The organism is Methylobacillus pratensis, from assembly GCF_054072455.1.
Genome location: NZ_JBSUSR010000001.1, coordinates 805,688 through 920,456, shown reverse-complemented (window position 1 = coordinate 920,456; position 114,769 = coordinate 805,688). Strand labels below are relative to the sequence as shown.

At 58.0% G+C, this 114,769-nt stretch carries 106 protein-coding genes (1 of these 106 only partly in view); 58 read left to right on the top strand and 48 right to left on the bottom strand.

All coding sequences use genetic code 11. The features are described from left to right. The 9 genes from ACW4YW_RS04180 to ACW4YW_RS04140 all read left to right on the top strand — a co-directional run. A protein-coding gene (locus tag ACW4YW_RS04180; RefSeq protein ID WP_457136407.1) for a PEP-CTERM sorting domain-containing protein crosses the window boundary here: on the top strand, positions 1–85 show its 3' portion. It extends 521 nt beyond the left edge of the window; 85 of the gene's 606 nt are visible here — the last part of the coding sequence; its start codon lies beyond the left edge, outside the window; it ends in the stop codon at positions 83–85. Between the two features lie 227 nt (positions 86–312). Continuing rightward, positions 313–1,344 carry an AAA family ATPase gene (locus ACW4YW_RS04175; protein ID WP_457136406.1) on the top strand — a complete coding sequence of 344 codons (1,032 nt, stop codon included), beginning with the start codon at positions 313–315 and terminating at the stop codon, positions 1,342–1,344. 3 nt (positions 1,345–1,347) lie between these two features. Next, complete coding sequence (locus ACW4YW_RS04170) at positions 1,348–2,211, top strand: DUF58 domain-containing protein (RefSeq protein WP_457136405.1); 864 nt, start codon at positions 1,348–1,350, stop codon at positions 2,209–2,211. Beyond that, a complete protein-coding gene (locus tag ACW4YW_RS04165) occupies positions 2,208–3,113 on the top strand; it encodes a nonribosomal peptide synthetase MxaA (RefSeq protein ID WP_457136404.1) in 906 nt (301 codons plus the stop codon). The genes ACW4YW_RS04170 and ACW4YW_RS04165 overlap by 4 nt, the downstream gene beginning before the upstream one ends. Then, a complete protein-coding gene (locus tag ACW4YW_RS04160) occupies positions 3,110–4,090 on the top strand; it encodes a vWA domain-containing protein (RefSeq protein ID WP_457136403.1) in 981 nt (326 codons plus the stop codon). Before ACW4YW_RS04165 ends, ACW4YW_RS04160 begins: the two co-directional genes overlap by 4 nt. After that, positions 4,075–4,611, top strand: coding sequence for a hypothetical protein (locus ACW4YW_RS04155; RefSeq protein ID WP_457136402.1), 537 nt, complete (start codon positions 4,075–4,077; stop codon positions 4,609–4,611). Before ACW4YW_RS04160 ends, ACW4YW_RS04155 begins: the two co-directional genes overlap by 16 nt. Beyond that, positions 4,608–5,591: a vWA domain-containing protein gene (locus ACW4YW_RS04150; RefSeq protein WP_457136401.1), complete on the top strand. Its 984-nt coding sequence runs from the start codon at positions 4,608–4,610 to the stop codon at positions 5,589–5,591. The genes ACW4YW_RS04155 and ACW4YW_RS04150 overlap by 4 nt, the downstream gene beginning before the upstream one ends. 278 nt (positions 5,592–5,869) lie before the next feature. Then, a complete protein-coding gene (locus tag ACW4YW_RS04145) occupies positions 5,870–6,745 on the top strand; it encodes an SPFH domain-containing protein (RefSeq protein ID WP_457136400.1) in 876 nt (291 codons plus the stop codon). Next, positions 6,742–7,038 (top strand): hypothetical protein, encoded by a 297-nt coding sequence (locus tag ACW4YW_RS04140; protein WP_457136399.1) that lies wholly within the window; start codon positions 6,742–6,744, stop codon positions 7,036–7,038. The genes ACW4YW_RS04145 and ACW4YW_RS04140 overlap by 4 nt, the downstream gene beginning before the upstream one ends. Before the next feature lie 90 nt (positions 7,039–7,128). On the opposite strand, the gene ACW4YW_RS04135 is transcribed toward ACW4YW_RS04140, so the two are convergent. The 5 genes from ACW4YW_RS04135 to ACW4YW_RS04115 form a co-directional block, all read right to left on the bottom strand. Continuing rightward, entirely contained in the window at positions 7,129–8,589 is a 1,461-nt protein-coding gene (locus ACW4YW_RS04135; RefSeq protein ID WP_457136398.1) for a sodium:solute symporter family protein, read from the bottom strand. A gap of 142 nt (positions 8,590–8,731) precedes the next feature. Next, positions 8,732–10,276, bottom strand: a complete 1,545-nt coding sequence (ubiB, locus tag ACW4YW_RS04130) for a ubiquinone biosynthesis regulatory protein kinase UbiB (RefSeq protein ID WP_457136397.1) — start codon at positions 10,274–10,276, stop codon at positions 8,732–8,734. Positions 10,277–10,287: 11 nt separating this feature from the next. After that, on the bottom strand, positions 10,288–10,875 hold the full coding sequence (locus tag ACW4YW_RS04125) for a ubiquinone biosynthesis accessory factor UbiJ (protein ID WP_457136396.1): 588 nt from the start codon (positions 10,873–10,875) through the stop codon (positions 10,288–10,290). A 35-nt stretch (positions 10,876–10,910) separates the two neighbouring features. Beyond that, entirely contained in the window at positions 10,911–11,651 is a 741-nt protein-coding gene (gene ubiE / locus ACW4YW_RS04120; RefSeq protein WP_457136395.1) for a bifunctional demethylmenaquinone methyltransferase/2-methoxy-6-polyprenyl-1,4-benzoquinol methylase UbiE, read from the bottom strand. 15 nt (positions 11,652–11,666) lie between these two features. Continuing rightward, on the bottom strand, positions 11,667–12,041 hold the full coding sequence (locus ACW4YW_RS04115) for a gamma-butyrobetaine hydroxylase-like domain-containing protein (protein ID WP_457136394.1): 375 nt from the start codon (positions 12,039–12,041) through the stop codon (positions 11,667–11,669). Between the two features lie 192 nt (positions 12,042–12,233). Between ACW4YW_RS04115 and ACW4YW_RS04110 the strand changes: the two genes are divergently transcribed. Genes ACW4YW_RS04110 through ACW4YW_RS04100 form a run of 3 tightly spaced genes read left to right on the top strand, consistent with a single transcriptional unit; the run spans position 12,234 to position 14,549 of the window. Beyond that, a complete protein-coding gene (locus ACW4YW_RS04110; protein WP_457136393.1) occupies positions 12,234–14,195 on the top strand; it encodes a dynamin family protein in 1,962 nt (653 codons plus the stop codon). After that, complete coding sequence (gene ccoS / locus ACW4YW_RS04105; RefSeq protein ID WP_457136392.1) at positions 14,192–14,398, top strand: cbb3-type cytochrome oxidase assembly protein CcoS; 207 nt, start codon at positions 14,192–14,194, stop codon at positions 14,396–14,398. Before ACW4YW_RS04110 ends, ccoS begins: the two co-directional genes overlap by 4 nt. A 16-nt stretch (positions 14,399–14,414) precedes the next feature. Beyond that, on the top strand, positions 14,415–14,549 hold the full coding sequence (locus tag ACW4YW_RS04100; RefSeq protein ID WP_457136391.1) for a hypothetical protein: 135 nt from the start codon (positions 14,415–14,417) through the stop codon (positions 14,547–14,549). A 68-nt stretch (positions 14,550–14,617) separates the two neighbouring features. Here the strand turns inward: ACW4YW_RS04100 and rpoH are convergent, their stop codons facing one another. The 7 genes from rpoH to ACW4YW_RS04065 form a co-directional block, all read right to left on the bottom strand. Further along, positions 14,618–15,475, bottom strand: coding sequence for an RNA polymerase sigma factor RpoH (rpoH, locus tag ACW4YW_RS04095; protein ID WP_457136390.1), 858 nt, complete (start codon positions 15,473–15,475; stop codon positions 14,618–14,620). A gap of 157 nt (positions 15,476–15,632) precedes the next feature. After that, positions 15,633–16,247 carry a DUF3299 domain-containing protein gene (locus ACW4YW_RS04090; RefSeq protein ID WP_457136389.1) on the bottom strand — a complete coding sequence of 205 codons (615 nt, stop codon included), beginning with the start codon at positions 16,245–16,247 and terminating at the stop codon, positions 15,633–15,635. 34 nt (positions 16,248–16,281) lie between these two features. Beyond that, positions 16,282–17,556 carry an ABC transporter permease gene (locus tag ACW4YW_RS04085; RefSeq protein ID WP_457136388.1) on the bottom strand — a complete coding sequence of 425 codons (1,275 nt, stop codon included), beginning with the start codon at positions 17,554–17,556 and terminating at the stop codon, positions 16,282–16,284. Further along, positions 17,553–18,251, bottom strand: a complete 699-nt coding sequence (locus tag ACW4YW_RS04080) for an ATP-binding cassette domain-containing protein (protein ID WP_457136387.1) — start codon at positions 18,249–18,251, stop codon at positions 17,553–17,555. The genes ACW4YW_RS04085 and ACW4YW_RS04080 overlap by 4 nt, the downstream gene beginning before the upstream one ends. Positions 18,252–18,253: 2 nt before the next feature. After that, positions 18,254–18,790, bottom strand: a complete 537-nt coding sequence (locus ACW4YW_RS04075; RefSeq protein WP_457136386.1) for a DUF2796 domain-containing protein — start codon at positions 18,788–18,790, stop codon at positions 18,254–18,256. A 38-nt stretch (positions 18,791–18,828) separates the two neighbouring features. Next, the gene (locus ACW4YW_RS04070; protein WP_457136385.1) at positions 18,829–19,584 is read right to left on the bottom strand and encodes a ZIP family metal transporter; all 756 of its coding nucleotides are present in this window, start codon (positions 19,582–19,584) and stop codon (positions 18,829–18,831) included. Positions 19,585–19,667: 83 nt separating this feature from the next. Then, on the bottom strand, positions 19,668–21,854 hold the full coding sequence (locus ACW4YW_RS04065) for a TonB-dependent receptor (RefSeq protein WP_457136384.1): 2,187 nt from the start codon (positions 21,852–21,854) through the stop codon (positions 19,668–19,670). A 156-nt stretch (positions 21,855–22,010) separates the two neighbouring features. On the opposite strand from ACW4YW_RS04065, the gene ACW4YW_RS04060 reads away from it, so the two are divergent. From ACW4YW_RS04060 to ACW4YW_RS04050, 3 genes are all read left to right on the top strand, one after another. After that, positions 22,011–22,772 carry a PEP-CTERM sorting domain-containing protein gene (locus tag ACW4YW_RS04060; RefSeq protein ID WP_457136383.1) on the top strand — a complete coding sequence of 254 codons (762 nt, stop codon included), beginning with the start codon at positions 22,011–22,013 and terminating at the stop codon, positions 22,770–22,772. A 60-nt stretch (positions 22,773–22,832) separates the two neighbouring features. Continuing rightward, the gene (locus tag ACW4YW_RS04055; RefSeq protein WP_457136382.1) at positions 22,833–23,654 is read left to right on the top strand and encodes a PEP-CTERM sorting domain-containing protein; all 822 of its coding nucleotides are present in this window, start codon (positions 22,833–22,835) and stop codon (positions 23,652–23,654) included. A gap of 344 nt (positions 23,655–23,998) precedes the next feature. Further along, the gene (locus tag ACW4YW_RS04050) at positions 23,999–24,271 is read left to right on the top strand and encodes a hypothetical protein (RefSeq protein ID WP_287112027.1); all 273 of its coding nucleotides are present in this window, start codon (positions 23,999–24,001) and stop codon (positions 24,269–24,271) included. A gap of 430 nt (positions 24,272–24,701) precedes the next feature. Here the strand turns inward: ACW4YW_RS04050 and ACW4YW_RS04045 are convergent, their stop codons facing one another. Both ACW4YW_RS04045 and ACW4YW_RS04040 read right to left on the bottom strand, forming a co-directional pair. Further along, entirely contained in the window at positions 24,702–24,914 is a 213-nt protein-coding gene (locus ACW4YW_RS04045; protein WP_287112028.1) for a DUF3820 family protein, read from the bottom strand. A 3-nt stretch (positions 24,915–24,917) separates the two neighbouring features. Continuing rightward, positions 24,918–25,304: a DUF4144 family protein gene (locus tag ACW4YW_RS04040; protein WP_457136381.1), complete on the bottom strand. Its 387-nt coding sequence runs from the start codon at positions 25,302–25,304 to the stop codon at positions 24,918–24,920. 119 nt (positions 25,305–25,423) lie between these two features. Here ACW4YW_RS04040 and ACW4YW_RS04035 point away from each other — a divergent pair, with 119 nt between their 5' ends. Beyond that, the gene (locus ACW4YW_RS04035; protein ID WP_457136380.1) at positions 25,424–25,753 is read left to right on the top strand and encodes a cupin domain-containing protein; all 330 of its coding nucleotides are present in this window, start codon (positions 25,424–25,426) and stop codon (positions 25,751–25,753) included. A 67-nt stretch (positions 25,754–25,820) separates the two neighbouring features. Here ACW4YW_RS04035 and ACW4YW_RS04030 read toward each other — a convergent pair whose 3' ends face one another. Together ACW4YW_RS04030 and ACW4YW_RS04025 are read right to left on the bottom strand one after the other, a co-directional pair. Then, positions 25,821–26,975 (bottom strand): MFS transporter, encoded by a 1,155-nt coding sequence (locus ACW4YW_RS04030; RefSeq protein ID WP_457136379.1) that lies wholly within the window; start codon positions 26,973–26,975, stop codon positions 25,821–25,823. After that, positions 26,972–27,478, bottom strand: a complete 507-nt coding sequence (locus ACW4YW_RS04025) for a MarR family winged helix-turn-helix transcriptional regulator (RefSeq protein WP_457136378.1) — start codon at positions 27,476–27,478, stop codon at positions 26,972–26,974. Before ACW4YW_RS04025 ends, ACW4YW_RS04030 begins: the two co-directional genes overlap by 4 nt. Positions 27,479–27,661: 183 nt before the next feature. On the opposite strand from ACW4YW_RS04025, the gene ACW4YW_RS04020 reads away from it, so the two are divergent. Further along, positions 27,662–27,973 carry a hypothetical protein gene (locus ACW4YW_RS04020; RefSeq protein ID WP_457136377.1) on the top strand — a complete coding sequence of 104 codons (312 nt, stop codon included), beginning with the start codon at positions 27,662–27,664 and terminating at the stop codon, positions 27,971–27,973. A 1-nt stretch (position 27,974) separates the two neighbouring features. On the opposite strand, the gene ACW4YW_RS04015 is transcribed toward ACW4YW_RS04020, so the two are convergent. Further along, positions 27,975–29,315, bottom strand: coding sequence for a sensor histidine kinase (locus tag ACW4YW_RS04015; protein WP_457136376.1), 1,341 nt, complete (start codon positions 29,313–29,315; stop codon positions 27,975–27,977). 18 nt (positions 29,316–29,333) lie between these two features. Beyond that, entirely contained in the window at positions 29,334–30,032 is a 699-nt protein-coding gene (locus ACW4YW_RS04010) for a response regulator (protein ID WP_457136503.1), read from the bottom strand. A gap of 195 nt (positions 30,033–30,227) precedes the next feature. Between ACW4YW_RS04010 and ACW4YW_RS04005 the strand changes: the two genes are divergently transcribed. Next, positions 30,228–30,725: a Spy/CpxP family protein refolding chaperone gene (locus ACW4YW_RS04005; protein WP_457136375.1), complete on the top strand. Its 498-nt coding sequence runs from the start codon at positions 30,228–30,230 to the stop codon at positions 30,723–30,725. 151 nt (positions 30,726–30,876) lie between these two features. Here ACW4YW_RS04005 and ACW4YW_RS04000 read toward each other — a convergent pair whose 3' ends face one another. The 6 genes from ACW4YW_RS04000 to ACW4YW_RS03975 form a co-directional block, all read right to left on the bottom strand. Beyond that, positions 30,877–31,098: a formate dehydrogenase subunit delta gene (locus ACW4YW_RS04000; protein ID WP_457136374.1), complete on the bottom strand. Its 222-nt coding sequence runs from the start codon at positions 31,096–31,098 to the stop codon at positions 30,877–30,879. Continuing rightward, a complete protein-coding gene (gene fdhD / locus ACW4YW_RS03995; RefSeq protein ID WP_407995188.1) occupies positions 31,095–31,931 on the bottom strand; it encodes a formate dehydrogenase accessory sulfurtransferase FdhD in 837 nt (278 codons plus the stop codon). Before fdhD ends, ACW4YW_RS04000 begins: the two co-directional genes overlap by 4 nt. A gap of 2 nt (positions 31,932–31,933) precedes the next feature. Next, positions 31,934–34,783, bottom strand: a complete 2,850-nt coding sequence (fdhF, locus tag ACW4YW_RS03990) for a formate dehydrogenase subunit alpha (protein WP_457136373.1) — start codon at positions 34,781–34,783, stop codon at positions 31,934–31,936. Between the two features lie 81 nt (positions 34,784–34,864). Beyond that, complete coding sequence (locus tag ACW4YW_RS03985; protein WP_457136372.1) at positions 34,865–36,415, bottom strand: formate dehydrogenase beta subunit; 1,551 nt, start codon at positions 36,413–36,415, stop codon at positions 34,865–34,867. Further along, on the bottom strand, positions 36,412–36,882 hold the full coding sequence (locus ACW4YW_RS03980; protein ID WP_457136371.1) for a formate dehydrogenase subunit gamma: 471 nt from the start codon (positions 36,880–36,882) through the stop codon (positions 36,412–36,414). Before ACW4YW_RS03980 ends, ACW4YW_RS03985 begins: the two co-directional genes overlap by 4 nt. Positions 36,883–37,447: 565 nt before the next feature. After that, complete coding sequence (locus ACW4YW_RS03975; RefSeq protein WP_457136370.1) at positions 37,448–37,891, bottom strand: winged helix-turn-helix transcriptional regulator; 444 nt, start codon at positions 37,889–37,891, stop codon at positions 37,448–37,450. Between the two features lie 145 nt (positions 37,892–38,036). Between ACW4YW_RS03975 and ACW4YW_RS03970 the strand changes: the two genes are divergently transcribed. Continuing rightward, positions 38,037–39,200, top strand: a complete 1,164-nt coding sequence (locus tag ACW4YW_RS03970) for an MFS transporter (RefSeq protein ID WP_457136369.1) — start codon at positions 38,037–38,039, stop codon at positions 39,198–39,200. 40 nt (positions 39,201–39,240) lie between these two features. On the opposite strand, the gene ACW4YW_RS03965 is transcribed toward ACW4YW_RS03970, so the two are convergent. Beyond that, positions 39,241–40,650, bottom strand: a complete 1,410-nt coding sequence (locus tag ACW4YW_RS03965) for an FAD-binding oxidoreductase (RefSeq protein WP_457136368.1) — start codon at positions 40,648–40,650, stop codon at positions 39,241–39,243. Positions 40,651–40,871: 221 nt separating this feature from the next. Between ACW4YW_RS03965 and serA the strand changes: the two genes are divergently transcribed. After that, complete coding sequence (gene serA, locus ACW4YW_RS03960) at positions 40,872–42,104, top strand: phosphoglycerate dehydrogenase (RefSeq protein WP_457136367.1); 1,233 nt, start codon at positions 40,872–40,874, stop codon at positions 42,102–42,104. A 752-nt stretch (positions 42,105–42,856) separates the two neighbouring features. On the opposite strand, the gene ACW4YW_RS03955 is transcribed toward serA, so the two are convergent. Both ACW4YW_RS03955 and ACW4YW_RS03950 read right to left on the bottom strand, forming a co-directional pair. Beyond that, complete coding sequence (locus ACW4YW_RS03955) at positions 42,857–44,506, bottom strand: electron transfer flavoprotein-ubiquinone oxidoreductase (protein WP_457136366.1); 1,650 nt, start codon at positions 44,504–44,506, stop codon at positions 42,857–42,859. Between the two features lie 10 nt (positions 44,507–44,516). Then, the gene (locus ACW4YW_RS03950; protein ID WP_457136365.1) at positions 44,517–45,443 is read right to left on the bottom strand and encodes a LysR family transcriptional regulator; all 927 of its coding nucleotides are present in this window, start codon (positions 45,441–45,443) and stop codon (positions 44,517–44,519) included. Positions 45,444–45,556: 113 nt separating this feature from the next. On the opposite strand from ACW4YW_RS03950, the gene ACW4YW_RS03945 reads away from it, so the two are divergent. The 4 genes from ACW4YW_RS03945 to ACW4YW_RS03930 all read left to right on the top strand — a co-directional run bounded on the left by ACW4YW_RS03945 (position 45,557) and on the right by ACW4YW_RS03930 (position 48,693). Beyond that, complete coding sequence (locus tag ACW4YW_RS03945; RefSeq protein ID WP_457136364.1) at positions 45,557–46,303, top strand: electron transfer flavoprotein subunit beta/FixA family protein; 747 nt, start codon at positions 45,557–45,559, stop codon at positions 46,301–46,303. Beyond that, on the top strand, positions 46,303–47,232 hold the full coding sequence (locus tag ACW4YW_RS03940) for an electron transfer flavoprotein subunit alpha/FixB family protein (protein ID WP_457136363.1): 930 nt from the start codon (positions 46,303–46,305) through the stop codon (positions 47,230–47,232). The genes ACW4YW_RS03945 and ACW4YW_RS03940 overlap by 1 nt, the downstream gene beginning before the upstream one ends. 31 nt (positions 47,233–47,263) lie before the next feature. After that, positions 47,264–48,040 carry a ferredoxin--NADP reductase gene (locus tag ACW4YW_RS03935; RefSeq protein ID WP_457136362.1) on the top strand — a complete coding sequence of 259 codons (777 nt, stop codon included), beginning with the start codon at positions 47,264–47,266 and terminating at the stop codon, positions 48,038–48,040. Between the two features lie 146 nt (positions 48,041–48,186). Next, positions 48,187–48,693: a GNAT family N-acetyltransferase gene (locus ACW4YW_RS03930; RefSeq protein ID WP_457136361.1), complete on the top strand. Its 507-nt coding sequence runs from the start codon at positions 48,187–48,189 to the stop codon at positions 48,691–48,693. 78 nt (positions 48,694–48,771) lie between these two features. Here the strand turns inward: ACW4YW_RS03930 and ACW4YW_RS03925 are convergent, their stop codons facing one another. The 4 genes from ACW4YW_RS03925 to ftsY are packed head-to-tail and all read right to left on the bottom strand — an operon-like array spanning position 48,772 to position 52,473. Further along, positions 48,772–49,830, bottom strand: coding sequence for a hypothetical protein (locus tag ACW4YW_RS03925; protein WP_457136360.1), 1,059 nt, complete (start codon positions 49,828–49,830; stop codon positions 48,772–48,774). A 30-nt stretch (positions 49,831–49,860) separates the two neighbouring features. After that, entirely contained in the window at positions 49,861–50,760 is a 900-nt protein-coding gene (gene ftsX / locus ACW4YW_RS03920) for a permease-like cell division protein FtsX (protein ID WP_407995809.1), read from the bottom strand. Next, complete coding sequence (ftsE, locus tag ACW4YW_RS03915; protein ID WP_457136359.1) at positions 50,757–51,413, bottom strand: cell division ATP-binding protein FtsE; 657 nt, start codon at positions 51,411–51,413, stop codon at positions 50,757–50,759. The genes ftsX and ftsE overlap by 4 nt, the downstream gene beginning before the upstream one ends. Positions 51,414–51,462: 49 nt before the next feature. Then, complete coding sequence (ftsY, locus tag ACW4YW_RS03910; RefSeq protein WP_457136358.1) at positions 51,463–52,473, bottom strand: signal recognition particle-docking protein FtsY; 1,011 nt, start codon at positions 52,471–52,473, stop codon at positions 51,463–51,465. A gap of 308 nt (positions 52,474–52,781) precedes the next feature. On the opposite strand from ftsY, the gene ACW4YW_RS03905 reads away from it, so the two are divergent. Genes ACW4YW_RS03905 through ACW4YW_RS03885 form a run of 5 tightly spaced genes read left to right on the top strand, consistent with a single transcriptional unit; the run spans position 52,782 to position 56,798 of the window. Beyond that, positions 52,782–54,125: a M16 family metallopeptidase gene (locus ACW4YW_RS03905; RefSeq protein WP_457136502.1), complete on the top strand. Its 1,344-nt coding sequence runs from the start codon at positions 52,782–52,784 to the stop codon at positions 54,123–54,125. Continuing rightward, positions 54,115–55,455: a M16 family metallopeptidase gene (locus tag ACW4YW_RS03900; protein ID WP_457136357.1), complete on the top strand. Its 1,341-nt coding sequence runs from the start codon at positions 54,115–54,117 to the stop codon at positions 55,453–55,455. The genes ACW4YW_RS03905 and ACW4YW_RS03900 overlap by 11 nt, the downstream gene beginning before the upstream one ends. After that, positions 55,442–55,999 carry a 16S rRNA (guanine(966)-N(2))-methyltransferase RsmD gene (gene rsmD / locus ACW4YW_RS03895; protein WP_457136356.1) on the top strand — a complete coding sequence of 186 codons (558 nt, stop codon included), beginning with the start codon at positions 55,442–55,444 and terminating at the stop codon, positions 55,997–55,999. Before ACW4YW_RS03900 ends, rsmD begins: the two co-directional genes overlap by 14 nt. A gap of 39 nt (positions 56,000–56,038) precedes the next feature. After that, entirely contained in the window at positions 56,039–56,521 is a 483-nt protein-coding gene (gene coaD, locus ACW4YW_RS03890; RefSeq protein ID WP_407995814.1) for a pantetheine-phosphate adenylyltransferase, read from the top strand. Positions 56,522–56,540: 19 nt separating this feature from the next. Then, positions 56,541–56,798: a YfhL family 4Fe-4S dicluster ferredoxin gene (locus ACW4YW_RS03885; RefSeq protein ID WP_457136355.1), complete on the top strand. Its 258-nt coding sequence runs from the start codon at positions 56,541–56,543 to the stop codon at positions 56,796–56,798. Between the two features lie 100 nt (positions 56,799–56,898). Here ACW4YW_RS03885 and ACW4YW_RS03880 read toward each other — a convergent pair whose 3' ends face one another. The 3 genes from ACW4YW_RS03880 to ACW4YW_RS03870 all read right to left on the bottom strand — a co-directional run bounded on the left by ACW4YW_RS03880 (position 56,899) and on the right by ACW4YW_RS03870 (position 59,698). Continuing rightward, positions 56,899–57,657 carry a class I SAM-dependent methyltransferase gene (locus ACW4YW_RS03880; RefSeq protein ID WP_457136354.1) on the bottom strand — a complete coding sequence of 253 codons (759 nt, stop codon included), beginning with the start codon at positions 57,655–57,657 and terminating at the stop codon, positions 56,899–56,901. A 293-nt stretch (positions 57,658–57,950) separates the two neighbouring features. After that, a complete protein-coding gene (locus tag ACW4YW_RS03875) occupies positions 57,951–59,162 on the bottom strand; it encodes a hypothetical protein (protein WP_457136353.1) in 1,212 nt (403 codons plus the stop codon). Positions 59,163–59,182: 20 nt separating this feature from the next. Then, on the bottom strand, positions 59,183–59,698 hold the full coding sequence (locus ACW4YW_RS03870) for an HNH endonuclease (RefSeq protein WP_457136501.1): 516 nt from the start codon (positions 59,696–59,698) through the stop codon (positions 59,183–59,185). A gap of 295 nt (positions 59,699–59,993) precedes the next feature. Here ACW4YW_RS03870 and gloA point away from each other — a divergent pair, with 295 nt between their 5' ends. The 3 genes from gloA to ACW4YW_RS03855 all read left to right on the top strand — a co-directional run bounded on the left by gloA (position 59,994) and on the right by ACW4YW_RS03855 (position 62,687). Next, the gene (gene gloA / locus ACW4YW_RS03865) at positions 59,994–60,392 is read left to right on the top strand and encodes a lactoylglutathione lyase (protein WP_457136352.1); all 399 of its coding nucleotides are present in this window, start codon (positions 59,994–59,996) and stop codon (positions 60,390–60,392) included. 142 nt (positions 60,393–60,534) lie between these two features. Further along, on the top strand, positions 60,535–61,491 hold the full coding sequence (locus ACW4YW_RS03860) for a bifunctional enoyl-CoA hydratase/phosphate acetyltransferase (protein WP_457136351.1): 957 nt from the start codon (positions 60,535–60,537) through the stop codon (positions 61,489–61,491). Beyond that, entirely contained in the window at positions 61,488–62,687 is a 1,200-nt protein-coding gene (locus tag ACW4YW_RS03855; RefSeq protein WP_457136350.1) for an acetate/propionate family kinase, read from the top strand. Before ACW4YW_RS03860 ends, ACW4YW_RS03855 begins: the two co-directional genes overlap by 4 nt. A gap of 16 nt (positions 62,688–62,703) precedes the next feature. Here ACW4YW_RS03855 and pdxR read toward each other — a convergent pair whose 3' ends face one another. Next, entirely contained in the window at positions 62,704–64,176 is a 1,473-nt protein-coding gene (pdxR, locus tag ACW4YW_RS03850) for a MocR-like pyridoxine biosynthesis transcription factor PdxR (protein WP_457136349.1), read from the bottom strand. 229 nt (positions 64,177–64,405) lie between these two features. On the opposite strand from pdxR, the gene ACW4YW_RS03845 reads away from it, so the two are divergent. The 13 genes from ACW4YW_RS03845 to leuA all read left to right on the top strand — a co-directional run bounded on the left by ACW4YW_RS03845 (position 64,406) and on the right by leuA (position 83,185). Next, positions 64,406–65,443 carry an AAA family ATPase gene (locus tag ACW4YW_RS03845; protein WP_457136348.1) on the top strand — a complete coding sequence of 346 codons (1,038 nt, stop codon included), beginning with the start codon at positions 64,406–64,408 and terminating at the stop codon, positions 65,441–65,443. Positions 65,444–65,450: 7 nt separating this feature from the next. After that, positions 65,451–66,314: a DUF58 domain-containing protein gene (locus ACW4YW_RS03840; RefSeq protein WP_457136347.1), complete on the top strand. Its 864-nt coding sequence runs from the start codon at positions 65,451–65,453 to the stop codon at positions 66,312–66,314. Further along, entirely contained in the window at positions 66,311–67,231 is a 921-nt protein-coding gene (locus tag ACW4YW_RS03835) for a hypothetical protein (protein ID WP_457136346.1), read from the top strand. The genes ACW4YW_RS03840 and ACW4YW_RS03835 overlap by 4 nt, the downstream gene beginning before the upstream one ends. Next, positions 67,228–68,208: a vWA domain-containing protein gene (locus tag ACW4YW_RS03830; RefSeq protein ID WP_457136345.1), complete on the top strand. Its 981-nt coding sequence runs from the start codon at positions 67,228–67,230 to the stop codon at positions 68,206–68,208. The genes ACW4YW_RS03835 and ACW4YW_RS03830 overlap by 4 nt, the downstream gene beginning before the upstream one ends. Next, a complete protein-coding gene (locus ACW4YW_RS03825; protein ID WP_457136344.1) occupies positions 68,193–68,744 on the top strand; it encodes a hypothetical protein in 552 nt (183 codons plus the stop codon). Before ACW4YW_RS03830 ends, ACW4YW_RS03825 begins: the two co-directional genes overlap by 16 nt. Continuing rightward, positions 68,741–69,718: a vWA domain-containing protein gene (locus ACW4YW_RS03820; protein WP_457136343.1), complete on the top strand. Its 978-nt coding sequence runs from the start codon at positions 68,741–68,743 to the stop codon at positions 69,716–69,718. Before ACW4YW_RS03825 ends, ACW4YW_RS03820 begins: the two co-directional genes overlap by 4 nt. A gap of 486 nt (positions 69,719–70,204) precedes the next feature. Then, positions 70,205–71,533: an MdtA/MuxA family multidrug efflux RND transporter periplasmic adaptor subunit gene (locus tag ACW4YW_RS03815; RefSeq protein ID WP_457136342.1), complete on the top strand. Its 1,329-nt coding sequence runs from the start codon at positions 70,205–70,207 to the stop codon at positions 71,531–71,533. Continuing rightward, on the top strand, positions 71,530–74,661 hold the full coding sequence (locus ACW4YW_RS03810) for an MdtB/MuxB family multidrug efflux RND transporter permease subunit (RefSeq protein WP_457136341.1): 3,132 nt from the start codon (positions 71,530–71,532) through the stop codon (positions 74,659–74,661). Before ACW4YW_RS03815 ends, ACW4YW_RS03810 begins: the two co-directional genes overlap by 4 nt. Positions 74,662–74,680: 19 nt before the next feature. Next, a complete protein-coding gene (locus ACW4YW_RS03805; RefSeq protein WP_457136340.1) occupies positions 74,681–77,836 on the top strand; it encodes a multidrug efflux RND transporter permease subunit in 3,156 nt (1,051 codons plus the stop codon). Next, entirely contained in the window at positions 77,833–79,263 is a 1,431-nt protein-coding gene (locus ACW4YW_RS03800; protein ID WP_457136339.1) for an efflux transporter outer membrane subunit, read from the top strand. Before ACW4YW_RS03805 ends, ACW4YW_RS03800 begins: the two co-directional genes overlap by 4 nt. Positions 79,264–79,358: 95 nt before the next feature. Next, complete coding sequence (locus ACW4YW_RS03795) at positions 79,359–79,985, top strand: uracil-DNA glycosylase family protein (RefSeq protein WP_457136338.1); 627 nt, start codon at positions 79,359–79,361, stop codon at positions 79,983–79,985. A 96-nt stretch (positions 79,986–80,081) separates the two neighbouring features. After that, positions 80,082–81,077, top strand: coding sequence for an alpha/beta hydrolase (locus ACW4YW_RS03790; protein ID WP_457136337.1), 996 nt, complete (start codon positions 80,082–80,084; stop codon positions 81,075–81,077). A 422-nt stretch (positions 81,078–81,499) separates the two neighbouring features. After that, complete coding sequence (gene leuA / locus ACW4YW_RS03785; RefSeq protein ID WP_457136500.1) at positions 81,500–83,185, top strand: 2-isopropylmalate synthase; 1,686 nt, start codon at positions 81,500–81,502, stop codon at positions 83,183–83,185. A 62-nt stretch (positions 83,186–83,247) separates the two neighbouring features. Here the strand turns inward: leuA and ACW4YW_RS03780 are convergent, their stop codons facing one another. The 5 genes from ACW4YW_RS03780 to waaC form a co-directional block, all read right to left on the bottom strand. Then, complete coding sequence (locus ACW4YW_RS03780) at positions 83,248–84,477, bottom strand: Bcr/CflA family multidrug efflux MFS transporter (RefSeq protein ID WP_457136336.1); 1,230 nt, start codon at positions 84,475–84,477, stop codon at positions 83,248–83,250. Positions 84,478–84,712: 235 nt separating this feature from the next. Then, positions 84,713–85,837 (bottom strand): molecular chaperone DnaJ, encoded by a 1,125-nt coding sequence (gene dnaJ / locus ACW4YW_RS03775; protein WP_309564697.1) that lies wholly within the window; start codon positions 85,835–85,837, stop codon positions 84,713–84,715. A gap of 74 nt (positions 85,838–85,911) precedes the next feature. Beyond that, on the bottom strand, positions 85,912–87,831 hold the full coding sequence (dnaK, locus tag ACW4YW_RS03770) for a molecular chaperone DnaK (RefSeq protein ID WP_457136335.1): 1,920 nt from the start codon (positions 87,829–87,831) through the stop codon (positions 85,912–85,914). Between the two features lie 131 nt (positions 87,832–87,962). Next, positions 87,963–88,490: a nucleotide exchange factor GrpE gene (grpE, locus tag ACW4YW_RS03765; protein WP_457136334.1), complete on the bottom strand. Its 528-nt coding sequence runs from the start codon at positions 88,488–88,490 to the stop codon at positions 87,963–87,965. A gap of 113 nt (positions 88,491–88,603) precedes the next feature. Beyond that, positions 88,604–89,557 (bottom strand): lipopolysaccharide heptosyltransferase I, encoded by a 954-nt coding sequence (gene waaC, locus ACW4YW_RS03760; protein ID WP_457136333.1) that lies wholly within the window; start codon positions 89,555–89,557, stop codon positions 88,604–88,606. 70 nt (positions 89,558–89,627) lie between these two features. Between waaC and ACW4YW_RS03755 the strand changes: the two genes are divergently transcribed. From ACW4YW_RS03755 to ACW4YW_RS03705, 11 genes are all read left to right on the top strand, one after another. Continuing rightward, positions 89,628–90,803: a glycosyltransferase family 4 protein gene (locus ACW4YW_RS03755; protein ID WP_457136332.1), complete on the top strand. Its 1,176-nt coding sequence runs from the start codon at positions 89,628–89,630 to the stop codon at positions 90,801–90,803. Continuing rightward, positions 90,800–91,636, top strand: coding sequence for a lipopolysaccharide core heptose(I) kinase RfaP (rfaP, locus tag ACW4YW_RS03750; protein WP_457136331.1), 837 nt, complete (start codon positions 90,800–90,802; stop codon positions 91,634–91,636). Before ACW4YW_RS03755 ends, rfaP begins: the two co-directional genes overlap by 4 nt. A 34-nt stretch (positions 91,637–91,670) precedes the next feature. Continuing rightward, positions 91,671–93,374: a phosphoethanolamine transferase CptA gene (gene cptA / locus ACW4YW_RS03745; RefSeq protein ID WP_457136330.1), complete on the top strand. Its 1,704-nt coding sequence runs from the start codon at positions 91,671–91,673 to the stop codon at positions 93,372–93,374. Beyond that, a complete protein-coding gene (locus ACW4YW_RS03740; protein ID WP_457136329.1) occupies positions 93,367–94,851 on the top strand; it encodes a lipopolysaccharide kinase InaA family protein in 1,485 nt (494 codons plus the stop codon). Before cptA ends, ACW4YW_RS03740 begins: the two co-directional genes overlap by 8 nt. A 14-nt stretch (positions 94,852–94,865) precedes the next feature. Next, positions 94,866–96,584, top strand: a complete 1,719-nt coding sequence (locus tag ACW4YW_RS03735; RefSeq protein ID WP_457136328.1) for a carbamoyltransferase family protein — start codon at positions 94,866–94,868, stop codon at positions 96,582–96,584. A 143-nt stretch (positions 96,585–96,727) separates the two neighbouring features. Beyond that, a complete protein-coding gene (gene edd / locus ACW4YW_RS03730) occupies positions 96,728–98,542 on the top strand; it encodes a phosphogluconate dehydratase (RefSeq protein WP_457136327.1) in 1,815 nt (604 codons plus the stop codon). Between the two features lie 154 nt (positions 98,543–98,696). Then, on the top strand, positions 98,697–99,326 hold the full coding sequence (eda, locus tag ACW4YW_RS03725; protein WP_309564706.1) for a bifunctional 4-hydroxy-2-oxoglutarate aldolase/2-dehydro-3-deoxy-phosphogluconate aldolase: 630 nt from the start codon (positions 98,697–98,699) through the stop codon (positions 99,324–99,326). Between the two features lie 89 nt (positions 99,327–99,415). Continuing rightward, the gene (locus ACW4YW_RS03720; RefSeq protein ID WP_457136326.1) at positions 99,416–100,084 is read left to right on the top strand and encodes an HAD family hydrolase; all 669 of its coding nucleotides are present in this window, start codon (positions 99,416–99,418) and stop codon (positions 100,082–100,084) included. Further along, positions 100,078–100,767 carry a toluene tolerance protein gene (locus tag ACW4YW_RS03715; RefSeq protein ID WP_457136325.1) on the top strand — a complete coding sequence of 230 codons (690 nt, stop codon included), beginning with the start codon at positions 100,078–100,080 and terminating at the stop codon, positions 100,765–100,767. The genes ACW4YW_RS03720 and ACW4YW_RS03715 overlap by 7 nt, the downstream gene beginning before the upstream one ends. A gap of 71 nt (positions 100,768–100,838) precedes the next feature. Continuing rightward, positions 100,839–101,870: a glycosyltransferase gene (locus tag ACW4YW_RS03710; protein ID WP_457136324.1), complete on the top strand. Its 1,032-nt coding sequence runs from the start codon at positions 100,839–100,841 to the stop codon at positions 101,868–101,870. 41 nt (positions 101,871–101,911) lie between these two features. Then, positions 101,912–102,973, top strand: coding sequence for a CgeB family protein (locus tag ACW4YW_RS03705; protein WP_457136323.1), 1,062 nt, complete (start codon positions 101,912–101,914; stop codon positions 102,971–102,973). A gap of 3 nt (positions 102,974–102,976) precedes the next feature. Here the strand turns inward: ACW4YW_RS03705 and ACW4YW_RS03700 are convergent, their stop codons facing one another. From ACW4YW_RS03700 to hrcA, 8 genes are all read right to left on the bottom strand, one after another. Next, on the bottom strand, positions 102,977–104,158 hold the full coding sequence (locus ACW4YW_RS03700; protein WP_457136322.1) for a hypothetical protein: 1,182 nt from the start codon (positions 104,156–104,158) through the stop codon (positions 102,977–102,979). An 11-nt stretch (positions 104,159–104,169) separates the two neighbouring features. Continuing rightward, entirely contained in the window at positions 104,170–105,306 is a 1,137-nt protein-coding gene (locus tag ACW4YW_RS03695; protein WP_457136321.1) for a glycosyltransferase, read from the bottom strand. After that, positions 105,263–106,363, bottom strand: a complete 1,101-nt coding sequence (gene waaF, locus ACW4YW_RS03690) for a lipopolysaccharide heptosyltransferase II (RefSeq protein WP_457136320.1) — start codon at positions 106,361–106,363, stop codon at positions 105,263–105,265. The genes ACW4YW_RS03695 and waaF overlap by 44 nt, the downstream gene beginning before the upstream one ends. Continuing rightward, the gene (hldE, locus tag ACW4YW_RS03685) at positions 106,363–107,829 is read right to left on the bottom strand and encodes a bifunctional D-glycero-beta-D-manno-heptose-7-phosphate kinase/D-glycero-beta-D-manno-heptose 1-phosphate adenylyltransferase HldE (protein ID WP_457136319.1); all 1,467 of its coding nucleotides are present in this window, start codon (positions 107,827–107,829) and stop codon (positions 106,363–106,365) included. The genes waaF and hldE overlap by 1 nt, the downstream gene beginning before the upstream one ends. 21 nt (positions 107,830–107,850) lie before the next feature. Continuing rightward, positions 107,851–108,414 carry a D-sedoheptulose 7-phosphate isomerase gene (locus ACW4YW_RS03680; RefSeq protein WP_457136318.1) on the bottom strand — a complete coding sequence of 188 codons (564 nt, stop codon included), beginning with the start codon at positions 108,412–108,414 and terminating at the stop codon, positions 107,851–107,853. A gap of 19 nt (positions 108,415–108,433) precedes the next feature. Then, positions 108,434–109,414 (bottom strand): ADP-glyceromanno-heptose 6-epimerase, encoded by a 981-nt coding sequence (rfaD, locus tag ACW4YW_RS03675; protein ID WP_407994338.1) that lies wholly within the window; start codon positions 109,412–109,414, stop codon positions 108,434–108,436. 66 nt (positions 109,415–109,480) lie between these two features. Further along, positions 109,481–110,515 (bottom strand): ferrochelatase, encoded by a 1,035-nt coding sequence (gene hemH, locus ACW4YW_RS03670; protein WP_457136317.1) that lies wholly within the window; start codon positions 110,513–110,515, stop codon positions 109,481–109,483. Between the two features lie 83 nt (positions 110,516–110,598). Further along, entirely contained in the window at positions 110,599–111,621 is a 1,023-nt protein-coding gene (hrcA, locus tag ACW4YW_RS03665) for a heat-inducible transcriptional repressor HrcA (protein WP_457136316.1), read from the bottom strand. Positions 111,622–111,795: 174 nt separating this feature from the next. Here hrcA and ACW4YW_RS03660 point away from each other — a divergent pair, with 174 nt between their 5' ends. Together ACW4YW_RS03660 and recN are read left to right on the top strand one after the other, a co-directional pair. Continuing rightward, the gene (locus ACW4YW_RS03660; RefSeq protein ID WP_457136315.1) at positions 111,796–112,659 is read left to right on the top strand and encodes an NAD kinase; all 864 of its coding nucleotides are present in this window, start codon (positions 111,796–111,798) and stop codon (positions 112,657–112,659) included. A gap of 56 nt (positions 112,660–112,715) precedes the next feature. Continuing rightward, a complete protein-coding gene (recN, locus tag ACW4YW_RS03655) occupies positions 112,716–114,374 on the top strand; it encodes a DNA repair protein RecN (protein WP_457136314.1) in 1,659 nt (552 codons plus the stop codon). Positions 114,375–114,769 lie beyond the last annotated feature (395 nt).

Genomic DNA, 114,769 nt, shown 5'->3' with positions numbered 1-114,769 from the left:
TGGAAACTTCGCGATGGTAATGGCTGGATTGGCTTTATTGGGTGCTGTTGCCAAGCGTCGTGCCAAAGGTCGATATACTGACTAACTCTTGTCGCAATAAGTACTAACAAGGCCCGACAGGGCCTTTTTTATTGGGTCACGGATAGTGGGGTAAGTTTTCCCAGCTTGATAAGCTGCTTTCGGGAGCAATGAGGATATTGGACGTTAGTAAAAGTACCAGTTTGTAGGAAAATTTCTAAAAATGATTGCCAAAAGTTAATTCAGTCATCAAAATATACAGATCTGTATATTAATATGCGACTGAGGATGAATATGGCAAGTGCAGCAACGGAAGGTCAGCTGGCGGACTGGAGAATGCGCGCCCTGAAGCTGGAAGACGAGGTAAAAAGGGTCATCGTTGGCCAGGATTTGGCAATACGCCTGATCAATATCGCAATCTTTGCGCGTGGGCATGTTATGCTGGAAGGCGGAGTGGGCGTCGGTAAGACCACATTGTTGCAATCGGTGGCGCGCGGCATTGGCGGCGCTTATGAGCGCATTGAAGGCACGGTGGACTTGATGCCGAATGACCTTGTCTACCATACCTTCCTCGGGCCCGAGGGCCGTCCGCAGATCGACGAGGGTCCATTGCTGCGCGCTGGGGAGAACCTCTCGGTGTTCTTCTTCAACGAAATCAACCGTGCCCGCCCGCAAGTCCATGCCTTGATGCTGCGCGTGATGGCGGAACGTCATTTGCATGCGTTCAAGCGTGAATACCGTCTGCCACATATGATTGTGTTTGCTGATCGCAATCAGGTAGAAAAGAATGAGACGTTCGAGATTCCTGCTGCGGCGCGCGACCGCTTCATGATGGAAATCCCGATCAATGTGCCGGAGGACAAGGCTCTGCGCAAATCGCTGGTGTTCGATACGCGCTTCCAGCATGCCGAGCAATTGACGCGCACTGTCGAGAGCGGCCTGCTGCCGTTCAACATGCTCAACGATTTCTCCGACGTGGTGCAGAATCATGTGCAGTCTTCCCAGGCGCTGGAAGATTACGTGATCGACCTCTGGGATGCCACGCAAAAGCCGCAGGATTTCGGCATCACGCTCGAGGGCGTCGACATGCAGCGCCTGATCCAAGCAGGTGCTAGCCCGCGCGGCATGGGCATGCTGCTCAAGGCGGCCCGCGTGCATGCGTGGCTCATGGAGCGGGAATATGTCTATCCCGAGGATATCCATGCGGTGTTCCACGAGGTGATTGCGCACCGCCTCGTGTTCAACTCCATGTACGAAAGCCGCCGCACTGTGCTGGCCCGCGAATTGACTGCCAAGATACTGCAAACCGTGGCGGTGCCGTCCTGAGTCATGCTGCCGTCATATATCAAGCCGTTTTCCTACCAGATCCCCTGGAAGTCCGCCAGCGTCCATGCTGGCGACCACCTGGGGATACAGCGCGGGCTGGGGTTCGAGTACAAGGGTAACGCCTCGCTGGTCGATTATCCCGACCTGCGCCGCATGGATTTGCGCCAGAGCCTGCGTGACCCCTATGAGCAGGTGCAGGTGCGCCTGTTCTACCATGACTCGATCACGCCGGTGTATGCGGTGTGCGACCTGTCCAGCTCCATGCAGTACAGGGGCGGCCGCCGCAAGATCGAGCTGGTGCAGGAGGTGGCGGCATCGATCGCGTATTCGGTATCAGCCGAGAACGACGTATTCAGCCTGATCGGCTACGACCAGCATGTGCTTGATGATTACGTGCTGCCGCTTGGCTACCAGGTGCATGAAGCGCTGGAGCGTATCGATGCCTTTACCAGCATAGATGCGCTCGGGCGAGGCTCGACCGGCATCCTGGAGGTAGGCCCCCTGTTGAGCCAGAACAAGGGACTGGTGTTCTGGATATCGGATTTCCATATGCCGTTCGACACCATCATCCAGGCCATGAACATGTTTTCCCGTCACCAGGTAGTGCCGGTCGTGCTGTGGGAAGAGGAGGAGTACCGGCGCCTGCCGCGCTTCGGCCTGGGCACGATGCTGGACCCCGAGACCGGGCGCGACCGCACGATTTTCTTCCGCGAATCGGTCCGTGCCAAATTCATTACCGCATTCGAGCAGCGCCGGGCGGCGCTGGAAGACCTGTTCCTGGCTTTTGAGAGCCCGCCGCATTTCGTCAGCGGGATATTCGAAGCCGAGGCAATGACGCATTATTTTGAGAAATACCTGACAGCATGAAAAAACTGACGACCTTGTTTTCCATCTGCCTGCTTCCTATCGGCCTTTGCGCGGGAGCTATGGCACATGCAGCGGAAGCCGCCCTGGTCAGCCTGGACAACCCGCGCATCGCGACAGGCATCACGATAGGCGACGTACTCGAGCGCAGGCTGGTGATCGAGGCCAGCCCTCCCTACGAGTTGCCCAAGTCTGCTCTGCCGCTCAAGGGTGAGCGCGTCGACGGAATAGAGCTGGTGGGCGTCGCGCTGCAGGGCGAAAAAGTGGCAGGCAGCCAGCGCTATGAGGTCAAGCTTAGCTACCAGGTGTTCGCCGCGACAAGCAAGTCCAGCGTCATGCGTTTGCCAGCTTTAACGTTGGCGCTCGGCGGCGGCGATACGCCAGCGGAGGTGAACGTACCTGCCTGGCATTTCTGGAGCTCGCCGCTGGCGGCGGGCAACATCCATACCGCGCGCAGTAATGCGCAGCCGCAGCGCAAGCCGGCCTTGCTCGATACCGGGCCGGAGCGCCTGGTGCTTGCGTTGGCCGTGTTCCTGGTGGGCGTTGTCGGGCTGGTCTATATCAACGCCGACCGTCGCTGGCTGCCGTGGATGGGCGGCAGCTTCGCCCAGGCTTATCGCAAGCTGCGCAAGACGCCTGCGCAAGCTGGGCACCAGGCGCGGGCGCTTGGCTACGTGCACCAGGCATTCAACCAAGTACATGGAAGCACCTTGTTCCGGCCGCAATTGGGCGAGTTCTTTGCGCAACATCCGCAGTACCAGCCGCTCGCAAAAGATATCGACAGCTTTTTCCAGCGCTCCGAGACTTTGCTATTCACCGGCGAAAACGCAGACAGCCCAGCCCTGGTCAAGGAGCTGCAGCAGCTTTGCCGCCGTCTGAGGGATTGTGAACGGGGAATCGCATGAGTTTGCTCAATTCCTGGGCCTTGCTGCTGTTGCCGCTTGCACTGGTGCCTTTCTGGCTCAGGAGCTTGCAGGGGCAGCGTTACTCCTGGCTGGAGATGGTGCCGGAAGACTCGTTCTCGGACAATATCGTCTTGCTGCTCAAGGTGGTGACGGCCGTCATCATCGCTAGCCTCGTGCTGGCCCTGGCAGCCCCGCAAGGCAGCGACAAGATCGTGAACCGCGTCGGCAAGGGCGCGCAGACCGTGATGGTGATCGACCGCAGCGTGAGCATGGACCATCCTTTTGCCGGGGACGCCACCAGCGGCCGGGCAGGGGAAATCAAGTCCGGCGCCGCACGCCGGCTGATCACGCAATTCATCGACTCCAGGCCCGATGACATGATGGGCGTAGTGGCGTTTACCAATTCCGCCTTGTACGGCGTCAAGATCACGGCCAACCGCGATGCCATCCATGCCGCGATCAACGCCGCGACCAGCGCCGGCATCAACCAGACCAATATCGGCGCGGGCATCACCCAGGCGGCCAGCCTGTTCGACAGCATCCAGAGCTCGGGCTCGCGCGCCATCATCCTGTTGTCCGATGGGGCCGGCAAGTTGAGCCCGCGCGTCAAGGCGCGCATCAGGGAGGAGCTCAAGGACAAGGATATCAAGCTCTATTGGATCGTGTTGCGCGAACCGGACGACGTGAGCATATTCGGCGACCGCGTGTTCGAAGAGGACAGGGGGCCTGCGGCGATTCAGCTCGACCGTTTCTTCAAGTCGCTCAATATCACCTACAAGGCTTACGAGGCGGATAATCCCGTGGCGCTGCAAATGGCGATCCAGGATATCGACAGCCGCGAGAAGAATACGATCCAGTATGCCATCACCGTGCCGGGGCGCGATTATGCGCGCGACTTGATTGTAGTGGCCCTGGTATTGAGCCTGGGCATGTTCGTCATTAAAAATTTCAGGGTAAAAGCATGGGAATCCGCATAAAAGGCCTCAACCTGCTGTTTGGACTGCTGGCGGTTGCCGGGTTGGCAGGCAGCGTCTATGAAGGCAATGCGCTGGTGCAGCGCCATGATGCCAACCGGCAGATCCAGGGCGGGGCATTGGTCACTCACGACGGCTATGGTTTCGAACAGAAGTTCATGGCGGCTTACAAGCTGGGAGAGTCCGGGGATTACAAGCACGCGGTGCAAAGCTACAGCCAACTGCTCGAAACCGGGTTGAGCCAGCCGCAGCAGGCGCTGGTGCAGTACAACATCGGCAACAACCTCCTGCAATCCGGCTTGAAGCGCCGCCTCAATGACGACGGCAGCCTCAAGGACGAGGCGAAATATGACTTGTCCCAGGCGCAGATCGCCTATGAGCAAGCCTTGCGGCTAGATCCCGCATTCAGGCAGGCAAAGTTCAACCTCAGCCTGATGCTGCTGGTGCAGCCCAATGGCATCGAGGGGTTGAAAAAGGAACAGGAAGGCATGGAGCTCAGCAACATCCCGGTGGGCCTGCCATGAAGTGGCAGTTGAGGCTGCGCCATGGCTGGCGCTGGGCCAGGGACCATTACGAGTCCGGGCTGTACCTGTTGGTGGTCGTATTGCTGTTGCTGGCGATCTTCAAGCCGGAAATACAACTCAAGCAGCGCGTGCATAACTACCTCTTGCTCGCGGATGTCTCGCAAAGCATGAACGCAGAGGACGTCAGCCTCAACGGCAAGCCGGTCAGCCGCATGGCCTACACGCGCCACCTGATGCGCAAGCTGGTGGAGAATTCGCCCTGCGGCACTTATTTCAGCCTCGGCGTGTTTGCCGCGGAAGACGTTGCGCTATTGTTCACGCCGCTGGAAACCTGCGCCAACTACGACATCATCGTCGATGCTATCGAGCACCTGGAGTGGCGCATGTCCTGGCGCGGCAACAGCCGCATCAGCTTTGGCGTCAAGGGCGCTGCCAAGGCTTTCGACTCGCTCAATGCGCCTGCGCGTCTGCTGTTCTTCACCGACGGCGACGAGGCGCCCAAGGTGAACGCGATCAACAAGCTCAAGCTCGATGACGTGCAGATCGGCGAGAATATCGTCTTCGTCGGCGTCGGCGGCAGCGAGGATGTGCCGATCCCGCGTTACAACTCCAGCAACAAATGGGTGGGCTATTGGTCCTCCGATGCCAAGGAGAATTCCGCCGGTGCGGTCGGCGTCACCTACAACGATACCAGCCGCGATGATCCGGACCCAGTGGTGGCTTCTGCCGACTACGACCGCTATCTTTCCAAGCTGGAAGAGGCATATTTGAAGGAACTGGCCGAGGAGATCAATGCCCAGTACGTGCTGGCCCAGGATAAGCCTGATTTCTACACCTTCGTGCAGAAGCAGAAGCCGGTCGCCAGCTTTGTCACCGCCTATTCATTGAGGTGGATATATCTTTTGCTCGCCCTGCTGCTGATACTTGCCACCTACTGGCCACATTTCCGCCAGTGGCGGCAATTGCACACCGCTAGTTAAGCCTGACTATTTATTCGGTAGAGGTGGCTGGGCTGAGCTACTTGTGGCTGTTAGCTGTGGGCAAGCTTTTTGTAGCAACCGCATAATCGAATCTGGTCAATCGAGTCCGCTTTCTTTGATTATGGTGTAAAGCGGCCGGCGGGCAGTTGGTGCCTCTTTGAAAGAATCTGTGTCATCATAACAACTGATTGAGAGAGGCTCAGTCGAGTCTGCTGCCTTTCAGTTGACCGAGCTCCGCTTAATAATAATCAAAAATAACTATCCCCAGGGAAATAACAATGAATAAAATGAAGTTGGTGCTCGCAAGCGCTGTGATGTCTTTGTTGACTGCTTGTGGTGCTAAAGTGGAAATTCCACCAGCGCACGTGGGAAAAATCATGACCAAAGATGGTTACCAAGAAGGTCTGATTCCTACTTCTAAGTTCCGCTTGGCAGCATGCTTGTCCTATTGTGATCGATTGGTAATGCTGGATATCTCGGACAAGGCTTATTCGGAATCCTTAAATATCTTTATTCCTGAAGACAAGCTGAACCTCGGTGTCACCATTCGTGCAACCCTGAGCATCAACTCTAAGAAGACCACCGAATTGTTCAATACAATTACTCCAACCGGGGCTTCAGATGACAAGACGTCGATTATTCAAAATGAACAGGTATATGCAACATATGCTCGTCAGATCATTCAAGCAGAAGTGCGTGAGTATCTGAGCCAGTACAGTATCAGCCAGATTGCATCAAGCAATGAGAAGATCAATTCTGATCTTTCCATTCGGTTGAGCAAGGCAATCGAGGAGCGCACACCATTCTCTGTGCGTCATGTGGGTATCACTGATTTGCAGTATCCTGAAATTATTACCAAGGCTCAAGAAGCAGCAGCAGAGCGTCGAGAAGCGATTCAGCAGGAAGAGGCACAAACCCAAGTTTCTGCCGCCCGCCTAGAACGGGAGTTGAGAGAGGCTCGCCTGCAGCGTGCTATTGAAAAGGAAAAGGCTGAAACAGAGGCCATTGCTCAAGCTACTTTGGCAGCATCTGTGGATTCTCGTGTCCTTGAATTGCGCAAGTTGGAAAATCAGCGTGCTTGGATTGAGAAATGGAATGGTGCACTTCCTACCACTACTCTTGGCGATCATGTGCCGATGGTTCAATTGAAATGATCGGTTTACTTAATATCTTGCCGTTGTTCATCGTTGTTGCAACTATTACAGCGATGATAAGACTTAAACAGAAAAAGGTTTCCTTTTTCTTAGGCGGAAGTGCACTGGTGTTCTACATCATTTTTCAACCATCTTATTTCCCTAAGGGAGAAGTTGTTAGAGCTCCTCTGCCTGAGTTTGAGGCATCTTCCATGGATATCCAAGATAGAAATAAGAAACCTGTTCCATTGGATGAGAAAGATAAAGTTATGGCAGAAAAAATCCGCAATGGCTTAGAGTTTAAATCCAAGTAATAGTTGTATCAAAGGTCACCTCAAGTGAGGTAGAGTTGATTAGTCGATATGAGTTAGCGGTATCGCCGTAAACGATACGTGATCTTTATTCTATTTATGCGCCGCATGGCCGTGCAGGTAGCTTGGTTGCTCATGGCGGCGCTGGGGGGCGATCTTCTGCGGCAATAGCGATCCCGCCACCATGCCGATGATGCTGACGCCGAGCCCCAGCAATTGCGGCGGTATCAAGCCTTCCTCGCCCACCAATACTTCAACCAACACCCAGGTGCTGATGCCGCCGATGATGGCGGCCAGCGCACCCTGGTTGGTCGCGCGTTTCCAGAACACGCCGAAGAACAGCGGCACGAAAGCGCCCGCCAGCGTGATCTTGTAGGCGGATTCCACCATGCGGAAGATGGACAGCTCGGTGTTCAATGCATAGACCAGCACGCAGCTGGAGAAGCCCACCAGGCAGATGCGCATGATCTTGAGGAAACCGCGGTCGTTCAAGTGCGGGAAATAGCCGCGGACGATGTTCTCGGCGAACGAGATGGAAGGCGCGAGCAAGGTGGCGGACGAACAGCTCATGATCGCCGACAGCACGGCGCCGAAGAAAATCACCTGCGCAGCGATCGGCATATGCTGCAACACTAGCGTAGGCAATACGCGCTGCGAGTCCTGGTCGATCAGGGTGTTGAAGAAGCCTGGGTCGATCAAGGTGGCCGAATAGGCGATGAACATGGGCACGAAGGTGAAACAGAAGTAGACCGATGCGCCGAGGACGGACCCCCAGATGGCGACTTTGGCGCTCTTGGCCGAGGTGATGCGCTGGAACACGTCCTGCTGTGGGATGGAGCCTAGCATCATGGTCATCCAGGCGCCGATGAAGGTGACCCATAGCCAGGGATCTGCTGGCGGGAAGAAGTCCAGCTTGCCGGCCAGACGCGCATGCTCGATGACGGGCGCGACGCCGCCGGTCATGCCGGAGACCATGTAGGCGATATAGAGCATGCCGCCGATAATCACGCTCATCTGCACGAAATCCAGGATGGCGACCGAGAGCATGCCGCCCAGCGTGGTATAGGTGAGCACGATGGCCGTGCCGAGGATCATGCCGGCTTCCTCGCTCACCGCGCCGTCGGTGATGATGTGGAAGATCAGGCCTAACGCCTTGATCTGCGCGGCAACCCAGCCCAGATAGGAAATGACAATGGCAATCGTGGTGAGCACTTCCACGGTGCGGTTGTAGCGCATGCGGTAGAAGTCGCCCAGGGTGATGATGTTGAGCTTGTAGAGCTTGGTCGCGAAGAAGAAGCCTGCGATGACCAGGCACATGCTGGAGCCGAACGGGTCGGCGACGATGCCATTGAGGCCATCCTTGACGAAGGTGGCGGAGACGCCGAATACGGCTTCCGCGCCGAACCAGGTGGCGAACACGGTCGCCATCACTACCGGCAAGGGCAGGTGGCGCCCGGCTACGGCGTAATCCTTGGTGGTCTTGACCCGGGTGGCGGCAAACAGGCCGATGCTGATGGAAACCAGGACGTAGAGAATGACAAACCAGATCAGCACTAAATCAGCCCTTTGCTATGAGGTTGAAATTGGATAAAAGTGGTGCCTTTTCAAAGGAAGGCAGATTTTAGCAAAAACTTGTCCAGAAAGTAGGCTTTATCTCTGAAAATCAATGGCTTTGCAGAAATAGTCCGGGCTCGTATCAATGGCGGGCTAGCCACCAGAACAGGATAGCCGTGCTTTGCAACAGCACCAGCAAGATCAATGCCACGGTGATGAGGCGCAGCCAGCGGGTCTGGCGCTGGTGTTCCTCAAGCATGCGTTGCAGCTCGGCATTGGTGGGAGGAAGTTGCAGGCCGCGCTCCAGCTGCTGGTGGATCAGGCGCGGCATTTGGGGAAGAATTTTGCCCCAGTAGGGCAGCTCGGCTTTCAGGTTGTCCAGCGCGCTGCGCCAGCCTATCTGTTCCGACATCCAGCGCTCCAAGTAGGGGCGTGCGGTTTTCCAGAGGTCGAGATTGGGGTCGAGGTCGCGTCCCAGGCCCTCGACGTTGAGCAGAGTCTTCTGCAGCATGGCGAGCTGGGGCTGGATTTCGACGCCGAAGCGGCGCGAGGTCTGGAACAGGCGCAGCAATACCTTGCCGAACGAGATTTCCTTGAGCGGCTTGTCGAAAATGGGTTCGCACACGGCACGGATCGCGGTCTCGAATTCGTCGAGCGGCGTATCCTTGGGCGCCCAGCCGGATTCGATATGCGCGCGCGCGACTTCGCGGTAGTCGCGGCGGAAGAAGGCGAGGAAGTTGCGCGCCAGGTATTGCTTGTCCTCGTCGTTGAGGGTGCCCATGATGCCGAAATCCAATGCGACATAGCGGCCGTCGTCCGCTACCTGCACATTGCCCGGGTGCATGTCGGCATGGAAGAAGCCGTCACGGAACACCTGGGTGAAGAAGATTTCCACGCCGTCGCGCGCGAGCTTGGGGATGTCGACGCCGATTTCGCGCAGGTAGGCGACCTGGCTGACCGGCGTGCCGTTCATGCGCTCCATCACCATCACTTGCTCATGGCACCAGTCCCAATAGACTTCGGGCACCAGCAGCAGGCGCTTATCGGCAAAGTTGCGGCCTAGCAGGCTGCAGTTGGCCGCTTCCAGCATGAGGTCGAGCTCGCTGTGGATATGGCGCGCGAATTCGGCCACCACCTCCCGCGGCTTCAGTCGCTTGCCGTCCGAGGAGAGGGTCTGCAGTAGCCATGCCGCGCCATCCAGCAGCTTGAGGTCTTTCTCTATGACCTTGCTGATGCCGGGCCGCAGGATTTTGACCGCCACCGGCCTGCCGTCAGGTAGCTGGGCGAAATGCACCTGGGCGACCGAGGCGCTGGCGATCGGCTCGACGTCGAAGCTCTGGAACACTTCCAGCACCGGCTTGCCGTAGGCCTGCCTGAGGATAGTCTCAACGTCATCGTAGCCAAAGGCCGGCACCCGGTCCTGCAGTTTCGCCAGCTCGTCGGCGAGGTCCAGCGGAATCAGGTCGCGCCGCGTGGAGAGCATCTGGCCGAACTTGACGAAGATGGGGCCCAGCGACTCGAGCGCCAAGCGCAGCCGTTCGCCGCGCGGGCGCGAAGTGTCGCGCCAGAACAGGAGGATTTGCACCGGGCGCTGCAATGGGCGCAAGCTGGTGTGTCCGAGGACAAATTCGTCCAGGCCGAAGCGCAGCGTGACAAAGATGATGTTAAGCAGGCGCAGCCAACGCATGGGAATTCTTTCTAGTGGTCCGCCTGCAGGCGGGATTTCAGCTTGTCGATGCGCTTTTGCAAACGCTCGGTGTCCTCGCGCAGCGTATCCACGTCGCGCACGAATTGTTCGATATGGCGTTTCTTGGCAATCAGCGGTTGCTCTTCCTGCCAATATTCCGCCAGCATGCCGGCCACATTCGCAGTTTGGCGTTTTGCCTGCGAAACGGCGGCGCGGCCGAGCTTGACGGTTTCATGCGCCGGGATGTCGCCGATCACCCGGCTCAAGTCCTCTTCATATTCCCATGAGATGCCTTGCAATACCCTTGCCAAAGCCGCGGCAAACTCGGTATCGCCCGAGACGGACGCGGCAGCGCCGGCCGATTCGTCGCCGGCCAGCATACGCAGTGCCACGGAGGGCGGCACCGTGATGGCGGCGTCGGTATGGGCGGTTTCGCCCGCGATCGCCAGCCCGCCATCCTCAAGCACGGCCAGCGTGGCGCTGAACGGGGGCAGGATCAGGCGGGCGTGCTTGCCGCCGAAGGGTTGCAACTGTCCGGCAGCCCAGCTGTTCTGGGCCATTAGGTGATTGAGCAGGCGGGTGAGGAGCGGCTTCAGCATGATGACTTCAATTCCAGTGCGTTAGGCAAGGGCGGTCAGGTTTTCCAACCTTTGTGCAGCGCGACCACGCCGGCTGCCAGGTTGTAATAGTCGACCTTGCCGAGGCCGGCATCCAGCATCATCTGCTTCAAGGTTTCCTGGTCGGGATGCATGCGGATGGATTCGGCCAGGTAGCGATAGCTGTCCGCGTCGTTGGCGAACAGCTTGCCCATGATGGGCAGCAGCTTGAATGAATAGGCATCATAGATCGGCGCCAACGGCTTCCATACCTGGGAGAATTCCAGCACCAGCAGGCGGCCGCCGGGCTTGAGCACGCGCTGCATTTCGGCCAGCGCCTTGTCCTTGTGCGTCATGTTGCGCAGGCCGAAGGCGACGATGACGCAATCGAAATACTGGTCAGGGAAGGGCAGTTTCTCCGCGTCGCATTGCAGCGCGGGAACAGCCTTGCCATCGTCGATCAGGCGATCGCGCCCAACGGCCAGCATAGAGGCGTTGATGTCGGTCAGGATGACTTGGCCCGTCGGGCCGACCTTATTGGAGAACAGGCGGGACAGGTCGCCGCTGCCTCCGGCCACGTCCAGCACGCGGTCGCCGGGCCTGACGCCGCTGACCTCGACGGTGAAGCGTTTCCAGGCACGGTGCAGGCCCGCGGACATGACGTCGTTCATGAGGTCATACTTGCGTGCCACCGAGTGGAATACTTCACCGACCTTGCGGGCTTTCTCGCGTTCATCCACAGTCTGGAAGCCGAAGTGCGTCTTGGCGTTGTCGCTCATGGTGTTTGCCTTAAATCAATTGTCAGCGTCGCGGCTGGCGCCTGCGTCGGCGAGCCGGTCGAGGTATTGTTGCCACAGTGCGTCATGCTGCTGCAGCAATTCATAAAGATAATCCCAGGAGTAAAGGCCGGTGTCGTGGCCATCGCTGAACACCAGCTTCACGGCGTAATGACCCACTGGCTCGATGCCGGTGATGTTCACGTCCCGCTTGCCGGTTTGCAGCACCGGGTTGCCATGCCCTTGCACTTCTGCAGAAGGGGAATACACGCGCAGGAACTCGCACGGCAGCATGCCCCTGACGCCGTTGTCGAAGGTGATTTCCAATGCGCGCGAAACCTGGTGCAAGCGGATATCGGTAGGATGTGGAATCTCTGGGCTCAAGCCGCTCATCTGCCAAATGCCGGAATTTACTCAAAAGGCGATGATAGCAGAATGTATTCGCGCGCTTCAAAATACCGTCACGCTGGCGATGCATGATAGGTGGCGGCAAGGTTCAGAAAAGGGATTTAGGCGGCTGATTCATTTGTGAATTTACATAAGCATGCTAGAGTAGCGCTTAAATAATAAGCATCGGGGGGTGCTATGGCTGACAACAAGCTTGAACGTCACTTTCAGGCATATTCCGAGTGGCGTAAAGCCTTGGTGGAAACAATCTGCGACTACCGCAACTGGTTGAACGAGCAAGAGCTCAACGATGCACAGATAGACCTACGGTTGCAGCAGTTACTGGAGCGCCTGCGCGAGGACAAGCTCAACGTGGCGTTCGTGGCGGAGTTTTCCCGCGGCAAGTCCGAGCTGATCAACGCCATCTTCTTCTCGGCTTACGGTCAGCGCTTGCTACCCTCGAGCGCGGGCCGCACCACCATGTGTCCCACCGAGCTGCTGTACGATCCCTCCAAGCCTACCTCCCTGCAGCTCCTCCCGGTGGAAACCCGCACCTCGGATGCCACCACCACCGAATACAAGCGCTATCCCGAGGAATGGACCGTCTTGCCGTTCGACGTGAGCGACAGCGACAATATGGTGGAAGTGTTTAAGGAAGTCAGCCGCACTAAGCGCGTGACCGTGGAAGAGGCCGAGCGCTACGGCTTGTTCGATACCAACAGTGCCGACGACGCCTTGGCGCTCAACGCGGACGGCACCGTGGACATTCCCTGCTGGCGCTATGCCGTCATCAACTTTCCGCATCCGCTGCTGGAGCAGGGGCTGGTGATCCTCGATACGCCTGGGCTCAACGCCATCGGCACCGAGCCGGAACTGACCCTCAACATGCTGCCGAATGCGCATGCTGTATTGTTTATCCTGTCCGCCGACACCGGTGTGACCAAGTCTGAGATCGATGTCTGGCGCCAGTACATCAGCGGCACGCGCTGGAAGCAGAAGGGCAGGCTGGCGGTGTTGAACAAGATCGACGGCCTGTGGGACGAGTTGCGCAACGAGACCGAGATCAGCCGCGAAATTGCCAAGCAGATCGAGTCCAGCGCGGAGCTGCTGGGGCTGGAGCAAGGCCAGATTTTCCCGATTTCGGCCCAGAAGGGTTTATTGGCGAAGATTGCAGGGGACGATGCCCTGTTGGAGCGCAGCGGGCTATCCACCCTGGAAAGGGCGTTGTCCGAAGAGTTGATCCCTTCCAAGCGCGAGATCGTGCGCGACAACACCATCAGCGAAATCGACGACTTGGTGAAGAACTCCAACATCCTGCTCGATGCCCGCTTGTCCAGCCTCAATGAGCAACTGGACGAGCTGCGCGGCTTGCGCGGCAAGAATGAAGACGTCATCGAGCACATGATGAACAAGGTCAAGGTGGACAAGGAAATCTTCGAGAAGGGGCTGCAGCGCTTCCAGGCCCTGCGCAGCGTGTTCTCGCAGCAAACCAACAAGCTGTTCACCTTGCTCGGCATGGAGGCCCTGCGCGTGCAGGTGACCAATACCCGCAGCACCATGGTCAATGCCAGCTTCACCAAGAGCATACGCAGCGCGATGGACGGCTTCTTTGCGGACCTGCGCGACCGCCTGCTGAAATCCGAAGCGCAGATCGACGAAATCAAGCGCATGATGGACGCCATGTATGAGAAATTCGCGCAGGACCACGGCTTGCGCAAGGCTGAGCCGCCAGCGTTCTCCACACTGCGCTACCAGAAGGAGCTGGGCAAGCTGGAGCGCGCATACCGCGAGCAGTTCAATACGACATTGAATATGCTGACGAACGAAAAGATGACATTGACGTCTAAGTTTTTCGAGACGCTGGCCAGCCGCGTGATCCATGTATACGAAGTCGCCAACCATGATGTCGAGAACTGGCTGAAGGCGGTGATCGCCCCGATGGAGTCCCAGGTGCGCGAGCACCAGCTGCAGTTGCGCCGGCGCCTGGAAAGCATCAAGCGCATCTACAAGGCGACTGATACCTTGGAAGACCGCATCGGCGAGCTGGAGGCCATCGAAAAAAACATCCTGGCTCAGATGGCCGATCTCAAGATATTGCGTCAGCACATGCACAATGCGCTGATATTCGACAACAGGATAATAGAGGAAGAAGCGGCATGAATCTGACCAGCCTGCTGCTGCAACTTGGCCTGACATTCGTGTTCATCGGCTTTGCCGCAGTGGGGATTCTATGGGCGATCAAGAGCGGTCAATATGACGACCTGGAAGGCCCTGCGCAGCGTATCCTGATGGACGACGACGACCCCCTGATTCCATTTAACCACTTGAAGCCTGGGGCTAATCAGCATAAAATCAAGAAATAACTTGCTGGGGATTTGCATGGCTACTACTACCAATAAAGCGGACGAAGGATTCAAGTCCTATTTCACTTTCGAGAACTTGCCGCTGACGATCACGATCGCCCTCATTGCCGTTTCTTGGTTGAGCGTGCTGTCGGTGATACTGTTCGGTTAAGAAAAAACCAGGGCAATAAAAAAGGCTGCGATTGCAGCCTTTTTTATTGCAGGTAACACCTAACTGGGTCAAGCCGGAGCCAGGAAGCCCTTCATTTGCTTCATGGCTTTTTGCTCGATCTGGCGGATACGCTCGGCGGATACGCCAAACTCTTCGGCCAAGTCATGCAGGGTGGCGCTATTGCCTTCCTGTAGCCAGCGGGCTTCCACAATGCGGCGGCTGCGATCGTCCAGCTTGGCCAATGCGGTAGACAGTCCTGTCGTATGCAGTTGCTCGACTTCCTGCTCTTCCAGGATTTCGGAAGGCTCGGCATGAGTCGCCTGCAGGTAGGAGATGGGGCTGAATACATCCTCGTTCTCATCGTCCGCATTACCTTCAAGCGCAATCTCGTGCCCGGACATCCGGGCTTCCATCTCCAGCACTTCTTCAGGCTTCACATTCAATTCGCGGGCAATATGCGCCACTTCGTCCGAGTGCAGGCTGGCGGATTGCCCTTTCTTCATGCTGCGCAGGTTGAAGAACAGCTTGCGCTGGGCCTTGGTCGTGGCTACTTTCACCAGGCGCCAGTTGCGCACGATGTATTCATGAATTTCTGCCTTGATCCAGTGCATGGCAAACGACACCAGGCGCACGCCGCGCTCCGGGTCGAAGCGGCGCACTGCCTTCATGAGGCCGATGTTGCCTTCCTGGATCAAGTCGGATTGCGGCAGGCCGTAGCCCGAATAGTTGCGGGCAATGCTTGCCACCAGGCGCAAATGTGACACTACCAGAGTTTTGGCAGCCTCCAGGTCGTTTTCCTTTTGAAGGCGGGTTGCCAGCTTCAATTCCTCTTCGGCGCTGAGCACGGGAAAGCTCTTGATGGCACGCATGTACTGATCAAGGCTGTCGAAAGATGAAATTGCAGGTAATGTCATGCTGTTGGTCATATTTGAAACCTCCGTCATGGAAACGATTCTAGCACTCACTGTTTGAGAGTGCTAGTGGTGAAAAGTTTCGAGTAGAACAGAAGAATATTTCAATCATTGTCCCTGGCTTGATAGCGATCTTTCGTCATGAGGTTTGTTGCCTCCGTGGTGTGACGCCTTAATTACCTTTTAGTTTATACGGCATGAGGCGCTCGGCCTTGATGCGGTACCCGGCGAACCCCATCGCGGTATTGCTGGAGACGGTTTCCATCAAGCCGCTGACCGAGACAGGGCCATATTGCTGCGCCGCCTGGTTCAAGGTTTTCTGCTGGTCCTTGGGCAATGGCTTGGGCAGGACGATATGGATCACCTGGTTGCTGGGCGGCGGCGGAACGTGGATGCATGCGCCGAAATAAGGCACCAGCAGGAATTCGCGCACCTGTGTCCCGTTCATGTCCAAGGGCACGACGAATCCCGGAATCTGCACGTGCTGCTTGTCCAGCTTTTGTACGATGGGAGCGTCGTTCCAGGCGCTGTGCATCTGTTCCAGCGCCTTGATTGCACGCGGATCGGCGTCATCCAGCTTGTCCAGGTCCAGGCCCTTGAGCGATTTCATCGGGTCCCAGTCCGCAGGCATCATGTCGTCCCAGTCCAGGGTCTTATAGGCCGGGTTCGCTTTCGATACCGCCTTGGCTTCACCGATGCGCTCGCCCACCTTGTAATCAGCGGCCAGCGCCGAGGGGTGGCTGACGATGGCGGCGATGATGCCCAGCATCCAGAAAGTCGTTTTCATCCTCTCACTCCGATTGATTGATCCGGCCGTGCGTTTACAGCCTGGGCGTAAGGCCGTCCGCCAGCGAGAGCCTGTAGGCCATCCAGGCCGGGAACAGGCTCGCCAGCAGGCCGACCAAGGCCATGGCGGCAAGCAGGCGAAGTTCTTCCAGGCTGGGCCAACTGGCCGTCATGCTGATGCCGAAATGGGCTTGCATGATGGGGGCTGCGCAAAGAGTGGCGATAGTCAGGGCGAGCAGGCCGGTCACGATGCTGACCAGGATGACGAATATCCCTTCATACATCAACAGCAGCAGGATTTCCCTAGGTTGCGCGCCGACCGCCCGCAGGATGGCGAGCTCCCGGCGGCGCTCGTTCAGGCCAGCCATGATGACGGCGACCAAGCCGCTCAGGCTCACCACGACCACGATGGCGGATACCGCCATCAGGCTTTTTTCCGCCACGCCGACCACCTGCCATAGTTGCTCCAGCGCCAAGCCGGGCATGACGGCGAGCAAGGGCTCGTCCTTGCTTTCATTCACCATCCGTTGCACGCGGAACACGGCCGCCCGGCTTTTCAGGCCGATCAGCACGGCGGTGACGTCCTTGGGCTGCAGGTCGAATTTCTGCACGTATTGCGGCGGAATCTGGAAGCCCGGTGCCGGAGCTCCACCTACCCAGTCCAGGTGGATTGCACTGATGGCTTCCAGGCTGACATGCACGGTGCGATCGACCGGCGTGCCGGTAGGCTTGAGGATACCGACGACGGTAAACGGCTTGTCGCCATGTTCCGCCAGGCTGTCTGTGTGCATGCCCATACCGTGGCTCAGGGTGATGCGGCTGCCTACCTGGTAGCCGAGCTGCTTGGCGACATCGGCGCCCAGCACCGCGTCAAAGGTGGAGGCGAATGGCCGGCCCGCTGCGAACTCCAAGGGCAGGCGGTCGCCGTAACGATAATGCCTGAAGTAATCCTGGTTGGTGCCCAGCACAGCGAAGCCGCGATGCGAATCTCCCAGCGAGATCGGCACGCTCCAGGCCACCATGGGATGCTTTTTCAGCTTTTCGTAACTGGCCCAACTGATATTGTTGGTGGCTTCGCCGATGCGGAACACCGCGTACAGCATGAGCTGGACCGGGCTGGTGCGCGCACCCACTACCAGGTCGGTGCCGGAGACGGACAGGCCAAACCCTTGGTGCACCTGCTCGCGCAGGCGCTCCACCCCGAGCAGCAGCATGACGCTCAGAGCAATCGCCATCACGGTCATGCCCAGCGTCAGCTTGCGGTTCCAGGCGCTGTGTATTGCCAGCTTCAGCAAGTATTTCGTATTCATTCCGCCACCTGTGCGCCAACCCGGTTGAGCTCGGCAAGCGCAATGCTGCGGTCAAAGCTGGCGGCCAGCCGGTGGTCGTGGCTGACGAAGATAAGGGCGCTGGCGGAAGCGAGGCATTCCTGCATCAACAGGTCGATGAATGCCTGTTGATGGCCTGCATCGAGCGCGGAGGTGGGTTCGTCGGCGATGATGATTTCCGGCCTGCCGATCAATGCTCTGGCTGCGGCAACGCGCTGCTGCTGGCCTATGCTCAGGGTCGTCACCTTGCGGCGACTAAGCGCGGCATCGATGCGGAGCGCCGCAAGCAGGCGCTGGGCTTCCTGCTCCACGCCGCCGGCAATGTTGTGGCGCCGGTATGGCGAAAAGCGGCACGGCAGCAGGACGTTGTCCAGCACCGAGAGGTAGGGGATCAGGTTGAATTGCTGGAACAGGAGGCCGATATGGTCGGCGCGGAAACGGTCGCGCGCCGCGCCGTTCAGCGTTTCTAGTCGTTGGCTCAAGATGTCGATGGTGCCGGCCTGGGGAAGGTGCACGCCGCCGAGCAATCCCAACAGCGTGCTTTTGCCGCTGCCGCTCGGCCCGTGCAGGAAGATATGCTCACCCGGCATCACGTCCAGGGACGAGATATCGAGGCAGGGTTGCCCTGGCGTCCATTCAAACTGCAGGTTTTCGAGGTGAATGACCGGTGACGCCATACCTACCATGCGACCTGGTTTTGCCCAGGGGTGAGCCTGGCGATTTTTCGGGTTTGCCCGGCTACGACCTGGACGTCGATCTTGTGCAGGCGGGGAAACTGTTCGAACAATCGCACGCTCAATCCCTTCAATTGGCTTGGTTGGCTGCATTCATAGGCAAACTCGGCATCGAGGTCGGCGTGACGGCTGTCATGCTGATGTTTGTTATCTGCGAACAACGGCGATTCCAGGGTAATCGCCGTGCTTTTGCAACCAGCCTTGCCCGGCAGGTCAAACAGCCGGGCGGGTGTGGACAGCTGTTTTTTCAACGTGTCCACCGCTGCCTGCTCTTGCGGGTTGCGGGGAGCATGCTCGAAGCCCAGCAAGCTTTCCATGGGGCTTTCCAGCGCGAGGATCAATATCTTGCCTTCCATGGCGATGTTCAGTTTGGCGGCTCCGTGCACATGGGCATGCTGCTCATGCGCGAACGCAGGCGTCGTGGCGAGCAACAGGCTGCCGATGAATAATCCACGGATGAATAACCCGGAGTATAAATGCATAAGTCTCCTTCCTGATCCTTCTCACGCCAATGCCGTGGTTAGTGATGGTGAAGATGCTGGGCCGCCAACGACACGGCAACCCCGACTAGTATCAATGCAACCTGGACTGCGCCATCCTTCAACGAGCGTTGACGCTGCAATTCCGGCACCAGGTCCGCGACGGCAATATAGATAAAGCTCGATGCCGCGACGACCAGTATCACGGGGATCGCGGTTTGCATGGTGCCCAATGACAGCCAGCCGAGAAAGCCGCCCAGCACCATGGCTGCGCCCGACATAGCGTTGAGCAACAAAGCTCGACCTTTTGATAGGCCTGCACTCAGCAATACCATGAAATCCGACACTTCCTGGGGTATCTCGTGCAGCATAACCGTGACGGCCATCGCCCAGCCCAATGCCGGTTCGGTCAAGAAGGCGGCGGCGATCAGCACGCCATCGACAAAATTATGCAATCCGTCCCCGATCACGATCATGGACACCTTCTGATCAAGAACGGTTTCATGGGCCTCGTCGTGCGTATGCCGGTGGTCGTGTCGCCATAATGCCATTTTCTCCAGCAGGAAGAACGCCAGGATGCCGGCCAGCAATATCCAGCCGGCGTCATGGGGCGATAAGCCCGATTCGATCGCTTCAGGCAGGATGTCGGTCAAGGCGAAGGCCAGCAAGATCCCGACGGCGAATGCCACCATCTTGTCCGCGACCCGTGCCAGGAGGGTGAGCGAGACGACGGAGGAGATCAGGACTGAAACGACGCCGCCCAACAGGGTGGCAATGCAGATGGAGAGCAGGAGCATGGAGCGGCGGCGCTAATTCATCTGTACAAATGAGGGCAAGTGCTCATTCTTGCCTTGGTTCATGCGAGATTCCGGGCAGGCCATCAAAGGTCGATCCGCATGCCGATCTCGATATTGCGGCCCAGCTCGGGCGTGTAGTAACGCAGGAACGAGGTGCTGTTGCGGATTTCCGCATTGGTGACGTTGCGCATGTTGATGAAGAGGTCGCCGGTGAACCAATTGGGTACTTCGATGCTGCGGCGTAACGCGATATCGACCCGGTTGTAGCTGTCGGTGCCGGGCTCCGGCAGCATTTCGTCGCCGATGGGCATCGTGCCGGTACGCTTCTGCGCGCGGAAATGGGTCAGGCGGATATCGCTATCCCATTTGCCCATACCTGCCTGGACCAGCAAGCCATGCCGGGCGGGCGTGAGGCGCGGCACGTGGGTGTTGTCGTCCAGCATGCCGCGTACCTGGTCGGCAAATACGCTGGCGCGGAATTTGCGCATGCCGGGGATTTGAAGTGGTAAGCCAATTTCAGCTTCGTAGCCATGAAAGCTTGCATCCTGCTGTTCATAACGCATGTTGATTAGTGGTATCGATGCCAAACCGCCCGTGCAGTATTTTTGAGGTCTAAAAATATTAGCCTCCATATAGATGCAGCCAGCATTTTGTTGATAGATATAATTCTTTGCGGCATATGTGAACAGATTCAGGTTAGTTTCCAGCCTGCCCAGCTTTTGCTGCAGGCGGATATCCCAGCCATTCAATGTTTCTGTTTCTAGATCGCCGTTGCCGATATCATACGTTCTGGTTGCCAGGTGAGGCCCAAATGCGGCCAATTCCTGGATATCAGGCGCCCGCCTCGCAATCCAGCGGTTGATGGTAATGCTGCCGGTTTTATAAGCACGTTTCAATGCTAGGGAATAACTTTCCGGATTGTATTTTTTTCTAAAGTCTGCCTTCGTATAAAGCAGTGCCCCGTTCCATTTAATGGGCTGCGCAGATGCCGATAGCGTTGATTCCTCTTTCCTAATACCAAGCTCCAATTGCCAAGGATGGAAATCGAGCGTTTCGATCAGGTAAAAGCCTTTGGTGCCTATCTTCGACTCCGGTACAAACGCTTCAACACCCAAGGCCGAGAAATCGCGGTTGATACCATGGAAGCCCAGCGTACCGGTGAGGTTTGGGAACAAGCGGTGGTTGAATTCCAGCCGGTGTTCAATGACATCATTGCTAAAGCGGGTTTGTTGCATGCCATTGCTCAGTTCATCGTGATGGTAGTTGGATTTGCCGATGCGTAACGCAATGCTTTCCAGCCATTTATATGGCAAAAACAACTCTCCCTTAAGGTCGATGCGGTCTTGCTGCATGTCGATACGTACACGTTCCGCTTCCACAGCGGGTGCTCCCGGGTGGCTATGGGCTGGCCCCATCGGGATGCCGTAGTTGTTGGCGTAATGGCTTAGCGAAATGCCGACATAGCCCATCTCACCAAAAACGCTGGCGCCGACGCTCCCTCCTTTACTGCGAGCGTTCGTATTGTCGGTGTAACCATGCGTATTATTCGGCAATTCACTGCCAAAAATCTGTTTGATCGCATCCTGGTCGATCGCCATGCCCGGCACATGAATATTGTTGCTTTCACGCCCATGCACATCGACATGGAAAGCGACCTGGCCTGCCTTGGTGAGCAGTTCGGTCGCCATGATGCGCTCGTCATGGTTGGTGTTGAAGCGTAGTTGTGTCGTGACTTTGGTCTTGGTCGGCAAGCGCTCGGGGATGCGGCCGTCCGTGATTTCCACCGCGCCACCGATGGCGCCGCCGCCGTTGCGTATCGTGGCCGGACCGCGCAATACCTTGATTTCCTTGGCTAGCAGGGATTCCACCGTGGTGCCGTGGTCCGGGCTCATGGCGGAAGCGTCATGCGTGCCTACGCCGTTGACCATGACCCTGGTGCGCGGGCCGTGCTGCCCGCGGATCAGCGGCAGGCCCACGTTCGGGCCGAATGTGGCATTGGCCACGCCCAGTTCGTCCTGCAGGGTGGCGCCTAGCGTCGCTGCGCTTTTCAGCATCAGCTCCTTGCCGGAAAGGGTGCTTGACGGATCAAGCGAGTTGGTCAGTTCTTCCGGCGCAGCCTGCACTTCAATGGCATCCAGCACAATCGATGGATCTTCTTCATTTGCCTTTTCGGCAGCGAATGCCAGTACCGATGCAAAAGCGCCAGGAAAAGCCAGGGAAATCAATGCGGCAAGGCGGCAGGATCGTGATGATTTGACAGGTGGGCGCACATCTAAACCAATGCATTATCTGAAGTTTTCATGACAGCAAGCATTGTAATGCTACTATGTTGCATTATGCAACAGTGTTGTATATTATGAATTACGGCTCAGATAGTGTATCTGGGTAGGGATTTATATCTTCTTGTTTATAAAGGGAGTAATACCATGCGTCATTTAGTTGCAACTTTGTTTGTCGGTGCGAGCTTGTTCAGCGGGGCTGCATTTGCAGAGGACCTGCATGCAGGCGATATCATCGTGTCAGTGAATAATGGTCAGTTTGCAGTGGGTAGTGCTGAATCAGGATTGCACTACCAAGAAGGTACTAATTATCCTATTTTCGAGGGCGATTTCCGCGATTTTGCCCGTGGTCCTTATGCGACAAGCAACCCTGGCTTCGATAGTGCCACCAACACTTTTGCTCCTGGTTCCATCATCGGTTATCAGGCAATTGGCAACTTGTGGTCTTGGACTGGCGATGTTTGGACCAATGTGGTCAACAATGGTGAAACCATCAGTGTTGCGGGTGCCTATGGCGAAACCACCACATGGGGCGTTGATGGTATCAGCGGCGATAGTTTTGGCCTGATTGGCCAGGCTGGTTCCACAGGTAAGATTCACTCTCATCTTGATTTCAGCATCAGTTCGGCTTCAGGTTCTCCAACCGATGGCGTCTATTTCATCACCTTGCAACTGGTTTCGCTTGAGTTGCAAAATGGCGCCTTGGTACTTTCCGAGAACGGTTACCTCTCTTCTGACCCCTTCTATCTCGTGCTTAACAATGGCTTGAGTGCAAGTGACGCTCACCATGCGCTCCACGACCTGCAAGACAATCTGGTTGTAGCGGTACCTGAGCCTAGCACTTATGCCATGTTCCTGGCTGGTCTGGGTTTGATGGGCTGGCAATTGCGTCGTCGTCAACAGGCCTAATCCTGTAAGAAAAGCACCCATAAGGGTGCTTTTCTTTGAGCACCGATCGAGGAGCAAGCAATGATCAAATCTTCTATATTGGCATTCGCCATGCTGGGTTACGCCACCTTTGCCCAGGCCGTGCATTACGATGTGCGGGTTAATACCAGCAACGGTCCGGTCGCTGGCAGCAAGATCGGCATCGATTTTTATGGCGATTTTGACTTGGCTGGCAAATTGCCTGTCGATACCCAAACCGGTTACAAGATTTTCCCGGGATATTTTGATGACCTGGAAGGCGGACCGCGTGTTACGGATGATCCTGGCTTCCAATCCTTCGCCAATACTTTCAAGAATGGGGAGGAAATACATTTCAGGGCGCTGGGAACCCTATCCTACTGGGATCCGAACACCGGACTCTGGGGCGATGCGGCAAGCGGCGCAACGGTGACGCTCTATGGCGCGATCCCGACCGATGTCTGGATCAACTACATGCTGAATCCAGGCAATGCCACTTATGCGGCGCAGTACAACTACTATGCAGGAGGCACTGTCTACAGTGCGGACGGCATTGGCGGGCCGCAAACCGCTGCAATCGATGCAGCTAGCCGGAATGGGACTTTCCACTCCCATCTCGATTGGAAGCTATCTGATTCCGCACCGGCAGGGGCCTATCTTCTGACGTTGCAGATATGGTCGCCTGCCATGGAAAACGGCGAACAGAAATACATAGACTCGGACCCTTTCCATGTATTGTTCAAGTCGGCCGGCATTACTCAGGCGCAATACGATGAAGCCTTCAACCTGCGCATTGCGGCGGCAGTGCCTGAGACTGATACCTGGGCGATGCTATTAGTCGGCTTGATGCTGATGGTCGGCTGGCGCCTGAAATTAAAGCGGTAGCCGGTTTGCCTGTTGAGCCCCACACCTGATCTTGGGTGTGGGTTTTAATATATACCTTTAGTAATGCCCTGGCCCAGGGTATTTACACTCCAGTTTCCTCAAACTCCCTTCATTCGGCTCACCCACTGCAATAGATTTGCAGTGCCTGCATCAAGCCTGGATTTGCTGCGTTGCTTTCATGCCACTGGCACATTGCTTCAATCTGCCCGGTTTTACACCGCTTGCAGAAGCGTATCGGACTAGTTCTTGTGACATATGATTGTCATGTAGATGACATCAAGCTGGGTTAACTTCCTTGTTTCAGGCTCAACGATGAGCTTCGGTTTTTGCAAAGGAGATTGATCATGAGAGCTTATACATACCAGGCAGAGTATTTCACCAAGGCATCGGAGCTGAGCGACAAAAAGGCGGAGCGCCTGTTGTCCCGCATGAGCGTGCACCTGCATTCCCAGTTGATGCGGGAGGGCTATTCGCGCCAGGAGATACTGGCGATCCAGCTGCAGATCGAGGATGACCAATTGCGGGACTGGCGAGAACGTGTTGCACAAGTGCGCCGGCAGGATCAGCTATGGCTGGAGCAAAATGCGCATTTGGCTAATAGGGCGTCTCTCAACTGAGTTCGTTTTTGCTGCTGATGCTGTTGAATAAACATCATAGAATGTGTGTTTCAATTCGGCGTCATGCCGACGTCTCTTTTTGGAGACAGAGTTTTATTGTTAAAAAACATATGCTTAGATTTATATCATAAAGCGTATTTGGTAGATTGCGTCTCTTTTTGGAGACATGTCGCCAGTGAGTACATTGGGGCAAATAATATTTATTATTATTTTAATCAATGAGTTATTATGGTTGGCATGGAAGGTGCTTACTGATGAAGTGAAGTACCAGCCCGTTCATAGGGCTATCTAGAGTCCAAGCCATCCCCCCCCTGGCGGAAGACTCAAAATCCAACGCCGGGCTTTTTGCCCGGCGTTTTCATTTCATATGCCCGACATCATTCCGGCTGCATGATTGTGAATCACCTGCTTAGAAAACCCGACAAGCGGATTATTGCGGGCGCAAGGGTGTGAGCAGGCCGGAGAGGCCGTTGTGGTCCAGCTCTTGCATCAAGGCCAATAGGCGCCCAATTTCACCAGGAGGAAAGCCTTCGCGGGCAAACCAATTGAGGTAGTGCCCGGGCAGGTCGGCAATCAACCGTCCTTTGTATTTGCCGAAAGGCATGGTGCGGGTGACCAGCAACTCCAAGTCGCGAGTGTCCATCGATTACGCTTTCACCAGGCTGGAGAGGAGCGCGATGGCCGAGGGGATGTCAGGCGCACCGAGTTTTGGCGTGCAGCAAATACCTTCCAGCGAGGCGTGGGCGCGGATCAACGCCAGGACTTCCGCCAACGAGGCGGAGCCTGCCGCGGTTAGGCGCTTGTTCCTATCCAGATCAAAAATCTTCCCTTCCGCATCGATGAGCTTTGCCGATGTGGAGCCTGCTTGCCATGCCTCGAACGTACCCGCATCAGGGATGAACTCAAGCTCGGCATCGCCATGATGCTGGACCAATGCCGGCCATACGGGCGGTTGTGCAGTTGCAAGCGTCATCAGCCGCTCTTCAGTCTTGATCGGCCCGCTGCGGGCAGGAATTTGGGGACTTGCTGGCATTGTGAAGGCATGGGCGTTACCATAACGGCTTTTTGCTCCTGTTATCCAGGAACATGATTTTAAAACGCCCCTTTCAATATTGGAACAATATCGAAAGGGGCAACACTGAAAGTATATCAATGAGCAAGATCGTGATTGAAAGCAAGCCGTCCGCCGCCCGCCTGGAGCAACTGGGAGTCAGCAAGTGGCCGACCTGGTCCAAGGAAGTCTCGACATTCCCATGGGTGTTCCCCGAACAGGAAATTGCCTATGTGCTCGATGGGGAAGTGGTGATTACGCCTAACGATGGAGGCGCACCCGTGACTTTCCGCAAGGGCGACCTGGTCACTTTCCCTGCAGGCCTGCGCTGCACATGGGAAGTCAAGCAGCCCCTGCGCAAGCATTACCAGCTGGACGGCACCCTCGTCGGCCGCATTTACCGCCGCATCAAGCTGTTCTTCACACGTTAATCGCCACGCCGGCCTGTGGCTTCCATGCAGGCCGGCCCACCTTCTAGCACTCATTTTTCATTCCCTGTTAATGCACGCGGTATCGTGCATAGCGCTTGGGATCGAATCCCACGGCCAGCCATATTGCCACGGCAAAGACGGCTGCCAAGCCTATCCAGACCAGCCCGAAGTGATGCATGGCGTCCCTCATGACGCCTGCCACTATGGGCAATATCCCGGCGATCAGGTAGCCCACGCCCTGCACGCGCGCGGTGACGATGCCGGCTGCTTGTGCGTCCTCCAGGTGGTCCATGCAGATGATCAGGCTGAGCGGAAACAACGCGCCGACGCCGGCACCCGCTAGGACAACGCCGAGCCATGCGCCATTTGGCCCTGCATTCAGGCAGAGCATTCCTGCGATCGCCAGCAGCAATGCCAGGATGACCCAGGGACGCCTGTCCGCCGATCTTGCCGCCAGTTGCGACAGCACCAATCCCGAGACGACTTCAGTGGCGCTCAGCAGGGCGAGCGCCAGCCCGGCTTGGGTGGGAGGGTAGCCGAGGTCGAGGAAGTGCGGCGGCAGCCATGCCAGCATGCAGGTAAAGCCGGAGGTGCCCAGGCCGAAGAAAACCGCCAGGCGCCAGAAACGCCCGGGCGTTAGCGATGACGTATCGGCAACGGCGCCTTGCGGCGGGATGACGGGAACCAGCCGAAGGAACAGCAATAGGGCGGGGACGGCCAGCCAGCCCCAGCTGCCCAGCGCCAACGCGGCACCGGCATGCTCGAGCAATATGGGAGCGCCTGCGGCCGAGATGGCCGCCCCCGCCATGATGGCGGAGACGTAGATGCCCATGAATGAGGCGGTATGCCCAGGCCACTGCCGTTTGATGACAATCGGCAGGAAAGCCTGCGCCAGCGCGATGCCCAGGCCTGCCATGACGGCAGAAGCGATCATGGTTGCCGGGCTGTGGTCTATCAGCCTGCCCAGGGTGCTGATGCCCAGGATGAGCAGTGCGAATGAGATCAGCCGCCGTAAGTCTGCATGTCGCAAAAGCCGATGGCTTGCCAGCGCTCCCAGCCCCATCATGATGATCGGCAGGCCGTTCAGCAACGAGATCCAGCCATAGGATAGCTGCCACTGGTGGAGGAGGTAATCGGTCAGCGGGCCTATGGTGGCCATGATGGGGCGCAGGTTGATCCCCAGCACTACCAACATCACGACGATGAGCACATTGCGCCTCATTGCAATTGCTCCAAATGCAGCAGTAATTGGCGCAGGCCTTGATTGATGGCCTTCCTTTCTTGTTCCTGAACCGGACTCAGGGCGGAAGATAGCTTGGCAAGATAGCGTTCGAGCAATGGCTCGAATAGCATCCTGCCATCCGCCGTTAGTTTGACCACGGTGCTGCGCTTGTCTTGGGCATATGGCGTACGCTCCACCAATCCTTTGGATTCCAGGGTGTCCAGCCGGTTGGTCATGGCGCCCGAGGTGATCAGCAGGCGCTGGTAAAGCGCGGTCGGGGAAAGCGTCCCGCCGTTGCGGTAGAGCGTGGCGATGACATCGAACTCCCCTTGGTTCAACCCGGCATCATTGATGACCGGCATGATGTCCTTCATGAGCAGGGTGACGGTGCGCAACAGACGCGTCGCCAACTCCATATCGCGATAGTCGCGCCCGGGGCTGATGTTTTCCCAATTCGCGATCAGCCGGTCGATATGATCTTGGGCGGAGGATTGAGTTTTCATAATATCTTGATGTTAAGTTAATTTATCTCGATATTAAGATAAAATCTCCTGGCCAGCAAATCTGCAAGTTTGGCCTATCAGTATTCTCCTACGTCAACTTCAGGTGCTTCCTACTGCGCATCAGGTATCGCTCAAGCATGATGGCGCCTTCTCAATCACAGCAAGAATAATCGGGAAGCTTGTATGGAACTGTTCAAGGTATGTGTTGCATTTGACGACGGCGGGGATATCTACCTGAGTGATGCTTTCGAGCACCAGGATGATATTTGCCTGGCGCTCGACTGGCATGTGGGGCCTGCGCGGGACAGGAAACACCCCGAGCGCGTGGTGCGCCTGCCCAAGGAGCAACTCAAGGCCACTACCGATTCACTGCATTATGAATACCTGCTGCCGAGGTCGCTGCCAGCGCAATTGCGTACCGCGAGGCATGCGGCAGAAGTGCCAGCTGGCTACGCGGTGGAATTCAGCCCCAATTACATTTTTACCCTGCAATAACTCACGAAGACGCTGTGATGGCTAATGGGAAGGTGCAGCGTACGCATAGACCGCCGTCATCGCAGTTGCTGAGCGAAATGCTCCCCTGATGGTGTTCGATGGCGCGCTTGGCAATCGCCAAGCCCAAGCCATAACCGATATGTCCTGCCTTGTCCGTGCCGCGCACGCGGTAGAACGGTTGGAATACCGACTCCACTTCCGTTTCCGGCAAGCCTGGGCCATGGTCGCGCACTTCCACCGTCACGGAATGATGCTCCTGCCTGATGGATACCTCGATCGGTTCGCCGGCCTGGTTGTACTTGAGCGCATTGCGGATGATGTTCTCGAACGCGCGGCGCAGCAGCTCGTAATGGCCGTGCAATATCACTTCGTTCGACGCGTGGAACTCGATGCTGCTGCCGACGGCTTGCGCCTCGAAATTGGCGTCCTGGACAATGGTGGCGAGCAGGTCATTGAGGTTGAGCTTTTCGCTGCTTTCGCTGCTGATGCCAGATTCCAGTCGCGAAAGCGTCAGCATCTGGCCGAGCAGCTCGTCCAGCCGCTCGGTTTCACGCTCGATGCGGCTGAGCGCCGAGGCCAGCTTATCCGGCTGCTGCTGGGCCAGGCCCACCGCCAGTCGCATGCGGGCGACCGGCGAGCGCAGCTCATGCGAGACATCGTGCAGCAAGAGGCGTTGGGCATCGAGCAGGGTTTGCAGCCGCGTTGCCATATAGTCGAAATCTTCGCCCAGCTCTATCAACTCATCGTTGCGATTGCCGAGCTCCGGGCTTACGCGCGTGCTCAAGTCGCCCTCGGCAAGCCTACGGCTGGCTTGGCGCAGGAGTTTGATCGGGCGGCTCAGGTAGAGCGCAAAACCGGCGCTGAACAGCAGGCTTGCGAGCAGGGCGATGAAAATCTGCAGTTGCAGGTTGTAGCGGGGCGGGCCTGCAGAGTCTGCGCTCTCGGCGGGGATGAAGAGGATGTATTGCTTGCCGTCGCTGGCCTGCACGCGCCGCACGCTGGGGATGGGCGGGGATTTGTCCAGCGCCTGGATGGCTTGCTGCAGGGTTTCGGGCCGGACCGTGCGGTTGAGTAGATCCTTGTGGTCCTGGTCGATCACCAGGACGGTTGGCACCTTGTGCCCCGGCCAGTTATCGAACAAGGCCTTGGCGCCGGCTTCCCCGCCGTATTGCAGAGCGTTGGCGGTGATGCCGACAACGAAATCCGCCCTGCGGTCGCGCAGGAAGCCTTCTTCGCCGGAAGGGTTTCTTTCATTCAGGTAGATTGCGCCGCCGACGCCCGCAACCGTCACCAGTAATGTCAGCGAAAACCCGAGGAATATTTTCCAGAATAGCTTGCCCATGCGTATGGCCCGGTCAGGTTAGCCGGCGATGAACTGGTAGCCGACGCCGCGCACGGTCTGGATCGGCGAGCGTCCGTCTTCCAGCAGGCCCAGTTTCTGCCGCAAGTTGCTCACATGCACGTCCACGCTGCGGTCGTAGCGGGTTTCCGGCCGGCCCAGCGCCTGAGTGAAGAGGTCGGCCTTGCTGACGACGCGCCCGGCGTGGCGGGCCAGGACTTCCAGCAGGGCGTATTCGCTGGTGGTGATGTCCAGCGGTTCGCCTTTCCACTCGATAATGCGCTCGGAAGGATAGATGGCGATTTTGCCGACGCGGGTGATGTTGGGCGTGCTCTGGCTTTGCAGGGCCTCGTCGCGCACGACGACGCGGCGCTGTATGGCGCGCAGGCGCGCCACGAGCTCGCGCGGGTTGAACGGCTTGGACAGGTAGTCGTCGGCTCCCAGCTCCAGGCCTACGATACGGTCTATCTCGTCGCCTTTGGCCGTGAGCATGATCACCGGGATCTGGCTGCTGACGCGAATCAGGCGCAAGGTGTCGAAGCCGTTGAATCGGGGCATCATCACATCCAGCACCACGAGATCGTATTCGCCGGAAAGGGCAAGGCGCGCACCTTCTTCCCCGTCATGGGCGATCGTCAATGTGAAGTCCTCGGCCCCCAGGTATTCTTCCATCATCTGGCAGAGTTCGACGTCATCATCGATGAGCAGGATACGTAGCACTGTGTTCACCTTTCACTTCTTTAAAATTGCAAACGGCATTCTGCCGCAGGCTTTATAGCAGGAATCAGCATCTTACAAAGTTTTACGCACAATTACACCGATTTGACCAAAGGCAACAAACATTTAGCCGAGGTCTGGATCATAGTATGCAGACAAGGTTATTTGTCGTTCTTCACAACCAAAGGAGCATTCATCATGATCAAACCACGCAAATTCCTGGTTCCATCCCTTATCCTCGCTTCCTCCCTGCTGGCAATGAATATTGCAGTGCATGCCGAGTCGGGCCATGGCGACAAGAAATGCGACGAGGATAAAAAGCATGCCGCGTTTGGCGAGCATCGCGGTTTTTCCGAAGGGCGTTTCCTGGAGCACAAGCTCAGCAAGCTGGACCTGAGCGGCGAGCAGCAAACCCAGGTGAAGCAGATCGTCGATAAGCAGAAGCCGGTGCTGGCTGAAAAACGCCAGGCCCTGCATGCCTCGTTCAAGACCTTGGCTTCAGCCTCGGCAAACGATCAATACGATCAAAAGAAAGTGCAGGAGATCGCCAGCGAACAAGCTAAGCTGCAAGCAGATTTATTGGTGTTGCGCAGCAATACGCTGCACGAGGTTTACCAGGTGCTGACGCCCGAGCAAAAGCAGAAATGGGCCGAATTCCAATCCAAGGTACGACCCAAGCACGATGAAAAGGCTTAAGCGGGAGATTGAAAGATAAGACTCTTAAGCATCAATTTACTATGCAATAAAAATGCCCGGTCTTTGCCGGGCATTTTTATTGCGCAAGGCAATGCAACCTTGGAGCAGCTAACAAAACTCAGCGTAGCGAAGCGATCCTGGCTAGCAGCTTTTAATGAAGATGTTCCCTGATGGCGCTTGATACCAGGGGATTGAGGCCGTTATCCGGATGCTCGCCGATATGCTGCAGGATCTGCTGGCGCATCTGGGGCGCCCAGAAACGTTGCAAATGGCTCGCAATATCCTTCTTCGCTTGTTCATGGTCCGGGTAGGAACGGAAGAAATCCCCGATCTGGTTGGCCATTTTCACCAACTGCTCGATGTTCATGCTCATGCCAGCTCCTTGTGTAACAAACGTTCCGCCACGCTATAGACGACATGCTGCTCCTTGCGGGCGAACCCAACCAGGGTCAGGCCGCAGCCCTGGGCCATGCGGATCGCCAGCCCGGTAGGAGCGGAGATGGCCACCAGCATGGGAATATCCGCGCTGGCGGCTTTCTGCACCATTTCGTAGCTCGCCCGGCTGGAAGTCAGCACAAACCCCTCGCGGGACAACTGCCGCTCGGCGATGGCGCCAATCAGTTTATCGAGGGCATTGTGCCGCCCTACATCTTCCCGCACCAGCAGCACCTTGCCTTCCCGGTCCGCCCAGGCCGATGCGTGAGTCGCCCCGGTCCTGCCTTGCAACGCCTGCTGCGCCTGCAATTCGCGCTGGGCGCGGTAGATGGCTTCGGCATCGAAAGTGATATCCGCGGCTTGTATCCTGCGGGGCACCCTGATGGCCTGGTCCAGGCTTTCCGAACCGCAAAGGCCGCAGCCTGTGCGCCCTGCCATGCTGCGCCTGCGTTCCTTCAGGTGGACGAAATTCTCGCTGGCGATCTCCATCTGCAGCTCGATGCCATTGACGCGCTCGACGATGTCGATGCCGTACAGCTCCTTCGGGTCGGACAATATTCCCTCGCACAGCGAGAAGCCTAGCGCGAAATCGGTCAGGTCGTCCGGCGTGGCCAGCATGACGGCGTGCGATATGCCGTTGTAGATCATGGCAACCGGCACTTCCTCGGCGACCTGGTCCTGCAGTTCACGCAGTTCCCCATGCTCGTACTTGAGCACCGTCACACGGCTGTCGGTCGCTTCCGCTTCAATCAAGAACTCTGATGCATTCATCCTTATTCCACACGGGCTGTATCCCGTTGTTTGACCAGGGCAATCTGGTCGCTGCTGAATTCCTGGTAGTGGCGCTGCCAGTCTGACAGCTGCGACACGCGGGTGACCTGCACCGCAGTGACCTTGAATTCAGGGCAATTGGTTGCCCAGTCCGAGTTGTCGGTGGTAATGACGTTGGCGCCAGATTCCGGATGGTGGAAGGTGGTGTAGATCACGCCAGGCTGCACGCGCTCGGTAATCTTGGCACGCAGCACGGTGTTGCCCGCACGGCTGGTGATTCCCACCCAGTCGCCATCCTTGATGCCGCGGTCTTCCGCATCCTGGGGATGGATTTCCACCACATCCTCGGGATGCCAGGCGACATTGTCGGTGCGGCGTGTCTGGGCGCCCACGTTGTATTGCGACAGTATACGCCCGGTGGTGAGGATGAGGGGGTACTTGCCGTTGACCTTTTCCGAGGTCGGCACGTATTCCGTGATCATGAAGCGGCCCTTGCCGCGCACGAATTCATCCACGTGCATGATGGGCGTGCCGTCGGGATGCTCTTCGTTGCACGGCCATTGGACGCTGCCCATTTCATCCAGCTTCTTGAAGCTGACGCCATGGAAGGTCGGCGTGAGGCGCGCGATTTCGTCCAAGATTTCCGAGGCGTGTTGGTAAGGCATCGGGTAGCCCAGCGCTTCGGAAAGCAAGGCGGTGATCTGCCAATCCTCGTAGCCGTTCTTCGGCGTCATCACGCGGCGCACGGGCGAGATGCGGCGCTCGGCGTTGGTGAAGGTGCCGCTCTTTTCCAGGAAGGAGCAGCCGGGCAGGAACACGTGGGCGTACATCGCAGTCTCGTTGAGGAACAGGTCCTGTACGATCACGCATTCCATGGAGGCGAGCGCATGGGTGACGTGCTGGGTGTTGGGGTCGGACTGGGCAATGTCCTCGCCTTCGCAATACAGCGCCTTGAAGCTGCCGTCGATCGCGAAATCGAGCATGTTGGGGATGCGCAGGCCGGGTTCGTTGTCGAGCGGCCTGCCCCAGGCGGCCTCGAACAGGGCACGGGTGGCATCGTCCGACACATGGCGGTAGCCTGGGAACTCGTGCGGGAACGAGCCCATGTCGCAGGAGCCCTGCACATTGTTCTGCCCGCGCAATGGATTCACTCCCACGCCTTCGCGCCCGATGTTGCCGGTCGCCATCGCGAGGTTGGCGATGCCCATCACCATGGTCGAGCCCTGGCTATGCTCGGTGACGCCCAGGCCGTAGTAGATCGCGGCATTGCCGCCGGTGGCGAACAGGCGTGCGGCGGCGCGAACGTCGGCCGCAGGCACGCCGATGGCTTCCTGCATGGCTTCCGGCGAATGTTCGGGTTGCGCGACGAATTCGCTCCAGTATTGGTAGGAATCCCACTCGCAGCGCTCCTTGACGAAGGCTTCATCGGCCAGGCCTTCGGTGACGACCACATGCGCCAGTGCGGTGATCAACGCGACGTTGGTGCCTGGACGCAGTTTCAGGTGGTAATCCGCCTTGACGTGCGGGCCGGATACTAAGTCGATCGCGCGCGGATCGGCGATGATGAGTTTCGCGCCTTCGCGCAGCCTGCGCTTCATCTGCGAGCCGAATACTGGATGGCCGTCGGTCGGGTTGGCGCCGATGACCATGATCACGTCGGATTGCATGATGGAGTCGAAAGTCTGCGTGCCGGCGGATTCGCCCAGGGTTTGCTTGAGGCCGTAGCCGGTAGGCGAGTGGCAGACGCGGGCGCAGGTGTCGACGTTGTTGTTGCCGAATGCGGCGCGCACCAGTTTCTGCACCAGATAGGTTTCCTCATTGGTGCAGCGTGAGGACGTAATCGCGCCGATGGAGTTGCGCCCATGCTTGGCCTGGATGCGCTTGAGCTCGCTGGCGGCGTAGCCGATCGCTTCCTCCCAGCTCACTTCCTGCCATGGGTCGTGGATGCTCTTGCGTATCATGGGCGTGGTAATGCGGTCGCGATGGGTGGCATAGCCCCAGGCGAATCGGCCCTTGACGCAGGAGTGGCCGTGGTTGGCGCCGCCGTTCTTGTCCGGCACCATGCGCACCACCTGCTCGCCCTTCATCTCGGCGCGGAATGAGCAGCCGACGCCGCAGTAGGCGCAGGTCGTGATGATGCTGTGCTCGGGCTGGCCGTGCTCGACCACGGTTTTTTCCATCAATGTCGCGGTGGGGCAGGCGGCGACGCAGGCGCCGCAGGAGACGCATTCCGAATCGAGGAAATTGTCGAAATTCCCCGCGGCAACCTTGGAGTCGAACCCGCGGCCCTGGATGGTGAGCGCGAAGGTGCCTTGCGTTTCCTCGCAGGCGCGTACGCAGCGCGAGCAGACGATGCACTTGGATGCGTCGAACTGGAAATAGGGGTTGCTGATATCCTTGCCGGCAGCCAGGTGGTTTTCGCCGTCGTAGCCGTAGCGTACTTCGCGCAAGCCCACTGCGCCGGCCATGTCCTGCAGTTCGCAATCGCCGTTGGCGGAGCAGGTGAGGCAGTCCAATGGATGGTCGGAGATATAGAGTTCCATCACGCCGCGGCGGATGTCGGCGAGCTTGGGCGTTTGCGTATGCACCTTCAGCCCTTCATCGACCGGGGTGGTGCAGGAGGCGGGATAGCCGCGCCTGCCTTCAATCTCCACCAGGCAGAGCCTGCATGAGCCGAACGGCTCCAGGCTATCCGTGGCGCAGAGCTTGGGAATGCTGACCCCTGCCTCCATCGCGGCGCGCATGATCGATGTACCTTTGGCGACGGTGACTTGCATGCCGTCAATTTCCAGCGTGACTTGCTGCTCAGTTGTCCGGCTCGCTGGGGTGCCGTAATCCGCTTGCTTGTCCATCACTTTCTCCTCTTGACCTCTGTGGCAACCCCCGCTTTTTTATGTGGGGCAGGTGGTTTGCCGGATATTTGCTGCGTTAACTCATGCCGCGCGTTCCTTCTTGCGTAAGCCGAAATCCTCAGGAAAATGGTTGAGCGCGCTCAATACCGGGTAGGGCGTCATGCCGCCCAGCGCGCAGAGCGAGCCATTGAGCATGGTGTCGCTCAGGTCCCGTACCAGGGAGACGCTTTGCGCATGCTCTGTGCCCGCGATGATCTTGTCCATGACTTCCACGCCGCGGGTGGAGCCGATGCGGCATGGCGTGCATTTGCCGCAGGATTCCACGGCGCAGAATTCAAAGGCGTAACGCGCCATGTGCGCCATATCGACGGTATCGTCAAAGGCGACAATGCCGCCGTGGCCCAGCACGGCCCACAATTTGCCGAATTCCTCATAGTCCAGCGGGGTGTCGAATTGCGATTCCGGCAGGTAGGCACCCAGCGGGCCGCCGACCTGCACGGCCTTGATCGGCCTGCCGCTGGCGGAGCCGCCGCCGTAGTCGTACAACAATTCGCGCAGGGTGACGCCAAAGGCTTTTTCCACCAGGCCGCCATGCTTGATATTGCCTGCGAGCTGGATCGGCAACGTGCCGCGGGAGCGGCCCATGCCGTAGTCGCGGTAATAGACGCTGCCCTTGTCGAGGATGATAGGCACGCTGGCGAGGGAGATGACGTTGTTGATGACGGTCGGCTTGCCGAACAGGCCGGAAATGGCGGGTAGCGGTGGCTTGAAACGCACCAGCCCGCGCTTGCCTTCCAGGCTTTCCAGCAAGGCGGTTTCCTCGCCGCAGACATAGGCGCCTGCGGCACGGCGCACTTCCAGGTAGAAATCATGTCGGCTACCGAGAATGCCCCGCCCGAGATAACCGGCCTCATAGGCGCTCTTGAGCGCCAGGTTGAGCGCGGCGATCGAGTGCGGGTATTCCGAGCGCACATAGATGTAGCCTTGCGTGGCGCCGACGGCAATGCCTGCGATCGTCATGCCCTCGATCAGGACGAAAGGGTCGCCTTCCATGATCATGCGGTCGGAGAATGTCCCCGAATCGCCTTCGTCTGCGTTGCAGACAATATATTTTTGCTCGGCTGGCGCTTCCAGTACCGTCTTCCACTTGATGCCGGTCGGGAATGCGGCGCCGCCGCGCCCGCGCAGGCCGGAATCGGTGACCTGTTGCACGATGTCTTGCGGCGCCATATCAATCGCGTTGCGCAGGCCTTTGTAGCCGTCATGGGCAATGTAGTCCTGCAGCGACACCGGGTCGGTGATGCCGACGCGCGCAAAGGTCAGGCGCTCCTGGTGCTTCATCCAGGGCAGCTCCTCCGTCGGGCCCAGGTTCAGCGCATGCTGTCCGCCATCAAGAAAACCCGCGTCAAACAGGGATGCCACCTGGTCAGGCGTGACGGGGCCGTAGGCGATGCGCCCCGCATGCGGGGCGACCTCGACCAATGGCTCGAGCCAGAACATGCCGCGTGAGCCATTACGGATGATATTCAGGGGAATGTTGCGCGATTCGGCTTCCTTGGCGATGGTGGCGGCCACCAGGTTGGCGCCCAGCGAAAGGGCGCTGGAATCGCGGGGAATGTAAACGGTATTCATAGATTGTCCCTCCGTGCGTCGGCGAGAAGGGATTCGACTTGCTGAGGGCTGACGCGGCCGTAGATTTCGTCGTCGAGCATGATGGCGGGAGAGCAGGCGCAGTTGCCGAGACAGTAAACGGGTTCCAGCGTAATGCTGCCGTCGCTGGTGGTTTCATGGTAGTCAATACCCAGCGAGGACTTCACATGGGTTTCCAGCGCGCCGCAACCCATGGCCTGGCACGACTCGGCGCGGCATACCTGCAGGACATGCCTGCCTGGCGGCTTAGTGCGGAAATGGTGATAAAACGTCACCACGCCATGGACTTCCGCGACAGAGAGATTAAGCGCCTTGGCGATCAAGCCGTAGCACTCCTCCGGGATATAGCTTAAATCGTCCTGAATCGCATGCAACAAGGGCATTAACGCACCGGCCATGTGTTGATGCGATTCGATGTGCGATTTAATGCGTGCCATCTGGTCATGCATTACTTTCTCCTCGAATCCACCAGAACCTGTTCAAGGTCTTTTTATCGGTACGCATGACTTCAAAACGCGTCCGATCAAGACGCAGTCCGCAGAGGATGCTTACTGCCCTCGTCAAGGACTGCAACGCAGAGCGGGCGCGTTTTCAAGCCATGCCCTGCGGGTTGATCCGGTAAGGCAGCCGCTGCTGCGTTGCAAATCCTCCCCGTGCAATCAGCACGCCTGTGGTTTGCGCCTTGCTTCGGCTGCCTTACCGGATCAACGTATCCCATAAAAAGACCTTGAACAGGTTCTAACTACGAATACGTTATTGTTATGCTTGCTTTGCTTATAGTACGAACTATATACCGAATTGTACACGGTCGGACAATAAAAACTACATGCGAAGTAGGGCTATTTTCAGCCGTAAATAACGGCTTTCAGGTCAATTATTGCGATGATTCCAGCGTTATCTCGTGAAATCCATCCGCTGAGCGCGCTATACCCGACCGTGTAAACATAAGACAGCAATATTCGACAATGGTTTGAAATCGGCCTGCGTCAGCATGCTGATGATGCCGGAGAGGTGTTACAGCTTCTGCACTTCCGTTTCGCTCGGCATCAGGACGCTGCCGTCGCCGCCTTGTGGGGCCATATAAGCGATAGGCTGCTTGGTTTTTCGGTCGATCAGCAGGGAGTGATGTTCTTCCTGGGTAAATAAATGGCGTTCCCCCCATTGCCGCAAGGCCACCACCACCGGAAACAGGCTTTCCCCCTTGGGCGTCAGCACGTATTCCTGATAGGCAGTGCCATCTGAAGCCGGTCGGGTTTTCAGGATGCCTGCATCGACCAACCGGCGCAGACGGTCGGACAGGATGTTGCGGGCCACGCCCAGGCTGCGCTGGAAATCGCCGAAGCGGTGCATGCCGTCGAAAACGTCACGCACGATGAGCAGAGACCAACGGTCGCCAACCACATCGACAGAGCGTGCTACGGGGCAGGTTTCAGGTTTTTTCGGGTTGCGGCGAGGCATGGTGTTCCCTTCGTCGGGATGTCTGAATTCAAGTTGCATTTTAAAACTAGATTATCTACCATTCAATGGGTTTTATTTTGAAACTAGATTGGTAGTAATGAAGCATCCCGTCCTAATTCCTGCATCGATGCGCCATGGCAATACGATGGAACCGCCAGCGCGCATGTCGTCGAGCATGGTCTTGCTATTCGCTATCGCTAGCGGTTTGAGCGTAGCCAATGTGTATTACGCCCAGCCGCTGCTGGATGCACTGGCGCTGGAGTTCGGCATCAGCCATGCAGCGGTCGGCGGCGTGGTCACCGCAACGCAAGTCGGCTGCATCCTGGCTTTGCTGTTTCTCGTGCCGTTGGGCGACCGGGTGGATCGCCGCCGTCTCATGGTCGTGCAGTTGCTATTGCTGGGGGTGATGCTGGGCATGGTGGGGTTGGCGCAATCCGTCATGATGCTGCTGGCTGGCATGCTTGGCGTCGGCTTGCTGGGCACGGCAATGACGCAAGGGCTGATTGCCTACGCGGCTTCTGCCTCCGCGCCGCATGAGCAAGGGCGCGTGCTCGGTGCGGCGCAAGGCGGCGTGTTCGTCGGCCTGTTGCTGGCCCGCGTATTTGCCGGCGGCATCAGCGACCTGGCCGGCTGGCGAGGGGTGTATGCCTGTTCCGCGGCGTTGATGCTGGTGCTCGCGTGGCCGTTATGGCGGCGGCTGCCAGCGCTGCCTGTTATGTCTAATACATTAAGCTACCCGCGCCTGATTGCTTCAATGCTGGTATTGCTGCGGGATGAGCGGGTATTGCAGATTCGCGGGATGCTGGCGCTGCTGATGTTTGCCGCCTTCAATATCTTCTGGGTTGCGCTCGTGCTGCCGTTGAGCGCGCCGCCTTATGGCTTTTCGCATACCGCGATCGGCGCTTTCGGGCTGGTCGGTGTAGCGGGCGCCCTGGCTGCTGCGCGCGCCGGGCAATGGGCAGACCGCGGATGCGGCCAGCGTACCACTGCCGCCGCGTTGGCGGTATTGCTGCTGGCATGGTGGCCGCTGTCGTTGATGCAATGGTCGTTGTGGGCGCTGGTCACCGGCATTGTATTGCTGGACTTCGGCGGGCAGGCGCTGCATGTCACCAACCAGAGCATGATCCTGCGCATCCGTCCGGAAGCGCATGGCCGGCTGGTCGGCCTTTATATGCTGTTCTACGCGGTCGGCAGCGGGCTGGGTGCGATTGGCACGACGGCGACCTATGCTCATGCGGGTTGGCAAGGCGTGTGTATATTGGGCGCCGGGGTCAGCCTGTTGGCATTGGTATTCTGGGCTGCAACCTAGCGCTATATGCCGGAGGCAGCCAATGCGCCGGCAGGTTGTGCTACAAGTCGAATATCTTGCCCGGATTCATGATGCCGTTCGGGTCGAAGACCTTCTTCAGTTCGCGCATATAGCCGATCTCGACCGGGTCGCGGCTGTAGGCGAGATAGTCTTTCTTGGTCATGCCGACGCCGTGCTCGGCGGAGATCGAGCCGTTGTATTTCTGCACGGTCTCGAAAACGAACTGGTTGACCACCTTGCATTTCTCGAAGAACTCGTCCTTGGTCAGGTCGGCTGGTTTGAGAATGTTGAGGTGCAGGTTGCCGTCGCCGATATGTCCGAACCAGCAGACTTCGAAGTCCGGGTAGTTGTCGGCCACGATCGCATCGATGTCGGCAATGAAGGCGGGCACGTGGGTGATCAGCACCGAGATGTCGTTCTTGTAGGGCGTGAACGGCGCAATGGTCTCGGAGATTCCTTCGCGTAAATGCCACAGGGCCTGTGCCTGTGCCTGCGACTGGCTCATGACGCCGTCGAGTATCCAGCCTTGCTCCATGCAGTGCTCGAATATCTGCATGGCGTCGTCGACCACGGCCTCGAAACGGCCCTCGAATTCTAGCAGTACATACAACGGGGATTCGGTCTCGAACGGGCGTGCCGCATGACCATGGGCTAATACTTTCTCCAACGCTACCTGGTTGAAGAACTCGAAGGCGGTGAGGTCTATGCGCTGCTGGAATGCATGCAGGATAGGCATGATGGCGGCAAAATCTGGCACGCTCAGCACCAGCACCTTGAGGTCCTGCGGCTGCCGCGTGAGCTTGATCTCGGCCTCGGTGACGATGCCCAGCGTGCCTTCTGAGCCAATGAACAATTGATGCAGCGCGTAGCCGGTGGCATTCTTGACCATGCCCTTGTTGAGGTGCAGGATGTCGCCCTTGCCGGTAACCACGGTCAGCCCTAGCACCCATTCGCGCGTCATGCCGTAGTGGATCACCTTGATGCCACCGGCATTGGTGCCGATATTGCCGCCCATTTGGCTGGACCCCGCAGCGGCGAAATCCACAGGGTAATAGAGGCCTTGCTGCTCGGCATATTGCTGCAATTGCTCGGTCACCACGCCGGCCTGGATGCGTACCAGGCGGTCGGCATTAAGGAAGGACAAGACTTTGTTCATGCGGTCCAGGCTGATGACGATCTCGCCATTGGCAGCGACTGCCCCGGCAGAAAGCCCGGTGCGGCCGCCGCTCGGTGTGACGGGGATATTGTATTGGTTGGCCAGCTTGACGATGGCCTGCACTTCCTCGGTGCTCCCGGGAAAGACGATGGCGGATGGGCGGGGCTCGAAATGCTTGGTCCAGTCCACTCCCCAGCTTTTCAGGCTATCTTCATCGGTCTTGACGCGTTGTTCGCCTACGATGGCCTGTAATTGTTCCAGAAGAGAAGAGGGAAGGCTGGCGGGTGCATTCATCAAACGGTTACCTGTGCAAGTGGCAATAAAAATTGTCGGCGGACAATGGGCCAAATCAGTTATTCTAGCAGTTTTATAATTGATATTGATTCCCGATCTCAGTTTTATCCGTGCAGCCCTGCATTTGTGCTCGACGGGGCCGTATCCCTGATTTGATAGGGGTTTAATAAGTTTGCCGGTATGCTACGATCACTGATTTTTGGCCTTTTACCGGAGCCGTAATGACCCAACAACTTTCCCTGCCAAAAGACAAGATCCGCTTTTTGCTGCTTGAAGGCGTGCACCAGAACGCCGTCGATGTGCTGAATGCCGCAGGTTACCGCAACATCGATTATCGCAAGACCGCGCTGGACGAGGACGCGCTGATCGAGGCGATCAAGGATGTGCATTTCATCGGCATTCGCTCCCGCACGCAGATTACCAGCAAGGTGCTGGACGCCGCCAACAAGCTTACCGCCATCGGCTGCTTCTGCATCGGCACCAACCAGGTTGATCTGCACGGCGCGCTGGAGCGCGGCATCCCGGTATTCAACGCGCCTTATTCCAACACCCGTTCCGTGGCGGAGCTGGTGCTGGCGCAGACCATCCTCCTGCTGCGCGGCATTCCCGAAAAGAATGCGCTGGTGCACAAGGGCGGCTGGACCAAGTCGGCAGAAGGTTCGTTCGAGGCGCGCGGCAAGACCTTGGGCATCGTGGGTTACGGTTCCATCGGCTCGCAATTGTCCGTGCTGGCGGAAAGCCTGGGCATGAAGGTGATCTACTTCGACGTGATCGCCAAGCTGCCGTTGGGCAACGCGCGCCAGGTCGGCACGATGGAGGAGCTGCTGTCGCAGGCCGATGTCGTCTCCCTGCACGTGCCGGAATTGCCTTCCACCATGAACATGATGCGCGCCGAGCAGTTTGCGCAGATGAAGAAGGGCAGCATTTTCATCAATGCGGCCAGGGGCACTTGCGTGGATATCGACGCGTTGGCAAAGGTGATCGAATCCAAGCAATTGGCAGGGGCGGCGATCGACGTGTTCCCCGTCGAGCCAAAGAGCAATGATGAAGAGTTCCTCTCCCCGCTGCGTCCGTTCGAGAACGTCATCCTTACCCCGCATATCGGCGGCTCGACCCAGGAAGCGCAAGCCAATATCGGCATCGAGGTAGGCGAGAAGTTCGTGCGTTACTCCGACGCCGGTTCTACCATCACGGCCGTGAACTTCCCAGAAGTCTCCATCCCGCAACAGCCCGGCACCCACCGCCTGTTGCACATCCACCGCAACGTGCCGGGCGTGCTGTCGGCCGTGAACAGCCTGTTCGCGCGCAACAACATCAACATCGCGGCGCAGAGCATGATGACTAAGGGCGATATCGGTTACATGATCATGGATGTGGAAGCTTCGGCTTCCGATGCGGCGATTGAGGCGTTGCAGACGGTTGAAGGGACATTGCGGACTCGGGTGCTCTATTAAGCTGTAAACAGCGCGCTGGAAGCATGCAAACCCTTGGCTTTTGCCAGGGGTTTGTTGTTTATGGGCTTTCAGCTTGTTGTTCAGTGGAGTGCGCACCTCTTAAAACCAAGTGCGAGCGCAGCGATGCCAAGTTGCCGTTGACTTTCCTCCCGTCTGGCTGCGCCGAGTAGCGCAGCTTTTAATGGAAATAGGACTGGCGTCTGTCTGAGCGCAGCGAGTTCAGCCAGTCCCCATTAAAAGCGAGCAACGCAGGTTGCCCGGAACGCAGTGTAGGGACGCAGACAATCGGGTCGCCTTTTCTTTGGTCCTGTTTCTTTTGGCCAGACAAAAGAAATGGACTCGCCCGGCGGGGCGAAACCCATCCTCTCGCCAATTGCAGTATTGATGTAGACCGCGCAACGTTGAGTTGGATTGGGTTTAGGTAGGAGCAGCCCTTAAACCCTAAAGAATGGTCTTGACCCTTATAGCCAGTCATTGACCCGTTGCCTTTCGCTTGTCAGCGAGTCCCTTTATTTTGCTTCGCCAAAATAAAGGAACCAAACAAAAGGCGACCCCGGAGTCTGCGCCGGGAGCAAGCTCCCGGTCCCCTGCGTTGCTCAATCTGTCTGGGCGCTTGCTGAACTCGCTACGCTCAAACAGACGCAAGCGCTTTTTCCAGACATATCTGCGCTACTCGGCGCAGCCAGACGGGGAACCCAAACCCAAGGTCAAAAGCAACAGCAACTTGGCATCGCTGCGCTCGCCCTTGGTATTTACATGCTGACGTAGTTCGGCCCGCCGCCGCCTTCCGGCGTACGCCAGTTGATGTTCTGCAACGGGTCCTTGATATCGCAGGTCTTGCAGTGGATGCAATTGGACGCATTGATCTGCAATCTTGGGTTGCCCTCGTTGGTGACGATTTCATAGACCCCGGCAGGGCAATAGCGCTGTTCTGGCGCGTCGTACTGCGGCAGGTTGATGTCGACAGGGATGCTCTGGTCGCGCAGCACCAGGTGGCAGGGCTGGTCTTCCTCATGCATGACGTTGGTGAGGTAGACCGAGGAGAGTTTGTCGAAGCTCACCACGCCGTCAGGTTTGGGATAGGCGATTTTGGGGCTGGAGGCTGCAGGCTTCAGGGTTTCGTGGTCGGCCTTGCCGTGTTTGAGCGTCCAGGGTGTAGTGATGCCGAACGAGGCTAGCCACATTTCAAAGCCCCCGTACATGCTGCCAAGGATGTTGCCGAAGCGCGACAGGGCGGGCTTGACGTTGCGCACGGCCTGCAGATCCTTCCATATCCACGAGTTGCGGACTTTTTCCGGGTAGCTTTCCAGCGTGGCGCCAAATGTTTCCTGCGCCAGGGCCTCCACCACGGCTTCTGCCGCGAGCATGCCCGACTTCATGGCATTGTGCGAACCCTTGATGCGCGGCACGTTCATGAAGCCGGCGGTGCAGCCGATGAGCAAGCCGCCGGGGAAGGCCAGGCGCGGGATGGATTGCAGGCCGCCTTCGGTCAGCGCGCGGGCACCATAGCTCAGGCGCTTGCCGCCTTCCAGCAGCGGGCGGATGGAGGGGTGGGTCTTGAAGCGCTGGAATTCGTCGAACGGGCTCAGGTGCGGGTTGCTGTAGTTGAGGTGCACCACGAAGCCGATGGCCACGGTGTTTTCCTTGAGGTGGTAGATGAAGGAGCCGCCGCCCGTGCTGTTGTCCAGCGGCCAGCCTTGCGAGTGCATCACGAGGCCGGGCTTGGATTTCTCCGGCTCGATCTGCCAGATTTCCTTGAAGCCGATGCCGAACTTCTGCGGCTCGGACAAGGCGCGCAGCTGGAAATGCTCGGTGAGGTCCTTGGTAAGCGAGCCGCGCGCGCCTTCGGCAAACAGGGTGTAGTGCGCGCGCAGTTCCATGCCCAGCGCAAAGCCCGGTTTTTCGTTGCCTTCCTTGTCGCGCCCCATGTCGCCGGTGATCACGCCCTGCACCACGCCGGCTTCGTCGTAAATCACCTCGGCAGCGCTGAAGCCGGGATAGATTTCCACGCCCAGCGCCTCGGCCTGCTCGCCCAGCCAGCGGCAGACGTCGCCCAGGCTGACGATGTAGTTGCCGTGGTTGTTCATGAGCGGCGGGATCAGCTTGGTGGGGATGTCGAAGCTCTTTTCCTTGCCCAATAGCAGGAAGTGATCGTCAGTGACGGGGGTATGGAGCGGGGCGCCTTTTTCCTTCCAGTCGGGAATCAATTCATTGAGGGCGATCGGGTCGATCACGGCGCCCGAGAGGATATGCGCGCCTACCTCGGCGCCTTTTTCCAGCACGCAGACGTTGATTTCGCGCTCCTGCTCCAGCGCTAGTTGCTTGATGCGGATCGCGGCGGAAAGCCCGGACGGGCCTGCGCCGACGATCAGTACGTCATAATTCATTACATCGCGTTGCATGCTAAAACTTTCATGGAATATACGGTATGTTGATTTCGTCGCTGCGCCGCACGTCGCGGGTCAGCAGCCGACAATGGTTGAGGAATTCGCGTACGGCGGCGGTCTGGTATTTCTTCTTGTGCCAGACGAACATGAACTGACGTTTCAGGTCGAGCTCGGGCGTTGCCAGCGCCACCAGGTTGCCGCGCGCGATATCGTCCTTGAGCGCGAGGCGGGAAATGCAGCCCAGGCCGATGCCGGATTCCACGGCGCGCTTGATGGCCTCGGTATGTTCCAGCACCATGCGCACGTGCAGGCGGCTGTGATGGTGGCGCAAGGCGTGGTCGAACGTCTCGCGCGTGCCCGAACCTTGCTCGCGCAACACCCAGCTTTCGGCAAGAATGGCCTCCAGGCTGGCGCTGCCCTGTTTGGCGAGAGGGTGCTGCGGCGAGCAGAACACGGTCAGCTCGTCTTCGATCCACGGTTCGACCTGCAGGTCGGGGTGGTGGCAATTGCCTTCGATCAGGCCGAGGTCGAGATCGTACATCGCCACCTGCTGCATGATGGAGTTGGTGTTCTGCACATGCAATTGCACCTGGCAATCCTGGTGCTGCTTCATGAACGAGCCGATCAGCAGGGTGGCGAGGTAGTTGCCTATCGTCAGCGTGGCGCCTACTTTTAGCAAGCCAAAGGCGGATTTTCCCTGTAAAATGCTCTCTATTTCAGCGGCGCGGTCCAGCACGGCTGCTGCCATTGGCAGCAGGCTACGGCCCAGCTCGTTGAGTTTCAGCACTTTACCCATGCGGTCAAACAGTTTGCAGTCAAACTGTCGTTCCAGTTCGGCAAGTGCAGTACTGGCGGCGGATTGCGACAATGACAAATCCTCGGCCGCTCGTGACACATTCTCCAGGCGTGCAATGGCAACGAATACTTCGAGTTGTCGTAAGGTGTGCTTCACCTGAGAATGATTCTCATATCGATGTGATAGATATGTGATATAGTGATAATTGATTTAACAGATATTTTACCGCTGATTAAAATGTGCGGCAAATGATGGAGTGGGATCACAATATGAAAGTCTTAGTTGCTGTAAAACATGTGGTGGATTACAACATCAAGCCCCGCGTGAAGCAGGATGGCTCCGATGTCGATATCGCCGGTGTCAAGATGGGCATCAACCCGTTTGACGAAATTGCCGTGGAAGAAGCGGTGCGCCTGAAGGAACGCGGCATTGCGACCGAAGTGGTGGCCGTGACCATCGGCAAGGCCAACAGTCAGGACACTCTGCGCCATGCATTGGCGATGGGCGCCGACAGGGTGGTGCTGGTCGAGACCGACACCGAACTGCAGCCATTGGGCGTCGCCAAGCTGCTCAAGGCCGTGGTGGAGCGCGAGCAACCTCGCCTTATCATCCTCGGCAAGCAGGCCATCGACGACGACCTGGGCCAGACCGGCCAGATGCTCGCCGCATTGATCAATGCAGGCCAAGGCACCTTTGCCTCTGTGATCGAGGTCAAGGGCGATGAAATCGAAGTCACGCGCGAAATCGACGGCGGCACCGATGTGGTGGCGCTCAAGCTGCCTGCAGTGGTCACCACCGACCTGCGCCTGAACGAGCCGCGCTTCATCAAGCTGCCCGCGATGATGATGGCGAAGAAGAAGCCGATCGACAACATCAAGGCGGCCGACCTCGGCATCGATATCGCCCCGCGCCTCAAGCAACTCAAGGTTGCTGATCCCGAGCCACGCAAGCCCGGCATCAAGGTGGCGAATGTGGCTGAACTCGTTGAAAACCTACGTCTTGCGGAAGTCCTGTAATGAGCATCCTGATTCTGGCCGAACACGACGGCAAACATATCAAGCAATCCACCCGCCAGGCAGTCAGCGCCGCTGGCGCATGGCAATTCCCGGTCCACGTCCTGGTCACCGGCTCCAATAGCGCAGCCCTGGTTAAGGAAGCCAGCGAAATCGCCGGCGTCGCCAAGGTGCTGCATGCAGATGCGGCGCATTTCGAGCATCCATTGGCTGAAGACGTAGCCGCCTTGCTGGTGCAACTGGGCGCTGACTACAAGGTCATCCTTTCCGCGCATACCGCATTCAGCAAGAGCGTATTGCCGCGCGTCGCCGCTTTGCTCGACGTAGCGATGATCTCCGACGCGATCAGCATTACCGCGCCATCCACTTATGTGCGCCCAATCTACGCAGGCAACGTGCTTTCCACCGTTGAAAGCAGCGATGCCATCCAGGTGGTGACCATCCGCGCAACTTCTTTTGCCGCTGCTGCAAACGGCGCCAATGCGGAAGTGTCTGCGGTGAGCGTGCCTGCAAGTGCCGGTCTCAGCCGCTGGATCAAGGAAGACAAGACCGTGTCCGACCGTCCAGAGCTTTCCTCCGCGCGCGTCGTGGTTTCCGGCGGCCGCAGCTTGGCCGAGCGATTCAATGAACTGCTCGAGCCGTTGGCGCACCGCTTCGGCGGCGCATTGGGTGCGACCCGTGCCGCCGTGGATGCCGGTTTTGCCCCCAACGACATCCAGGTCGGGCAGACTGGCACCATCGTGGCCCCTGAGCTGTATTTTGCAATCGGGATCTCCGGCGCGATGCAGCACTTGGCCGGCATGAAGGACAGCAAGATCATCGTTGCGATCAACCACGATCCCGACGCGCCTATCTTCCAGCATGCGGATTACGGCCTGGTCGCCAACTTGTTTGACGCCGTGCCAGAGCTGACCGCCGCCTTGAGCAAGTAAATTCAAAAATTTTAAAGAGAATCGAATATCAATGAGTGCATTTAATTCCGAGAAAGTATTGAGCGTTAAGCACTGGAACGACAGCCTGTTCAGCTTCACCACCACCCGCAACGAGTCCCTGCGTTTCGAGAACGGCCAGTTCGTCATGATCGGCCTGCAGGTGGATGGCAAGCCGCTGATGCGCGCCTACAGTATCGCCAGCCCCAACTATGCGGAAAACCTCGAGTTCTTCAGCATCAAGGTGCCGAACGGTCCCCTGACCTCCCGCCTGCAGCACCTGAAGGTGGGCGATGAATTGCTGGTCAGCCGCAAGCCGACCGGCACGTTGCTGCTGTCCGACCTGAAGCCCGGCAAGAACCTTTACTTGCTCTCCACCGGCACCGGCCTGGCGCCGTTCATGTGCCTGATCCAGGATCCTGAAATCTACGAGCGTTTCGAGAAGGTGATCCTCGTGCACGGCGTACGCCGCGTGAACGACCTTGCCTATGAAGATTTCATTACCAAGGAGTTGCCGGAAAACGAATTCTTTGGCGAGCAGATCAAGAACCAATTGATCTACTACCCCACCGTGACCCGCGAAGAATTCCGCAACCAGGGCCGCCTGACCGACCTGATGGAAAACGGCAAGTTGTTCCAGGACATCGGCCTGCCGCCGCTCAATCCCGAGACTGACCGCGCCATGCTGTGCGGCAGCCCGCAAATGCTGGTCGATACCTGCAAGATTCTCGATGCTGCAGGGCTCAAGGTATCGGAGCGCATTGGTGATGTCGGGGATTACGTGATCGAGCGGGCGTTTGCCGAGAAGTAAATTTTTAGTATTAGTTGTTGGTTGACGTAAAAAGCTGACATAGCGATATGTCAGCTTTTTTATTGAGTATCAGAGAAATCAATATCTGGAGCGAGCAATATCTGGAGCGAGCAATATCTGGAGCGAGCAATATCTGGAGCGAATAGATGAGTAAACGAGTGTATGTTAGGCAGCCAGAACTTCTTGATCAAGCTGAGTTTCTTGAGAAGGTGCGTCATAGTCGTGCTATACACACTCCTTGGGTCTGTCCTCCTGACACCGAAGAGTTGTTTGCGCTTTACCTTGAAAGAATGCAGGCACAAAACAATGTGGCTTACTTGATTTGTGAAGCTTCTACCCATGCCATCATTGGTGTTGTCAATGTTACTAATATCATTATGGGGGCGTTCTGTAGTGCATATCTTGGCTACTATGTATTTGCCGGATATGAGCGACGGGGACTGATGCGTGAAGGCCTGCTGGTCGCGATGGAGCAAGCAGGTCAGGCCTTGGCGCTCCATCGGCTTGAGGCCAATATTCAACCTGATAATTTAGCGTCAGTTGCGTTGGTGCAGTCTTGTGGTTTTTCCAAGGAAGGTTATTCGCCTAGATATCTCAAGGTTGATGGAGAGTGGCGCGACCATGAGCGCTGGGCAATCATTCTTGAGGCATGACTGTACAACTATTTAGCTGCACTCAAGCACAAGCCAGTCTTTTTAAGCTCACCTTTATAGCTGAGCCGAAGCTAGATTTTATGGTACCGGATACCGAGGCGGTCCAGGCGGCGGCCTGCGGCGCTGCATGTCCAGGTAGCGCATGTCGCCATCTCCGAAGAATTCCTTGATCAGGAAGTCCTCCAGGCCGGCGCTGTCTTCCATGCGTGCGGACAATACCACCACGCGGCCCATTTGCCTTGATTCCCAGTTGAAGTCGCCTGAGTAGTGGCGGCGGATTAACTCTATCATCTTGCGCACGGTGGCGCGCTGGATGTCTTCGCCTGCCTTGGCCTCGATCTGGAATACCTCGCGCTTGGCGGTGCTGAAATCGTTGATCCAGCCGCGGAACTCGAAAGTGGAGGTGTAGTTGCTCATGCTGAGGATGCGGAAGACGCCGCTGGCACCCGAGGACAGGTTTTTCTTGATGGTTTCATCGCGCTTTTCTTCATCAGAAAGCGAGCGGCTGCCGGATTCGCGCTGGGCGCGCTGGTTTTCCATCATCGCGGCATAGTTGTTGTCCGTGGCGCGGCGGTATTCGCGCATGGCGGCCATGTAGGAAGACATGTCCGAATATTGCGAGGGGTCGGGCTCCTGCGGGCGCGGTGGCGCTGGCGTCGGGGCAGGCTGCGGCTCAGGGCGGGGAGCCGGTTTTTGCTCGGGCTGGGGCAGCGGCTTGCTCTTGCCGGTCACGACGGGAGGCGTGGGCTTGCTTTGCTTGGGCTGCCTGGGCGTGGGTTTGCTGGCGGCAGGCGGCGGGGGCGGGGGTGCAGCCGCTGGCGGCGGCGCCATTTCAGGTTGCGGTTTTTTCTCCGGCTGTGCCAGGCTCACGACCAGCTCTTTTTGCCCGCCATCCTGCTCGGACTCTTCCCCTTGGTCCATCGTCGGCATGATAAAGCCGAAGAACAGGATCAAGTGCAATATCAGGGAAAATATCAACGCATACAGCGTGCGGCGGCTGATGCGGAATTCGATGTATTGCTCCCGGTCGGCCGGCGATTGCCAGGGGAGGTCGGAAGGGTCCGGCTGAGTGGGCGCCTTGCCGAAACGGCTCGCGATCAATGCATTGAGATGGCGAAACAGGCGCGGTGCAGCCACGGTAAATTCAGTCCGGGGTTCTTAGGTTGGTTAGTTGGGGTTGAGGCGCGCCAGTGAGCGGTTGACGGCAATATAGGAACCCAGCCAACCCAGCACCACAGCGCATGCGATTACTCCCAGGCTGATTTCCCAGCCAGGTAACACTAAGATGAAGCTGCTACCATAAAGTTCTGCCAAATCTGCCACCGAGAGGTTAAAGATTGTAAGAATGCCGTTGACGAACCCCAGCGCAAGCAAGCTGCCGCCGAGGCCGTACAGCGTGCCTGCATAGAGGAAGGGGCGGCGGATGAAGCCGTCGGTGGCGCCTATCAGCTTGCTGACTTCGATTTCTTCGCGCTGGGTGGCAATCTGCAGGCGGATGGTGTTGCCGATAATCGCCACCAGTGCAAACCCGAGCAGGCCGGACAGCACCCATACCGCTTTCTTGCCCAATTGCAGCAACGCATAGAGGCGTTTAGCCCAGTCGGCGTCCGCTAGCACGTGCTCCACGCCAGGCAGTCCCTCGATTTCATGCTGCAAGCGGGCGATGCCGTCGGGCGAGTGGTCCTTGGGTTCGATAAAAAAGGCATCGGGCAGCGGGTTCTTTTCCAGCTGGCTTGCGACGTCCTGTTCTTGCTGCATTTCCTGCCAGGCCGCTTGCTTGCTGACGAATTGCTGTTTTGCAATGCCCGGGTGCTGTTGCAGTTTTTGCTTGAGTTCCTGAACCGCGGCTGCCTCGGCATCCAATTTCATGAAGACGCTGATCTGCGGCTCGTTCCTGACCCCGCCTGCCAGTTGGTTGAGGTTGTCGATCACGACATACAGGATGGCGGGCAGGCTCAGCGCGATGCCGATGACGCTCCAGATCATGAGGGTGGAAAGCTTGTTGCGCATGATGCGTGACAGGACGAGGCGCCAGACCTGGGTGTGCTGGTTGATCCAGTGTTTCATGATATCGAGAGCTTTCCGTGGTCGAGGTGCAGGACTTTCGCCGGGATATTCTGGATGCTGTGCGCATCATGCGTGGCGATGATGACAGTGGCGCCTACTTGCTGGAATGCGCGGAACAGCGACATGATATCGGTGGCATATTCCTCGTCGAGATTGCCGGTGGGCTCGTCGGCAATGAGGATGGCCGGGCGGCTGACCACGGCGCGGGCAATGGCAAGCCGCTGCTGTTCCCCGCCTGACAGCGTCACGGGGATGGCCTTTTCCTTGGATAGCAGGCCAACCTTGTCGAGCGCCGCGCGGATGCGCTTGGCGGCCTCCTGGCCGGTAATGCCGTTGATGTAGAGCGGCAGGGCGACGTTCTCGAAGCAATTGCGGTCGTAGAGCAGTTTGTGGTCCTGGAACACCAGGCCGAACTTGCGGCGCAGGTAGGGGAGCATGCGCGGGCGCAGCTTGCTGATGTTCTGGTTGCCGATGAGCACGGTGCCGCTGGTCGGACGCTCGATCCCGGCCATCAGCTTGAGCAGGGTGCTCTTGCCCGCGCCGGAATGTCCGGTAACGAACACCAGCTCGCCTGCCGCGATCTCAAAAGTCACATGGCGCAAGATCTCGTCGCTGCCGCGGTAACGCTTGTTGACCTGGTCGAAACGTATCATGCGCGGGTGGTTTCCTTATTCGAGCAAGGCATGTGATTCAAGTAGCGCATTATTCGAATAATGCCTCTATGAACTCGCTGGCCTTGAACGGGCGCAGGTCGTCAATGGATTCGCCCACACCGATGTAGCGGATGGGCACGGGGCGCGATTGGGCGATCGCCGCTATCACGCCGCCCTTGGCGGTGCCGTCCAGCTTGCTCAGGACGAGGCCGGTGACGCCGAGGGCATCATCAAATGCCTTGACTTGGGTGACGGCGTTCTGTCCGGTGTTGGAGTCGAGTACTAGTAATATCTCATGCGGCGCGCCGGGCAACGCCTTGTCGATGACGCGCTGCACTTTGCGGATTTCCTCCATGAGGTTGAGCTGGGTGGGCAGGCGGCCCGCGGTGTCTGCCAGCACGATATCGATGCCGCGCGCCTTGGCCGAGTTGACGGCATCGAAGATCACGGCAGCAGGGTCGCCGCTTTCCTGCGCGATGACATGCACGTTGTTGCGCTCGCCCCAGGCCTGCAATTGCTCGCGTGCCGCGGCACGGAAGGTATCGCCCGCCGCGATCAGCACCGATTTGCCTTGCGCCTGGAACAGGTTGGCAAGCTTGCCAATGGTGGTGGTCTTGCCTGCGCCGTTGACGCCGGCCAGCATGATGACAAAAGGTTGCGCGGTGGCGGTATCCAGCGGCTTTTCCAAGGGTGCGAGCAGTTCCAGCAAGGATTGCTTGAGCGCTTCCTTGAGCTGGGTGGTGTCGTTGAGGTTCTGGCGCTTGACGCGAGTGCGTATCTGCTCAAGCAAGGTCTGGGTGGCGGCGATGCCCACATCCGAAGTGAGGAGGATGGTTTCCAGTTCCTCGTAGACGTCCTCGTCAATCTTGCCGCCGCCGAACAGGCTGGCCAGTTGCAGGCCCAATTGGCTGCGGGTCTTGGCCAGGCCGCGCTTCAAGCGCTCCGTCCAGCTCAGGGTCGGTTTTTCCTGGGTGGGGACTTGGGGCGTTGCCGGCGCTATGTTCTCCGGTTCGGGAGTTGGGGCAGGCGGGTTTTTGTCTTTTTTGAAGAAATCGAACATGGAATGTGTTTTTAGCGGTAAGCGGATATTTTAAAGCAAAACAAGGCGCTTGCAGCGGCTCAAACTGGTTATTCTGACCATATCTTCAGGTATTTTTACCTATCGGCAACATTACTGCCATATATCGCATGCATATACCTGCCTTTACTGTAAGAACTAATGTTGAAATGGCTGTGTCAGAGCATCGTTGCATGGCATGTCGCCACAGGTGCGGCCAGGCAAGCGCATTGGTGCAGGCAATCAGGCACTACCGCTATAATGCATGAATAATGCGGCTAAAGGAGAATCGCAAGGTGTTTATTCGAGGAATGTGGCTCGCACTGGCGTTGATGCCGATCGCAGCCCAGGCAGCAGATACGCACGAGTTCAAGCTCGACAACGGCATGCGGGTGATCGTGCAGGAGGACCATCGGGCGCCGGTAGTGGTGTCGCAAGTGTGGTACCGCGCCGGCAGCGTGGACGAAGTCAACGGCAAGACTGGCGTCGCGCACGTGCTGGAGCACATGATGTTCAAGGGCACCAAGGCCGTGCCGCCAGGACAGTTCTCGCGATTGATCGCCGCTGCCGGCGGGCGCGAGAACGCCTTCACCGGCACCGATTACACCGCCTATTACCAGCAGCTGGAAAAATCGCAATTGCCATTGTCGATTAAGCTGGAAGCCGACCGCATGGCCAACCTCCAGCTGACCAAGGAAGAATTCTCCAAGGAAATCAAGGTGGTGATGGAGGAGCGCCGCTGGCGTACCGATGACAAGCCGCAAGGCATGCTCAACGAGCAGTTCAATGCGGTCGCCTACCAGGCCCATCCTTATGGCCGCCCCATCGTTGGCTGGATGAACGACCTCGAGAACATGACCGTGGAGGATGCCCGTGAGTGGTACCAGACCTGGTATACGCCGAGCAATGCCATCCTGGTCGTGGTGGGCGATGTCGATCCGCAGGGCGTGCTCAAGCTGGCCAAGCAGCATTTTGGCGCGATCAAGCCGCATGCATTGCCCGCGCGCAAGCCGCAGCTCGAGCCTCAGCAGATCGGCGAGCGCCGTACCGTGGTGAAGGTGCCTGCCGAACTGCCTTACGTGCGCCTGGGGTTCCATGTGCCGGTATTGCAGGATGCGGACAAGGACTGGGAGCCATACGCGCTTGAAATCCTCGCTGGCGTGCTGGATGGTAATGCCTCGGCAAGGCTCAACCAGAACCTGGTGCGCCAGCAGCAGCTGGCAGTGGACGTGGGCGCAGGTTATGACCTGATCCAGCGCGGGCAGGTCGGGCTGTTCGAACTGGAAGGCACGCCCAGCGAAGGCAAGACCGTGGCCGAGCTGGAAGCCGCCCTGCTGAACGAAGTGGAACGCATCAAGCAGGAAGGGGTGACCGACGAGGAGCTGCAACGCGTCAAGGCGCAGGTGATTGCGGCGGACGTATACCAGCGCGATTCCGTGTTCTACCAGGCCATGCAGATCGGCCGCCTGGAAACCACCGGTTTCTCATGGCGCACGCTGAAAAGCTATCCTGCCAAGCTGAAAGCGGTGACGCCGCAGCAGGTGCAGGATGTCGCCCGCAAGTACCTGGTCAGGGACAGCATGACGGTTGCGACCCTGGACCCACAACCGATTGACCCCAATGCAAAACCAAAAGGCAAGCCACATGCGCATTAATCTTTCTTTTGTCCGGCGCGCGCAGCAGGCGCTCGTCATTGCAGCCGGGCTGCTGTCCGCCCTCCATGCACAGGCCGCCCTCAACATCCAGCACTGGCAGACCGGCAATGGCAGCGCGGTCTATTTCGTCGAGAACCATGACCTGCCTATCATCGACATCAGCACCAATTTTGCCGCAGGCAGCGCCCGCGACGGCGGCAAGCCGGGCCTGGCGGGCATTACCCGCTATCTCATGACCTTGGGGGCCGGCGGCCTGACCGACCAGCAGATTTCCAACGGCATGGCCGATGTCGGCGCGATACTCGGCGGAGAGCTCGATGCGGACAGGGCGGCGCTCAAGCTGCGCACCCTGAGCAGCGAGCGCGAGCAAAAGGCGGCGCTGGATATCTATACGAAAATCCTGCATCAGCCGGATTTCCCCGAGGCAACGCTCAAGCGTGAAAAAGCCCGGATCATTGCCGGCCTCAAGGAAGCTGCCACCCAGCCTGCGAGCATCGCCAACCGCACCTTCCTCAAGGCCTTGTACGCCAACCACCCCTATGCCGTGGAAGAGGACGGCGAGCCCGAGTCGGTGAATGCGCTCACCCAGGCGGATTTGCAACAGTTTCACCGCCAGTACTACGGCGCGAAAAATGCCGTGATCGCCTTGATGGGCGACATGACGCCGGAGCAGGCGCGTGCGATCGCCGAGCGCATTTCCTCAGGCTTGCCGGACAGCCCTGCCGCCGCGGCCCTGCCCGAGGTGGCTTACCCGCAAGCGGCGGTGGAGCGCCGTATCGCGCACCCGGCGAGCCAGTCCCACATCATGCTGGGCTATCCTGGCAATAAGCGCGGCGACCCTGATTATTTCGCCCTCTATGTCGGCAATTACATCCTGGGCGGCGGCGGTTTCGTTTCGCGTCTGACCGAGGAAGTGCGCGAGAAGCGTGGGCTGGTGTACAGCGTCTACAGCTACTTCATGCCGATGCAGCAGCTCGGACAGTTCCAGATCGGCCTGCAGACCAAGCGCGACCAGGCCGAGGATGCGCTCAAGCTGGTGCGCGAAACCCTGGTGAACTTCATCAGCAAGGGCGTGACCGAGGCGGAGCTCAAGGCCGCCAAGCAGAACATCATCGGCGGGTTCCCGCTGCGTATCGACAGCAACAGCAAAATCCTCGACTACCTGGCCGTGATCGGTTTCTACAAACTGCCATTGAATTACCTGGATGAATTCAACGCCAAGGTGGAAGCGGTGACGGCGGCCCAGGTCAAGGATGCGTTCAGCCGCCGCATCGATCCCGACAAACTGGTGACAGTGGTGGTAGGCGGCACCGAGAGTGGCGGCAAGTAACCGTGTACGCATCAGCGGCGGCGAATGGCGCAGCCGCCTATTGAGCTTCCCGGATGCGCCGGGATTGCGGCCCACGCCGGACCGGGTGCGCCAGACCGTGTTCAATTGGCTTGGGCAGGACATGCACGGGCGGCGCTGCCTCGACCTGTTTGCCGGCACCGGCGCAATGGGGTTCGAGGCATTGTCGCGCGGCGCCAGCGCCGTGGTGCTGGTGGAGAAATCCGCGCCTGCTGCGAAATTTTTGCAGCAGAACCAGTCCCTGCTCAAGGCAGGCGCCGCGCGCATATTACAGCAGGATGCCCTGCAGTTCCTGGCGCAGAACCGCGAACGCTTCGACGTGATCTTCCTTGACCCGCCTTACCAGCAGGGTTGGCTGCCCAAGCTTCTGCCCCATCTCCCAAGCCACCTGGCTGAGGACGGCGTAGTCTATGTGGAGGCCGAGTTTGCCCTCGATGACGAGCTGCCGTGGCAGGTCGTCAAGCATGGCAAGGCGGGCAATGTTTTCTATCACCTGTTAAAATTGGCAGATAGATCAACCGATTGACAGGCAGCTTGCCTGCTTCGCCTTGCAAGGATTGTGCATTTGAGCCAGCTGAAAGTCGTCTACCCAGGCACCTTTGACCCGATCACCCGCGGCCACGAGGACATCGTGCGCCGTGCCGCCGGCTTGTTTGATCATGTGATCGTGGCGGTCGCCAGGAGCCCGGGCAAGCATCCCATGTTTACGCTGGATGAGCGCGTGGAACTGGCTTCCAGCGTCTTGTCCGATTGCCCCAATGTGGAAGTGCTGGGGTTTTCCGGCCTGTTGATGCAGTTCGTGCGCGAGCAGGGCGCGCGAGCGGTCGTGCGCGGGCTGCGGGCGGTATCGGATTTCGAGTACGAGTTCCAGCTCGCCGGCATGAACCGCCAGCTCTTCCCCGAGATGGAAACCATCTTCCTCACCCCGGCCGAGCAGTACATGTTCGTCTCCGCCAGCCTGGTGCGTGAGATCGCCCAGCTCAAGGGCGATGTCAGCCAGTTCGTCTCTCCCCTGGTGCAGGAGCGCATTGCGCTCAAGCTGGCGTGAGCGAGGCAGGGAGTCCGCCATGGCGCTGATGATCACCGATGAATGCATCAATTGCGACGTTTGCGAGCCCGAATGCCCGAACGGCGCAATCTACCAGGGCGAGGAAATCTACGAGATCAATCCCAGCCTCTGCACCGAGTGCGTCGGCCATTTCAACAACCCGCAATGCCAGGATGTTTGTCCGGTGGCTTGCATCCCGCACGATCCCAACCGGGTCGAGACTCACGACCAGCTTTACCAGAAATACCTGCAGATCATGCTGGTCAAGCAGCCATGACGGCGGTCTTGATGACTGCGGGATTGGCTTGCCGTAGTTCTAAAGTCCTGGCTCGCTGAGGTTGAGCAGGCGCATTAGATTCGCCGACTTGTGTGATTTCTCAGGTAGCAATGCTTTGGGCGCGCTTCGATATCCATGCATGAATCAATCCTGCCTGGAAAAACTGCACCGGCGGCTCGAAGCCTCCTGATTCAATGATGGCTGCGACCCTGTCCGGCGCAAGCACTCCGACATCATTGGCATAGGCTTTGCGCAAGCGATCTATGCCTTCAGGCGAAATATCTGCCGCCGCCATCATGTTCATCCAGGCACGCAGCAAGACTTCATATTCGGACGACTCCACATCCGAAGCCAAGTCGGAGCTTGCCAGCATCCCTCCCGGCTTTAGTTTGCGTGCGATTTCTCGAAAGAGCCCGGAGCGAGCGGTTTGATCGAGAATGAATTGCGAGACCAAGAAACAAGTGGCTGCGTCATGTAGCCCGGTGTCCGCGAGCGAATCCAGATAGCCTTCGTGGAAATGGCAACGGGACGCGACTCCCTCTTTTTCCGCCCGTTGCCGGCACACGTCCAGCATGGGGCCGGAAGGCTCCACCGCAGTAAACCGCCACCCGGGGTGCTGTTGTGCAAGATAGGCCAGTTCCGCTCCCGTCCCGACGCCGACACAGAGAATGCGGGCATCTACCGGCAGTCCGGCAAATATCGAGTCCAGCAGCAAGTGCAAGCAATTGCGGATCGGCAAGGTCTTCGCCCACTGCGCGTCATAGCCTGCAGCCTGTTGATCGAATAATGCCTTAATCTCGTCCTGGTGCATCCCGTCCTCCATGTCATTGCCGCCCGGCGTTGAATCTGAGCCAGCCAATCATTTCTTTTCTGAAGCTGCATGCTTCGTTCATGTAGACGCCGCCGACCTCAAGCTCATACAGCATTTGGGAGAGCCTCGATTATCGCGGAATCGAGATTGAGCAATGTTTTGGAGTTCTTACAATTCCGCTATAGCTTGGCACATCATATATTCCCAAGTTCCTCCGTGGTCATGTAGAGCATTGGCGCCAGATATAATGATCAGTTAGCCTTTGACACAATGATCTCGATAATATCCTTTATTTCTATGATCAACACTTACACGGTAATGGTCAGATTTTCGCAAAAGGCTTATAGTTGACTGATATTGGGTTGGATATCACCATTAGGATCGTTGCGTTCGTTATCCATTACCATATGCGAGTCGACAAGATGGTCGGGGAACAAAATACCAATTCTTCCGTTCTGCTGGTTCAATCCGAGATCGCGCTTATCTGACATCATGTCGATATTTTTCTTAACATCGGGCTTTATGCAGGATGATAAGTATTCAATGAAGGCATTTACTATCGCTACCTCTTCAGCGAGACGCTGTAACCCTACTGCATTGATCTCAACTCCAATAGTTCGCTCCCACATACTTCGATATTCCTTGAATACTGGAATCTTTCCATGGAAATAGACATCGTTGAAGCGGAGCTTTTCGAGCACGACATTGCCGTGCAGTAAATCGTTTCGTTCATTGACGAGAGTGTGGTACGCCTTACACGCTGGCGATGTGTAGTCGATGGGTTTTGCGAAGCCAACGCACGTAATATGCAGCGTTTTTACACGAACATCGATTGGTTGCCGAATTGTGTTTTCTCGTAGCCGTTCGTCGCTCTTAAGTTCGCGGCGCATCAGTGCAAAAAGTAAAAAATTTACATATGCCTCAGCCATCACCGGCAGCATAGAGCGAATACCGAAGCAAATGCCGAGTCCCTTGCTATATCTGCCGAGAATATTTCCCCATTTGTCTTGCTCAAGGTCATTAGCATCCATGATATCTGGGATTGCTTGTTTTTCTGGTTGAAGATCCAAGGTGTGAAGCTCAGATAACATTTTTTCGATTGCGCGTCGCAACCGCTGATAGGGATTAACGAATTCAGTCCATTTCTCGAGCGATTTGCGAATTTCGGCCATCTTCTGCCCATAGTTGGCAAAATCGGCTTTGACTTGCGAGGCAAAAACTCTACTATCAATGTCAGAGACATTCAGATCACGGGAAATCCATAGCTCCGTTCTGAAGTTCATGCCTTGAATATGGATGCTTCCTAATGGATGATCAAGAACCCACTCCCAATGAATTAAGTTGTCCGAACTGTCGTTTCGTAGAAAGTTTTGCGGGCCATTCGGCTTCCCAAATCTTGCGCCAAGGTAGCAGTAGAGGTCATCCGGGCTTACCTCAGAGCGCCACTTCCAAATTACCATACCCTTATGTGTTGGTCCTTTCAGCAGACGTTCATAGATGACCTTAGGATGCGGGCATGTAAGGGAATTCAGAAAATCCGTAGTTAGTGGCATAGCGATGTCCAACGTCTGAATTAAGCCGGCCCACTAAGCGAATTCGGTTTGGATGAATTGTTAGCTTCAAGTGACCGACGCTGAGTGACCCTGGACTGAAGCTCTTGGGCCTTTGCCAAGAACAGCTCCCACTCCACAATCAAGCCGTTGTACAAAGCTAGCTCATCGAGAGTCAGGGATGATTCTGGTTTGCGCGGAGAGTAATTGTGTATAGCGATGTATTGCTCTATGCGGTGAATTCGCTCGGCTGCATCTGCTGGAAATCTGATGGCAAGGAATTCACGCCAAGGTTTATTGCCGCGAGAGTCATTACAGGTCTGACAAGCAGGAACGATGTTTCCGGGTACTAGCTCTCCAAAATCAGTCACTGCTACAAGATGATCAGGGATTATGCCGCGATTCTCGGCGGATGCATTCGAACCGCAATATGCGCAAGTACCACAAAATTCTGCGAGCACCAGTGCCCACTCTTGCTTAGAAACGCGGTGATCTGGAGCTACAATCTCGCGAAGGCCTCTACGCACGTTATAGTTCATACGCGAGAAGTGTTGGGTACCTTTCATAATAGCTAATCTATATTTAAATCTAGGTATTAGAATCGTATTTGATGCTGGCGAGCTAAGTCAATTAACGCTTCAGCAATTGCAATGCTTTTGGAATATATATGATGATTTAGGTCGCCTAAATTTTTGTGAATGAAAATAAAGCTGGCTCGAGAAGCAGTCGGGCAGTCCCCTGATCTCACAATGAGAAGTGATCGCATCTACAGATAGATAAAAATTCATTGCGGTTATAATGAATCTCTCATAATCAATCATTGGAGAAAGTGCCGTGCGCATATTGCATACCATGTTACGGGTCGGCGACCTGGAGAAGTCGCTGGCGTTCTATACCAATGTGCTGGGCATGAAGCTGCTACGCCGTCATGAATATCCTGATGGCAAGTTCACGCTGGCTTTCGTCGGCTATGGCAGCGAAAGCGACCAGGCGGTGATCGAGCTGACCTATAACTGGGATACCAGCAGTTATGACAAAGGCAATGCCTACGGCCATATCGCCATCGAGGTGGACGACGCCTATGCCGCCTGCGAGGCGGTCAAGCAGGCGGGTGGCAAGGTGGTGCGCGAGGCTGGGCCCATGATGCACGGCACGACGGTGATTGCGTTCATCGAGGACCCGGACGGATACAAGGTGGAATTCATCCAGAAGGGCACCTGGACTTCGGCTTAAGCCATGCCGTTGCAAGCAAACCCTGTGATTATCTTCAATAAACACCCTTCGATAGCTTGGTAGCAAGCCCTACGTTTGCCTGCAACAGCGAACTATTGCCCGAGGCTGTGTTAGGTACATGCATCGAATAAAGGAGCCGCCGATGTCACCAACCTTACCCTTGGCCCGCCCAGGCCGATCCCAGGACTTGCTTCAGGACCTCATCCGCTATGCACAAGGCTTGCCTGCAGTGCGTACGGGCGTGGTGCATCCTTGCGATGCCGTCAGCCTGGCCGCGGCACTGGAGGCGAAAGCGTTGGGGCTGATAGTGCCTGTGCTGATCGCCCCGCGCAGCAAGCTGGAGGCGGTGGCGCAGCAAGAGGGACTGGTGTTGGGCGATGTCGAGATCGCGGATGTGCCGCATAGCCATGCGGCTGCGGCAAAGGGGGCTGAGTTGGCGGCGGCAGGCGAAGTACAGGCGCTCATGAAGGGCAGCCTGCATACCGACGAGCTGATGTCCGCCATCTTGCCGTCAAGCGCGGGGCTGCGTACCAAGCGCCGGGTGTCGCATTGTTTCCTCATGCAGGTGCCGACTTATCCGCGTACGTTCATCATTACGGATGCGGCGATCAACATCGCGCCCGACCTCTTGGCCAAGGCCGATATCGTGCAGAATGCCATCGACCTCGCCAGGGTGCTCGGCGTCGATTCTCCCAAGGTGGCGTTGCTGGCGGCGGTGGAGATGGTTTCCCCGCACATGCAGGCGACGATGGATGCGGCCATCCTCTGCAAGATGGCGGACCGCGGGCAGATCGCCGGCGGCGTGCTCGACGGGCCGCTGGCGTTCGATAACGCCATTTCCTCGGAAGCTGCGCAGATCAAGGGCATACATTCCGAGGTGGCAGGCGCGGCCGACATCCTGGTGGCGCCGGACCTGGAAAGCGGCAACATGCTTGCCAAGCAGCTCGAGTATCTTGGCAATGCGCATAGCGCCGGCATCGTCGTCGGCGCGAAAGTGCCGGTCGTCCTCACCAGCCGGGCCGACCCCAAGCAGAGCCGGCTGGCATCCTGCGCGGTCGCCGCCATCCTCGCACAGCATTATCGGGAAAGTCCGCCATGAGCAAACTGGTGTTGGTGCTGAACTGCGGCTCTTCCAGCATCAAGTTCGGCCTGTTCGATATCGGCCATGCCGAGATTCCGCGCAAGCCGCGCTGGAACGGCAAGGTGGACGGCATTCTCAGCCCCAATCCCAGCTACGGGGACAGCCTGACCAAGCCGCACCAGATTGAGCTCGGCAGCGCGCATCCTTATTCCGAGGCGTTGCGCTACATCATCGACCGCATGCAGGCGCAACTGCACGGCGACAAGCTGGCGGCGATTGCGCACCGCGTCGTGCATGGCGGCAGCCGCTATTTCAAGCCAGTGCGCGTGAACGAGGAGGTTTTGCACGACCTGCGCAGCTACATTCCCCTGGCGCCGCTGCACCAGCCTTTTGCGCTGGAGGCGATAGAGCGGTTGCTGGACATCGACCCCGGCCTGCCGCAGGTCGCCTGTTTCGATACCGCCTTCCACCATACTCTGCCCGAGGTCGAGCAGGTTCTGCCACTGCCTTATGCGGCGTTCGAGCGCGGCATCAGGCGCTATGGTTTCCATGGCTTGTCCTACGAATACATGGCTGTGCACCTACCCGAGCTGGCTGGAGACCATGCCAGGGGGCGCACCATCGTTGCGCACCTGGGCAGCGGCGCCAGCCTGTGCGGCATGCAGAACCTGCAGAGCATGGCGACTACCATGAGTTTTTCCGCGCTGGACGGATTGATGATGGGCACGCGTTGCGGCGCGCTCGATCCCGGCGTGCTGCTGCACATGATGGAGGTGGAGCACCTGACGCCTGCCAGGGTGGGGGAAATGCTCTATCACGAGTCGGGCCTGCTCGGCGTGTCCGGCATCGCTTCCGATCCGCGTGTCCTGTTGCAACGCGAGGCGGCGGAGCCGCGCGCGCGTCTGGCGCTGGAGTTGTACGTGCGGCGCATCGTGCGCGAGATCGGCGCCATGACGGCGGCGCTTGGCGGGCTGGACATGCTGGTGTTCACTGCCGGGATAGGCGAGCACAATGCGGATATCCGTCAGCGCGTGGCGCAGAGCCTGGCGTTCCTGGGCGTGCGGCTCGACGCCGCCGCTAACCAGTCGCACGCCACGGTGATTTCCTCCGGGGAAAGCGCCATTCCCGTGCTGGTCGCCCTGACCAATGAGGAATGGATGGCGGCCCGCCATACGCAGCGGCTGTTGCAAGCGGAAGGTGAAACTACCCCCTGACGGGCACGCCGCAGCGTCAGGCGGTTTGGCTGGCTTCCAGCGCTTGTTGCAGGCGCATGACGCCGGTGCGGATTTCCTCGATATCCAGGTTGCCGAACCCCAGCCGCAAGGCGGCGGGTACTGGCTGACCCATGGCAAAATTGGTTGCGGGCAGCAGGCCGACCTTGTGTTGCTTGGCTTGTTCCAGCAATGACGCCATTTTCCTCCCCTCCCGGAGCAGCACCCAGAACGCCAGCCCGCCTACCGGCTGCCTGAAGTCCACTGCGTGGGCAAGATGCTCATCGATCAGTTGTTGCAGCGTATTGCGGCGCTCGGAGTAAATCTTGAAGGTCTTGCGGATATGGTGTCGCAGCTCCCCGCTGTTGATGAGTCCGGACACGGTTTGCTCAGTGACAGAGTTGCCCTGCCGGTCTATGAGCAGGATTTCGCGGCCGCATCGCTCGATCACGCTGTCCGACGCCACCAGGTAGCCGATGCGCAGCGCCGGGGCGAGTACCTTGGACAGCGAACCGACATAGATCACGCGGTTTTGCCTGTCGTTGCTGGCCAGCGGCAGGATGGGATGATTGGTGAAGTGGAACTCGTGGTCGTAGTCGTCCTCGATAATGTGGAAATCATAGGTCTCGGCCAGCATCAGCAGCTTCAGGCGCCGCTCGGCGGTCATGGTGACCGTGGTGGGGAACTGGTGGTGCGGCGTGACATACACGGCGCGGATCGCGATGGTCTTGCATAACTGTTCCAGCTCATCCACCTTTAAGCCATGTTCGTCCAGGCCCACGCTCAATATCCGCGCGCCGCAGGAGCGGAAGGCGTCACGCGCCGGAGGGTAGGTCAGGCTCTCGGTCACCACATGGTCGCCAGGCTGCACCAGCACCCGGGCAGCGAGGAATATCCCCATCTGGCTGCCGCGCACGATGCAGATATTGTCCGGCGTGACATACAGCCCGCGCTCCATATTCAACATATCCGAAATCGAGCTTCGCAGCGCGAACATGCCCCTGGGATCGCCATAACCCAGGCAATGATTCTTGTCGGCATGCAGCAGGCTGTGGCGGAAGGCGCGGGCAATGATGCTGTGGGGGATCAGCCGCGTGTCCGGCATGCCGTCGCTGAAATGGATCACGCCATCCTGCGGCGGCACGAATGCGGCAGCGGCGGTTGCCCTGGCCGAGGGAAGCCGGCTGGTGGCATTGGCCGGGGCAGGGTTGACCGCAGAGGCGGGCAGGTCGGGCGAGACGAAGGTCTGGCTGCGCGCGGCCGACGACAGCCAGCCCTGCGCGATCAGTTCCTCGTACGCCATGATGACGGTCTTGCGGTTCACCGACAGGTTGCTGGCAAGCTGCCTGGAGCTGGGCATGGGCGAAGACGGCGCGAGCCTGCCCGCCTGAATCTCCTCGATGATCTTTTGCACGATCTGCATAAAGACCGGCAGCCGGGAGCCTGGAGCCAGTTCGAACTTGAAATCCCATAAGCGGACTTTCTTTACCATGAATTCCTCCTTGTTCTGGCTGTGGATTAGATGGTGATTCTGTTGGATTTATTAATTGAATATGCCATGAAAAATCCATTCTGGACCATGCATTATAAATTTTCTGGAACTTATGTGTACCAGTAACAAATTATTACAATTGGTAACACTTGAGGTGATAATTTTTATAAAACTAATAAAAACATATGCTTATTTTAAATTGAATATACATGGAGAAGCGAGGAGCAGCATGAATACGGTTTCCAATGATATAGAGCTTGCCGATTGGCGTACCAAGGCGCTCAAGCTCGAGAGCGAGGTCGGCAAGATCATTGTCGGCCAGGGCAAGGCGATCCGCCTGATGACCACCGCGATTTTCGCGCGCGGGCATGTGCTGCTGGAGGGCGGCGTCGGCGTCGGCAAGACCACGCTGCTGCAATCCATCACGCGCGGCATAGGGGGTGCTTACGAGCGTATCGAGGGCACCGTGGACCTGATGCCCAACGACCTTATTTACCACACCTACCTCAATTCGGAAGGCCGTCCGCAGATCGACGAAGGCCCGTTGCTGCGTGCCGGGGAGAACCTCTCGGTATTCTTCTTCAACGAAATCAACCGTGCCCGCCCTCAGGTGCATGCGCTGATGCTGCGCGTGATGGCGGAACGCCACCTGCAGGCGTTCAAGAAGGATTACCGCCTGCCGCACATGGTGGTGTTCGCCGACCGCAACCAGGTGGAAAAGAACGAAACCTTTGAAATCCCGTCCGCCGCGCGCGACCGCTTCATGATGGAAATTCCCATCGAGATTCCAGAAAGCCGCGAGCACAGGAAGTCTCTGATGTTCGATACCAAGTTCCAGCACGCCGAGACGCTGACGCAGCAGGTGGAAGACCATGTCCTGCAATTCGACCAGCTCAACAGCTTTTCCGACACCATCCAGCGCCATGTTCGTTCCAGTAATGTGCTGGAGGAGTATGCATTGGATTTGTGGGAGGCGACGCAGCAGCCGGCCAAGTTCGGTATCAAGCTCGAAGGCGTCGAAACCTCCCGCCTGGTGCAGGCCGGCGCCAGCCCGCGCGGCATGGGCATGCTGCTGAAGGCGGCGCGGGTTAACGCCTGGCTCAACGGGCGCGACAGCCTGCTGCCGGAGGACCTGCATGCGGTGTTCCATGAAATCATCGCGCACCGGCTGGTGTTCAACCCGATGTACGACTCCAAGCGCACCGCGCTCGCGCGCGAACTGACGGCGCAGATCATCAATACGGTTGCAGTCCCCGGCAAGCATTGAGCCCGTCATGATCGCAATACCGGAAACTTCCTTTACCTACAGCATCCCGTGGAAATCCGACAACCACCACCTGGGCGACCATCCGGGCAACCAGCGCGGCACCGGGTTCGAATACCGCGGCAACGTGCCGCTGGTGGATTATCCCGATACCCGGCGCATGGATATCGGCCGCAGCCTGCTCGATCCGTTCGAGCAGATACAGGTGCGCCTGTTCAACCAGGAAAGCCCGACCCCGGTGTATATCCTCTGCGATATGTCGAGCTCGATGCAATTCAGGGGGCACGCGAGGAAGCTGGACCTGGCGGTGGACATCGCCGCCTCCATCGGTAGCGCCGTGGCGCATGCGGGCGATGTCTACAGCTTCATCGGCTACCACGACAAGGTGCTGGAGGAAACATTGCTGCCGCTGGGCAACCGCCTGCCCGAGCTTTTGGCGCAGCTATGCCTGGTCGCGGACTGCGAGGATATGGGGCGCGGCAGCGAGGGCGTGCTGGAAGTGCCGCAATACCTGGGGCAGAAGAAAAGCCTGGTGTTCTGGCTGTCCGATTTCCATATGCCGCTGGAACACGTGGAGCAGACGCTGACCGCGATGTCCGCGCACCAGGTGATTCCAGTCGTGATCTGGGACGAGCATGAAATCAGCAGGCTGCCCAGGCTGGGGTACAGCAACATGATAGACCCGGAAACCGGCGTGAGCCGCACATTGTTCTTTACCTCGGCCTTGCGGCAGCGCGTGGGGGAAATCTATGCCGAGCGCCGGCAGGCATTGCAGCAGCTCTTCTTGAGGTTCGACAGCCCGGCGCTTTATATCGCGGATGAATACCACCCCGACCTGATGACCCATTATTTTGAACAGTATCTGAGCTTATGAACAACATCATTTCATTCTTGGGTTTCTTGACGGCCGTGCTGCTTGCACCGCAGGCCGTTGCGGAAACTGGAAGCGTACCAGAGGTCGTCGTCACCAACCCGGCCCGCGCCTATGGCGTGCAGATCGGGGACGTGCTGTCCCGTCAGATTCGTTTTACCCTGCCCGCGAACGGCAAGCTGGCCAAGGACAGCCTGCCAGCCAAGGGCGGCAGGCAGGACGGCATCGAGCTGGTCGGCGTGCAGTTACGGCAGGATAGCAAGCAGGGGCAGCAATATACCCTGCAACTGGATTACCAGGTATTCGCCAGCCGCGACCGTCCCACCGCCATGCAGTTGCCGGAGCTGGAGCTGAAGTTCAATGCCGCCGACGGCCAGGAGCATGCATTGCATGTGCCGGCATGGCGGTTCTGGTTCGCGCCGCTGGTCGGCAGCAATGCCGCCAGGCTGGGCAAGGCATTCGTCAATATGCAGAACCAGTTCCTGCCGCCGCTGGTGGATACCGGTGCACTGCAACGATGGCTGCTGGTATTCCTCGGCCTGATCGTCGCAGGCGTGCTGGCGCTGCTCTATATCAATGCGGACCGCAAGTGGCTGCCGTTCATGGGCGGCGCGTTTGCCCAGGCGCACCGCCGCATCAAGCGCCTCAGGCCTTCCTCGCCGGCGGCTGTCCAGGAGGGCTTCTACCACATGCATACGGCGTTCAATGCCTGGTACGGCAGCAATTGCTTCGCGCAGGATATCGATAGCTTCGTGCAGAAGAATCCTCGCTTCGGCAGGTCTCGCGCGGACATCGCCCGTTTCTTCGCCAGCTCTAACGAGCAACTGTTCTTCGGGCAAGGGCGGGACGCCGCGGAAACCATCAAGGAACTGCAGCGGCTCAGCAAGCAATTCCGGCACTGTGAGCGAGGCGTGGCGTGAGTTTCCAATATCCCTGGCTATTCATATTGCTGCCGTTGTGCTTTGTGCCGTTCTGGCTCAAGGGGCGGCAGGGCTCCTTGTATTCGTGGGTCATGATACTGCCGCAGGATCGCGTATCCCGGTTCATGGACTACGGCCTCAAGACGCTCATGACGCTGTTGCTGCTCTCCATCCTGCTGGCGCTGGCGCATCCGCACGGCCCGGAAAAAGTGGTGCAGCGCGTGGGCAAGGGTGCGCAGATCGCGATGGTGATCGACCGCAGCGTGAGCATGGACCATCCCTTTGCCGGTGACGTCACCTCCGGCAGCGCGGGGGAGATCAAGTCCACGGCGGCGCGGCGCCTGATCACCAAGTTCATCGACTCCCGCCCGGACGACATGATGGGCGTGGTGGGTTTTTCCAACTCCGCGCTCTATGGCGTCAAGATCACCAACAACCGCGATGCGATCCATGCCGCCATTAATGCCGCGACCAGCCCCTCGATTAACCAGACCAATATCGGTGCAGGCCTGACCAAGGGCGTGACGCTGTTCGACAATATCGAGAGCACCGGTTCGCGCGCCGTCATCCTGCTGTCCGACGGGGCGGGGAAACTCAGCCCCCGGGTCAAGGCCACCTTGCAGGCGAGCTTGAAGAAAAACAACCTTGCTCTGTACTGGATCGTGCTACGCCAGCCTGACGACGTGAGCATCTTCTCCAAGAACCAATACGACGAGGACAGGGTGCCGACCGCGATCGCGCTGGACAGGTATTTCAAGTCTCTCAACATCAAGTACCAGGCTTATGAGGCGGACAATCCCGACACCCTGCAATCCGCGATCCAGGACATCGGCAACCGCGAAAACAAGACGATTCAATATCCCATCACCATTCCAGGCCGCAATTTCTCGCAGGATTTCGCCGTGCTGGCGCTGGCATTGGGATGCCTGGTATTGCTGCTCAAGAATCTGAGGATCTACTCATGGAAAAACACCTGAAAATCAAGAATGCCATCGCGGGGCTGCTCCTGCTGGCCGGCCTGGTAGGGGCCGGCGCCGTGCTCTACCAATTGCGGCAGGCGGAACAAGCCAACCACGCATTGCGCACCGGAGGGGAAATAAGCAACGAGGATTACGCCATGCAGCGCAAGTTTGCCGAAGCCTACTTCCAGGGCGCATCCAAGAACTACAAGCATGCGGTGCAGAATTACAGCCAGTTGCTCGAGAGCATGGACAAGAAAGGCAATGCCAGCCCGGAACTGCGCGCGCAGATCTATTTCAATATCGGCAACAACCTGTTCCGCTCGGGGCTGGTGCGCATGGTGAATTCCGACGGCAGCCTGCAAGATGACGCCAAATACGCCTATGCGCAGGCCATCGTGGCTTACGAGCAGGCATTGAAGCAGAACCCCGCGCAAGCGGAAGCCAAGTTCAACCTCAGCCTGCTGCATGCCGTGATTCCCGCCAACATGCAGATCGGCAAGCGCGAGCAGACCGCAATGGAATTGAGCAACCTGCCGATAGGATTGCCATGATGCCTGCCCTGATCCTCCGCCGCGCCCTGGCATGGGGCAGGCAGTATTATGAAAACCTGCTGGTCGCGCTGGCCTTGCTGTTGTTGCTGGCTTCACTGGTCAAGCCGCAGATGCTGTTGAAGCAGGAAATGCACAACTTCCTGCTGCTCGCGGACGTGTCGCAGAGCATGAACGCCCAGGACGTGAAGGTGGACAACAAGGAGGCCAGCCGCATGGAGTATGCCCAGCACCTGATGAAGCGGGTGGTGGAAACGTCCAAATGCGGCACCTACATCAGCGTCGGGGCCTACGCGGCGGAAAACGTCGCCCTGCTGCTGATGCCGCTGGAAGTCTGCGCGAATTACGACGAGATCATCGACACCATCTCGCAGCTGGAGTGGCGTATGGCCTGGAGCGGCAACAGCCGCATTACCTTCGGCGTGAAGGCGGCCGAAGGCGTGCTGGATTACCTGGATGCGCCCGCCAAGATGCTGTTCTTCACCGATGGCGACGAAGCGCCCAAGGCCAACGGCATCAACAAGCTGGACTTGAGCGACGTGCGCGTCGGCAGCCGCACGGTGTTCGTCGGCGTGGGCGGCAAGGAGGCGGTGTCCATTCCGCGCTACAACGCCAACAACAAGTGGGTGGGTTATTGGGGCATAGACTCCAAGGAGGAGGGCGGCGGGGGAGGCAACTATGCCGATGCGAGCAAGGACGACCCCGACCCCGTGGTGGCCTCCGACGAGTGGGACCGCTACCTTTCCATGCTCGACGAGGAGCACCTGACCAACCTCGCGCAGGAAATTAAGGCGCAATACGTGGAAGGCACGGACAGCCGGGAGTTCCTGGACTTCGTGCAAAAGCAGAAGCCGGCCGCAAAGATCGTCACGATCTATTCCCTGGCCTGGATTTATTACAGCCTGGCCTTCCTTTGCATCCTCGGCATTTACCTGCCCAACCTGCGTGCAGGGAAGAGCGGCTTGAAGTTCAGCTAGCACAACAATCACATCATGGGCGCCGACGCGTCCGGTGCAGGATGTACTGACAGTCACCATGCACATTTCAGGCAAACCTCGGCGGCAATGGGGTTTGCTTTTTTTATGCCGCTATCAGCTTGTTATGTAAGGGTTTGTAAGAGGATTAACTTGTCATGCAGCGTGATATTGGTTGCCAGGCGGTACGTTCAGATTTGTGAAAAATCATATAACATGATGATTATCATCATAATTAATTCGTTTCTTGGATTTTTTCTCGTCATGAAGCCATGATGCGGTGGCGATAGGCAGACGAATGCGGGAATATCGAGGTGTAGGGTTGTGTAAATTAGTTTGCGGCAAGCTAACCGGGCAAATAATATTATGCGCAAGAATACAGCTTGATCGTGGCGGTTAAAGTATCGCCAGACTGCTTCCATTTTTCAATTTATGTCTTAAATTCCTATGTCCAGCCCATTATTGAAAACCCTGCGCCCCTGGTTAATCTTGTCTATCGTATTGGCTGCTGTTGCGTATGCGCTGTGGAAATATGTGCCCTTGTCCTCCTCCAGCAACCAGGGACCTCCCGGGATGGGGCAAGGGATGCCGCCGGGCGGCCCTGGCGGCCCCGGGGCAGGCGGCCCGCGGCCAGGTGGCGGTTTTCCTGGCGGTGGTCGGCGCGGCATGTTCGGGGAAAGCATGCTGGTGAGCGTCGGCGAGGTGGCGCAAGCGCCGCTTTCCGTGCAGCTGGATGCAGTGGGCACGGTGACTTCGCTCAATACCGTGAACGTCACTGCGCGCGTGGAAGGACAGTTGAGCCGGATATTGTTCACCGAGGGGCAGGAGGTCAAGCAGGGCGACGTGCTGGCCGAGATTGATGCCCGTCCGTATGAGGCTGCGCTCAAGCAGGCCGAGGGTATTGTCAGCCAGTACCGTGCCCAGCTCAAGAATGCCGAGATCGACCTGGCCCGTTACCAGGAATTGAAGGACGAGGACTCGATCGCGATCCAGACGCTGGACACGCAGGCGGCACTTGTGCGCCAGTATCAAGGCAACCTGGACAATGCATTGGGACAGCTAGAAGCAGCCAAGCTGAACCTCGACTTCACCAAGGTGCGGGCGCCGATCAGCGGGCGCATCGGCCTGCGCCAGGTCGATGTCGGCAACCAGGTCACCGTCAATGCTACCACCCCGATCACGGTGCTGGCGCAGACGCGCCCGATCAGCGTGGTGTTCAGCCTGCCTGAACAGCAGCTTTCCACGGTGAGGCGCCAGTTGAAGCAGAACCCCGACAAGCTGGTGGTCGAGGCGCTGGATCGCCAGCGCCAGGTGCGCATCGCCAAGGGCATGGTGGCGAGCATCGATAACCAGATCGACGTCACCACCGGCACGTTCAAGCTGCGTGCGCGTTTTGATAATGCCGACGACAGCCTGTACCCCAACCAGTTCGTCAATGTGCGCCTGCATGCCGCAGAAGTGACCAATGCGCTGCTGATCCCAAGCGGTGCATTGCAGCGCGACGACCAAGGGACCTACGTTTATACGATCGATGCCGAGAAAAAGGTAGCCAAGCAGCGTGTCACGGTCGGCATCAGCCAGGCCGAGCAGGTGGAAATACGCCAAGGGTTGAATGCAGGGCAGCGCATCGTCATCGACGGCGTGGACCGGCTGTCGGACGGCATGGTGGTGCGCGTTGCTGGCGAGGATGATGCCCAGCCTGCGGCAGGCGCCCCTGGCGAGCGCAGGCGAGGCCAATGGCAGGGCGGCCAGCCTGGGCAGGCCGGCGGAGATAACCAGAACAGGGCGGGTGCCCAGGGCCGGGGCCCGCGCTCATGAATCCCTCCCGGATTTTCATCGAAAGGCCGGTCGCGACCACGCTGCTGATGCTGGCCTTGCTGATCTCGGGCATCTTGGCCTACCGGCTGCTTCCTGTCGCTTCGCTGCCGGAGGTGGAGTATCCGACGATACAGGTCAAGACGCTGTATCCGGGCGCGAGCCCTGAGGTGATCAACTCCATGATCACGGCACCGTTGGAAAGCCAGCTCGGCAGGATAGCCGGCCTGGACGAGATGTCGTCCAGCAGCGCAGGCGGCGCTTCGGTGATCACGCTGCGCTTCAATCTCAACACCAGCCTGGGCATTGCCGAGCAGGGCGTGCAGGCGGCGATCAATACCGCTTCCAACCTCTTGCCTAGCGACTTGCCGAGCCAGCCCGTCTACAGCAAGGTCAATCCCGCGGATGTGCCCGTGCTGACCCTGGCGGTGACGTCGGACGCCTTGTCCATGCCCAAGGTGCAGGACCTGGTCGATACGCGGCTGGCGCAGAAGATTGCGCAGATTTCCGGCGTCGGCATGGTGAGCATCAGCGGCGGACAGCGCCCGGCCGTGCGCGTGAGCGCCAATTCCACGGCATTGGCCTCGTACGGCCTCAGTCTGGAGTCCATCCGCACCGCAATTGCCAGCAACAACCTCAACGGCTCCAAGGGCAGCTTCAACGGGGCCACCCGTTCCACCACCATCGATGCCAATGACCAGATGCGCAGCGTGGAGGAGTACCGCAACCTGATATTGAGCTACCAGAACGGGGCGCCGATCCGCCTCAAAGACGTAGCGCAGGCTTATGACGGCGCAGAGAACGAATACCTTGCCGCCTGGGCGGACGACAAGCCGGCCGTGATCGTCAATATCCAGCGCCAGCCGGGCGCCAATGTGATTGATGTGGTCGAGCGCGTGCGCGAGTTGTTGCCGGATTTGGAGGAAAGCCTGCCCGAAAATGTGAAGGTTTCCATCCTGAGCGACCGCAGCCATACCATCCAGGCTTCGGTCAAGGATACGCAGTTCGAGCTGCTGCTCGCGATCGCGCTGGTGGTGCTGGTGACTTTCCTGTTCCTGCAGGATGGCCGCGCGACGCTGATTCCGTCCATTGCCGTGCCGTTGTCGCTGATCGGCACCTTCGGCATCATGTACCTCTCCGGCTTCTCACTCAACAACCTCACCTTGATGGCCTTGACGATCGCCACCGGCTTCGTCATCGATGACGCCATCGTGATGCTGGAGAACATCGAGCGCTACATCGAGCAGGGGGACAATCCACTGCAGGCGGCATTGAAGGGTTCCAAGCAGATCAGCTTCACCATCATTTCGTTGACGATTTCGCTGGTCGCGGTGTTGATTCCGCTCCTGTTCATGAGCGACATCGCAGGGCGCCTGTTCCGCGAGTTTGCATTGACCCTGGCGATCGCCATCCTGGTGTCGATGCTGATCTCCCTGACATTGACCCCCATGCTGTGCTCGTTGTGGCTCAAGCATGTGCCTGATACCGAGAAAGGCCGGTTCTCCCTGGCCGGCGCGCGCATGATGCAGGGTGTGATCGACGGCTATGGCCGCGCATTGAAATGGGTGCTGTCGCACCAGCTGCTGACATTGCTGGCGGCATTGGTGACGCTGCTCATCACCGTCTTGCTCTACCTCTACCTGCCCAAGGGCTTCTTCCCGACCCAGGATACCGGACTGATCCAGGGCATCAGCGAGGCGCCGCAGTCGGTGTCCTTCGCCGCCATGGCAAAGAAGCAGGAGCACTTCGCGCGCGTGATCAAGCGCGACCCTGCGGTGGAAAGCGTATCTTCCTATATCGGGGTGGACGGCACCAATGAGGCGCTCAATACCGGGCGCGTGCTGATCAACCTCAAGCCGCATGCGGATCGGGACGTCAATGCCGGCGAGGTGATCGCCCGCCTCAAGCAGGCCACGGCGGACATCCCCGATTTCAAGCTCTACCTGCAGCCGGTGCAGGACTTGACCATAGAGGACAAGACCAGCCGTACGCAGTACCGCTTCCTGCTTACCGATCCTGACATTGCCGTGTTGCAGTCCGCGATGCCGCGCGTGATGGAGAAGTTGCGCCAGTTGCCGCAGATCACCGACGTTGCGAGCGACCTCCAGGACAAAGGCCTGCAGGCATACCTGGTGATAGACCGCGACAATGCCACCCGGCTCGGCGTGACCGTATCCAATATAAATGCGGTGCTGTACAACGCCTTCGGCCAGCGCCTGATTTCCACCATCTATACCCAGGCCAGCCAATACCGCGTGGTGATGGAAGTGCCGCCTAACTTCCGCAGCGGCCCGGAAGCATTGGCCAATCTCTATGTGCCGGGCAGCAGCACCGATAGCGCGGGCAATACCGTGACCACCCAGGTGCCGCTCAATGCGCTGGTGCGGGTGGAAGAACGCAACACCCTGCTCACCATCAACCATATCAGCCAGTTCCCCGCTGCGACTGTGTCTTTCAACCTGGCGGACCGCGTCGCGCTCGGGGATGCGGTGAGCGCCATCCGCGAGGCGGTGGCCGAGCTGCAATTGCCGGGCAGCGTACAAACCCGCTTCCAGGGTGCGGCGCTCGCTTTCGAGGCTTCGCTGTCCAATACCCTGTTCCTGATCCTGGCAGCGCTGGTGTGCATGTATATCGTGCTGGGGATACTCTACGAGAGCTTCATCCACCCTGTCACCATCTTGTCCACCTTGCCTTCCGCCACGGTCGGGGCCTTGCTGGCCTTGTGGGTGCACGGGCAGGAGATCGGCATGGTGGCGATCATCGGCATCATCCTGCTGATCGGCATCGTCAAGAAAAACGCCATCATGATGATCGACTTTGCCCTGGCTGCGGAGCGCGAGCAGGGGCTCAAGCCGGTGGATGCGATCTACCAGGCCAGCCTGCTGCGTTTCCGCCCGATCCTGATGACGACCATGGCTGCATTGTTCGGCGCCTTGCCCTTGATGTTCGCGACGGGCGCCGGTGCGGAATTGCGCCAGCCCCTGGGTATTACCATGGTGGGAGGCCTGCTGCTGTCGCAGTTGTTGACCATTTTCACCACGCCGGTGATCTACCTGTTGTTCGACCGCCTGGTGCGTCGCCGTGCCAGGGTGGAAACCCGCATCAGCGATGCGGACGAGGAGCTGGCGTAATGCTGGCGGACGGTCGCATATGAAGCGCATCATTTCCTGGTCCAAGCTCAGGAGCGATGAGCGCGGGCCTGCCACCTTGTTCATCCTGCGGCCGGTGATGACCTTATTGGTGTCGCTGGGCATGATGCTCGCAGGCTGGCTGGCTTTCGGCCTGTTGCCGATAGCGCCGCTGCCGCAAGTGGATTTCCCCACCATCAACGTCACAGCGTCGCTCGCAGGCGCCAGCCCGGAAACCATGGCTTCCTCTGTGGCGACGCCGTTGGAACGCAGCCTGGGACGGATCTCCGGCATCAGCGAAATGACCTCGTCCAGCTCGCAGGGCAGCACGTCGATTACCCTGCAGTTCGACCTCGACAAGGATATCGACGTGGCCGCGCGTGAAATACAGGCCGCGATCAATGCCGCTGCGAGCATGCTGCCCAGCGGCATGCCGAACCGGCCCAGCTACCGCAAGATGAACCCTGCGGATATGCCGAGCATGGTGCTCACCATGACCTCGAAGACCAAGAGCATGGGCGAGCTGTACGATCTGGCGTCCAATATGGTGTCGCGCAAGATTTCACAGGTGCAGGGCGTGAGCCAGGTCAATGTCGCCGGGAGTTCGCTGCCCGCGGTGCGCGTGGATATCAACCCTGACGCCCTGGTGCAGCAAGGGCTGTCACTGGATTCGGTGCGCAACGTCATTAGCGCCGCCAACGGCAACGGCCCCAAGGGCTATCTGCAGAACGACGAATATAGCTGGCAGCTGGATGCGGACGACCGCCTGCTGCGGGCCAAGGATTACCGCTCGCTCATCATTGCCACCAACAATGGCGCGATCACGCGCTTGAGCGACGTCGCCAAGGTGTACGACTCGGTGGAGGACATCCGCAACGTGGGTTTCCACAACAACCAGCGCGCCATCCTGCTGATGGTGAGCCGCGAGCCGGGCGCCAACATCATCGAGATGATAGACCGCATCCGCACGGAGCTGCCGAGCATCCAGAGCAGCCTGGGCGAGGACATCAAGCTCACCGTGGTCGAGGACCGCAGCCCGAATATCCGCGCCTCCCTGCATGAGGCCGAACTGACGCTGGTGATCGCGGTGGCGCTGGTGATCCTGGTGGTGTTCCTCTTCCTGCGGAACGGTCGCGCGACATTGATCCCTGCGCTGGCTGTACCGGTGTCGCTGATTTCGACGTTTGCGGCCATGTATCTTTGCGGTTATTCGCTCAACAACCTCACCTTGATGGCTTTGATCATCTCCACCGGCTTTGTCGTGGACGACGCCATCGTGGTGGTCGAGCATATCAGCAAGCGCATCGAGCAGGGCGAAACCCCGTTCAGGGCATCGCTGCGCGGTGCGCGCGAGGTCGGCTTCACTGTGATTTCCATGAGCCTGTCGCTGGTGGCGGTGTTCATCCCGCTATTGTTCATGGGCGATATCACCGGCCGCCTGTTCCGCGAGTTCGCAGTGACGCTCTCGGTCGCAATCCTGCTTTCGCTGTTCGTTTCGCTGACGCTGACGCCGATGCTGTGTGCCTACCTGCTGCGGCGCAAGGACGCCATGGCGATGGAAGGCGAGAATGCCGCAGGCCAGCCCAGGGCGGGCCTGTTCCAGCGCGTACAGCGCGGCTATCGCCGGAGTCTGGCCTGGGCGCTGGATCATTCATTGTGGATGATGGTGATTCTGCTATTCACCATTGCGGTCAACGTCTATCTGTATATCGCAATCCCCAAGGGCATGTTCCCGGACCAGGATACCGGCCGCCTGTTCGGCAACGCCCGCGCTGACCAGGGCGTATCGTTCAATGAGTTGCAGAGAAAGCTGGAAGCGTTCCGCAGCATCCTGCTGACCGATCCTGCCGTGGACCAGGTGATGGGCATGTCGGGCAGCGGGCGCGGCCCCGGTGCCTCCAGCAACTCCGGCAACTTCATCATCATCCTCAAAGACATCCATGAGCGCGAGCCTGCGGAAACCATCATTGCGCGCTTGCGGCCCAAGCTGGCGCAAGTGCCCGGGGCCTCCATGTTCATGGTCAACATGCAGGACCTGCGCATCGGCGGGCGCTCCACTGATTCCAGCTACCAGATGACGCTCAAGAGCGACGACATCAAGGACCTGCGCAAGTGGGAAAACAAGGTGCTGGAAACCCTGCAATCCGTGCCCGAGATCACCGATGTCGGCGGGGGAGGCCGCAGCCGTGCGGTGCAGGTGTATCTCAATATAGACCGCGAGGCGGCCAAACGCCTGGGCATCGACGTGGAAATGGTGATTGCGCTGTTGAACAACTCCTATGCACAGCGCCAGATTTCCACCATCTACGAGGACCAGAACCAGTACCGCGTCGTCATGGGCGTGGACGACAAGTACATGCAGAGCCCCGATATCCTGTCCAGCCTCTATGTGCTGACTACCAGCGGAGCGCGCGTGCCATTGTCCAATTTCGTGACGCTGGGATACAACACTTCTCCTGCATCGGTGCAGCATGAAGGCCAGTTCGCCTCCATTACCTATTCCTTCAACCTGCCTGAAGGCGGCAACCTGGAAAATGCCAAGCAGCAGATCAGGAACGCACTGGCCGACCTCAAGATGCCGCTCAACGTGCAGGCGACCTTTTCCGGCACGGCCAGCGCCCAGGGCAAGGTGCTCAAACAGATGCCGTGGCTGATTTTGGCTGCGCTGGTCTCGGTCTACATCGTCCTGGGCATGCTGTACGAGAGTTACGTGCACCCGCTCACCATCCTCTCGACCTTGCCCTCCGCCGGCGTGGGCGCCTTGCTGGCCTTGATCCTGTTCGATACGCCGCTGACCCTGATCGCCTTGATCGGCATCATCCTGCTCATCGGCATCGTGAAGAAAAACGCCATCCTCATGATCGATTTCGCGCTGGTGGCGGAGCGCGAGCGCGGCCTGTCGTCCAAGGACGCCATCATGGAGGCCTGCCAGCAGCGCCTGCGCCCCATCCTCATGACTACAATGGCGGCATTGCTGGGCGCCTTGCCGCTCATCATGGGCACTGATGGCGATGCGCCATTGCGCCGGCCGCTCGGTATCGCGATCGTTGGCGGCCTGCTCTTGAGCCAGTTGCTCACGTTATACACCACGCCCGTGGTCTACCTTTACCTGGATCGTCTACGCTTGTGGGTGTTGCGTCGCAAGCCCCAGGCTGCAATGTTGGAGAAAATGGAATGAGCCCCTCTTCTGCCAAGCTCGGCATCATCAGCTTGTCCGTACTGTTGTCCGCCTGCATGGTCGGCCCGGATTACCATAGGCCGCAGACCGTGGTGCCTGCCGCATTCAAGCACCAGGAGGGCTGGAGCCTTGCCGCTCCAGCGGACGAGGCGCCGAAGGGCGAATGGTGGGAGCGGTACGGCGATAGCGAACTGAACCAGCTTGTGGCACGGCTCAACGACAGCAACCAGACCGTCGCCCAATACGAGGCACAGTACCGCCAGGCATTTGCCCTTGCGCAAAGCGCCCGCGGCGCCTTATGGCCGCAACTGGATGCAACCGTGGGCAAGACCAGGGCGGGGCAGGGTACCGGCAGTTCGACTTCCAGCCAGGCGGTGCAGACCAGCGGCATACGCACGACGTATAACGCTGCCCTGAACGCGAGCTGGGAAATTGATATCTGGGGCCGCCTGCGGCGTACCCTGGAGGCAAACAAGGCAAGTGCCGATGCCAGCTTCGCCACCCTGGCGGCGATGCGGCTCAGCATGCAGTCCGAGCTGGTGCAGAACTATCTGCAGATTAGGGTGATGGACCAGCAAAAGCGCCTGTTGACGGAAACCGTGGAGACCTACCGTCGAGTGGTGCAGCTGACCGAGAGCCAGTACAAGCGCGGCGTGGTGGCGAGCGCCGATGTGGCTGCGGCCACCACCCAGCTCAAGAATGCGGAGGCCGACCTGGTCGACCTGGTCTGGCAGCGGGCGCAGCTGGAAAACGCCATTGCGGTGCTGATCGGGGAGGCGCCGGCGAATTTCAGCGTGGCTGAAAGCGACCAGATGCCGCAATTGCCCATCGTACCGGCATCGGTGCCCAGCCAGTTGCTCGAGCGCAGGCCGGATGTGGCGGCAGCGGAGCGCTCGGTCATGGCGGCCAATGCCAATATCGGCGTTGCCAAGTCCGCCTATTATCCTAGCCTGACCTTGTCTGCGACGGGCGGCTACCGCAGCAGCACCTTCAACGACTGGATGACCATGCCGAACCGCTACTGGTCGGTCGGGCCACAGCTTGCCATGACCTTGTTCAACGGTTTGCAGAACAAGTACAACGTCGTGCAGTCCGAAGCCAGCTACGATGCCGCGGTGGCAACTTACCGCCAGACGGTATTGACCGCATTCAAGGAGGTGGAAGATTACCTGGTGGCGTTGCATACTTTGGGCGAAGAATCCGCATTGCGCGAGGAATCGGTAACGGCGGCGCGCAAGGCGCTCAAGCAATATACCAACCAATACCGCGTGGGCCTGATCGGCTTCCTGGACGTGGTGACCGCGCAAACCACCGCGCTCAACAGTGAGCGCACCTTGCTGACTTTGCAGCAAAGCCGCCTGATCAGCAGCGTACAGCTGATTGCAGCGCTGGGCGGAAGCTGGGAAGGCTTGCCGGTACAGGACTGATCGACGTTTCCTGGCTTTGGCCTTGCCCCAGCAATGCTGATCCTGCGAGCTGAATCATATGCCGGCTTGCCTGTCTGACTCTGAAAAGGAGGCGGATGGTCACAATAGGTATGAATCCCGGCCATTCATTCACGGATGGGCTGGTCCTGGACGAGCTGGCGGCTGAGATACGCCGGTGCAGGCTGTGCTCGCCTTATCTCCCGCTGGAGCCGCGCCCCGTGCTGCAGGTCGGCGCTACGGCACGCATCCTGATCGCCTCACAGGCGCCAGGCCGCAAGGCGCATGCATCCGGACGGCCTTTCACCGATGCGAGCGGCGCAAGGCTACGGTCCTGGCTGGGCATGCCGCGCGATGTATTTTATGACTGCAGCCAAGTGGCGATTGTCCCCATGGCGTTCTGTTATCCCGGCACCGGCCGGGCCGGTGACCTGCCGCCCAGGCCGGAGTGCGCGGCAGCATGGCGGGCAAGACTGCTGCAATATCTGCCGCATCTGCAACTGACGCTGGTCATTGGGCAATATGCCATGGCGTACCACTTGCCCCATGCCGGGAAAACCGTCACCGACATCGTAGGCAACTGGCGGCAATATTGGCCTGACACCGTGCCCTTGCCGCATCCCAGCCCGCGCAACAATCTATGGCTGCAGCGCAATCCGTGGTTTGAAGCGGAGTTGATTCCGCAGTTGCAGCAGCGCGTCGGCGCCATTCTGCAACCGGGTTAGACGCTTCTGACAGGATTGTCAGCGATTGGCTGACAGACTGGAGCCGACAGGGTTGCTAGAGTCAGGATTCACTACAATCTGAGCCGGAGATATATCGTGAATATCCTTGACCCGATTATGCATACCCTGATGCCCGAGACGGATCAATACAGTGGGGTGGAACCGAAAACCCGGGCATTTCTCGAGGAGCTGGCGGCATCCGACAGCAAGCCGGTGGAAGAGTTGAGCCCGGAGGAGGCGAGGAAAGTGCTCAGCGACCTGCAGTCCGGCGTGGATGTCGAGCTAAGCGGCGTAACCGTTGAGGAACGGGAAATCGCGATCGAGGGACACTCCATCCACCTGTTCATCGTCAAGCCGGCCGATATCGCCATCGACCCGCCCGTGGTCATGTTCTTCCACGGCGGCGGCTGGGTGCTGGGTGACTTCCCTACCCATCAGCGCCTGGTGCACGACCTGTGCGTAGCTTCAAACTGTGCGGTGGTCTTCGTCGACTATTCCCGTTCGCCGGAGGTGAAGTACCCTACTGCGATCATCGAATGCTACCTTGCCACCAAATGGGTGGCGCAAAACGGCGCGGAAATCGGCGTGGACCCAGCCCGCCTCGCGGTGGCCGGCAACAGTGCCGGAGGCAACATGGCGACTGTCGTCTGCATGATGGCTAAGGAAAAGCGCGAGCCCTTCATCAAGCACCAGACCCTGTTCTGGCCCGTCACCGACGCCAGGTTCAATACCGAATCCTACCAGCAGTTCAACGACGGCTATTTCCTTACCCGCAACATGATGAAATGGTTCTGGGACAATTATCTTGAAAATAAGGACGCACGCGAGGAGGTCTATGCGTCGCCGCTCAATGCCAGCCTGGAACACTTGGCAGACCTGCCGCCCGCCTTGATCCAGACTGCGGAATTCGATGTCCTGCGTGACGAGGGCGAAGCTTATGCCCACTTGTTGACGGATGCCGGCGTGAGTGTGACCTGCACCCGTTACCTGGGGACGATCCATGATTTCGGCCTGCTCAACCCGCTTGCCAAGACCCCGCAGGCATACGCCTCCATCATGCAGGCGGCAGGGGAAATCAGGAAACATATCTAGCTGCATCATCCTGGACGGAGGGCATCGGCTGTCGGCTGGTTTTAGCCAGAGGTTTGACAGGGACGGTGCCTTCTGTTTATGATTAACTCCATTATGCAAATCCAGCAGTCCGCATCATTCGTGTTTTCTTCCCTGGCTTTCCTTAGCCTGGGTCTGCTGCTGCGCTTCGCGCGCATCTAATCCTACCTCTTCCTGCCAGTTAGTTTGTTTTGTCCTCGTCGTTGGAGGGCGGAACGATATTGTTTGAATTCCGGTTTATTCCAGAAAGTATTTGCATCATGCGTCACACGCCATATCATTCCCGGCAGTTCCGACTGCCCCGCGGTTGTCAGGCCTTGCGTGAGCGGTAGCCTGCCAGCCGTGGATATTGTCCTGCCGCTGACCAAAGTGATATATCGAACTGAGATCTTGAGAGAATAATGATGTTAAAGAATCCAAGCAGCAAATACCGCCCGTTTACCCCGATTGACTTGCCCAACCGGCAATGGCCGGCCCGCACCATCACCCAGGCGCCGATCTGGATGAGTACCGATCTGCGCGACGGCAACCAGGCCTTGTTCGAGCCCATGAACGCCGAGCGCAAGATGCGCATGTTCAAGATGCTGGTCGAGATCGGCTTCAAGGAAATCGAGGTGGCATTCCCTTCCGCCTCGCAGACCGACTTCGATTTCGTGCGTACCTTGATCGAGGAAGGGCATATTCCCGACGACGTGACCATCGAGGTATTGACCCAGGCGCGTGAAGACCTGATCCGCCGCACGTTCGAATCCTTGCGCGGCGCAAGGCGGGCGATCGTGCATATCTATAACGCGACTTCCCCCGTGTTCCGCGAGACGGTGTTCCGCACCGACAAGGCTGGGGCCAAGAAGATTGCCACCGATGCTGCCCGCCTGATCAAGCAGCTTGCGGACGAGCGCCCGGAAACCGAATGGGTATTCCAGTACAGCCCGGAAACCTTCACCGCGACCGAGCTGGATTTCGCCAAGGAAGTCTGCGATGCCGTTACCGACATCTGGCAGGCCACGCCAGAGCGCAAGGTCATCCTCAACCTGCCTGCAACGGTGGAAATAGGCACGCCCAATTATTACGCCGACCAGATCGAATGGATGCACACCCACCTGGCGCGCCGCGACAGCGTCATCATCAGCGTGCACCCGCACAACGACCGCGGCACCGCGGTGGCGGCGGCGGAGTTGGCTGTGATGGCTGGCGCGGACCGTATCGAAGGCTGTCTCTTCGGCCACGGCGAGCGCACCGGCAATGTCGATTTGGTGACCTTGGCGCTCAATCTCTATACACAAGGCGTCGATCCAGGTTTGGACTTCTCCCAGATCAACAGCATCGCCCGCACGGTGGAAGACTGTACCCAGTTGCCGGTGCATGCTCGCCATCCCTATGCAGGCGACCTTGTGTTCACGGCATTTTCCGGCTCGCACCAGGATGCGATCAAGAAGGGCTTCGCCGTGCAGCAGCCGGATGGCCTCTGGCAAGTGCCTTATCTGCCGATTGACCCGCATGATGTGGGCCGCACCTACGATTCCATCATTCGCGTCAACAGCCAGTCGGGCAAGGGCGGCATCGCCTATTTGCTGGAATCCGGCTATGGCCTCGCCATGCCGCGCCGCATGCAGGTCGAGTTCAGCGGCGCCGTGCAGCGTCTCACCGACAGCAGCGGGCAGGAAGTGAACGCCGAAGGCATCTGGCAACTGTTCAACGAGGAATATATCGCCGCGGATGAGCCCGTGCGCTATATCGACCATGTGCTCGACGAGCAGGACGATATCCAGCATATCAAGCTCACCGCACGCATCCATGGCGTGGAAACCGTGCTCGAAGGCCGGGGCAATGGCCCGATCGACGCCCTGGCGCAAGCTTTCGGCAGCAAGTTCCGCATCCATGACTACGAGGAGCGCGCGCTTGGTGCAGGCGCTGCCGCCAAGGCCGTGGCGTTTGCCGAGCTGGAGAAGGACGGCCAGCCCGGCACCGTGTATGGTGCGGGGATACACGATAACCTGGTCACGGCCTCCATCCTTGCCGTCATCAGCGGCATCAACCGTTTGTACCAGCGCCTTGATGCGGCTACGCAGCAGGCATTCCTGCCACAATGAGTAGTTAGTAGTTAACGCTGACGATCGAAACAGAAAGCCCGCGAATAATCGCGGGCTTTTTGTTATCTGCTATGTCTCCGGATATAGCGCACGATGATCAGGCGGTGCGCCAGCCATGCTCCTATGCCGCATCCCGCCATAACGGTTACCATCGGGAAGGTCGTGCCGTCGTGCAACAGATTGACGAGGCCGCCTGCAATGGTGGCCAGGCCGAACTGCAGCGATCCCATCAGGGCGGATGCCGTGCCTGCCTGCTGGCCGTGGGTGGCCAGCGTGGCTGCTCCCGCATCGGGGCCGATATAGCCGATGCTGGCGACAAAGAGGAAAATGCCGATCAGCAGCAAGGGCAGGGTGATGTGCCCGGTGAGTGACAGGCCGAGCAATAACACCCCGATGCCGCCAGGCAGCCACAGGGCGCGTGAGAGCAGTACGGTAGCCCTATGCTTTTTCAGGCGCCAAGCGTTGATCTGGCTGACCAGGATCAGCCCTGCGGCATTCAGCCCGAATATCCAGCCGTAATGCTGCGCTGGGATGTGGTAATACTCGATGAAGACAAACGGCGAACCGGCGATATAGGCAAACATCCCGGCACGCGCCAGGCCGCCGCTCAATGTATAGCCGATGAACCTACGGTCTATCAACAGCCGGCCGTAGTTCCGGATGATGCGGCCCAGCGCCAGCGGCGGTTCGTGGCGTGTGTCATGGGTTTCCTCCAGCCAGAAATACACCGCGATCAAGCCCAGGATGCCGGCCAGTCCCAATGTGACGAACAGGGCGCGCCAATCGAATACTGTAACAATCCAGCCACCGATTAGCGGCGCGAGGATGGGCGCCAGCCCCATCACCAATATCAGCATGGAGAATGCGCGTGCCGCATCATTCGCGCTACATCGGTCGCGGATGACCGCCATCGTTACCACCATGCCGGCACAGCCGCCCAATGCCTGCAGGAAGCGCCAGAAAATCAGCTCGGGGATGCTGCTAGTAAACGCGCAGCCGAACGACGCCAGGATATAAATCACCAGCCCGACAAGCAATGGCAGACGCCGCCCGAAGCGGTCGCTGAGCGGGCCGTAGAACAACTGGCCGACCGCCAGCCCGACGAAATAACTCGCCAGCGTCAGCTGTGCGCTGCCTGCCTGGGCGAGCAGGCTTTTCTCGATCGCCGGAAAGCCCGGCAAGTACATGTCGATCGACAGCGGTGCAAGGCCGGTGAGGGCCCCCAATAGCAGCAGCCAGCCGCTCATGAGGGAAATGTTGGAGTTAGAGGAGGCAATATTTTTGTTGGACATGGAATATAGGTTTGTCTTGGCAGATGACAGGCTGCAAATGCAACAATCTGCTATGGATATAACAGATGACAAGCAAGGATGAATTTAGTTTGGGGCCGAATGAAAATTATTTGGTGCCGGATTCTTGCACATGAATATGGACGCTTTGTCCAAGTAATTTATGGTATGCCGAGCACTGAATAATTAAAAAGAAAAAGCACGGGTTGTACCGTGCTTTTTTCTTTCATTTCAGGGTTTACTGAAAGAAATCCTTCACCTTGGTCATCCAGGATTTGGCCCGTGGGCTGTGTTTCCCGGAGTCCTGCTGGTTGATGTCTTCCAGTTCGCGCAACAGTTCCTTCTGGCGCTCGGTGAGCTTGACCGGGGTTTCCACCACGACATGGCACATGAGGTCGCCCATGTCGCTGCTGCGCAACGGCTTGATGCCCTTGCCGCGCAGGCGGAACACGGCGCCGGTCTGGGTTTCAGGCGGCACCTTCATCTTGGCGTGGCCGTCCAGGGTCGGGATTTCGATCTCGCCGCCCAGGGCCGCGGTGGTGAAGCTGATCGGCATTTCGCAATGCAGGTTGGCGCCGTCGCGTTCGAAGATTTCGTGCTTCTTCAGATGCACCACGACATACAGGTCGCCCGGAGGGCCGCCGTTGACGCCAGCTTCGCCCTCGCCGGAAAGGCGGATGCGGTCGCCTTCGTCCACACCGGCCGGAATCTTGACCGACAGCGTCTTGTGCTGCTTGACGCGTCCGCCGCCATGGCAGGTCGGGCAGGGTTCCTTGACCATCTTGCCTGAGCCGTGACACTTGGGGCAGGTCTGCTGCACGGAAAAGAAGCCTTGCTGCATCCGCACCTGGCCGTGACCGCCGCAGGTGGTGCAGGTGACGGGTTGCGTGCCGGGGCGTGCGCCGGAGCCGTGGCAGGTCTCGCATTCCGCCATGACGGGGATGCGGATCTTGGTCTCGGTGCCGCGCGCGGCGTCTTCGAGCGAGATTTCCATGTTGTAGCGCAGGTCTGCGCCACGGTAGACGTTGGAGCGTCGGTTGCCTCCACCGCCGCCACCGAAAATATCGCCAAAGATGTCGCCGAACGCATCGGCAAAATTGCCGAAGCCGCCGGCACCTGCTCCAGCTCCCGCGCTCGGGTCCACGCCGGCGTGGCCGTATTGGTCATAGGCGGCGCGCTTCTGGTCGTCAGACAGGATTTCGTAGGCTTCCTTGGCTTCCTTGAAGCTTTCTTCGGCCTTGGGGTTGTCCGGGTTGCGGTCCGGATGGAATTTCATCGCCAGCTTGCGGTAAGCCTTCTTGATGTCATCATCCGAGGCATCGCGGTTGACGCCCAGTACCTCGTAATAATCTCTTTTTGCCATATTTCTCTACTAACAATAAATGAGGCACAGCAGGGAAAACCCTGTGTGCCTCATGAGGTTACATGGTAAAGGATTTACTTCTTGTCATCCTTGACTTCCTCGAACTCGGCATCCACCACGTCGGCGTCCACGGTCTTTTCCTGCGGCTCGGCTTGCTCGGTACCAGCTTCGGCCTGGCTCGCGGCGTAGACCTTTTCGCCCAGCTTCTGGGATGCTTCGATCAAGGCGTTGGTCTTGCTCTCGATGGCGTCCTTGTCGTCGCCCTTGACGACGTCTTCGAGCTCCTGCACGGCCTTTTCGATGGCTTCCTTCTCGGCAGCGTCGAGCTTGTCGCCGTGTTCGGCCAGGGACTTCTTCACGCTGTGGATCGCGCCGTCGGCGCTGTTGCGCGCGTCTACCAGTTCACGCAGCTTCTTGTCTTCATCTGCGTACTTGGCCGCATCTTCTTCCATGCGCTTGATCTCTTCATCGGACAAACCGGAGTTCGCCTTGATGGTGATCTTGTTTTCCTTGCCGGTCGCCTTGTCCTTGGCCGATACGTGCAGGATGCCGTTGGCGTCGATATCGAAAGTGACTTCGATCTGCGGCATGCCGCGCGGTGCAGGCGGAATATCGCTCAGGTTGAACTGGCCCAGGCTCTTGTTGCCGGAAGCCACTTCGCGCTCGCCCTGCAGCACGTGGATGGTCACGGCGGACTGGTTGTCGTCGGCTGTCGAGAACACTTGCGATGCCTTGGTCGGGATCGTGGTGTTCTTCTGGATCAGCTTGGTCATGACGCCGCCCAGGGTTTCGATACCGAGGGAGAGCGGGGTGACGTCGAGCAGCAGCACGTCCTTCACGTCGCCTTGCAGCACGCCGCCCTGGATGGAAGCGCCCACTGCCACGGCTTCGTCAGGGTTCACGTCCTTGCGCGGCTCCTTGCCGAAGAATTCCTTCACCTTTTCCTGCACCTTGGGCATACGGGTCTGGCCGCCGACCAGGATTACGTCCTGGATGTCGGATACCTTGACGCCTGCGTCCTTCAATGCCACTTCGCAAGGCTTGATGGAGCGCTCGATCAGGTCTTCCACCAGGCTCTCGAACTTGGCGCGGGTGATCTTCACCACCAAGTGCTTGGGGCCGGAAGCGTCAGCCGTGATGTAAGGCAGGTTGACTTCGGTCTGGGTGCTGGAGGACAGCTCGATCTTGGCCTTTTCGGCGGCTTCCTTCAGGCGCTGCTTGGCCAGCAGGTCGTTGCGCAGGTCCAGACCGTTTTCCTTCTGGAATTCGTCAGCCAGGAAGTCGATCAGGCGGTTGTCGAAGTCTTCGCCGCCGAGGAAGGTGTCGCCGTTGGTGGACAATACTTCAAACTGGTGCTCGCCATCGATTTCGGAGATTTCGATGATGGAGATATCGAACGTACCGCCGCCCAAGTCGTAAACGGCAATCTTGCGGTCGCCTTCCTGCTTGTCGAGGCCGAAGGCCAGCGCGGCCGCGGTCGGCTCGTTGATGATGCGCTTGACGTCCAGGCCTGCAATGCGGCCCGCATCCTTGGTGGCTTGACGCTGTGCGTCGTTGAAGTAGGCAGGCACGGTGATGACGGCCTCGGTCACTTCTTCACCCAGGTAGTCTTCCGCGGTTTTCTTCATCTTGCGCAGCACTTCTGCGGAGATTTGCGGAGGCGCTAGTTTGTCATTGCGCACTTCCACCCAGGCGTCGCCATTGTCAGCCTTGGTGATGGTGTAAGGCATCAGGCCGATGTCCTTCTGCACTTCTTTTTCTTCAAAGCGGCGACCAATCAGACGCTTAACCGCGTAAAGTGTGTTTTTGGGATTAGTCACGGCCTGGCGCTTGGCTGGCGCGCCAACCAAGATTTCACCGTCTTCCTGGTACGCAATGATGGAGGGCGTGGTGCGGGCACCTTCGGCGTTTTCGATCACGCGTGGCTTGCCGCCTTCCATTACGGCTACGCAGGAGTTGGTGGTGCCTAAGTCAATACCAATAATTTTTCCCATTGTCTTGATTCCTTGTGTTCTTTTGACTCTAAAAGTGGATAACTATGTTGCCAAAGTGGGGATAGGCGATGCGATTTCAAGCCTGGTATGCAAAAATCGCCTGCAAATATCTTGTCGGCAACCGAAGGGGCTTATTTCGCGACCATGACCAGTGCCGGGCGCAGCACGCGTTCGTTGAGGGTGTAGCCCTTCTGCAGCACGTTGACCACGGTATTGGCCTCGGCATCGCTTTCAACCGCGCCGATCGCCTGGTGCTTGTTGGGGTCGAATTTCTCGCCGACCGGGTTGATTTCGACAATGCTGAATTTCTCGAATACGGAAGTCAGTTGCTTGGCGGTTAACTCAACGCCGTCGCGATAGCTTTCCAGCGTGGCGGAACCCACGCTGAGTGCGGCATCCAGGCTATCCTTGACCGCGAGCAGCTCGCTCGAGAATTTTTCCAGCGCGAACTTGCGCGCCTTATCAATATCATCCGCTGCACGGCGGCGGATGTTTTCACCTTCCGCCTTGGCATACAGCACGGCGGCTTGCTGCTCGGCCACCTGGGCTTCCAGTTCGGCAATCCTGTCATCAATCGAACCTGCGGCGCCGGCTTCTTGCGCTGGGGTGGAGGCATTTTCCTGCAGGTCGGTTTCTGGCGTCTTGTCTTCGTGTTGCATGATAGTCCCTGTTGGTGATGATGTAACAACGAAGCAAATGGGGGTATATGCCCGGATTACAAGAGGGGCGGAGTAATTTTATTCGAGCGGGATTGGCTGCACCGGTTAGCGTGCTATTGTGCCGTGACCTGCGCCAAGGCCTCCAGCACGGCATCCACTGCCGGGACCTGGCCTTGCCCGCCGAGGTTGCGGATCTTGTGCTTGTCCTGCGCCAGCACCCCTGTCAGGCGCGGGTCGGTGTCGGTATAGATCGCCACGGTGGGCCGGTTGAGCGCAGCGGCAAGATGCACCAGGCCGGTATCGACGCCGATCGCGGCATGGCTATGGCCGATCACGGCAGCGAGCTGGGTGAGGGATAGCCGCGGCAGCACCATGCAGCCGGGAACCGCGCTGGCAATGCGCTGCGCGCGGGCCTCTTCGGTCGCGTTCCCCCAGGGCAGCACCAGTGCCAGGCCTTGCCCGAGCAAGGCGTTGCCCAGCTGGGCCCATTGGTTTTCCGGCCAGAGCTTGGAGTCGCGGCTGGTAGCGTGCAGCCCGGCGATATAACGGCTGGGCAATTCCAGCGCGGCATCGGGAGCCGCAGCATGAATGCCGTAGTCCGGCGGGTTGGACGGAATCGCATAGCCCAGCGCGCGCGCCGCCAGTTCGCGGTTGCGCGCGACCGCATGCTGGCCGCGCGCCACGGGGTGGCGCTGCTGGTAGAGCAGGGCCGCCCAGGATTCCCGCGCGGATGCGCTATCCTGCCCATGATAGGTGCCGTGGGCTTGCCAGCCGATCAATGCGCTTTTCAGCAAGCCCTGGGTGTCGATGACATGGTCGTACTCGTGGGCGCGCAGCCGGCGGCGCATGTCGCGGATTTCCTGCCAAGTGTTGGCCTGGAACAAGTGCCTGCGCCAGCGCCGGACTGCGACGGTAATGACTTCGTTTACACCCGGATGTAGCCTTGGGATGTCGGCAAAGCTTTCTTCCACTACCCAGTCGATCTGCATGTCCGGAAACGCAGCCTTGATGTCCGTGATGACCGGCAGGTTATGGATGACATCCCCCAGGGAAGTGGTTTTGATCATGAGCAAACGAGGCATGGGCGGCATTTTCGCATACAATTCAGCTTCTTTTCCCAATTGAAGGCTAGAGCCATTGAAGTTTGCTTTCCTGATCTTCAAGTATTTCCCTTATGGCGGCATGCAGCGCGACATGTTGCGCACTGCCACCCGGCTTGCCGAGGCCGGGCATTCCGTGGACATTTTCACCATGTCGTGGGATGGCCAGATGCCAGGGGAGAACCTGCCGGAAGGCAATATCCGTGCGCACATCATGCCGGGCAATGGCTGGTTCAATTTCCAGAAATACCAGGATTTCATCCGCCAGGCGCAAGCCCGCATTGCGCGTGAGCTCAGTTTCGACCTGGTCGTGGGTTACAACCGCATGGGCGGCCTAGACGTGTATTTTGCCGCCGATCCATGTTTTATCGAGCGCGCCCATAGGCAGCGCAACTGGCTGTATCGCCTGACGCCGCGCTACCGCTGGTTCCAGGGAACAGAACAGGCCATTTTCTCTCCGCAGGCGAAGACGCAGATGCTGATGGTGGACATGGCGGAAAAAGCCGTATTCCAGCGTTGGTACCAGACCCAGGACGACCGCTTCCACTACATCCCGCCCTATCTTTCCGGCGAACGCCTGCAATTACATGACCGTGCGGAAATGCGCGCCTATCTGCGCAATGCGTTCAACCTGCCGCCGGAGACGAAGATTGCCCTGCTGGTAGGCTCAGGGTTCTACATGAAGGGGCTGGATCGCGCCGTGCAGGCATTGGCGAGCTTGCCTGCCGACATGCGCAAGGATTTCAAGCTGATCGCGATCGGGCAGGACAAGCCTGCGCCGTTCATCAGGATGGCAAACAAGCTCAAGGTGGCAGACAACCTGATCATTTCACGCGGCAGGCCCGACATCCCGCAATTGATGCAAGGCGCGGATTTCTACCTGCATCCGGCCTACCGGGAAAATACCGGGCTGGTCATCCTGGAGGCGCTGGCGAGCGGCTTGCCGGTGCTGGCGACAGCCAGCTGCGGCTATGCGGTGCATGTCCAGGAGGCGGATGCCGGGCAAGTGGTGCCGGTGCCGTTCGAGCAGGCGACGTTGAACCGGATGCTGCAGGAGATGGTGTCGCTTGTGCATGCAAGGGACACCCGGTTGGAGCGGTGGCGCGACAACGGTTTGCAATATGCGCGCAGATTGATGGCGGAGAACGACGGCAGCGCCGAGGCGGCGATCATGCTGCGGATTGCCGGGCAAAAGCAGGAGGCTGCGGTATGACTTGCGAAGCGTTGCAGTTGTCGCCGGAACTGGCACAGGCGCTGGGGGAGGGTGACGTATTCGCGCGCGTGATGGCGCTGGAGGGGGAAGTGTTCCGCGATGTGCCGGGACGCAAGACCATACGCGTGGAGATTGCCGGCCAGCCCTATTTCATCAAGCAGCACTTCGGCGTGGGTTGGGGGGAGATTTTCAAGAACCTGCTGGCGCTCAAGGTGCCCGTGGTCAGTGCGAACACCGAGAAGCAAGCGATAGAAAAGCTCGGCGAGATCGGCATTGCCACCACGCCGCTGGCAGGTTTCGGCAGCCGGGGGTGCAGCCCGGCAAGCCGCCAATCTTTCCTCATCACCCGCGACCTAGGCGAGATACTGTCGCTGGAGACCCTGGCGGACCAGTGGATGCAGGCGCCGCCCGAGCCGCGCTTCAAGCGCCGCTTGCTGCTGGAAGTCGCCGCCCTGGCAGCCCGCCTGCATGACAGCGGTCTCAATCACCGAGATTTCTATATCTGCCATATCTGCCTTGACCTGCCGCGGCTCAGGCACGGAGATATCCATTTGTACCTCATAGACCTGCACCGGGTCGGAATTCGTGAGACAATCCGCCCCCAGGATCGCATGAAGGATATAGCAGCATTATATTTCTCTGCGATGAATGCGGGACTAGTCCCCAGGGATTATCTGCGTTTCCTGCGCCGTTACCGTGGCAAGCCGATCAGGCAGGTCATGCGCGAGGAGCGTGATTTCTGGCAGCAGGTGCAGTCCCGCGCCATCAAACTTTATATCAAACTACACAAGGTTGAGCCTGGGCTGCACCAGATTGGCGGTATGATCGGCTAATGCATGGCAGCTCTGGCGTACAGCCGGAAAATCTATGCAAATGCCATTCAAGTTCGCCTGGAAGCGTTCCGACTGGAGCGCTTGGTTCAACTACTACCTGTTCTTCTTCTATTTCTCCGGTATCACGCACATCCTGCTGCAAATCAGCGGGGCGACCATTTTTGTCGGCATGCGCCAAGCGGTCGTGATGAGCCTGCTGTGGCTGATACCGGTCATGCTGGTGCCGCGCCACGCACGCAAGATAGCCGCCGTGATTGGGCTGGTGCTATGGGTGTTCTCGCTGGTCAGCCTCGGGTATTTCTGTATTTATGGGCAGGAGTTCTCGCAAAGCGTGATGTTCACGATTTTCGAGTCCAACCCGGCCGAGTCCAGCGAGTTCATTGCCCACTACTTCGTCTGGTGGATGATCCCGGTATTGCTGTTGCATAGCGGGGTGGCGTACTGGCTCTGGCGCAGGCTGGGACCGCTCCAGATCAGCGCACGCGCAGCTTGGGCCGTGACCGCGGGCATCCTGGTCTTGCTGTTCGTGCAGCCGATGTTCAAGCAGTTGGTGCTCAACAAGGCAAGCCTCGATGATGCCGTGGAAAAATTGCAAATACGCATGGAACCTGCCGTGCCCTGGCAGATGGTGATAGGCTACATCCACTACCGCAAGCAGCTTGCCAATATGGAAGCCTTGCTCGAGCAGAACAGCAGGATTCCACCGCTATCCAACCTGCAGGACGCCAACGCCGGCCAGCCTGCGACTTTGGTGCTGGTGCTGGGCGAATCGACCAACCGCCAGCGCATGAGCCTGTACGGCTACCACCGCAAGACGACGCCAAAGCTGGACGCCCTGCGGCATGAGTTGAGCGTGTTCGACAATGTGGTGACGCCACGGCCCTACACCATAGAAGCACTGACCCAGGCGCTGACGTTTGCGGACCAGGAACATCCCGAGCTGTATCTTACCAAGCCTTCGCTCATGAAGATGATGCGCCAGGCGGGTTACAAGTCGTACTGGATCACCAACCACCAGACGATTACCAAGCGCAATACCATGCTGGCCAACTTCTCCAAGCAGACGGACGAGCAGTTCTACATGAATAACAGTCGTGCACAGAACTCCCGCGAGTATGATGCCAATGTGTTTACCCCGTTCGAGGAAGTGCTGCGTGATCCTGCGCCTAGGAAATTCATCATCGTGCATTTGCTTGGTACGCATATGAAATATGAGTACCGTTACCCTGCGGAATTTGACGTGTTCAAGGGACGCGAGGGCGTGCCGGCGATGCTGAGCGAGGGGCAGGCCAAGGTCTATAACCAGTATGATAATGCCGTGCTCTACAATGATTACGTAATGTCCACCCTGATTGAAAGCCTGCGCGAGCGCGCCCCGAACAGCCTGCTGGTCTACTTTTCCGACCACGGCGAGGATGTCTACGATGCACCGGGCCATGGCATGCTGGGGCGCAACGAGGCCAAGCCCACCCTGCCCATGTATACGGTGCCTTTCATCGTATGGGCGTCCGAGCAGTGGAGGTCCGGGCATGACATGCGCTTCGACGGCATGTTGGAGCGCCCCTACAGCAACGCGCATTTCATCCATACCTGGGCGGATCTGGCCGGCTTGAGCTTCGATGGCTTCGAGCCGTCCCTCAGCATTGTGAATGCGCAATTCAAGGAGCACCCATTGCTGATTGGCGACCCGTACCAGCCTGACACCATCCGTCCGCTGGATATTCATGCCCATGACTGACCCCGCTGCGCTCTCCATCCCTGATTTGCAGCAATATGCAAAAGGGGCTGCTGCTGCAACATTCGGCCTGGTGCTGGATGACGGCAGCGAATTGCAGTCGTTGGAGGTCGTGCGTCGTGTTCCCGGCAAGCGCCTGGTTTGCCGCGGCTTGCTGAACGGGCAGGCTATTTACGCCAAGTTTTTCATCGGCGGCCAGGCCGCCAAGTATGCGGCGCGCGACAAGCGCGGTTCCCTCTGGCTGGCGCAGGCGGGGCTTGCCACACCGGCCTTGCTGCTTGAGTCCCGTGTGGCGGGTCAGGGATGCGAAGTGCTGCTCTATGCAGCCGTTCCAGCCCGCAATGCCGAGCAGGTTTGGCAAGATATGGATGCCGGGGAGAGGCTTGCGCTGGCCCGGCGCTTGGTCGCGGAGGTTGCCAGGCATCATCGCGCGGGATTGCTGCAAACGGACTTGTACCTGAAAAACTTCCTGGCGGATGCGCAGGCTATCTATACCCTGGATGGGGACGGCATACGGCGGCTGCGCGCCTTGGGCAGGCAGCGGCAACAATGGGACAACCTGGCTCGGTTGATCTCGAAGTTCGATGTCGATGCAGTGCCTGCCTGGTTGCCCGGCCTGTTGCAACAATATGCGGCCACGGCAGGCGAGCAACTGCCCGATATCGGCAGTATGCAGCGGCTTATCGCGCGGCACTGGCAATACGAGATGCGCCAGTACGCGAGGAAAGTGCAGCGCCCGTGTACCGATGTATATGTGGAGCAGACATCCCGGCATTACCTGGCGGTCAATCGCGCCAAGGACAGCCCAGTATTGCGGCAGGCATTGGCCGCGCCCGACGGTTTGCTCGATGCCGCAGGCGCATTGCGGCTCAAGAGCGGGAATACTTGTACCGTGGCTGCGATTGAAATTGATCAGCGCAACATGGTGATCAAAAGGTACAATATCAAGAATTTCTGGCATGGCCTGGGCCGTGCTTGGCGGCCTTCCCGGGCTGTGCTGTCATGGGCCAATGCCTTCCGCTTGCAGTTGAAGGGCATTGCCACCCCGACGGCCGTGGCCGTACTGGAGCGCCGGTGGCTGGGCTTGCGCCGCGAGGCTTATTTGCTGACCGAGTTCGTGCATGCCGGTGATGCGGCGGAGTTCTATGCCGATGCGTCAATCGGACAGGAAGCGCGCGAGCAGGTAGCGCGGCGCATTGCCAGGCTGTTTTACCAGTTATTTTGCCTGCAACTGGAACATGGCGATTTCAAGGCGACCAATGTCTTGATACATGAACAGCATCCATTGCTGATCGATTTGGACAGCATGCGGCAACATGCATGCAGAAAGCGGTTTGAGCGCAGGCACGTGCGCGACCTGCAGCGGTTCTTCAAGAACTGGCAGGCCGACGCCGAGACCAGCCGGTTGCTGACAAAGGCCTTCCGGGCGGTTTATACGGATAGCCTCGTACTGGACCGGGCGGGCATCGTAGTTAAATAAAGCGAAAAAGACGAATGATCATTCTAGGTTTATCAGGTGCGTTGGGGCATGATGCCTCGGCTGCCATTATTGTGGATGGAAAAATTGTAGCGGCCGCGGAAGAAGAGCGTTTCATCCGCGATAAGCATGCCAAGAACAAGTTTCCGCTGGAAGCGGCAAAATACTGTTTGCGCGAGGCCGGGGTGCGGCCTGAGCAGGTCGATATCGTCGCGTTTCCCTATGGCGAGATTCCATTGAGCAGCAGCGCGCGCTGGCATTACGCCAAGCGCTACTGGTATGCGCCTGACCGTGCGCTCGATGCCATTTTCAATGGCAACCGCCGTTTCCGCCGCAACCGCGACAAATCCCTGGACCTGATGCGCGAGCTCGGCCTGACCAAGGCGCGCTTCGTGCCCGTCGAACACCACCTGGCGCATGCCAGCAGCGCCTATCACCTGAGCGGATTCAAGGAAAAGACCGCGATCGTCGGCATCGACGGCAAGGGCGAGTACGCCACGACCTTCTTCGGCTATGGCAAGAACGGCAAGATTCACAAGATCAAGGAATTCTACGATCCGGACTCGCTGGGCGGCATGTACGGCGCGATCACGGAGTACCTCGGCTTCGAGATGCTGGACGGCGAGTTCAAGGTCATGGGCATGGCGCCTTATGGCGATCCCAAGCGTTACGATTTGTCGCGCCTGGCCAAGTTCGAGAACGGCGAACTCGAGGTCAATACCGATTACGTCAATGTGGTCGGCCTGCGCCGCTACAAGGAAAAGGGCAAGGGCTTCTACTTCACGCCCAAATTGATCGAGTGGCTGGGCCCCAAGCGCCAGGGCGACGAGATCGACGACCCCTATATCCATTACGCAGCCTCGGTGCAGCAGTTGCTGGAAGACATTGCGCTGGAAATGATCGAGTACTATCTTGGCGACATCATCCGCGAGACCGGCCGCATCGCAATGGCAGGCGGCGTGGCGCTCAACGTCAAGCTCAACCAGCGCATCATTGCCTTGCCGCACGTGAAAGAGCTGTTCGTGCAGCCTGCCTCCGGCGACAACGGCACCTCGCTCGGCGCGGCCAGCTACGTGGCTGCCGAGATGGGCGAGCCGCTGGAGCCGATGCGCCATGCCTACCTCGGCCCGTCGTTCACCACAGAGGAGTGCCTGGCGGCCTGCGAGGCGCATCCTGCCAAGCCCAAGTTCCAGCGTGTTGAAAACGCGCCGCAAAAAGGTGCCGAGATTCTGGCTGCTGGCAACCCGCTGGCCTGGTTCCAGGGCCGCATGGAATTTGGCCCGCGCGCGCTGGGCTGCCGCAGCATCCTCGGCGACCCCAGCCATCCCGGCGTGGCGGACCGCATCAATGCGCAGATCAAATACCGCGAGCGCTGGCGGCCGTTTTGTCCCAGCATGCTGGACCGGGTTGCCGCCGATATTCTGCAGACAGAGCATCCTGCGCCTTACATGACTTTCACCTTCGACGTGGCCGAGCACTGGAAGCCGCGCATTCCCGAGGTCGTCCATGAGGATGGCACTGCGCGCGCGCAGATCGTGGCTAGGGAAACCAATCCGCGGTATTACGCCCTGATCGAGGAACTGGAGCGTCTGCGCAATGTGCCCGTGGTGCTCAATACCTCATTGAACCGCCGCGGCGAACCGATGATTTGCAGCCCGACGGATGCGCTTAACATGTTCTACGGCTGTGATCTCGAATATCTCCTGATGGAAGATGTCCTGGTGACCAAAAACTAGGCCAGGCAGGGCTTGCGGCGCGAATGCCGCCGCTGCAAGCTCATGGTTTTTTTACCTTATCCCAGTCGTGGTTAATTTGACGATGCCTGGCGCTTTCAGCGATAATTCCCGGCTAAATTCAACTTTTCAGCAGCACACCATTAATGACACAAACCCTGATAGAAGTCACCGAGCGCATTCGGGAACGTAGTGCGCCGACCCGCAAGGCCTACCTGCAACGCATCGACCAGATCATCAACCGCACGCGCGGCGCTGACCGTCTGGGCTGTGCGAACGTGGCGCATGCGTTTGCCGCCTTGCCGAATAACGACAAGTTCCGTGTCGTGGCGGAAAAGGCGCCGCATATCGGTATCGTGACGGCTTACAACGACATGCTGTCGGCCCACCAGCCATACGAGACCTATCCCAACATCATCCGGGACGAAGCGCGCAAGCATGGCGCAACCGTGCAGGTGGCAGGCGGCGTGCCCGCGATGTGCGACGGCATTACCCAGGGCGAACCCGGCATGGAGCTGAGCCTGTTCTCGCGCGATACCATTGCGATGAGCACGGCGGTTTCCCTGTCCCACGATGTGTTTGATGCAGCCCTGTTGCTCGGCGTGTGCGATAAGATCGTGCCGGGGTTGCTGATCGGCGCCTTGCATTTCGGCCACTTGCCGACCGTCTTCGTGCCTGCCGGCCCGATGGCGACCGGCATAGACAACACCACCAAGTCCAAGGTGCGCGAGAAATATGCCCAGGGTCTGGTTGGCCGTGACGAGCTGCTGGCTTCCGAGTCCGCCGCCTACCATGGCGCCGGTACCTGTACATTCTTCGGCACCGCCAACAGCAACCAGATGCTGATCGAGGCGATGGGGCTGCATGTGCCGGGCGCTGCCTTTGTGCACCCTCACGACGATATGCGCGAGCTATTGACTCGCGAGTCGGTCAAGACCGTACTGTCCATCACCAAAGGCCAGCGCTTCACGCCGATCGGCAAGCTGGTGGACGAGCGCGTCATCGTCAATGCGATCGTGGCGCTGCTGGCCACCGGCGGCAGTACCAACCACCTGATCCACTGGGTGGCGGTAGCCCGCGCGGCCGGCATTATCATCGACTGGTCCGATTTCTCCAAGCTGTCGCAGAACACCCCGTTGCTGGCACGCGTTTATCCTAACGGCACTGCCGACGTGAACCAGTTCCAGGCGGCTGGCGGCCCAAGTTTCGTGATCCGCGAGCTGGTGGATGCTGGCTACATGCATGGCGACGTGAATTCCGTCGTGATCGGCGGTTTGCGTGATTTCGGCAAGAAGCCGGTCAAGTCCGACGACAGCCTGATCTGGGTCGACTTGCCGAAAGAAAGCCCTGATGAAACAATCGTGCGCAACGCCTCCAAGCCGTTCAGTTCTTCTGGCGGCCTGCGCCTGTTGACCGGCAATTTGGGTCGTTCTGTGATCAAGAGCTCTGCCGTGCCGGAAGACCGCCAGATCATCGAAGCTCCTGCCATTGTGTTCAACGGCCAGGAGGAATTGCTGGCAGCGTTTGAGCGCGGCGAGCTGGAAAAGGATTTCATCGCGGTCGTGCGCTTCCAGGGACCGCGCGCCAACGGCATGCCAGAGCTGCATAAGCTGACCCCGCCGTTGTCCGTGTTGCAGGGCAAGGGCTTCCGTGTCGCAATCGTGACCGATGGCCGCATGAGCGGCGCTTCCGGCAAAGTGCCGGCCGCGATCCACTTGAGCCCGGAAGCCGTTGCCGGCGGTGCGATCGGCAAGATCCGCACTGGTGACATGATCCGCCTCAATGCGATTGTCGGCACGCTGAACGCGCTGGTCGACGATGAGGAATGGCAGGCACGCACCGTGGCGGTGATGACTGAGGCGCAGCGCAACAACAATGGCCATGGCATCGGCCGCGAATTGTTCGGCGGGATGCGCAAGAATGTGCACTCGGCCGAAGAAGGCGCCGTCACCTGGCTCTAGCCATTTGAAAATGCGCGGGGGACTGCGTTGTTTTTCGCTTGCCGTACTAGTAGTGCCTGTGCTCAAACGACTTGTCCGCCGCGATTTTGAAATGGCAATATAGTTTGCCTTCCCACTTGTAGATTTTTAATAATCAACCATAGGTATATAGAACATGAGCACACTCGATTTAGCCAACCATGGCCCAGTCATCCCGGTCATTGTCATCAACAAGGTGGAAGACGCGGTGCCGATGGCGGAAGCATTGCTCGAAGGCGGCATCAAGGTGCTGGAAGTGACCTTGCGCACGCCAGTGGCCTTGCAGGCGATGGAGGCCATCGCCAAGGCGGTGCCTGATGCGATTGTCGGCGCTGGCACGGTGCGCAGCATCAAGGATGCGCAGGCTGTGAAGGATGTCGGCTGCAAGTTCGCCGTCAGCCCTGGCTATACCAGCGAGATCGGCCGTGCGGCGCGTGAGATCGGTCTGCCATTGCTGCCGGGCGTTTCCACCGGCAGCGAGATCATGCAGGCGAATGCCGATGACTACTATTTCCTCAAGCTGTTCCCGGCTGTTGCCGTGGGCGGCATCAACCTGCTCAAGGGTTTTGCCGGCCCGTTCGGCGATGTGAAGTTCTGCCCCACTGGCGGCGTGACGGTGGAATCCGCCCCGCAGTTCCTTGCACTGCCTAACGTCGTGGTTTGCGGCGGCACCTGGCTCACGCCTGGCGATGCCGTTGCGCGCAAGGACTGGGCGCATATCACCAAGCTGGCGCGCGAAGCCAGTGCAATCAAGGCCGCAGCTTAACTAGCTCATCACAGGCCCCTCGGGGCCTGTGTTCTTCATACTTCCGGCATGTTTTGCCTTCCCAGTGGCATCAACCTTCAGGGCGCGCTATGCTGAATCTCGAGCAATACCACACATGGGTGTTTGATTGCGATGGCGTCATCCTCAACTCCAACCATCTCAAGATCGAGGCGTATTACGCCACTGCCAAGAACTTTGGCGCGGACGACCAGCAGGCGCAGGCGCTGGTGGATTACCATATCAAGCTGGGCGGTATTTCCCGCTTCGTCAAATTCGAGTATTTTCTCAAGCAAATCCTGAACAAACCGTTTGCTCAGGATGATGTGGAATTCCTGTTGCAGGATTTCGGCCGCGAGGTGCGAGAGCGCCTGGCAAATTGTGAAGTTGCGCCTGGGATACAGGCACTGCGTGAAAAAACCGCAGCCAGCAATTGGCTGGTGATTTCAGGTGGGGACCAGGAGGAGTTGCGTGCCATTTTTGCAGAGCGTAAGCTGTCTTCATTGTTTGACGGCGGCATTTTTGGCAGCCCTGACAACAAGGACGAGATCATGGCGCGCGAAATCGGCCGCGATAATATCCGCCGGCCCGCGATTTTTATCGGCGATAGCCGCTACGATCATGAGTCGTCGAGCCGTGCCGGTCTGGATTTCGTCTTTCTGCACAAATGGACCGATTTTCCCGGTTGGCAGGCTTATTGCGCCAGCCAGGATATTGCCACATTGCCCGATATCAACGCCTTGTTAACGCATACATGCTGATTCCCCGCCTGAATATTCGCAGTAGTCACCTGCTTACCCCGGAAGACTTCGCGCAATTAAGCCGGAATGCCAAGGTGCTCGAGCAGGATGAGCGCGGCATCAAAGTGCTGCAGATGGAGAATGGCAATATCCTCAAGGTGTTCCGCGTGCGCCACACCTTTACCTTGGCCCGCGTGTACTCCTATGCACGCCATTTCTGTCGCAATGCGGATAGGCTCAAGCGGCTCGGCGTTCCTACGGTCGAGATCGTGCAATTGTTCCATTTCGAGGAAAGCACCGATACCGCCGTACTCTACCAGCCATTGTTGGGTCATACATTGCGGCAATTGCATATCTCCGGCTTGACGGATCATGCCCTCATGGAAAATTTGGGGCGCTTTGTCGCGCAATTGCATGAGGATGGCATTTATTTCCGCTCGCTGCATTTCGGTAATGTCGTCAAGACGCCGGAAGGAAGGCTTGGCTTGATCGATATCGCCGACCTCAAGGTATATCACCATAGCCTGACCAATTGGCATCGCGCGCGCAACTTCCGCCATCTGCAGCGTTATCGGGATGATTGGATGTCGCTCTCTATGGCTGAACGCAAGGCTTTTGCGGATGGCTATTTCACAGCGACGCAATTGTCGCCCAAAGCCGTGTCTGCACTTAGGCAGAAGCTGAAGTTTTTATCTGGTGCTTGAACATGTACGTACTGCATATCTGCCATAGCTATTATCCTCCTTTCCTCGATTGCGCCCGCCAATATGCTGCCTTGTTCAAGGATAGTCCCTACAAGGTGGTGACGGTCTACCTGACTGGGGAACCCGATCCCGAAGTGGAGCGAGGCAGCGCTTCCGATGAGGTGGTTTTCCTTGGTTATAGCAGCAAGCAAGTAAAAGGGCTCAAACTGGGGGCGATTGCCAAAATCCGGCAATTGGTGAAAAGCCGGAACTTCGCATTTTGTATTGCCCATCGCGCCAAGCCGACCTATGTGGCATTGCTCGCTACCGATCTGCCCGTGGTGAGCGTACACCATAACTACAATGACTATGGGCGGTTCACCCGCCGCATCCTCGTCAATTTTTACCGCAAGCGTATATTGATGCTATGCGTGTCGAATTCCGTGCGGGACGAAATGCGCCAGCACCTCAAACACTGGCCAGCCGAGCAGATTCAGACTTTGTATAACCGCATTGACGTGGACGCGGTCAGGCAATCCCTGTTGCCCAGGCAGGAAGCCCGCCGCCTTCTTGAATTGGAAGACGATACTTACGTAATCGCCAATGTCGGCCGCTTGCACCGGGACAAGGACCAAGCGACCTTGTTACGTGGTTTCGCCCAGGCACTGCCTGAGCTGCCTGCGAATACCTTATTGTTGATCCTGGGTAAAGGCCCGCTGGAACAGGAGCTGAAGGCATTGGCGAGTGAGCTGGGTATTGCCGGAAAAGTCCGCTTTGCAGGCCAAGTGCCAGAAGCGCGACGATATTTTCGCGCATTTGATTTATTCGTCTTGACTTCGGATCATGAACCTTTCGGTATGGTATTGCTTGAGGCGATGGCGGCAGAATTGCCCATTATCTGCAGCAATAGTGGAGGCGGGGCAGAAGTGGTCGGGAGTTTTGCACCTTTATTTACGCTTGGAGACGCATCGAGTTTGTCGCATGCCATCGTGGAAACAGTTGCAGCTTGCCAACAATATCCACGGCAGATCTCATCTGCAATATTGACCAATATCTTTTCCGATGAGGCAGCAAGACTACGATTTTTTGAATTAATACATCGGCTTGAAATAGTGACAAGCTAATACGACGTAGGGTAGTGCTTTCAAGGGTATAAAGACAAGACATGAAAAAGATTCTAATGCTCGATGGTATCTCGGGCGTGCCGTTGGGCAAGGATTTAAGCCAGGCCTTTCAGAATATTGGCATTGAAACTGCCTATTATGATCTGTTGAAAATGCCAAAGATTGTATGGTACGGCGCTAAATCCGCCTTCGCGAAACTGCTAAATCGTGCACGTGATAATAGTGGCGATGCCTTTTTTCATTTACCTAAAGGCAAGCTTGGTGCAATCGAGAAATTAATAGAAGAAACTAGGCCGGATACTCTCTTGGTCGTCGGTTTTATATACAAATTCATTCACCCGGCAGCTCTGCATGCTTTGGCACAGCGGCACAATGTGGAGCTATATTTGTATGATACGGATAGTTGCAATCTCTACACCAAGCGCCGGGAATTCATTTTTTTCCTAGAGCATGAGCTTCCGATATATAAGAAAATATTCTCGTGTTCGAAAGTCACCGCCGACTTTTTCAAAAAAACTAGGAGTCTCGATGCTGAATTTGTTCCATTTGGTGCAAATTTTATTGCTGAGCCAAGCAAATCCGATGAAGATAAAAAGCATGATGTTTTATTCGTAGGTAGCGGAGATCTGCGCAGGATATTAGTACTGGAAAGTATCAGTGAACATGTTTCCATTTTTGGCAACCGATGGAAGCGGAATTATCCATTAATGTCGAAGGCGTTGATCGGGCGGGTGGACGATCATGCAGTTTGGGGAAGTGATCTATATAAGTTACTGCAGAGCTCTAAAATCGTGCTGAATATCACGCGTGGTCCTTATTATGCTGCTGGAACAGGGGTGAATCTGCGGATTTTTGAAGCTTTGGCGGCCGGTTGTTTTCTGTTAACTGACTATTGTGATGAAATTGCTGAGTTATTCAATATTGGAGAGGAGATTGAGACATTTACTGGTCCAATAGAGCTTCAGGAGAAAGTACGTTTTTATCTTGATCATCCTGACAAGAGAAAAGCTATCGCGAGTCAAGGGCATGCAGCATTTCTTAAGCGGTTTACTTGGAAAGCTCGAGCACAAGAAATCTTTCATATAGTCGATAGAAAGATTTGACAATTATTTTGCAAATTGGTTGTTTAAGGCTAATTTTTTTTGATTTAATTGCTGGGCAACGAATAATGCTAGTGGCAGATGAAATACCAACCAACGTTGGCTAGGGCTGTGTATTAAGCTGCTTCCATCAAAGCACAATCCCAATGCTCCCGCCATAAAATACCATGCTGCCCACGCTCTGGTCTGAATGCCTTTAACAGCAGTCCATATTGTTAGGGCGATTAATGGAATGAATCCTATAATCCCAGCTTTGTAAAATTGGGTTATGAATGCACTATGGGCGTGAACTATAGGCATATCGTCCTGTGTGGTGAAAATAAATTTGTGTTCAGGTCCACAGCCTAACCATAGATCACATTGCAATGTTTCAGCAATAAATCCAGACCAGATTTCAAATCGATAAAATTTACGTCCGAGAAGGTTGTCTCCAATAGAGCTGAATATGAATAACCCTATAATGGCTAAGCCGATGATAATACTAGCCCCCATAATATAGATAAGAAGTTTCCGATTTAGAAGTTGTTCGCGAAAAAGCGATAAACTCGTTAAAAGGGAAATTAACAGCCATATCCCTATAATACTGCGTGTCTGTAATATGATCAGCGAGAAAAAAAGTACGAGAAAGTTTGCAAGTACGACAGGCCCATATCGTTTAGTTTGCATGCCGATCAATGTAATAATCGCTAACATACCTCCCATGGTATTTGTTACATAAATTGCATTTTCCAATTTTGCATTCAGCTCTGACATACGCATACCTAGAAGCCATTGGCCTTGGTGATATTGCCAAGCTGCATTAAATACGATATACAAAATAAGCAGACTAAGGAATCCCCAGGCAGCTTTGTATGCTGTTTGGTTAGAAATGAATGGTAATCTGGCTACTGAAAGATAAAATAATAGTACGATTAATCCAAACTTAATTTGTTTCCATGGAGAACCATCTCCTATATACGCGGCCAATGTGAGCGTGAATATAACGGCAAGTAAACCTTGAATAACTGGATGATTGAAAAGCTCTTTTATTTCCCTAAAATCTAGTGTAAGCAGCGTTGGGATAAAGAGGAGCACATAGCCAAAATTATTATGGGCTTGTGAGCTAGAGATTAGTAGAAAGCTAATTACCCAAGTGCTGATAGCAAATATAGCAAAAGAGGGGCTGCGGAGAAACTGAATAAATTTCATGAATACTATCCTCAATCACGTCTTATGGTATCGAACAATAGGCGATATTGGGTACGGTATTGTTCAATAGCATGATGTTCTACCAAATACTGGAAGGCTTGTTCACCTTTTTGCTTGAGTGTGTATTCATCCATGGATAAATATATTCTCAACGCCTGGGCAAGGCCATCTATATCTTGAGGGGCTACAGCGATGCCTCCAGCCCCTAAGATAATATGACGTAACTGAGGTATATCAGAAGCAATAATAGGCAGACGTCCTGCCATGCCCTCCATTAGTGCAAGTGGGAGGCCTTCTTGTAAAGAGGGTAGTGTCCAAATATCAAAGGCTTTTGCATATTGAGCTGCATTATCTTGCCATCCCAGCATATCTACTTGATTTTTTATTTTTAAATCTGAGATTAGAGAGTGTAAAGCAGCTGATTCTTTTCCCTCTCCAATAATGGCGAGTCTGGCAGAGGGGAATTGGTCTTTGATTTGAGCGAAAGCAGAAATTAGATAGCGATGTCCCTTGACCGCGACCAATCTTCCAAGAGCGCCAACGATGATTGCATTTTGAGGTAATCCTAGAAGTTTCCTGGCTTCTTTTTTGTCTAGTTGTTGTGCGGCGACCTTGTCAATGTCAATAGCATTTTGAATTGTTAAAGTATTCTTTAATGTAAAGCCTGAGTGATATGAAACTAGCTTCTGGCGAACTGTTTCTGAGACTCCTACAAAACGCCATTGATTATCGGCAAGAAATTGGACTTGTAATCTCCGATATCTGCGTTTGTATTCATCCATACTGTGCGAAATGCCGATGCATAGAGGGATGCGTAAGATCCTATTAAGCTGGAGCATCAAACTAATAACTTTGAACCTATGGCAAACGACGATATCAGGTTGATAGTGCCTGCAAAATTTATAAAGCTTCCTTAAGGCTTTTAGTCGCAAGCCAGTAACATCTGTTTCCTGTAATTCAAAATACTTTACATGTTCAGCAATGCTGTTCGGCTGATTTTCACTTGGCTTTCCTGACAAATAACCTGAGAAAGTTTCATATTGATTAGTGGGCAGACCTTTAATGATTTGCTCTGCAAGGTCAGAAGCATCATTGGATTTGACGTTATAGTCGGGTTGTAGTTGCAGGACTTTGATTCGTTTGTTCATTGTTATGAAGGGTTGATGCAGAAGATAACAGTTCTGAAATGACGATTTGTGAAGGAATTTTTTTTAAGCAATTTAAATGCCTAAGAGGACATTCCCGCTGAAAACACGGGCTGCATTCCAGGCCGAGGTACTCGATGACAGCCTTGCTGCTCATCGGCGGCGTGTGATGCGGATCGGAGGAACCGTAGATGGCGACGAGTTTCTTGTCTAGCGCTGCCGCGACGTGCATGAGCCCGGAGTCGTTGCTGACCACGGCATCGCATAGCGACATCAGGTCGATCGCATCCCCTAGTTTGGTTCTTCCGCCCAGATCCAGGCAAACCATGTTGCTCAGGCGGTTGATTTCTGCGGTAAACGGGACATCCTTCTCGGAGCCGAACAGCCAGACTTGCCATCCATGGGCATATGCTGCGCGCGCGACCTCTGCATAGTATTCTATCGGCCAACGCTTGGCTTCCCCGTACTCCGCCCCTGGGCACAAACCTAGCACTGGGACTTGCGGCACATCGATGTCCAGCCTCTCCAGGCAGGCCAGGGCATTTTCCTTGCTGGCCACCAGGCTGGGGTTGGGGATCGTCGCTGGAGCCTCTGCATCTGCATTGCCGCCGAGGGCGACAAAACGGTCCACAGTCCTTGGCAGCCTGGTTTTGTCGAGAAGACGGATGTCGTTAAGCAGGCCGTAGCGCATTTCACCGAGGAAGCCGGTGCGGCGCTTGATGCCACTGGCAGCGGGCAGGATAGCCGATTTCAGGGAGTTGGTGAGCATGATGGATTGCGTGTAGTGCCTATCCTTCAGGCTGCGGCCAAAGCGGATGCGTTCCTTCAGTGCCAATTGGCCGTGTTTGAAGGGCAGGGCGATGGAGGCATCGACTTCCGGCATGCGCGCCAGCAAGGGCAGGGTCCATGCCGGCGCTGCGACTTCGATGATGCAGTCCGGTTTTTGCTGCTTGAGGGTCTTGAACAGGCTTTGCGCCAGCACCATGTCGCCGACCCAGGAAGGGCCCATGATGAGGATTTTGTCTTGCTGGATGTTGGCCATCTGGCGAGCCTCGGCCATCAGGAAGCAAGTTTCCGGATGATATTGCTGGTGCTGCGGCCCGGCACGACATCGATCAATGCGACCTTGCCGCCCCAGGATTTGACTTCCGCGCCGCCTACCACCTGGTCTTCCGTGTAGTCGCTGCCCTTGACGATGACATCGGGGCGGATGGCCTTGATCAAATCAATCGGTGTGTCCTCGTCAAACAGGATGACGGCATCCACGGATTCAAGCGCGGCAAGGACGCGGGCCCTGTCCTGCTCGTGGATCACCGGGCGGGTCGGGCCTTTCAAGGCGCTTACCGAGCGGTCGGTGTTGAGGCCCAGCACCAGGCGGTCGCCGGTGTGGCGTGCAGCCTCGAGGTAGGTCACATGCCCGGCATGCAGCAGGTCGAAGCAGCCATTGGTAAAGACGATGCGCTCACCGTGGTTGCGCCAGGTTTTCACGCGCGCTAGCAGGCTATCCAGGTTGCATACTTTGTCCGCCTGCGCTGCGGATTGCTGGGATTGCAGCTCCTGTTCCAGTTCTGCCTTATTGATCGGCACCGTACCGACCTTGCCCACCACGATGCCTGCCGCGATGTTGGCGAGCTCGATCGCATCGTGCAGGGGGAGTTCGTGGGCCAGTCCAGCAGTGAGCGTGGCAATCACGGTGTCGCCGGCGCCTGAAACGTCATAGACTTGGCGAGCGGTGGCAGCCAGATGCGCGCTGCCCTGGCGGTCCAGGACCGTGATGCCTTCCTCTCCACGGGTGACGGCGAGAAAGTCCAGTTTCAGCGCACTGCGCAATTGTTCTGCAGCAGCAAGCAATGCCTGGTCGTCATGCATGGCAACATGGCAGGCTTCCGCGGTTTCGCGTTTGTTAGGGGTCAGGCCAGTCGCGCCCTGGTATTTGCTGTAGTCGCGCCCCTTGGGGTCGACCAGCACCGGGATATTGGCGGCTGTGGCCTGTGCAATCACCGATTGGCACAAGGTCTCGCTCAGTACTCCCTTGGCATAGTCGGAAAGGATGACGGCAGCCGGCCTGTCTGCCAACGCGGTGCTGATGGCGGCTTGCAGGGCAAGTTGTTCTTCTTCTGAAAATGCGGCGGCATCCTCCTGGTCCAGGCGCATCATTTGCTGGTGGCCGCCAAGGATACGGGTCTTGGTGATGGTGGGCCTGAGCGTGCTGCGATGGACGTGCTGCGCATCGGCGCCGATATCGCGCATCAAGCCGAGCAAGGTCTGTGCTTCGTTATCCTGCCCAATCACCCCCGCAATCCTGGTCTTGATCCCGAGGCCGGCCAGGTTGGCCGCCACGTTGGCCGCGCCCCCGGCACGCTCGTCCTGGGACTTGAGCAACACGACAGGCACCGGCGCTTCCGGCGAGATGCGCTGCACATCGCCGAACAGGTAGCGGTCCAGCATCAGGTCGCCGATAACCAGTATCCACACCGGATCATGTCCGAAGCGATGCTGAATGGTATTGAGGAAGAACTCGCGCATATGGGTAATGTTGTTGAATTGTTAGTCAGCTTCCACCAGGTCGCACAGGCTATGCCCGATCAGAATATGGGCTTCCTGGATGCGGGGGGTGTCGCTGGTGGGCATGGTCAGCACATGGTCGCAGAGGCTCGCGAGCTGGCCGCCGCTGCCGCCCGTCATGGCCACGGTGACGGCGCCGATTTCGCGCGCCTTTTCTATGCCTAGCACCACATTGCGGCTATTGCCCGAGGTGGAGAAGCCAATCACCAGGTCTGCGGGCAAGCACAGCGCTTCCACCTGGCGGGAGAAAATAAAGTCGAAGCCATAGTCGTTGCCGACCGAGGTGAGGATGGAGGTGTCCGTAGTCAATGCGATGGCTGGCAATCCACGGCGCTCTTTCTTGTAGCGCCCGACGATTTCAGCGGCGATATGCTGGCTGTCGGCGGCGCTGCCGCCGTTGCCGAACAGCAATATCTTGCCGCCGCTGGCGAGGCAGGCGCGCATCGCTTGCGCCACATCGGCGATTTTGGGGAGCAGTGGCTCCAGCGCGGCAATGACGGCCTGGTGTTCGCTGAAAGCTTGTTTCAATGTGTCGACAGCATTCATGGTGTTCTCCTGGCCAGGCTCAGCAATAAGGGTCGGCTTGCATGAGGTATTGCTGGACATAATCCTGCACACCTTGCTCCAGCGTGTGGAACGGGGCGGTGTAGCCTGTATTGCGCAACTTGCTGATATTGGCCTCTGTGAAATATTGGTACTTGCCCATGAGGTCTTGCGGCATGTCGATGTATTCAATGCTGGGTTCGCGGCCCATGCTGGTCATGACGGCGGTGGCCAGGTCCTTGAATGCGCGTGCTTCGCCCGTGCCGATGTTGAACAGACCGGAATGCTGCGGTTGCTCGAGGAAATGCGCCATCACGGCCACGGCGTCCTTCACGTAGACGAAGTCGCGCAATTGCATGCCATCCTCAAAGCCAGGCTTGTGGCTCTTGAACAGCTTGACATGGCCTTGCTCGCGGAACTGGTTGAAGGTGTGGAAGGCGACGCTGGCCATGCGTTCCTTGTGGTATTCATTCGGGCCATAGACATTGAAGAACTTGAATCCGCACCATTGCGGCGGGGTTGCCAGCCCTTCGCTGGATTGGCGCAGGGCCCATTGGTCGAAAAACTGCTTGGAATAGCCGTAGCCGTTGAGCGGCCGTAACTGGTCGATCGCCGACTCCTCGTCGTCATAGCCGAACTCGCCTCCGCCATAGGTGGCGGCGGAGCTTGCGTAGAGGAACGGCACTTCATTTTCTGCACACCAGCCCCACAGCAGTTGGCTGTAGCGGATATTGTCCTGTACCAGCTTGTTGAAGTCGCGTTCCGTCGTGGCGCTGATGGCGCCCATATGGATAATGGCGTCTATTTCGCCGATCTTGGGCAGCCAGCCAAGCAGCTCGTCCTTGTCCAGGTAGTTGGCATAACGGCGATGGCACAGGTTTTGCCATTGCTCGGGATGCGCGATGCGGTCCACGATCACAATATCGTCGCGTTGCAGCACGGTATTGAGGTGCCAGGCCATCATGCTGCCTATCATGCCTGCGCCGCCAGTGATGACTATCATTGTTTGAATCCGTTTCTAGCTAATTCGAGAGTATAGCAAAAGCCTATTCCTTCTTGGGCTTCAAGATTAACGCAGCGTCACCCAGCCCTGCAGGTTGTCGAGGGCGATTTCACGCATGGCTTTTATCCAGGTGTCCCTGTCGTTGAGGGCAGGAATGTAGTGGTATTCGCCGCCGCCACCTTCAAGGAACAGGGTTTTGCCTTCCATGGCAATCTCCTCCAGGGTTTCCAGGCAGTCGCTGGAAAAGCCCGGGCATACCACGTCCACGCGGCGCAGTTTTTGTTTGCCCAGCGCCTCGATCGAGGGAGCGAAGTAGGGCTGCAACCATTCCGCAGCGCCAAATCGCGACTGGAATGCAATCAGGTACTGGTCTTCCGTCAGGTCCAGCGCCTGGGCGATCAATTTGCCGCTGGCCTGGCATTGGTCGTAATAGGGGTCGCCCAGGTCGTAGGTGCGGCGCGGCACGCCGTGGAAGCTCATGACCAGCTTGTCGGGCTTGCCGTGCTGTTGCCAATGGAGGCGGATGCTTTCCGCCACTGCATGGATATAGGCCGGGTGCGTATGATAGTCGCGTATGGTGCGGATTTCCGGCATGTTGCGGGTGCGGATCAGCGTGCGCATCGCCTCGTCAAGCGCAGAAGCGCTGCTGCTTGCGGCATATTGCGGGTAGAGCGGGAACAGCAGGATGCGGTTGCAGTTTTTTGCCTTGAGTTTCTCGATGGCGGACTGCACCGACGGATGGCCGTAGCGCATGCCTAGTTCCACGGCGTAAGGCGAGGCCACCTGTTCGTGCAGGTAGCCTTCCAGCAGCCTGGCCTGCTTCTGGCTGTTCACCATCAAGGGCGAGCCGTCCTTGTCCCAGATCGTGGCATATTTGTGCGCGGATTGCCGCGGGCGCAGTACCAGAATGACGCCGTTGAGGATGAACCACCAGATGAGGCGGGGAATCTCGATGACGCGGCGGTCGCTGAGGAACTGCCGCAGATAGGGGCGCAGGGCCTTGGCGGTAGGCGCCTCCGGGGTACCCAGGTTCATGACCAGGATGCCGGTGCGCTCAGGCTCCTGGGCGGGGATGTTCGGCTCTTTCAGGTAAAAAGACATGCACGTTCCTCTTGTTGGGTCACAGCTTGCCACGGACGTAGACTGGCTAGCCGTTGAAATGCTGCAGGCCTATCTGGCGTGGTTCAGTGGTTGTTGGACAATGCATTCGACAGTAGTTTCGCCGTGATGTCCACGATGGGGATCACACGCTCGTAAGCCATGCGCGTCGGGCCGATCACGCCCAGCGTGCCGATGGTTTGCCCATTGGTTTCATAAGGTGCCGTCACCATGCTGCATTCATCCAGCGGCAGGTAGCCCGATTCCCCGCCGATGAAAATCTGCACCCCGCTGGCTTTCTGGCTATGGTCCAGCAGTTGCATGAGCGAGGTGCGGCGCTCGAACATCTCGAACAGTTTGCGCAGGGAGCTGACATTGGTGGAAAGGTCCTGCACATTCAGCAGGTTGCGCTCCCCCGCAATGACGACGCCGTCCTTGTTGTTGTCCGCGGTCTTGCTGCTGGCCTCCAGCGCCGCAGCCATGAGGCGCGTCATGTCGGACTGCATCTGCTTCAGTTCCTCATGCAGCTTTTGCTTGACCTCGTCCAGGGTATTGCCGGCATAGTTCTGGTTGAAGAAGTTGCTCGCCTGCGTGAGGTCTGCCGCGCTATACGGCTTGTCTGCGAGGATGATGCGGTTCTGTACTGTGCCGTCCGTCGTGACGATGATGACCAGGATGCGCTTTTCCGATAAGGGCAGGAATTCCAGGTGCCGGAATGCAATGCTCTGGCGCTTGGGGATCAGGACCAGGCCGGCAAAGTGCGTCAGGCTGGACAGGAGCTCCGCGGCAGAGTTGATGAGTTCCTGCGGGTCCGGGGACGACAGCACATGCTCCAGCTTGCGGATTTCCTGATTCTGCAAAGGCTGCACGGTGAGCAGGGTGTCCACGAACAGGCGGTAGCCGCGCTGGGTGGGAATGCGGCCCGCCGACGTGTGCGGGCTGGCGATAAAGCCATGGTCCTCGAGCTCGGACATGATATTGCGGATCGAGGCAGGGCTGAGGTCAAGCCCGGAGGCCAGCGACAACGTGCGCGAGCCCACGGGCTGACCGTCACTAATGTAGTGTTCTATCAGGGTCTTCAGCAATATCTGGGCGCGTTTGTCTAGCATATTCTTATAGATGAGGATGTGACATTGCTAATTCAATGCATATTGATAGGCTTCAATGAATAAAAAAATTATCCGATACAGGCCGGTCTCGCGCAATCTATTCTTGATCTCGATGATGGATTTGACATGCGGCAAGGGTTTTACGCGTCAATCTTCTATGATTTAATGCCAGCCATGAAAAGTGCGTTCCAGACTGTGGCATTGATCGGCAAGTACATGAACCCGGAAACCCGGGAGCAGATACTTGCCTTGGCGCGTTTCCTCGGGGAACGCCATATCGGCGTGTTCATCGAGGAAAAAACGGCGCAGCACTCCAGCATCAAGGGCTATACCACGCTGCAGATGAACGCCATAGGCGCTTATGCCGATTTGGCGATCGTGCTGGGCGGCGACGGCACCATGCTGACGGTGGCGCGGGCGCTGGTGGATTACAAGATTCCGCTGGTGGGCGTCAATCGCGGCCGTTTCGGCTTCCTGACCGATATCAATTCGGACCATATGCTGGAAAGCGTGGCCGCGATCCTGGACGGCGTGTTCGATACCGAGCAGCGCATCCTGCTCGAGGCGTGCATCGTGCGCGAAGGCACAACGGTCGGGCAGGGATACGCCTTGAACGACGTGGTCGTGAACAAGAACGGCCTGGCGCGCCTGATCGAGCTGGAAATCCATATCGACGGGCACTTCGTGCAAAAGCAGCGCTCGGATGGCTTGATCGTCGCGACCCCCACCGGGACGACGGCTTATTCATTATCCGCTGGCGGGCCCATCCTGTATCCCACGCTCGATGCGATCGCCCTGGTCCCTATTTGTCCACATACACTGAGCAACCGTCCGATTGCGATCAGCAGCGCCAGCGACGTGGTGATCCAGGTCGTGCACGCCGAGGATGCCAGCGTGCACCTGGACGGGCAAATGAAGATGGCGTTGCAGCCCGGCGACCATGTGCAGGTCAAGCGCGCGAAAAACACCATAACATTGCTGCATCCGCCTGGGCATAACCATTTCGACGTCTTGCGTGAAAAGTTGCATTGGGGATAGGCATGCTCACAGAAAATTCATATCCGCATTGCCAAGACAGAGGGAACAGGCCCTAGATGCTGCAAACACTCTCGATCCGTGATTTCGTCATCGTCGACAAGCTCGAGCTTGAGTTCAGCCCCGGCTTTACCGTATTGACCGGTGAAACCGGCGCCGGGAAGTCCATCCTGATCGATGCGCTGTCGCTGGTGCTGGGCGCGCGCGGGGAGGGCGGCATCACGCGTGCCGGAGCGGAAAAGGCCGAGATCAATGCGGTGTTCGATATCGCAACCCTGCCGGATTTGCAGGCGTGGCTGAGTGAAAATGAGATCGACGCGGATGATGCGCAACTGTTGCTGCGCCGCGTCATCTATGCCGACGGGCGCTCGCGTGCCTTTATCAACGGCTCGCCTGCGACCATCCAGCAATTGCGTGACATAGGCGAGTTCCTGGTCGATATCTATAGCCAGCACGCCCATCATGCCTTGCTCAAAGCCGGCACGCAGCGGCAGGTGCTGGACGCCTATGGCGGCTTGCAAAGCCAGGCGGCGGATGTCGCCAGCGCCTACCAGGCCTGGCAGGTGCTGTACCGCAAGCGGGTGGATGCCGAGAAGAATGCCGAAGCCTATGCCGCAGAGCTGGCCGAGTTGCGTGACCAGGTGCGCGAGCTGGCTGCGCTGGCGCCCTCCGCCGAGGAGTGGGAACCATTGCAGCAGGAGCATGTGCGCCTCGCCCACGGTGCCAGCATATTGACCGGCGGTGAGGCTTGCCGTGAATTGTTGAGCGAGGGTGAACTGGCCGCGATCAGGCAGTTGAGCAGCGTGCAGCACAAACTACAGGAGCTGGTGGCGTACGACAGCGGATTGCAGGAGGCGCTGGACACCCTGGAAGGCGCCGTGATCCAGCTGGAGGAAACCGACCGTTTCCTCAATCGGTACTTGCAGCGTGCGGACCTAGACCCCGAGCGCCTGAACGAGGTTGAAAGCCGTATCCAGGCCTTGCATGCCGCAGCGCGCAAATACAGGTCGCGGCCGGAAGAGCTGCCTGGGTTGCTCGAATCCTGGCAAGCGCGCATGGCGGAGCTTGAGTCCGCGAACGACAACGGCCAGTTACACCAAGAGGAAGAACATGCGCGCGCCGGCTATGACGCGTTGGCGCAGCGCTTGAGTGCCGCGCGCCAGCAGGCAGCGCTAAGCCTCGGCGACAAGATCAGCGCCGAAATGCAGCGGCTTTCATTGAGCGGTGGCAAGTTTGCCGTGGCGCTCAATGCGCAGGAGCCCGCAGCGACAGGGAACGAACAAGTCGAGTTCCTGGTGGCCGGCCATGCCGGCGTGGCGCCGCGCCCTTTATCCAAGGTGGCTTCGGGCGGCGAGCTGTCGCGTATCAGCCTGGCGATTCGCGTCGTCACGGCGCAGCAGGGCGATACGCCGACCATGATTTTTGACGAGGTGGATGTCGGCATCGGCGGCAGCGTGGCCGAAGTGGTCGGGCAACTGCTCAAGACATTGGGCAGCCAGCGGCAGGTGCTGGTGATTACCCATTTGCCGCAGGTGGCGGCGCAGGGCGCTCAGCATCTGCGTGTGAGCAAGCATTTGCAGGATGGCCAGACTCTGAGCCGGATCGAGGCGCTGACGCATGCGCAACGCGTCGACGAGGTGGCGCGCATGCTGGGCGGGGTGGAGATCACCGAGACGACGTTGCAGCACGCGAGCGAGATGTTGGCTGCCAGTGATTAAGAACCTGTTCAAAGTCTTTTTATCGGTACGCATGACTTGAAAACGCGTCCGGTCAAGACGCAGTCCGCAGGTAATGCTCATTGCCTTGCCAAGGACTGCAACGCAGAACGGGCGCGTTTTCAACTCATGCCCTGCGGGTTGAACCGGCAAGGCAGCCGCTGCTGCGTTGCAAATCCTCGCCGGGCAATGAGCACGTCTGCGGTTTGCGCCTTGCTTCAGCTGCCTTGCCGATTCAACGTATCCTATAAAAAGACTTTGAACAGGTTCTGAGCCGGCCGGGCATGTAAAAATCTGGAATGGCGGCAATATGCCTGAAAACCGGCTTTGATGTCGTGGTATATTACGCCATTTCTTGCCAAAGTCGTGGTGTGATGCGTCATATAATTCTTTTAGCT

Bases quoted from the DNA above. Each gene is read 5' to 3' on its own strand.
- ACW4YW_RS04175 (WP_457136406.1), top strand. From the start codon at position 313: ATGGCAAGTGCAGCAACGGAAGGTCAGCTGGCGGACTGGAGAATGCGC.
- ACW4YW_RS04170 (WP_457136405.1), top strand. From the start codon at position 1,348: ATGCTGCCGTCATATATCAAGCCGTTTTCCTACCAGATCCCCTGGAAG.
- ACW4YW_RS04165 (WP_457136404.1), top strand. From the start codon at position 2,208: ATGAAAAAACTGACGACCTTGTTTTCCATCTGCCTGCTTCCTATCGGC.
- ACW4YW_RS04160 (WP_457136403.1), top strand. From the start codon at position 3,110: ATGAGTTTGCTCAATTCCTGGGCCTTGCTGCTGTTGCCGCTTGCACTG.
- ACW4YW_RS04155 (WP_457136402.1), top strand. From the start codon at position 4,075: ATGGGAATCCGCATAAAAGGCCTCAACCTGCTGTTTGGACTGCTGGCG.
- ACW4YW_RS04150 (WP_457136401.1), top strand. From the start codon at position 4,608: ATGAAGTGGCAGTTGAGGCTGCGCCATGGCTGGCGCTGGGCCAGGGAC.
- ACW4YW_RS04145 (WP_457136400.1), top strand. From the start codon at position 5,870: ATGAATAAAATGAAGTTGGTGCTCGCAAGCGCTGTGATGTCTTTGTTG.
- ACW4YW_RS04140 (WP_457136399.1), top strand. From the start codon at position 6,742: ATGATCGGTTTACTTAATATCTTGCCGTTGTTCATCGTTGTTGCAACT.
- ubiB (WP_457136397.1), bottom strand. From the start codon at position 10,276: ATGCGTTGGCTGCGCCTGCTTAACATCATCTTTGTCACGCTGCGCTTC.
- ACW4YW_RS04125 (WP_457136396.1), bottom strand. From the start codon at position 10,875: ATGCTGAAGCCGCTCCTCACCCGCCTGCTCAATCACCTAATGGCCCAG.
- ubiE (WP_457136395.1), bottom strand. From the start codon at position 11,651: ATGAGCGACAACGCCAAGACGCACTTCGGCTTCCAGACTGTGGATGAA.
- ACW4YW_RS04115 (WP_457136394.1), bottom strand. From the start codon at position 12,041: ATGAGCGGCTTGAGCCCAGAGATTCCACATCCTACCGATATCCGCTTG.
- ACW4YW_RS04110 (WP_457136393.1), top strand. From the start codon at position 12,234: ATGGCTGACAACAAGCTTGAACGTCACTTTCAGGCATATTCCGAGTGG.
- ccoS (WP_457136392.1), top strand. From the start codon at position 14,192: ATGAATCTGACCAGCCTGCTGCTGCAACTTGGCCTGACATTCGTGTTC.
- ACW4YW_RS04100 (WP_457136391.1), top strand. From the start codon at position 14,415: ATGGCTACTACTACCAATAAAGCGGACGAAGGATTCAAGTCCTATTTC.
- rpoH (WP_457136390.1), bottom strand. From the start codon at position 15,475: ATGACCAACAGCATGACATTACCTGCAATTTCATCTTTCGACAGCCTT.
- ACW4YW_RS04090 (WP_457136389.1), bottom strand. From the start codon at position 16,247: ATGAAAACGACTTTCTGGATGCTGGGCATCATCGCCGCCATCGTCAGC.
- ACW4YW_RS04085 (WP_457136388.1), bottom strand. From the start codon at position 17,556: ATGAATACGAAATACTTGCTGAAGCTGGCAATACACAGCGCCTGGAAC.
- ACW4YW_RS04080 (WP_457136387.1), bottom strand. From the start codon at position 18,251: ATGGCGTCACCGGTCATTCACCTCGAAAACCTGCAGTTTGAATGGACG.
- ACW4YW_RS04075 (WP_457136386.1), bottom strand. From the start codon at position 18,790: ATGCATTTATACTCCGGGTTATTCATCCGTGGATTATTCATCGGCAGC.
- ACW4YW_RS04070 (WP_457136385.1), bottom strand. From the start codon at position 19,584: ATGCTCCTGCTCTCCATCTGCATTGCCACCCTGTTGGGCGGCGTCGTT.
- ACW4YW_RS04060 (WP_457136383.1), top strand. From the start codon at position 22,011: ATGCGTCATTTAGTTGCAACTTTGTTTGTCGGTGCGAGCTTGTTCAGC.
- ACW4YW_RS04055 (WP_457136382.1), top strand. From the start codon at position 22,833: ATGATCAAATCTTCTATATTGGCATTCGCCATGCTGGGTTACGCCACC.
- ACW4YW_RS04050 (WP_287112027.1), top strand. From the start codon at position 23,999: ATGAGAGCTTATACATACCAGGCAGAGTATTTCACCAAGGCATCGGAG.
- ACW4YW_RS04045 (WP_287112028.1), bottom strand. From the start codon at position 24,914: ATGGACACTCGCGACTTGGAGTTGCTGGTCACCCGCACCATGCCTTTC.
- ACW4YW_RS04040 (WP_457136381.1), bottom strand. From the start codon at position 25,304: ATGCCAGCAAGTCCCCAAATTCCTGCCCGCAGCGGGCCGATCAAGACT.
- ACW4YW_RS04035 (WP_457136380.1), top strand. From the start codon at position 25,424: ATGAGCAAGATCGTGATTGAAAGCAAGCCGTCCGCCGCCCGCCTGGAG.
- ACW4YW_RS04030 (WP_457136379.1), bottom strand. From the start codon at position 26,975: ATGAGGCGCAATGTGCTCATCGTCGTGATGTTGGTAGTGCTGGGGATC.
- ACW4YW_RS04025 (WP_457136378.1), bottom strand. From the start codon at position 27,478: ATGAAAACTCAATCCTCCGCCCAAGATCATATCGACCGGCTGATCGCG.
- ACW4YW_RS04020 (WP_457136377.1), top strand. From the start codon at position 27,662: ATGGAACTGTTCAAGGTATGTGTTGCATTTGACGACGGCGGGGATATC.
- ACW4YW_RS04015 (WP_457136376.1), bottom strand. From the start codon at position 29,315: ATGGGCAAGCTATTCTGGAAAATATTCCTCGGGTTTTCGCTGACATTA.
- ACW4YW_RS04005 (WP_457136375.1), top strand. From the start codon at position 30,228: ATGATCAAACCACGCAAATTCCTGGTTCCATCCCTTATCCTCGCTTCC.
- ACW4YW_RS04000 (WP_457136374.1), bottom strand. From the start codon at position 31,098: ATGAGCATGAACATCGAGCAGTTGGTGAAAATGGCCAACCAGATCGGG.
- fdhD (WP_407995188.1), bottom strand. From the start codon at position 31,931: ATGAATGCATCAGAGTTCTTGATTGAAGCGGAAGCGACCGACAGCCGT.
- fdhF (WP_457136373.1), bottom strand. From the start codon at position 34,783: ATGGACAAGCAAGCGGATTACGGCACCCCAGCGAGCCGGACAACTGAG.
- ACW4YW_RS03985 (WP_457136372.1), bottom strand. From the start codon at position 36,415: ATGAATACCGTTTACATTCCCCGCGATTCCAGCGCCCTTTCGCTGGGC.
- ACW4YW_RS03980 (WP_457136371.1), bottom strand. From the start codon at position 36,882: ATGCATGACCAGATGGCACGCATTAAATCGCACATCGAATCGCATCAA.
- ACW4YW_RS03975 (WP_457136370.1), bottom strand. From the start codon at position 37,891: ATGCCTCGCCGCAACCCGAAAAAACCTGAAACCTGCCCCGTAGCACGC.
- ACW4YW_RS03970 (WP_457136369.1), top strand. From the start codon at position 38,037: ATGGAACCGCCAGCGCGCATGTCGTCGAGCATGGTCTTGCTATTCGCT.
- ACW4YW_RS03965 (WP_457136368.1), bottom strand. From the start codon at position 40,650: ATGAATGCACCCGCCAGCCTTCCCTCTTCTCTTCTGGAACAATTACAG.
- serA (WP_457136367.1), top strand. From the start codon at position 40,872: ATGACCCAACAACTTTCCCTGCCAAAAGACAAGATCCGCTTTTTGCTG.
- ACW4YW_RS03955 (WP_457136366.1), bottom strand. From the start codon at position 44,506: ATGCAACGCGATGTAATGAATTATGACGTACTGATCGTCGGCGCAGGC.
- ACW4YW_RS03945 (WP_457136364.1), top strand. From the start codon at position 45,557: ATGAAAGTCTTAGTTGCTGTAAAACATGTGGTGGATTACAACATCAAG.
- ACW4YW_RS03940 (WP_457136363.1), top strand. From the start codon at position 46,303: ATGAGCATCCTGATTCTGGCCGAACACGACGGCAAACATATCAAGCAA.
- ACW4YW_RS03935 (WP_457136362.1), top strand. From the start codon at position 47,264: ATGAGTGCATTTAATTCCGAGAAAGTATTGAGCGTTAAGCACTGGAAC.
- ACW4YW_RS03930 (WP_457136361.1), top strand. From the start codon at position 48,187: ATGAGTAAACGAGTGTATGTTAGGCAGCCAGAACTTCTTGATCAAGCT.
- ftsX (WP_407995809.1), bottom strand. From the start codon at position 50,760: ATGAAACACTGGATCAACCAGCACACCCAGGTCTGGCGCCTCGTCCTG.
- ftsE (WP_457136359.1), bottom strand. From the start codon at position 51,413: ATGATACGTTTCGACCAGGTCAACAAGCGTTACCGCGGCAGCGACGAG.
- ftsY (WP_457136358.1), bottom strand. From the start codon at position 52,473: ATGTTCGATTTCTTCAAAAAAGACAAAAACCCGCCTGCCCCAACTCCC.
- ACW4YW_RS03905 (WP_457136502.1), top strand. From the start codon at position 52,782: ATGTGGCTCGCACTGGCGTTGATGCCGATCGCAGCCCAGGCAGCAGAT.
- ACW4YW_RS03900 (WP_457136357.1), top strand. From the start codon at position 54,115: ATGCGCATTAATCTTTCTTTTGTCCGGCGCGCGCAGCAGGCGCTCGTC.
- ACW4YW_RS03885 (WP_457136355.1), top strand. From the start codon at position 56,541: ATGGCGCTGATGATCACCGATGAATGCATCAATTGCGACGTTTGCGAG.
- ACW4YW_RS03875 (WP_457136353.1), bottom strand. From the start codon at position 59,162: ATGCCACTAACTACGGATTTTCTGAATTCCCTTACATGCCCGCATCCT.
- ACW4YW_RS03870 (WP_457136501.1), bottom strand. From the start codon at position 59,698: ATGAACTATAACGTGCGTAGAGGCCTTCGCGAGATTGTAGCTCCAGAT.
- ACW4YW_RS03860 (WP_457136351.1), top strand. From the start codon at position 60,535: ATGTCACCAACCTTACCCTTGGCCCGCCCAGGCCGATCCCAGGACTTG.
- ACW4YW_RS03855 (WP_457136350.1), top strand. From the start codon at position 61,488: ATGAGCAAACTGGTGTTGGTGCTGAACTGCGGCTCTTCCAGCATCAAG.
- pdxR (WP_457136349.1), bottom strand. From the start codon at position 64,176: ATGGTAAAGAAAGTCCGCTTATGGGATTTCAAGTTCGAACTGGCTCCA.
- ACW4YW_RS03845 (WP_457136348.1), top strand. From the start codon at position 64,406: ATGAATACGGTTTCCAATGATATAGAGCTTGCCGATTGGCGTACCAAG.
- ACW4YW_RS03840 (WP_457136347.1), top strand. From the start codon at position 65,451: ATGATCGCAATACCGGAAACTTCCTTTACCTACAGCATCCCGTGGAAA.
- ACW4YW_RS03835 (WP_457136346.1), top strand. From the start codon at position 66,311: ATGAACAACATCATTTCATTCTTGGGTTTCTTGACGGCCGTGCTGCTT.
- ACW4YW_RS03825 (WP_457136344.1), top strand. From the start codon at position 68,193: ATGGAAAAACACCTGAAAATCAAGAATGCCATCGCGGGGCTGCTCCTG.
- ACW4YW_RS03820 (WP_457136343.1), top strand. From the start codon at position 68,741: ATGATGCCTGCCCTGATCCTCCGCCGCGCCCTGGCATGGGGCAGGCAG.
- ACW4YW_RS03810 (WP_457136341.1), top strand. From the start codon at position 71,530: ATGAATCCCTCCCGGATTTTCATCGAAAGGCCGGTCGCGACCACGCTG.
- ACW4YW_RS03805 (WP_457136340.1), top strand. From the start codon at position 74,681: ATGAAGCGCATCATTTCCTGGTCCAAGCTCAGGAGCGATGAGCGCGGG.
- ACW4YW_RS03800 (WP_457136339.1), top strand. From the start codon at position 77,833: ATGAGCCCCTCTTCTGCCAAGCTCGGCATCATCAGCTTGTCCGTACTG.
- ACW4YW_RS03795 (WP_457136338.1), top strand. From the start codon at position 79,359: ATGGTCACAATAGGTATGAATCCCGGCCATTCATTCACGGATGGGCTG.
- leuA (WP_457136500.1), top strand. From the start codon at position 81,500: ATGTTAAAGAATCCAAGCAGCAAATACCGCCCGTTTACCCCGATTGAC.
- ACW4YW_RS03780 (WP_457136336.1), bottom strand. From the start codon at position 84,477: ATGTCCAACAAAAATATTGCCTCCTCTAACTCCAACATTTCCCTCATG.
- dnaJ (WP_309564697.1), bottom strand. From the start codon at position 85,837: ATGGCAAAAAGAGATTATTACGAGGTACTGGGCGTCAACCGCGATGCC.
- dnaK (WP_457136335.1), bottom strand. From the start codon at position 87,831: ATGGGAAAAATTATTGGTATTGACTTAGGCACCACCAACTCCTGCGTA.
- grpE (WP_457136334.1), bottom strand. From the start codon at position 88,490: ATGCAACACGAAGACAAGACGCCAGAAACCGACCTGCAGGAAAATGCC.
- waaC (WP_457136333.1), bottom strand. From the start codon at position 89,557: ATGATCAAAACCACTTCCCTGGGGGATGTCATCCATAACCTGCCGGTC.
- rfaP (WP_457136331.1), top strand. From the start codon at position 90,800: ATGACTTGCGAAGCGTTGCAGTTGTCGCCGGAACTGGCACAGGCGCTG.
- cptA (WP_457136330.1), top strand. From the start codon at position 91,671: ATGCAAATGCCATTCAAGTTCGCCTGGAAGCGTTCCGACTGGAGCGCT.
- ACW4YW_RS03740 (WP_457136329.1), top strand. From the start codon at position 93,367: ATGACTGACCCCGCTGCGCTCTCCATCCCTGATTTGCAGCAATATGCA.
- ACW4YW_RS03735 (WP_457136328.1), top strand. From the start codon at position 94,866: ATGATCATTCTAGGTTTATCAGGTGCGTTGGGGCATGATGCCTCGGCT.
- edd (WP_457136327.1), top strand. From the start codon at position 96,728: ATGACACAAACCCTGATAGAAGTCACCGAGCGCATTCGGGAACGTAGT.
- eda (WP_309564706.1), top strand. From the start codon at position 98,697: ATGAGCACACTCGATTTAGCCAACCATGGCCCAGTCATCCCGGTCATT.
- ACW4YW_RS03720 (WP_457136326.1), top strand. From the start codon at position 99,416: ATGCTGAATCTCGAGCAATACCACACATGGGTGTTTGATTGCGATGGC.
- ACW4YW_RS03715 (WP_457136325.1), top strand. From the start codon at position 100,078: ATGCTGATTCCCCGCCTGAATATTCGCAGTAGTCACCTGCTTACCCCG.
- ACW4YW_RS03705 (WP_457136323.1), top strand. From the start codon at position 101,912: ATGAAAAAGATTCTAATGCTCGATGGTATCTCGGGCGTGCCGTTGGGC.
- ACW4YW_RS03700 (WP_457136322.1), bottom strand. From the start codon at position 104,158: ATGAAATTTATTCAGTTTCTCCGCAGCCCCTCTTTTGCTATATTTGCT.
- ACW4YW_RS03695 (WP_457136321.1), bottom strand. From the start codon at position 105,306: ATGAACAAACGAATCAAAGTCCTGCAACTACAACCCGACTATAACGTC.
- waaF (WP_457136320.1), bottom strand. From the start codon at position 106,363: ATGGCCGAGGCTCGCCAGATGGCCAACATCCAGCAAGACAAAATCCTC.
- hldE (WP_457136319.1), bottom strand. From the start codon at position 107,829: ATGCGCGAGTTCTTCCTCAATACCATTCAGCATCGCTTCGGACATGAT.
- ACW4YW_RS03680 (WP_457136318.1), bottom strand. From the start codon at position 108,414: ATGAATGCTGTCGACACATTGAAACAAGCTTTCAGCGAACACCAGGCC.
- rfaD (WP_407994338.1), bottom strand. From the start codon at position 109,414: ATGATAGTCATCACTGGCGGCGCAGGCATGATAGGCAGCATGATGGCC.
- hemH (WP_457136317.1), bottom strand. From the start codon at position 110,515: ATGTCTTTTTACCTGAAAGAGCCGAACATCCCCGCCCAGGAGCCTGAG.
- hrcA (WP_457136316.1), bottom strand. From the start codon at position 111,621: ATGCTAGACAAACGCGCCCAGATATTGCTGAAGACCCTGATAGAACAC.
- ACW4YW_RS03660 (WP_457136315.1), top strand. From the start codon at position 111,796: ATGAAAAGTGCGTTCCAGACTGTGGCATTGATCGGCAAGTACATGAAC.
- recN (WP_457136314.1), top strand. From the start codon at position 112,716: ATGCTGCAAACACTCTCGATCCGTGATTTCGTCATCGTCGACAAGCTC.